Consider the following 115,343-nt stretch of genomic DNA (forward strand, 5'->3'; position numbering starts at 1 on the left):
GTAGTAGCTGCATCAAAACCGTCAATTAAAGTACCGTCAACGTTGATTGCTGATAATGTAGCAATGTCTGAAAGAACCGTAATGTTAACGGTGTAGATCATCTCAGTACCATCTTCAGCCGTAACGGTAATTATTGCGGTTGCACTTCCTGATGTTACATCAATAGTTCCACTGTTTGTAATGGCAACAGAAGCTTTAGCGTCGGTTGCTGTAGCAGTAATGCTTATACTTGTTGTGTTCGCTGCAGCAGTAACATTGTAAGTTGTTGTAGCCGCATCGAAACCGTCAATTAAAGTACCGTCAACGTTGATTGCTGATAATGTAGCAATGTCTGAAAGAACCGTAATGTTAACAGTGTAAATCATCTCTGTACCATCTTCAGCCGTAACGGTAATGGTTGCGGTTGCACTTCCAGATGTTACATTAATAGTTCCACCGTTTGTAATAGCAACAGAAGCTTTAATGTCGGTCGCAGTAGCAGTAATGCTTACACTTGATGTGTTTGCGGCAACAGTAACATAGTAAGTTGTTGTAGCCGCATCAAAACCGTCAATTAAAGTACCGTCAACGTTGATTGCTGATAATGTAGCAATGTCTGAAAGAACCGTAATGTTAACGGTGTAAATCATCTCTGTACCATCTTCAGCTGTAACGTTAATGGTTGCGGTTGCACTTCCAGCTGTTACATCAATAGTTCCACCGTTTGTAATGGCAACAGAAGCTTTAGCATCGCTTGCAGTAGCAGTAATGCTTACACTTGATGTGTTTGCGGCAACAGTAATATCGTAAGTTGTAGTCGTCGCATCAAAACCAGAAATTAAAGCACCATTAATATTGATAGCGGATAGTGTAGCATCATTCGAAAGAACTGTAATGTTAATAGTGTAAGTCATAGATGAACCATCCTGAGCTGTAACAGTAATTTCGACTGTTGCGCTTCCGGAACTTACATCAATAGTCCCATTATTAGTAATTGCCAAAGTTGCATCAACATCATTAGCAGAAGCACTTACTAATACACTTGTAGTACCTGCAGCTACACTTACGTTATAATTAATTGTAGCTGGATCAAAACCAGCAATCATATCTCCATCGATGTAAAGGGTTGATAGTGTCGCATTATCAGAAAGAACAATGATATTAACCGTATAGGTGAGTTCAGTAGCATCTTCGGCTGTAACTGTTATGCTTACTGATCCGCTACCTGATGTAAGATCAACCACTCCATTATTAGGAATAACTAATGAGGCATTAGAATCATTAGTTGAAGCAGTAATTGTTGCACTAGTTGTACCTGCTGCAACCGTAATATTATAGCTAGTTGTATTAGCAGAAAAGCCGGTAATTAAAGATCCGTCAACGTTGATGGCTGATAAGGTAGCATCATCAGAAAGAACTTCAACAGTGATATTAACAGTATAAGTCTTTGTAGTTGCATCTTCAGCAGTAACGGTAATTTCAACTGTTGCACTACCGGATGTTAAATCAATTGTTCCATTATCAGTGATTGCTAAACTGGACTTAGGATCATTAACAGAAGCTGAAACAGTAGTGCCACTTGTTCCTGCAGGAACAATAATATCGTAGCTTGTAGTTGCTGCATCAAAATCTGCAATCAAGACTCCATCAATATTAATGGCAGATAAAGTTGCGTCATTAGATAGAACTGTGATGTTAACAGTGTAAATCATCTCAGTTCCATCTTCGGCTGTGACAGTAATGGTTGCCGTTGCACTTCCGGAAGTTACATCAATAGTTCCACTGTTTGTAATGGCAACAGAAGCTTTGGTGTCGTTTGCAGTAGCTGCAATACTTACACTTGTTGTATTTGCAGCAACAGATACATTGTATGTTGTTGTAGCAGCATCAAAACCATCGACCAAACTATCGTCTATATTAATAGCCGATAGAGTTGCGTCATCAGAAAGAACTGAAATATTAACAGTGTACGTTACTTCGTCTCCGCTTTCAGCAGTTACTGTAATTGTAGCTGTACCACTTCCTGAGGTAAGGTCAATATTACCGTTGTTAGTAATGGCAATGGTTGAATTTGCATCGTTGGTAGAAGCTGTTATTACACTGCTTTCGGTGTTAGCAGGAACGTCAATGTTGTAATTTGTAGTTCCCGAAGCGAACTCATCTATAAGGCTGCCATCAATATTAATAGCCGATAAAGTGGCATCAGATGACACTTCGTACATTTCCCAGTTATCGATATAACCTACGTTTCCACCTATTCCGTAGTTATTAAAATACATTAAACCATTATCGCCATATGTATCAGCTGTGGTAAAAACAAAACTAATTTCTTCCCATTGGTTTGTTGTAGTGGTGCGTGTTTCTATAGGGCTGCTTGTTACATTATCAACACCAATCTGGAATTGACCTTCGTTCTCCACATAAATCATTGCTTTCACCATGTATGAGGTACTAGCTTTTAGTAATCCAGTTAAATCAACATTTAATGAACCACCATTTGAGCCCCATACATAACCGCTAACTGCACCGCAATAAACAAAATCTTGATTGTAATTTAAAGCTCGATTTCCCCAACCTGTATAATCATCTATAGTTGACATATATGGATCAGGAATAAGATTAGTGCGCCCATCATTAAATAATGGAACCAAACAGCTGTGATCATCAACTACAACGTTAATAATATAATCGTTTGTAAAATCAGTATCTTCTGCTGTTACAGTTATAGTTGTAGAAGCACTGCCTGATTGCAGATCAAGCGTTACTTCACCTGTTGATGTTGCAGCAGAACTGGTTGTTGTAGGTGTAATGGTTACACTTGTGGTTCCGTTTGGAGCAATAGCTTTGTATTCGTAGGTTTCAGAATCAAATACAGGTACAAGGTAAGTTGCATTGTCAAATGAAATTGCAGACAGACTGGCATCTTTCGAAACAGAAGAAATAGAGACCGTATATGTCATTTCTCTTCCACTTTCAGCAGTAACTGTTATGTTAGCAGTTGCCTCGCCATTAACCAATGTAATAGAGCCATCGCCAACAACGGAAGCACTGGCATCACTTAATACCGCACTTAAATTAACGCTGGCAGTTCCCTCCGGTACAATTAATTCGTATTCGGTGGTTTCGGTTGCAAAAGCAGGAGTAAGACTTCCTGTATTAACTGTTAAATCAGAAAGATTTGGATTGTTGTTTACCTCATACAATTCATAATTATCAATGAATGCATTGTAGCCTGTTGCTCCTTGGTCAAGGTTATTAATGGTTATAAATGAAGCTGCCGGTGATGCAAAAGTTGTGAAGAAAGTATCCACCTGAACCCATTCATTATTAGTGTCTATTAGTTCCATTCCAAATGGTGAAACACCGCTATTAGTTATAATACCCAAGCTACCGTCTGTAGTTTTGTATACAAAACGTACACGATAGGTTGTATTGCCTTTCCATGCTGGTGTGAAGTCTAATGCTGCACCATCAGGCCAGCTATGAGTAGTTGCTGTGAATTTACAACTAGATGATCCGCAATAAACTTCAGTAGGATCAGTTGTGACTGATTTGTGTCCCCAACCGCCATAATTTCCTATATCAAAGAATAAAGGGTCTGGTACTAGGTTTTCCCTGTCGGTAAAGAAAGGCTCATAACAGCTAGTGAAAATGATTGTGTATTCTTTGGTAGTAACTCCATTTTCGGCTGTAATAGTTATAGTCTCAGAAACTTCAGATGTAGATACATCAATAGCGCCACCTCCATTGGTAATTGTAGCATTAGATTCGTTTACTGTTGGAGTAACATTTATTGAAGTAACTCCATCAGGAATAGATACAATGTAGCTTGTTATTTCCGGATCAAAAGCAGGAGCCAGGGTACCGTAATCTAAAGCAATGGCTGATAGTGTGGCATCCGATGAAACAGGTTTAATGTCGTATGTCAGGTAAATGTTGGCATTGCCATCAGTAACAGTAACATTTTCAGTTGACGTTCCACCATAAGTGTAAGTTACCTCACCAACTGTAAAGTCTGCTTTGTCATCTGTTGTGGCAGTATAGGTTTGTCCGGTTATTAGACCATCTAGATGTACATTAGGTAATTTTAATTCATTGGCATCTCCGTCAATGTAATGGATTACTACAGCCTGAGCTTCGGATAAAGCATATTCACCATTTCCGTGATTAGAGGCTTTGTCACACCATAGCCTGTTTCCACTGGTATTGTTATCTGTAGCAATGTAAGCACTACTTAAAACTCTAATTCTACCAGCTGTAAAATAATCACCACTTAAACCCCAGGTTGTATTATTACCATCTAAGGCAGTGGTGTAAGATGTGGTCCAACCACTTCCGCGCAAATAATTACCATCTCCATCTAGTATGCTATAAGTTTCATTTGCGCCAATAGCATCAAAACGGAAGACCTGACTGGCATCAGCCTGATCAATGGTCATTACTGCAGGATTATCGCTTCCATTATTACCAACGTAAAGAGAGGATGCAATATGACCAATGTGATAGTAAACACCTTCTGCAATACCACTTTTACATGAGATTGTTTGGTCAGCATAATCAGGAGTTGATATTACGATGTCTCCATTTATGCCTGACTGAGTTGTTGCAGTTGCTGTAATGGTTACTGGGCCTGCATTGGCTTCAGCTGCTGTAATGCTTGTTTTGTCTAAGGATACACCAGTTGGTGGTGTTAGTGTAATATCGCTTATTAAATCAATACCATTGATGCTAAAAGTTTGGGTCAGATTTTGGTAAGAAAAAATAAATGATGAAACACTTTTTGTCAGCATAACATTATAATATGAGCCACCATTTATTGTTCCAGTATTAGCATTCGATGTTAAATCTGTAGCTCCACTACCACTCATGTCATCAAAGTTATAATAAGCAACTAGTCCTGTTTCATTACCATTTAGAACAAGGCTTTTGTTGTCTTCCAATTCTTGAGCTGTTCTTTCTGTATTCCAAATACGGACCTCGTCAATCAATCCTTTAAAGGCTCTGTTTTCAGCTCCGCTGTCCCAACCTAAATACATATTGCCTGTTGAGAAATCATATGTGCTATAACTCCCATCTTGTTTGTATTCTACTCCATCTAAATATATAGTTCTGGAGGTTGAGGTTAAGGTCACAGCAATATGGTGCCAAGTGTCGGTTGTTACATTGTCGGAAACAACTCCATAATCACCTCCAATATTTGTCATGAAGCGGAGTTTACCAGATCCCTGCCATGATGAACTGTACTGAATACCTGTATTGCCAGTTCCTCTATGGTAAATTATTCCGGTATTATCAATTTGAGTTCCATCAGGCTTAATCCACATTTCTATTGTGTAAGGTAAGGTTGTGATGTTTAATCCTGAGATATCTACATTACTTGTGCTTCCGTTTCCGCCAGGTAATTGTAATGCATATCCGCTTTGGGCGCAGATGAGATTTGGTACCATTAATGACAATGTCATTAAAATGGTTAAAAAAGAAAATAAACTTCTTTTCATAGATAATGATTTAGATTAAAAATTAATTAATAAAATGCCCCCAAGGAGGCCAGGTTAGAACTATAAAAACACCTTTAAAGGTTGTTAAACAAAGTTAATTGAGGATGGAGGACTTGTTAGAATGTATTAATATGATAAATGATATTTATTTGATAATTATAGAACGTAATCGACAAAAAATATCATGAAAACAACAATCGATATACTTACGTGCATTAAACGTTATTTGTAATGTTGAAAAGTTGTTAAATCCATCAATATTGACATTTGAATAAGATGTTGATGTACGAAATGACAGTATTCTGCATTTATCTACTATTAATATTTTTTAAAAGTGATTACCTTTGAAATTGTAAAAATGAAATTAAAACATAAATTAAAATGATAAGATCTATTGTAAGCTCCCTGTTTTTAGTACTGTGTTTGGGGGTAGGAGCACAAGAAATGAGTGATGAATTAAATGCCATTAAATCTACTTTTTTGGATGAAAAGTATGATGAGGTAATTGAAATGAGTTCTAAAGTATTAAGTGCTGAGGGAAAGGATAGTGTTGATATGGCAATGGCATATAGCTATGCCGGACTTTCGTACGAAAATTTGAATAAACCTGCAAAGGCAATTGAGAATTACAAGGGTGCTATTAGTTATAATGTGCCTCGATTGGATATTTACGATCAGTTAATAAATTTAACAAAAAGTGTAGATGATTCCGAAAATTATGAATGGGCTCTTCATGCAAAAATGAAAGCTTTTCCAGATTTTAAAACCGAAATATCGCAAAGTCTGGCTAGTCATTATTCTCGTACTAAGCAATACGAAGCATTGCTGAAAGAAGCCGCAGCTTTAAATGAGATTTACCCTGAGGATACAAAATATTTGTATTATCAAGGTATGGCTTATCAAAAATTGAAAGATGAAGATAAAGCTTATGAAGTTTTTTCTAAGATTTTAGAAATCGAGCCTGAGCATATTGGAGCCAACATGGGAGCCGGAATTTACTTGTATAAGAAAGGTTCGATCATGTTTAAAAAAGAGAAGGCAAAATATGAATCGAAAAAATCACCTAGTAGGGTAGACTATACTAACTACCTGAATTCGTTGGATAAAGCAAAGGGCGTATACAGTGAAGCCTTAAAATATTTGTTGGTAGCTTATAATGATGGTGGTAAAACTAGTTTAAAGCCAGCTATATCAAATATATATACGCGCCTAGGTGAGAAAGAGAAAGCCGAGCAGTTTAAATAAAAAAACGAATAATAAAGAAAAGCCGGCGGATTAAATCTATTATTTCGCCGGCTTTTTAATGCGTTAACTCTTATCGTTTAAAAGATTCTTGTAAATAATATCAAACAATACTTATTAACATTGTTTTGCTTGTATACAATTGAATGTGTTTGTGTAAAAGGCAGATGTTGAGGATTTAATGAGGTTTTGAAGTTTTGTTGTTGATATTAAAAAAGGAAAAATTTATACTATTTTTTTGATTTGTTAAAAGTTATTAAATGTGTGGAGTGTAATTTGCACCCATGATAATTTTAAAAGAGTAAGCATTTTTAATTGACTTAGTCTGTTAATTGTATATGTTATCTTTAAAGATAAGGTAGGGAAGATAAATTAGTAACTAAAAACAAGTAATAATTATGAAAAAACATTTACTGTCTGTTTTATTATCAACATGCATGTTGTTTGTTGGTAATAATATGGCAACCAGCCAGAATATAATATCCTCCTGGGATGGTGACGGAGTTATCGGAGCTAATTCCAAGCCAAATGATGTTAGTTGGGATAATACCGATGCAGATATTATACCTTGGGAAGTAGCCAATGGTAATGGAGGATGTCGTTTTCGCGATTATGATGTTACCGGTGGGCATACCGGCTATACCAATGAAGTTGATGGAAGCACATCAACTACGCGTCAACTAATGTTGCGATACGATCATGATACCTATATGAATTCGGTATATAGCTATCCGGTTACATTGGAGCCCTGTACTTTCTATACTTTCTCATTTGATTTTTTAATAGGAGGTAGTGGCACTGCACCACAAAACTTAAAAGCTGGTATCAGTACTACCAAGGATGAGACTGGACATATAGCCTCACAAACCTTTACAACAACCAATAATACAACGGTGTATCGAAGAGGTGAATTGTCTTTTACTACAGATCAAACCGGAGGGCTGTATTACATTACTTTCAGTGGAGCAAGAGTATGGTATGGTATAACTAATTTATCCATTGAAGCTAACACAGAAGAGTCACTATCTGTTTCAGTGGCTGAAATAGAATTTTCAGCTTCAACTAAGACAAGTTCTTTTGTTGTAACAGGAAATTCTCTTCAGAATAATATCTCATTAACAGCGCCGGATGGAGTAGTGCTGGATGTTACATCGATCAGTGCCGCTGATGCTCAGTGTGGAGTTACTGTTACTGCTACCTATGAAGGTTCCAGTGATGTAATTGATCAGGATATTGTAATAACTAGTGGTTCATTATCGAAATCAATTTTCGTAACATACGATTATCTTGCACCCAATGTTGAGACAGTAGTTCAGTTGGTTGATGAAGATAGGGTTTTGACAGATAATACGGAATTGCACATAACATCAGAAGATGCACCTTTTGTCAATAGTACTGTTTCGTTAGATCATGAGGATGCCTGGTTGTTTTTCGATAATATAAAACCGTCAGTTGTGGCCAATAATTATTTAGGTAGTGTATTGGTAAATGGTTCTCCTTTTGTGAACGGAACCAATGGAAGAATTGCCATTTATGCGCATGGAGCTGTTTTGATGCCGCATTCATCTGTTTTTAAGCCGTTAACAGTTTATACCGGTGAAGAATTTACCGGAGAGTCAAATCAATACAGTATACATACCTATCATAATATCTTAGGTGATTTTGATAATGCCATCAAATCTTTCAAGTTAAAAAGAGGGTATCAGGCTACTTTTGCAAATAACGCAGATGGTTCAGGGTATAGTAGAGTTTTTATTGCTCACGAACAAGATCTTGAAATTGATATGCCTCAGGAGTTATCTGGTTCTGTTTCTTTTATACGTGTTTTTAAACACCAATGGGTAACTAAAAAAGGTAAAGCAGGATGGAATCCTAATGAAATAAACGGTACAGCTTATTACGATTGGAATATTGGTGGTTCAAGTTCTTTAGATTATGAATATGCCGCTATTCGCCAGAATGGTGGATGGCCGGGATGGGATGCCATTAATAATAAGCAGGATATTACTCATTTATTAGGCTACAACGAGCCTGATCAAAGCGATCAGTCGAATATGACTTATACCGATATGATTAATATCTGGCCGGGTATGTATGGTTCAGGTTTACGAGTTGGATCACCGGCTTATGCTAATGCCTGGTCTGGTAATACTGGTAAAAACCTTTTTGATTTTGTTGCAGCTTGTGAAGATTTAAATTATCGTACTGATTTTATTGCGGTACATAGTTATTGGGAGAATTCAGCATCAAGTTGGTATAGCTCATTAAAAGATTATCATGAGAGATGTGGAGGTCGTCCGATTTGGATTACTGAAATGAATAATGGGGCTAACTGGACATCTGAATGGTGGCCTGATAACGATACTCGTTTGGCAACAACTAATAATGTAAACAGACAATTGAATAATATGAAGGAAATACTTCATATGCTGGATACAACTTCGTTTGTTGAGCGCTATTATTTATATGACTGGGTTCAGGACTGTCGTGCAATGGTTGTAACCATTAATGATACCTATTTAGGATGGGTAGAATCTGGAGATCAACGTGGAGATTGGATTGCTGATGCTCCGGTATTATATCAAAATGGAGATGGATATGATGTGGTTTTAACTCCGTTTGGAGAATACTATCGCGACCATAATGCTCCAATTGCTTATAATGGGAAGTATGAAATAGTTCCAGTCTGGAACTACGTTTCACCTTCGCTTGACTCAAGACATTTATCTCTTTCAAATTCAATGCGTTTAGATTGGGATGATCCAAATGGAGAATTGAGTAAGGCATATAAAGTAGAAAAGAAGGTAAATGATGGTGCTTATGAAGAAATATATTACAGCGAGGATGTTAGTGTTACCTATTTTATTGATCCTGTAAATCCGGATAATAGAGGTAAAGTGACCTATAAGGTAAGCTTGCTTAAAAGTGATGGGGCATTTTTGTCATCCAATGAAGTTGTATATTTCCAGTCCGGTGGAACGGAATCTCTTCAAATTGGTCAGATGAAATTAAACAATTCAGACTGGACAACTTGTTATTTTTCAGAGAGATTTTCAACAACACCGCATGTTATTATGGGAGCTACATCATACAATAATGTACTTCCTATGACACAAAGAGTAAATAGTGTGTCTACTAGCTCATTTAAATTTCACTTTGAACCGTGGTCGTATTTGACAACAGGCATCTCAAAAAGTGATGATGTAGCATTACTGGCAATAGAAGAAGGCACCTATGATTTTGGCGGTCTGAAAGGTGAAGTTGCACAGGTTACAGGTGTGCGTAGAGATTGGGTTTCGATTGAATTTACTCAAGCCTTTGATGTGGTACCTGTAGTTTTCTGCACACAGGTAAGCAATGGAACCATCTTTCCAACAACAGTAGGGATTCAAAATGTAACCACTACCGGATTTGAGGTCTGTTTATTGAGTGAAGAAAGCATAACTTCAACACCTTTTGGCGAAAAAATTGATTTCCTTGCCATTGAGCCTGGTGAAGGAGCTATTGGAGAAAAAAGAGTTACTGTTGGAGCTACTGCTGAAGGTTCAGGAATTGTTACTACACCAGTTTCGGTTGAATATGATGAAACATATGAGGAGCCTGTTGTATTTACAACATTATTATCTGTTAATAACTCTTTCGCATCAACAGTTAGATATACTGCGGATGATGTAGCGAATGAATTTAAATTATCAAGGGTTCGTGAAATGTCAGCAGGTTTATCATCAACTACTCAAGATCAATTGGGATGGATGATCATGGATCAGTCCGACAATCAACCAACCGGAATAAATACAGGTGCAATTAAGAATGTTAATATTTATCCTAATCCAATACAAGACATATTGTATTTCGACTTGGAAAAAGAGGAGCTTATTGAGGTAATGAATATTTCAGGTCAAACAATAATGCAAGTAAAAGCGATGCGTTCTGTTAATCTGTCTCATCTTGGTAGGGGTGTTTATTTAATAAAAATTGGAGATAGTACTCCGATCAAAATAGTGAAAGAATAAAAATAGATAACTTATAGATTTTGGATGTAAGTTGAAACTTTCTGAAATCTACACCTTATAAAAAGAAGAATTAGCTTAATGTTAATTCTTCTTTTTTTTATAGAATAAATATGACTGCTAGTGGCTTCAGTGTAGATAATCACTTTCAAAAAATGGTAATATGAAGAATTTGTCGGTGTTAATGACGAAAAAATGACAGTTGTTATTTGGCGAAACATCTAATATTGCTTTAACAAAAAATAACATTTTTAAACGCTGTATTGCATTGATTTAAAGGTTTTGAAGGAATTAATTAATAAAAATTAAATAAAAAATGGGTATGTGTATTAAATATTTTATTTTTGCATCCTACTCAATTCTATCATTCAGATTGTATGGATGATCCAAAAGTGAAGAAAATCAATTAAATACAGTTGCTCCTGTAGGGTTGTTGAAAACATTTGTTCATCGAATTTTCAAATTTAGATTAGTAAAAATCGAAAAAATGTAACAAATGTTAACAGTCTTCGGGTAGTTTTGTTTTTGTTAAAATTAACAAAGTAAGCTGTCGCTTAAAAAAGTAAGAAAATTAAATAATAGTCGTGTAATAACTGTCCGTAATTTTATGAAAGTGTATTATGAAAGTAATTCAAAGGATGAAAAATAGATTTAAAAAATGGCAGTTCAGCAAAGCAGTGTTTTCTGCAATAATGTTGCTGATAGCCGTTAATTTTATGTCCTGTAATGATGACGAGCTCTTTTATGATAAAAATGAGCCCGAGTGGTTAGGGGCGAGTATTTATCAGTATTTAGAAGACGCTGGTAACTATGAGACATTTGTAAAGTTGATTGATGATGTTGGATATGATGAGGTATTGTCAAAAACAGGTAGTAAAACACTATTTGTTGCAAACGATGAAGCCTTCAGTCGTTTCTTTCAAAACAATCCTTGGAATGTAACTTCTTATAATGATTTGTCATTAGCTGAAAAGAAGTTGATTCTAAATTTTGGTATGATTGATAATGCTTATTTAATAGAAACATTATCTAATTACAATGATGGTGGTACGCTTGTATATGGTACTGCTATGAGAAGACAAACAGCTAATACTGCCAGTGATAGTATTCTGTTTGATTCCTACCAGGATGTACCTAAATCTGGTCCTCTAGGGAATGTTTGGGAAAATAATTTTAGAAATGGGATGTATGTGGTAAAAGATAATTCCGCATCTCCAATTGTGTATTTCTTCCAAAAGATGCTAACTACTAATGGTATTTCAAATGCCGATTATAAGGTAATCAGTGGTAAGGATCGCAGTGGTGACGATGCTGATGTTTTTGATATCAGGGTGGTTGAAAGAGATATTGTTTGTAAAAACGGATATATTCATGTGTTGGAGGATGTAATGATTCCTCGTGATAACATGGCAGAACATATTCATAAAAATCCAGAAACAACTATTTTTTCCGATTTACTTGATCGTTATACGTGGTATCAGCCTGATTACGATCTTACAGAGGAATATAGTCTGGTTAATCCTGGTTTCTCCGATACCATTTATGTAAAGAGTTATCTGCAAAAGAATTTCTCTTACACGATGAATGGTCAACTGCTTGATTTAGATGATTATTTATTAAATTTTTCACCAGGAGCGAATGATTACTCACAATCAAGATTGCAAGCCGATATGGGAACCATGATGGTACCAACTGATGCTGCAATGGATGAGTACTTTAACGAAGGTGCCGGACGTATTCTTAAAGAGAGATATGGTTCATGGGAAAATATTCCGGATGATATTATCACTCTGTTTATGAACCGTCATTTAAGAAATTCTTTTATGGCTAGTGTTCCAAGTCAGTTTGATGACATGAAAGATACCGAGAACTCTGCAGTGCCTATTACAACAGGTGATATAGAGAGTAGCTATATTGCGGTAAACGGTTTGGTGTATCATACCAATAGAGTTTATCCTCCAGATGATTATGTATCAATTTATGGACCGGTTTTATTTGGTGAAAAAGCCAAAGTGTTTAACTGGGCTATTCGTCAAAATGACTTTAGACTATACCTTAACTCTTTAGAGAACTTATATTCATTCTTTGTTCCTTCAGATGATTTCTTCTCAAGGTATATCGATCCGTTTGCATTTGCTAAAGATGTAAAAGGGGCATTAAAGTATTGGTATAACAATGAAACAAACACTGTAAATGCAACTGTTTATGCTTACGATGCAGCAACTGGAGAATTTGGTGATTCAATTAATGTAATTACCAATGCCAACTTCTTATCTAATCGTCTGCTTGATATGTTAGATAACCATATTGTGGTAGATGATGTTGAAAACGGAAAGAACTTTTACTTCACTAAAGAAAACAATGTTCTTAAGATTTCGGGTTCCGGAACTAATCTTAAAGTTCAGGCAGGTAATGATTTGGTAAATAATACAGATATTAGTGTACTAAGTGTTTTTGAACAGGCTAATGGTAATACTTATCTAATTGATAAACCATTACAAACGCCACTTCGATCAGTTTACAAAGTTCTTAGTGAGACACCACAGTTTAGTAAATTTTATGAATTATTAAACGGATTTCCAAGTACATCTAACTCGGTTGTGTTTGTTAGAAGAACTAACTATTATGGTATTGATTATAATATCCGATTCTTTAATACCTTTAATTATACAGTTTATGTTCCAACAAATGAAGCTATTCAGGAGTTAATCGACTCTGGCGAATTGAAGACATGGGAAGAGATTAATGCTATTGAAGATGCAACAGAGAAGTTGGCTGAGATTGAAAAAATGGAACGTTTCTTAAGATATCACTTCCAGGATAATTCAATTTTTATTGGTGGTCCTACTGTTAACAACACTTATCAGTCATCAACCATTAACTTGGATAAACCAATTTATGATACCAGATATGGTACATACATTAATAAGTACTTCAAAATTGGGGTTGTACAAGATGGTAATGATTTGTTCTTAACAACTGAAAATCTTGATGATAATGAAAGTACAGCACAAGTTAAGAAAGATGAAGGATTATATAATATAATGGCTCGAGACTATGTTTTTAATGGTAATCCAAGTGCATATAGAGAAATAGACGGTTCAGGATCGGGTAGCAATAGCTTTACCTCTTCTGAAATTATTACCTCTTCTACTGCTGTTATTCACCAAATAGATAGAGTCTTGAAGTTTGAATAAATCCAAAATGAATATGAAAATAAACTATATAATTGTCATATTACTGGCAATCGTGATGTTTCCATTCAATTCCATGGCACAAGATATTGTGGTTAGTGGGAAAGTAGTTGATGCTGATGGGGAAGGCCTCGTTGGTGCCACGGTAGTTGAAACGGATAATCAACAAAGAATTATTGCTGCTACCATTACCGATTTTAATGGGCAGTATGTGCTACAAGTTAAGAATACCAATAATTCTCTTGTATTTTCCTTTATTGGTTTTAAGAGTGTTACACGTGCAATTGGTAATGAAACGGTAGTAAACGTAACCATGCAGGAAGACAAGCAGACCATAACTGAGGTGGCTATTGTTGCAGAAAAAAGGCATAGTGAAGGCTCTTTCTCTATTCCGCAAAGAGAGATCTCTGGTGCTGTACAGTCTGTTAGTATGGAGAAGTTGGAAGGTATGCCTACTACTTCTATTGATGATGCGCTACAGGGACGTATTGCTGGTTTGGATATTGTGGCCAATTCAGGTGACCCTGGTTCAGGTTCTTCTATGCGTATTCGTGGTACTACATCTATTAATGCCAACTCTGAGCCTTTAATTGTAGTTAACGATGTGCCTTTTGAAATGGATGTAGATCCAAACTTCGATTTTGCCAATGCTACAGAAGATGAATTTGCTACCTTATTGAGTATTAATCCAGATGATATCGAGGAAATTACAGTATTGAAGGATGCGGCATCAACTGCTGTTTGGGGTGTGAAAGGTGCCAACGGTGTTTTGGTTATCAAAACTAAAAAAGGGGTTAGAGGACCTACCCGTTTGCAATATTCATATCGCTTAACCGGTATTGTGCAGCCACAAGGATTAGATATGCTAAATGGGGATGACTATACCATGATGATGAAACAAGCTTTGTTTAATCCTTATCAAAGTGAGATAGCAGCTAATGTAAGAGAGTTGGCGTATGATCCTAATTTTTCAGAATATCAGAACTTTAATAATAATGTTAATTGGGTTGATGAAGTAACACAAATCGGATTTAAGCACGACCACTTTTTAAGTCTTAGTGGTGGTGGCGAAAGAGCTCGTTATCGTGTATCTGGTGGTTTCTTAACTCAAACAGGTACTGTTATTGGTCAGCAGTTAGATCGTGTTTCTTCCAGGGCATATTTCGAGTACAATGTGTCGAACCGTATTAAATTTAGCTCTGATATTGCTTTTACCTTTACCGATAACGATAGAAATTATAGATATCCTGAACGTGATAGTAGAACTTCAATATTAGGGTTTGCCTATCAAAAGATGCCTAATGTGAGTGTTTATGAGCAAGATATTTATGGTAATAACACTGGTAGTTATTATAATATTGACCCTAATTCTGAACTAAATTCACAGCAGAAGAGTTTACCCAACCCGGTAGCTTTGGCTCGATTAGGAAAGAATAACCAAAAGAATTATCGTATTATTCCTAACTTCAGATTGTTCTACGATATTTTAAATCCGGAAACACAATATTTGAGATATGATGTAATTATGTCTTTCGATATTAATAATACCAGAACTAATATGTTCCTCCCAGGTGAGGCTACTAACTCAGTGTGGTCGGATAACCAGGTGAACAGAAGTTTTAATGAAGATTCGGAAACCATTGGTGTGTATCTTGAAAACAACATAACCTGGCAGTCACGTTTTTCTAATCCTAATCATAATTTAATGATTCAGGGTAAAAATCGTATCAGAACAGGTAACGGATCCAGTCAGTCAATAGGTAAAACCAACTTACCAGGCGACTTTGTTAGTTCAACTATACCCGGATATTTTTTGCCAGGTGCTGACTATAATAGTTCTCGTTGGGCATACCGCAGTGTGTCTTTCTTAGGTAGGGCTCACTATACCTTTAAATCAAGGTATGTACTATCAGGAACGATTACCAGTGATGGTAGTACACAGTTTGGTAAAGATCGTAAATTCGGTACCTTCCCTGCTGTATCGGCTAAATGGATTATCTCCGATGAGCCTTTTATGCAAAGTACAAGCCGATGGCTAAGCTTCTTGGCATTTCGCCCAAGTTGGGGTATTGGAGGTAACACTCCGGGGCGTGAGTACTTGCACTATAGTATTTACCAAAATTATGGCAACTATATGGGAGAAACAGCCAGCCGCCCGGTTAATATGCGTTTAGATGATTTAAGATGGGAAAAAACAACCCAATACAACCTGGGTATGGATATAGGTTTATTGAATGATAAGCTTGTATTCGACTTAAACTTATATAAGCGTCATACCGAAGACTTGTTGTTTAAAGATTTGGCTGTGGCATCATCATCTGGTTACACAGGAGTAAGTTATCAAAACGTGGGTACAATGGATAACCAAGGGTATGAGATTAATATTCAAACCAATAATCTTATTAAAACACAAGATTTGCGAGTTGATTTTAACTTCAATATTGCCAATAACCGAAATGTAATTGTAGAGCTGCGTGACGACATCTTAAACAATACTAATGCAGACTTTAATTATGCTAACGGAACTTATTTGACTCGTATACAGGAAGGTCATGCTTTTGGATCTGTTTATGGATTTAAATATAAAGGGGTATACCAATACAACGATTACATCGAGGGTGTTCAGGAAAATGCTCCCGTAGCTCGTGATGGTAATGGAAATGTAATTACCGATTCTAGAGGTAATCCACTGCCAATGTATTATGCTTATGGCCAGGAAGGAATTCGCTACCAGTTCCGTGGAGGTGATGCTATTTACGAAGATGTAAACAACGATGGTACTATTGATGAATTGGATATTGTGTATTTAGGTAATACCAACCCTAAGTTAACCGGTGGTTTTGGTACAAATATCACATTTAAACAATTTGGTATGACGGCGTTCTTTAATTTCCGTTATGGTAATAAGGTAATTAATAAAAACCGTATGAATGCCGAAAATATGTATAGCTACAATAACCAAAGTACTTCGGTAAACTGGCGCTGGCGTAAAGACGGTGATGTTACCGACATGCCACGTGCATTGTATCAGCATGGTTACAATTGGTTAGGTAGTGATCGATATGTAGAAGATGGTTCTTTCCTTCGTTTTAAATATTTAAGCTTTAACTATTCGTTTAAAAAGCAAAAGCTTGAGAAGCTGAATATCGAAAACCTGAGACTGTTCTTAACATTTAATAACCTTTTTGTTTGGACCAAATACACAGGTGTTGATCCTGAAGTGGGTTATGGTGCTATGGATATTAGTGAAGATTATGGTCAGACACCAAGATCCAGAGATTGTATGATAGGATTATCTGTAACCTTTTAAACAATGACAGAATGAAAAGAAGTAATTGTAAAAAAAACAGGTTAATGAAGATGAAAGAACCACAATATAAAAGAACAATGAAAATACGAACAATCTATTCATTGTTATGGGGATTGATTTTATCAGTTAGTTTTACGTCATGTTCTAATTGGTTGGATTTAAAACCCGAAAGTGATCAGGTACTGGAAGATTTCTGGAAAACAGAATCTCAGGTAAACCAGGTGATGAATGCTTGTTATCGTTCAATGCTTGAATACGATTATCTTGACAGAGCCATGGTATGGGGTGAATTGAGAAGCGATAATGTAACTTTTGGATCGCAAATGGAAGTGAATATGTATTTGATGATTAATGTGGATATTACATCATCAAATGCATATGCAAGGTGGGCTCCTATGTATCGTACTATCAACTATTGTAATAACTGGTTGTATTTCGCGCCAGGCGTTATGGATTTAGATCCTAACTTTACAAGTGCTAAATATCAGTTTGCCAGAGCGGAAGTGTTAACCATTCGTGCTTTGTCTTATTTTTACCTTGTTCGAACTTTCGAAAATGTTCCTTGGGTAGATACACCTAGTATTGACGATACTCAGGATTATAATGTACCACAATCGACAGAGGACGAAGTACTGGATCATATAACAGCTGATTTGGTAGATGCATTAAGAACGGCTCGTGAGTCATTTGATATTAGTGCTCAAAACAAAGGACGAATCACAAAAAATGCCATCAGAACTTTGTTGGCGGATATAGCGCTTTGGAGAAACGATTATGAAAGCGTTGTGAATTACTGTGATGAAGTAATTAATACTGAGAGGTATGAATTGGTTGAGGCAGAAGATGTGTTACAAGATGTATTTTATATAGGTAATTCACAAGAAAGTATATTTGAACTTCAATTTCGATCATCCAACCTTGAAAATGGACCTGTAAGGACTAATATCGGATGGAGTGGTGCAGAACTTGGATCGTGGGCATTTCCTTTTAACTTAATGCAAGATGGTGGTCCGTTTACTTTTCAGGTTAGTGCCAATACAACCGAAGGAGAAAAAGATATACGAAAGTATGATTACATGATACAGAGATCAGCCGAAGCGTATTATCCATTTAAATATGCTGGATATAGAAGTACATTTGGAGATGACGAGGATGTTTCAGTCAATGATTATTACTATACACTAGACTGGTCGAATTGGATTGTTTACCGTTATTCTGATGTATTATTAATGAAGGCTGAAGCCTTGGTTGAAATTGGTGGACGTGAGCAAGAAGCTTTAGATTTAGTGAATGAAACATTTTTACGTTCTAATCCAGAAGATGATCCATTGACACTTGCCAATTATCAGGGAGGTTTACTAAGAAATCTCGTATTAAGAGAGCGTCAGCGTGAGTTTATGTGGGAAGGTAAACGTTGGTATGATCTTATGCGTTTGGCACGAAGAGCAGATTCAACAGACCCATTATTAGGGTATGTTATGAATAAATTCTCAGGAGATGGAAATTATGCTGCTAAAATGTCTGTGATGGATGCGTTGTATATGCCAGTGCATATTAGTGAAATCAATGCGAATCCTAATCTTGAGCAAAATCCATTTTATGAAATTAACTCTGGAAGTTCATCCGGTAATTAAATCAGTGAGTTATGAAGAGTGTAAGGAAAAACAAAATGAAATTATTAAAGAGTAGCAATACTATTTACTTAGGAATACTTTTCCTGTTTACAGTAATGTTATCCTCTTGTTACGATGATAATGTAGGTAATATATATACCAACGAAGGACTTACAATTGGTCAGTATATTACTCAAAACCCTGAGCAGTTTTCAGAATTCTCTAGACTGCTAGATACAACTAAGGTTAAAGGTTTGTTAAATGCTTATGGTGTTTATACATGCTTTTTACCCGATAATGAGGCAATGAAAGCGTATTATCAAATGAGAGGGCGTACATCATTAGATCAGTTCCCTTTAGATAGTTTGCAAAAAATTGCTTACGATCATATTATCCAAAACTACGATATTCAAACCAGTGAGTTTGGGGTTGGATTTTTGGCGAGGTTAACCATGAGTGGCCGTTATTTGAAAACAGATGTGGAAACTGGAGGTGGAAGTTTTGACTTCTATATTAATACCGACTCAAAAATTACTGAGAAAGATGTTGAAATGCATAACGGTATTATTCATGTACTCGACAAAGTATTAAACCCTACTGAAAATACTGTTGTAGAAGCTATCTCAGAAGATGAAAACTTTACTTTATTGAGCGAAGCTTTATTGCTTACCGGTGTAGCTGATCGATTAACTCCTATTAAAGATGAATCATATGTTCTGCCAAGTGATCTTGAAGAGCGTGAAGGTACAACTGGGGGTAATGGTTCTATTAACCGTGTACCATTTGAGAGAAGATATGGTTTTACCATTTTTGCTGAGAGCGATCAAACCTATCGCAATAATGGTATTAATAACATTGAAGATCTAAAGACTTTAGCAAGTACTATATATGATGCTACTTACCCTGAAGATGCCGGTATTACGGATGTTACAAATCCACGAAATAGTTTATATCGTTATGTAGCCTATCACTGTTTAAATAAAAAGGTACCACGTGCTTTCTTAATTGAAAGATATGATAATACAGGATCTACCTATGCAACAACCGGAGAAACACACTCGGTAAAAGCATACGATATGTTCGAATATCTCGAAACCTTGAATACAAATACTTTAATTGAGGTTAGAACTGACAGAACCCGAATTCAGGATCCTTATAATATTTTGAATCGTACCGCACCGGGTGTAGAAATTAATCTGACTGATAATTACGATAATGATGCAATTAACGGAGTTTATCACGAGATTGATAATATTCTAGTTTATAGTCAGGAAGTTCGTCGATTGCTTTCAACTAAGCGTTTACGTATGGATGCGGCCAGTTTCTTCCCTGAGTTAGCCAATAACTCAATGAGGGTAGGACATGCAAGGGATGATTATCCTTACGAAAGCTGGAGGTTTACTGATGATTATATCGACAGAGTGAAAGTAGCTCCGGGTACCAGCTTCGGATACTTATCATCTGACGATCGTTTCCTGGATTACCAGGGAGATGAAGTGTTTTTATCAGGATTATATGATTTTGAAATTACAACTCTACCGATTCCGGCCGGAACATATGAAGTTAGATTTGGATGGCAGCCAACCATATGGAGGGGAGCAGCTCAAATTTACTGGGATGGCAAACCTTGTGGTATTCCATTAGATTTGCGTTTAACTGCTGATGATCCTAAAATTGGTTGGGAGAAACCTGGAGATAACTATAGTGACCCATTAGGTTACGAGAACGATAAAATGATGCGTAACCGTGGTTATATGAAAGGTCCTGCTTCGTTCAAGGTTATTAAAGATAGTCAAAATGGTGGATGGTATAACGGACCAGAAGCACGTAATAGTCCTAACTTCTTACGTAAAATCTTAGGTATTTTTACTTTTGATAAGGATACAACCCATGTAATGGGGGTAAAAGCTGCCAGAGAAGGAGAGTTTATGTTTGATTTCTTAGAGTTTGTACCAATTGAAATTATAGAATCAGAAGGTATTGACTAACAGCTAAATTCAAATTGAAGAAAAAATGAAATATACAATTTATAAAAACGCTTTAATCCTGTTAATATCTGTCGGGTTTGTATTTACTGCCTGCAACGATGAATGGGATAGTCATTATCAAGAAGATATCTATGACGGAGCTGAAACTTCTATGATGGAATATCTGGAAGCTAACAGCGATTTAAGCACCTTCACATCTCTGGTTAAACAAACCGGTTATGATGATATTTTAAATACACCGCAAGTCTTTACTGTATGGGCCCCTAACAATGAGGCCCTTGCAGGAATAGATGTAAACGATGAATTGTTTGTTGAGAATCTGGTTAAAAACCATATCACTCGCGGTAGAATCGGAACATCTGGTATAAGCCTTGACGCTATTAAAATGCAAAGCGGTAAGAATATCGATTTTGAAACCAATGGCGGAGGTTATATGTTTGGAGATGCTAATCTTACACAGCAAAATGTACCTTTAAACAATGGTTTAGTGCATAAGTTGGATGGTTATGCTCCTTATTTGTATAATATTAAGGAATACATCGGAGAGACTGAAGGATTTGATTCTTTAAAAAATTACATTTTTGGTAAAGATAATTATGAATTTGATCCGATAAACAGTGCTGAAATTGATATTGATGAAAATGGACAAGTAGTTTATGACTCTGTTTTTATTTATACCAATGAAATTCTTAGTTGGATTGGAGAAATTTATAAAGAAGATAGTGTGTATACTGCTATTTTACCTACTAATACTGCTTGGCAGGAAGCTTATGATCGTATTAAACCGTATTTTAATCTCCCTATTGATTTAGGAAGTGAGAAGTATGCTGATGAATATACTAAGAACAGAATTGTTGAGAACATGACCTTTATGGGTAAGATTGATAATCCTGCCCAATACGATTCTATTCAATCCAGAGCCTGGTACTATACTCCTTACAGTGTACCCAATAGTTATGCTTCAACAACCATTAAGAAATTTTTTAATGTAGAGGATTTATTTGCCAATAAAGAGCAGGTAGAACTGAGTAATGGTTTGGTATATATTGCAGATCAAATGCCGTTTTTAGACTCTGTTTTTTATAAAAAAATACAGTTGGAGGCAGAATATTCTGATTCCAGAGAAAACTCAAATAGTGAAGTATACTATCGAAGTAGTTACGAATCTGATTTAGATATTTCTAACAATTACTATTTATACGTTGAGCCTATCAGTACAAGTGCCAAGCCTAGCGTAACCTTTATGCTGAATGATATTTTATCAGCATCTTACGATATATCTTGTGTATTTGTACCGGAATCAATTGCTGGTGATACTTTAGAGACCAAGGTCTCTTTTGTACTAACGTATATCAATTCAGAAACAGGGCGTGTACGTCGTCAAAGAGTAACTCCTGAAGATAATGTGGTAAAAGCGGATGGCCTGACAAAGATGCATGCTTTACGTTGGGACTTTGAATGGGCTAATGTTCGCAATACCTATGAAAATATGGAGTTGCCGGTTCAGTTAGAAGTTATTAATGAAGTATCTGATGCAGAAGCTTCGGATCCGGAATTAAAACTAACAAGAAGGATGCGAATTGACTGTATAATGTTAGAACCAGTTACAGAATAAGGTATGAACTGTAATATGAATAGAATGAAACAAATAATATCGTTAAAAACAGTACTATATAAAGCTCTTGCCGTGTCGGCAATGGCTGTAATATGTACCTTATTTGTAGGTAGCCCGGTATATGCTCAGGACGATCTGAGTGAAATGCTTGCAGAGATTGATGAGGTACGTTTTTTAACCGGTGTGGTTAGAGATGCTCAAACAAAAGAACCGATTGTGGCAGCTCAGTTATCAACACTAAACTATGAATCGGCAGCCACAACGGATGCTGAAGGTAAGTTCTCAATAGGTATTACCGAAGATACAGAAGTAATTTTGGTAAAAGCTTTTAATTATAATGCTCGCGAAGTTGCTGTTAGAGGTAATAACGATTTAGTTATCGAACTATACTCAGATAAATTTAACGAGCTATATTTCGAAAAGGAAAATCTGACTAAAAAAGAACGTACATCAAAGGTGACTAATTCTGTTAGTACAATGGATGTTTTTACACCTCCTTCATTTGCTTCTGTTGATGAATTACTTCAATCGAATTTAGGCGGTGAAATGCGTTCCATTGGTCGTTCGGGATTAACCGGTATTGGTAATGCTATGTTTATACGTGGTTTAAATTCAGTAAATGCCAATGCACAACCACTATTTATTGTTGATGGTGTAATCTGGAACAGTCAATATGATGTAGAGTCGCTACATGCCGGATATTTTGGAAACACATTGATGAATATTGATGTGAGTGATATCGAAAGTGTGAGTGTTGTCAAAGATGGTACTTCAATTTATGGAAGTAAGGGAAGCAACGGTGTGGTTATCATTAAAACCAAACGAGGAGAAAGTATGGCAACCAAAATTGAAGTTAATTCAATGTATGGTTACATCGATCGTCCCAATACCTTGCCGGTTATGAATGTAAATCAGTCGCGAAATTATGCTTCAGATTTGGTTTCTTCTATGACTGAAACCGAAATGCGAAGCCGATTTGGGTTAAAACCAACGGAAGGGGCTAATGATTTACCTTTCCTGGATATTAATCCTAATACATCTACTTACGCTGACTATAATAACAATACCAACTGGGAAGATCAGGTTTATCAGGAAGGTATGTACCATAGTAATAAAATTAGTGTAAACGGTGGTGATGATAAAGCATTATATAATTTCTCGGTAGGATATACCGGAAGTAATGGCGTGGTTAAAACTACCGATATGGATCGTTTGCATTCTCGTTTTAATGCTGATATCTCAATATTAAATGATGTTGATTTAGGTTTAAATGTAGGTTTTACCAATACCAATCGCACTTTATTAGACGATGGTGCTGTGTTTCATACTTCACCAACCTATGCATCTTTAATTAAATCGCCTTATCTGTCACCTTTTTTATATACTAATTCAGGAACGCTTACTACAGATCCTGCTGACAGTGATATTTTTGGGGTTACCAACCCAACTGCATTAATTGAAAATGCATTAAATACCAATAAGCAATATCGTTTTAACATGGCGATTAAGCCTACCTGGAGAATAAATGATAAATTAACTGCATCATCTATTTTTGATTACAGCTACGAAAAGGCCAGTGAAACTTTTTACCGTCCTATTAATGGTGTAGCTGATATTTATCTTGATAATGTAGGATGGTCGCAAAATATGTTCCAAGGCCAGCAACTGCGTAACATTTCTATGTATAGCGATACCCGTTTAGATCATCGTTATAAAAAAGGATTGCATCGTGTTAATTCTTTATTAGGTTTCAGATACCTTTCAACAGATTACGAATCTACGTTTGGTGAAGGTCACAATACAGGTACCGATCAAAGAAGGGATTTATTACCTGATATGATTGACAAAAATACCGTAGGTATTCATGATCAAATCAACTATCTGTCAACATATGCTAAGGTAGATTACAGTTTCGATAACCGTTATTTTGTAGGTGCATCAGTTGCTGTTGATGGATCAAGTGTATTTGGAGCTGAAACACAAGAAGGATTTCAATTAGGAGATCATAGTTTCGGAGTATTTCCATCAGCAGAAGCAGCCTGGTTAATTTCATCGGAAGAGTTTATGAGCAGTGCTTCTTTTGTAGATCAGTTAAAACTACGTGCCTCGTATGGTTTAACTGGTAATGATGATATTGACGCATATGCCGGGCGTACTTACTTTTCTTCAATACGTTATTACGAAAGAATGAATGGTTTGGTATTTGGTAATATTGGTAATAAAGAATTACAATGGGAGACAACGTCCAGAGTAAGTGCCGGGTTAGAAACTATTCTTTTTAACGATCGTTGGGCATTAAATGCTGACTTTTACAGAGGTTATACATCTAACCTGTTAATGTTAAAAGATTTACCTGAAGTGGCTGGTAATGGAATGTACTGGTCTAACGAAGGAGAGATGTCAAACATGGGAGTAGAAGTATCAACCAATATAAAAGTATTGAACTTAAGTAGTTTTAAATGGGAAGCTGGTGGTTCGATTGGTCATTACCAAAATAAAATTGAAGCCTTACCGGGTGGAGATATGATTACTTCTATCTATGGAGCTGATGTATTAACGTCAGTAGGTAGCGCAGCAGGTGTTTTCTATGGTTATAAAACCAATGGAGTTTTTGCCACAGAAGCAGATGCTACTGCAGCCAACCTTAAAATGGTTGATAAAAGTGGTACAGAGCATTATTTTGGTGCCGGTGACATGCATTTTGTTGATAATGGTGATGGTATTATCGATGAGAATGATAAGCAAATAATTGGAGATCCAAATCCTGATTTCTACGGATCTTTCTTTACCAATTTTACGGTTAAGAATTTTAGCATTAATGCATTGTTTACCTTCTCTTACGGAAATGATATTTATAACTATCAAAGAGCGATGTTAGAATCGGGTAGCGATTTTATTAATCAATCTACAGCCATGACTAACCGTTGGTTCTATGAGGGACAACAAACCGAAATGCCAAAGGCTACATACGGAGACCCTATGGGGAATGCCCGATTCTCTGACAGATGGATTGAAGATGGTTCTTACCTGCGCTTTAAAACCTTATCACTTAATTATAAGGTGCCTATTAAAAGTAGTGTTGTGTCTGGTTTAAATTTCTGGGTTTCGGCCAATAACCTTTTTACCTGGACCAATTATCTGGGAGCTGATCCTGAATTCTCTAGTTCTAATAGTGTATTATATCAGGGAATTGATACTGGGTTGCTGCCGTATTCAAGAAGTTATTATGTGGGTGTTAAGATAAATCTATAATGGAAAGAATATTAAACATGCTACATGTAAGTGAAAAGATGAAAAGTATGAAAAAATTATATAACATAGTGGTAGGTATCGTAATGATAGGTATTACGCTAACCAGTTGTTTAGATACAAAGTCAGATCAGATACTACTGCCATCCGATTTAGATTTAAATTCTCCGGATAAGAATTTTTATTCGATGAATGGAGTTCTTAACCAATTGGAAAAACTAACCTTGCGTTATGTTATTTTGGGAGAGTTAAGAGGCGACCTTATGGAAACCACTTCCTATTCTGATGAAGAACTAAATGAAGTATATAACTTTGAGGCAGGGCCTGATAACAAGTTTAATAATGTAGGTGATTATTATTCAGTAATCAATCTTTGTAATTATATGATTGCCAATATTGATACTGCTATAACAATGAAAAACGAGCAGGTTAATCTGAGAGATTATGCTGCTGCCAAAGGAATTAGAGCCTGGACCTATATGCAGTTAGCTTTAAACTATGGAGAAGCAAAATACTATACCAATGTAATTGAGGATGTATCTGATGCCAATAAAAATTATCCAAGTTATGGTATTGAAGAACTGGCTGGTGAGTTAATTGATGATTTAATTGCCTGGAGAGATATACAGGCTCCGGATAAATATGAATCAGCCAATATGTTTTTTTCAATTCGTATGTTGTTGGGAGATATGTATTTGTGGACCGGGCAATATGAAAGTGCGGCCAGAGAATATTATCATCTGATTAATAATAATCCTGCTACAACTCAAAATGCCTATTATATTGATGTAGATTATAATAATAGGGCATATTTAGACAATAATACCATTATAGGTTGGAGAGCTAGTTGGCATAATTTATTTAGAGGTTTGGAGCACAATACCATTACATTGGTAAATGGCTCTTCAGAGTATAATGCCGAGGGATCACCGTTAGATTCATTAAACCAGTATATGAATGAATTGGCCCCATCTGATATTGCTCTGAATAATTGGGATAGTCAGATATATTATGTGACTAGTACCATTACTGATGAAGGTGATTACAGAGGTGAAACAGGAACCGCAGGTTCATACTCGCTATTATCGTCCAACACAGAAAAAGGTCAAATAGTTAAGTTTCAAAACTTGTCAACAGAAACCCGAAGATCGGTGGTGCTTTATCGTGCAGCACACTTGTATTTACGCTATGCTGAGGCAGTAAACCGTTTGGGTAAGCCAAATTTGGCATTTGCAGTATTAAAGAATGGATTAGGGCCTTATACTTTAGCAAACGATAACTTGGTGCCTCGTCACGAAAAGTATAGTACCTATACTGATACTACCGGAACACTGATTGGTTATGTTGATTTTACCGCAAGCAATTATATTACTACCATAGTAGATGATGATGAAGTAGAACGCACCGTTCAGCGTAATATTGGTGTACATAAACGCGGTTGTGGTAATGTTGAACTAAGCGAAACTTTTATTATCCCAGAACAAGCTTCGTTAGAAGATTCAATTCAATATGTTGAAGATAAAATTATTGAAGAACTAGCTTTGGAAACAGCCTTTGAAGGTAATCGTTTTCATGACCTGATGAGAATTGCAAAACGCAGAGGTAGCAATGCCTATTTAGCCGATAAAGTGGCAGAAAAATATACTAATGCAGACGCGATTCGTGCAAAATTGATGGAAGAAGCTAATTGGTACTTACCAACTAAATAGTAGGTGCTATATAGTCTGTTTATAATAGTTGAATAATTTAAAGGGGCCGTTTGGGTCCCTTTTTTTGTTGTATTGGCAGTTAGCTATTGCATGTAAAATCGTTTTATAGCTCTTAAACCGGCTGTTTCAAAACATGGATAGCCTATTGATTGGAAGTTTAAAGTGTTGTATATGGTATTACAAGCCTTTTTTATTCGTGCATCCTATATTTCAAGGGTATCTTTATCTCATATGTATTGGATGAAAATAAGTTATTGTGGTTATGTCAATCGATTGGTTGCAATGCATTACTAGGCTTTACACGGTGCTTCGCAAATTGAAAGCACAATAAAATACCCGTATCAAACTGACACGGGTATTAAACAGTTTTGATTATTATCTGTCAACGCTAACTTTTAGGTTTAATAATGGCACTGGAAGCATCCGCTTTTGCCACTTTTTCAAGAAAATCTCTAAACTCATTGTATTTTTCCCGTGGATAGGTACCCTTATTTATTACAAGGTATCGATGGTAATAGATTGAATTTTCATCAATCTCAGTATGACTTTTATAAATGCCAAAATCGGAATTTATTTCTACTGGATCAGGGATAGCTTCAATTGCCATATCATCCTGAATTAAATATTGAATACTGTCTTTTTCACTATAATTACGTCCAATAAAAAGAGGTGTTTTTCTACCTCTTGAAAAAGGAGGGATATAAGTTTGTGTATTCAAAGTGTTAAGCTTAAACAGCATTCGTTCACCCATTTTGGTTACAAAGCTGAATAAATAAATATTTAAATCTTTCTGTAACTCAGGATTTCGGTCAAATTTGACTTTAATATCAAATGAATCTAATTCAAAATTAGGAGCATTAATAGATTGGGTAATCCTTTTTTTTCTGTCTTTCTCATCAAGCAGAGTTAGTGCAAACTGATCGGGGTACTGAGCTCCTTTATAGTTATAACTAATGTTGGCAATAGCATCTCCATGAGATCCAATCAGCACCTGGCCTTTTAAAATCTGTTGGTTATCATCAGATGAATACGACGGTGTTTTAACTATTTCAGATTGGTCTTCTTTTACAACTAAAACATACCTGTCATCAGTAAAGTCGCCTATAAATCCGCAAGGTGAATGAGAGTTGGTGCATTCTACCCATAAGGTATCCGACTCATTGGGAATAGACAAGAATACATGATTAAACCTATCCATCGGAAAATCAGGTTTTACGCTGGATGTATTGCCTGCCTGTACTAATGTGTAATTACAATTAATATCCAGCGCTTTCAATAGCGACATAGTATAGTTTGTTAAAGCTTTACAGTCGCCATACGACAAACGATCCACTGTTTCTGCATCAAAAGGCTTAATACCACCTATCCCGGCCTGAACGCTAATGTATCGGTTTTTATTCTGAGCGTATTTGTGAATGGTACTTACTTTTTCGTATATGCTCATTGAATCTGTTAGAAGCGATCTAACCTTGTTAACCGTTTCTTCAGGTATATTATTCTGACTTTCATTTAAGTGATAATAAAAGGATCCAAAAGATTCCCATGTACTTAAATCACCTTCATAATTATCGATTGAAAAGCGGGCAGGTGCAGTTAATACATGTGGAACCCATAAATCAGCAGGAGGAGACAATGGTTCATATTTAAACGCCTTAAAATTATCAACTTTCCATGTGTATATGTTTTGTCCTTCAGTATTTGAATGTTCAACTGATACGGGCATGTTGTTTTCACGATACCTTAGTTGGTAATCACTGGGGGTGATAACTATAAATTCTGAATGTTCAACTGATAAATTAAAAGCATCAATAACATACCAGTTGGGAAAATGGTATGTTGAATTACTCTTCCTTGTGTAAGAATATTCTACAGTAAAAGGATAAGTTGAATATTTAGGATCGGCTACCTTTAGACGACTGTCTTCGTATATCGAAAAACCCGATATGGCACTTCGGTCGTAAATATCTTCATTCGAAATTTTCTTTACTTTGTTACCCTCCTCATCATAAACCACCATTTCGATGTCAATAATCTTAGTAAAACTGTCGTAGTATTCGCTAAAAACCGACCTGTCAAGGGCACTTTCTTTAAGAATGGTAATAGCCATACTATATCTTTCTTCAGCTTTGTTTACAGCCTGATACTCGTATGTATATGACGCATTTCGAATAACAGCATCAGCATTGCCAATTAATTCCTTAGGTATTTCGGCAACAGGATATTTAGTTTTAGGTTTGGCGTAAATAATTATAACGCTAAAACATAAAAGAAATAGAAAGCTATAATGACGCTTCATTTTGTGCAGGTTTTAGAATAATAGGTTCAGCTTGTTTTTTAATAATCTCGCTATATAAAGCTTTAAGCAATGGGTATTCTTTCGCCATATATCTCGATTTGGCAAGATTAAGTTTGTAGGTAACATTTATGTTATTGCCAATTACACTATAGTTTATTAGAATGTTTGATTTTTTATCGGGTAGAAAAGCCTTAATAGGCTGAGGAGTTGATTCTATCTGGTACCCTTCGGGTATGGTTATTCTTGTAATAAGATACTTTGTTTTACAATAAGCAAAATCAACCGGATACTCTCGATTTTCAAGTTTGAAAGGATTCTCTTCTACCTGTTCAAATAAAAAAGGATTCACCAAAATCATATTGTTTATCTTCTCCACCTTATTGCTTATTTTTATATCATATTTTTCTTTGATGGGTTGATCCAGGTTAGAAAGGTTTTCAAGGTTATAGTCTTTGATTAATAAACCCGGGTTGCTCGCTTCAATAGCGGTTAAGAAATCATCTTCGCTGGCAAATTCTTTATAGTTCTTTCTAAAATCATATGCAGCATAAGAATATCTGGCAAAAGATACATTTCCTTCCAGGTTTAATTCTTCATCTAAGGTTAGATTGTACAATATGGTTTCCTGGTCTTTTTCTGAGGCTTCTAAATCTATCCATTTACCCGATTCGTTAGTAACCAACCGGCCTCTTTCATTCAGACATCTTTTAGGAAGCATACCTAAAGGCAACAATTCATCTGTAGCATCCAATAAGTATTGTTTACCATCTATTTCAGTCCAAACAATCACATAGTTTAGCTTTTCAAGACTTGGGTATACAATATGTAACATTCCATTATCCCGGGTGCTTAAAACAACAGGTAATGCAGGAAGATCTAGTTTTAGAAGGAGCTGCATCAGCATCAGGTTGATGTCGGCAGAATTTGCTTCTCCTTCTTTGTAAGCCGAGCTTAGAGCTTCAGTAGATGTATAAACCGATTTATATTCATTCCATCTAATTTTTTTGATGGCATCATAGGCTGCCTGAACTTTTTCTAATGGCGTTGTATAATCTGCTTCTATGTCTTTTTTGATGGATGATAAGTAACCAGAGCCACTAAAAATAGCATGTCCAAAAAAAGTATGTGAAGCCAGTCGATTGTTTACTGCTTCCCACGATGTGGTATAACTTCTGTAGTATCCCGGAACACTAATGTTTAAGATATCAAATTCAAACTTTGTTTTGTAATTTTCAGCTGAGTTGATAAATGGTTCTGGTTTGAAAGCTTCCATATTATCGCAATAATAGGTGTTCTTTCCATCGGATTGAATAGGCAGGAATCCCACTTTCCTTTTTCTGAATTCGATATAAGGCGATGTTTCAAGGTACAGTTCACTATGTAACACCGGTAAATCTTCCTGAAAGGCAAACTCTCCAGGTAAAAATTCATGGGTAACCTGAATGTCGTAAACAGTTCCTTCCTTAACATTAGGAAGTGCCACTCTTATTCGATAGTAGTCATCCGTAACACGTTCTTTAAAAATAGATTCTCTTTTTAGCTTGTCTTCAATAATTTCTCCATCAATAAGTTTGAAAACCTTGGCTTTAACCATTGTTCTGTTATCGCCGGAAAAGGTGAATTCAGAATATTCAGTACCTGCCTTTTTAAGAATCTTCACTCTGCGGGTTTCAGTAAAACTTAAGTCAGTACTGTTTAATTGACCATACTTACATAAAACAACCGCCACTGCAGAAGTGTCAAGGTCGTATTGTGTCATTTCCAGTTCTTCCTGAGTTACTTTTCCGAATTTAATTGGGGCTTTGGCATAGGTAATGGCAGTATTACAGGCAAGAATAGCCAGCAATAGAAATATAGATTTTTTCATAGAGGTAGGTTTAAATATTCACTTATAAATATATAAAAGAATAACTATGTGTTATGTATCTTTATAAAGATATTTATCTATAGGATCTTATTTAGATTGATTTTACTTATTGCTTTTTGATGGATTTATGTATTATCTACCTGGAAATGAATGCTAAAATAATTTGGCTTTAGTATGTTGGTGTTGATGCTAGAACGTTATGATAGATGTGAAAGTATAATTGTTACAGTATAAAAGGTAGTTCTTTGTGTATCTTTATTTCGTGGGGCGATACTGTAACCTGTAAGGGTATAACCTCTACACCGCTCTTATAGGCTTTTCGTAATGCACGTGCATATGTAGGATCAATATCTTCTGCCGGACCAAAAGTGTCAACGTCCATTCGTTGAATGATGTACACCATTACAGCTCTAATTCCTTCCTTTTTTAGTTGAATTAATTCGTCCAAATGTTTTTTGCCACGTGTTGTAACGGCATCCGGGAATAAAGCCATGTTCTGTTCTTTCATCGTTACATTCTTAACCTCAATAAAGCAAGTTTCGTTGTTGCTCTGCGCCATAATATCAATGCGACTATTACCAACTTTTACTTCTCTTTGAACATGTTCATATCCTTGTAACTGTGGTATCTCATTATTTTTAATTGCTTCGTAAGCAATACGGTTTGGATGCATGGTGTTAATGCCAACCCACCGGCCGTTTAATTTAATCATCTCCCAGGTGTAACGTGTTTTTCTTTTTGGATCTTTAGCGGGTGATAGGTAAACTTCGGCATTTTCTTCCAAACAGGTTTTCATCGAACCACTATTGGTGCAATGGGCAATAACTATTTCTCCGTTGTCAAGTTGTATGTCAGACAGGAATCGTTTATACCTTTTTACTAATCTACCATGAATAAGAGGTGTGTCAAATATCATTTTTCGTTAGTTATTTCTTAGTGTGTGTACATCACTAAATTAATCAAAGCCACATTCTATTTTAACAGATATTGTATGATATAAATGATTAAGTGTTTATGTTGGTTCAGATCAACACCTGTTTTTTAATAGTAAGAAATTCAGTATTTATATTTATTGATTAAATGTATCTGTTTGAGTAGTTATTCTCTATTTCAGTTTGATAGGTTGGTGGTTTTTTTAATTGCATTTGTTTAAAATAGTCTTTATTCGTCATTATGGACTAATCTTCGTCGAAATAATTACAAAAATTACACTGCACTTTTGTTTAGTTTGTATACAAGAATTAACATTTATCTGTTCATCGTGTTTAACTGGTAAATGAGTTTTATGATTTGCCTTGAAAAGTGTTGTTTTAGGTAATTTCATTTGGAAAGGGGATCAACACAAAGATTATTAACTTTATTTTAATTGTATATGAAAATATCTCGACTTTATTTGATTCTTATGGGGCTGTTTGCTTTTGTGGCAAATGGCTATTCTCAAGAACAAGGAGATAATGTAAGTTACGGCGGTGCAACTTATGTGCTGACCAGTGACAATTTAATTTCAAATCCTGGATTTGAAGAAGGTTATACAGGCTGGACTGATGCAACTTCGTCGGCTGCAGAATTATCATCTAGTTATTTTTCACTTATTCAATCAGGAGGAATTGATGATTCGCAATACCTGGTTGGAACTACAAACCAAGGTTCTTCATCAGCCGGCTCTATCGGCACAGGATGGAGTATTGAGGCAGGTAAGACATACTATTTGTCTTACCATGTGAAGTATCTGGATGCAGCAGCAACGGCTGGATCAGAAGATTATCTTCGAATAAGTCTTACCAACGATAAAACAAGTGCTGAAGAACCATTAATTCTGATTGGTTCAACTTCAGTTAACGGAGGTGGAGCATGGACACAGAATGCGGTTTGTTTCACAAATACATCTTATTCATATGTTGTTGCTCGTTTTAGGTGGTTAAGCAATCGGTTTGGATTTGATAATTTTGCATTGCATGAGGCAAGTGAAGTAGCCGATAATACAGCTTTACAAGCTCTAATAGAGGAAGCTCAGCAATTATATGACGAAACAGCAGAAGGCGCTACGGAACTTATGGCGGCAATTACCACTGCTCAGAATTTTCTGGATAGTTCATCAGCTGCTGAAATAAGGCAGGCAGAGGAAGATTTAAAAGGTGCAATCTATGATTACATGCTATTAAATGCTACTACTGATAATCCGTTAGATATGACCAGCAACATTACCAACCAAAGTTTTGAAGATAACTTTGAAGGGTGGAACAATAATGGTATGCAAACACAAACCAATTCTGTTTTTACCGGAAAAGAAGGTGGTATATACATTGAAAAATGGGTAAACAGAGGATCTAATGTTCCAAATGTAGATGTTAGCCAGCAATTAACAGGTCTGCCTAACGGAGCATATGTTTTAACAGTAGCTACGGGTAATATTCAGCAAGTAGCATCCGGAAGTACAGAAAATAACTCTTCTACACCTCAAACGGGTGTATACATATATGCTGGTGATAATCAAACAGCGGTTGATACCTTGAAAGATCGTTCAGTTAGTTTCGCTGTTTTTGACGGTGAAGTAGAAGTTGGATATAAAGCTGAAAATGCAACCGGTAACTGGGTAACTTGTGATAATTTCAGATTATTTTATCTAGGTTTTGATGTTGACGTAAGCAAGGAATATTTGGCTTCTAAAATTGATGTAGCAAAAACGCTTGCAGAGGGTAAGTTACAAGATGTTGTGAGAGCTGATCTTACAACTGCCATAAATGCTGCCGAACAAGAGTATGCTGATGAAGCAGCCACAGAAGAATCGTTGGCGGGTGTAATCACTCAAATAGAAAATGCAATTAAAGAAGCTGAAGTATCTCAAGCTGCATATACTGAACTTCAAAACGCAATTGATGAAGCAACAGAACTTCTGGGAGATGGTCTTGGTAACGATGCTGCATCGTTATCCGATGCTATTGATATTGCCAATGCTTCTGCAATAGATTATACTCTTACATTGGAAGAGATTAATAATGCAACTTTAGAATTAGAAAAGGCCATTTTTGTTTATCGTTTAGCAAATGCTTCAGGTACAGCCCCAACAGTAACAACCAATACTAATTATGCACGTGGATCAACCATGATTTTTGGAAGAAGTACAATTTCCGGTGTTATTATTGGATCGTTGCAAGAGCATGGATTTTGCTGGAGTACCAGTCCTGAGCCAACTATATTGGATAACCGTAGTACAAAATACTATTCTAATTCAGGATATGTATATGCAATAGAAAATTTACTGCCTTCAACAGAGTATTATATTCGCGCATATGCTTTAACTGCCGGTTATGATGTAGGATACGGTGATGTGATTAAGGTAATTACTTTACCTAAAGGAACAGTGAGTTATACTATACAGGATAATGTTACCGGTGATGATCGTGTACGAATTGGTGCAGCTATGGAATCAGCTGTTAACTATTTTAATAATCTTACAAGTATTAAAGGTCTATGGTTAAACGTTAATTTTGGTTCGGGAACGCCTACTGCAGAAGCTTCATATGGTGGTTACATGCGATTTGGTCCAAATGCGTCTTATCAGCAAACCGGAACAGCTCTTCACGAAATGGGACATACCATTGGTGTGGGTACCCATAGTATGTGGTATGGTCCTTCATCGCCACTAAGAGAAACCGGATCAAGAGGTCTATGGCTTGGTGATCGTACCAAGAAATTAATGGAATTTATTGATAATGATCCGAATGCTTATTTAACAGGCGATAATACACACATGTGGCCTTACGGTGTTAATGGTGCTAATGAGGATACTGGTAATGAATTTCTGTATATGGCAAATGCATTAATTCATCAGGCACTTGGTGAAGATGGATTACCACCAACAAGTGGATTTGCAACTCCAGCCTATAGTTTTGAAATAGCTGATGATACCAAATACTATATCAAAAGTGAAGAGGAACAAACAGGTTTATTAACATCATTTATTGTGCCTAGTGCTACAGGTGTTTTGATGAATAGAACTATGACTCCGGAAGAGGCATTGGCTAATGATAGTGCTGCGTGGCAGATAGATTTTAATCCTGCTAACTCTTATTATACCATTAAAAATGTGGGAACAGGAAGATACTTCACTTATGTGTCGACCGGACTCAATGGAATTAGAACTGTTTCAAGAGAAACACCAAGCAGTTCAGAGTACTTCCATGTGATGAAAGGGCGTGTTGATGTTGACCTTGAACCAATGACTAAAAGAGGTTATTGGATTATTCATCCTGAGTCTAAAAGTTCACCAACCTGTTTTTATGCAAGTTCTACAGCCACTACTTTAACAAGTAGTTTTAATATTGCAAACTCTTCAACACGACAAAGGTGGTTGCTTTTAACTGATAATGAAGTAGGGCAGATTGAATTGCCAACTTCAATTGATGCACCTGAGGATGTAAAAGATGCTTCAAGTATTAAAGTGTATAGTAATAACATGCAAGTAACTGTTGATAATATTACAGCAGTATCGGATATAACATTCTATAATTTATCAGGTATGGCGGTGGCCACAGTTAAAAATGTTGTTTCAACATACTCTCATACACTTCCTAAAGGAGTTTATCTGGTAAAGGTTAAGTCAGTATCGGAGCAGGTAGTTAAGAAAGTAATTGTACAATAAGGATTGATTCTGAATAAAAGTTAAGCCAGGTTATTTATTTAACCTGGCTTTTTTATTAATCAATGGTTCTGTTATTCTTTTACTGTTGAGTGAAGAAAATCGATTTTCCATTCTCCATCAACCTTCTTAAATGTTGCACTTTCAATCCAGTCATAATTATCCTCAATGGTATCATTTAGTATCATATCCATATGATTGATGTAATACAGATTACCAATTTTATCATCTATACTTATTTTTAGAGGTGACAACGAAAAAGTGGCTGAATAGGGAGGTAAAGAATTTAGGAAATTATAAAGACTGTCGTTATTCCAGATCTTGCCATCTTCGAATAGGACAAAATCTTCTGATGTTACAGCATTCATTTTATCCAAATCTTTGTTTTTAATCCCATCAAAATAGCTGATTAATACCTTTTCTAACACTTCAGGATTATCCAATTTTTTTTCACTTTGGCAGCTTAAAAGCATAGCAGTACCAATGACTAATAGAAGATTTCTTGCTTTCATGACGATTTACCTTTTTATGGTTAATTAATGAGAAATATCTATGGCTATTATTAGAATTTATCCAGTCAACAAGCATATGAATTAAGTGATTTGTTCATCTTGTTTAGTTAGGCAGTTTATCGATCATAAACAACATCAGATAGTATAGGCATCTAAAATCATATTTACTGCATATGATTTGAATGAGGATCTTTTTTGCTAATATTATCACTATTCAATTAATTAGTGACAGTATCACCAAGTTAGGGTAATAAAATAATACATTCAAGTACTATTCAACCCCAAAAGAAGTGCTATTTGTGTGCAAAATGCTCAATACTACCTTATAAGTAATATAATATCCATGGAGCAGATTTTGAGTTAGTCAATTATCACTTTCATTACATAAATGAGGATTGTTAATGAATAGGTAGAGCCTACATGATAAAAAAAAGGAGAGAAATATTCATTAGAAGAGCAGAAAGCATGTATTAATGTATTTATTTTGCAATGTGTTTAATCGTTTTTTGATTCAAATGGAGTGCAGAAATAATTGTGGGGCCTGTTGTATTGTGCCGAGTATATCATCACCTATTCCTGGTATGCCGGAGGGGAAACCAGCCGGGGTGCGTTGTGTAAATCTCCGCGAAGATTTCTCCTGTGCTGTTTTTGGACAACCGGAAAGACCTGCTGTATGTGGAGGTTTTGCGCCAGAGAAAGTCATTTGTGGCGATAAACAAGAAGATGCCTTTCAAACCCTTGCCGATCTGGAAGGTATTGAAGTAAATGTAAATGATTTTAGATAATGTTCACCTCAGGATCTTTTCGGTCTATTCTGTTGATGTATTTGTTTTTAGGATAGCCCATTAAGATAGCGCCATATATGGTGTGATCTTCAGGTATATTAATTATCTGCTTTAACTTTTTATTTCTTTTGGCTGCATTTATAATATATCCATTAGCACAGGTTGCTAAATCTAATGTTTGAGCGTATAACATTGCCATTCCAAGCCATATGTTAGCATCGCATTCAGGCATATTTGTTGGCGATTTTTTGGCATGTATCATTACAAGGGCAGGAGCATTATAGCAAATCATATTCTCATCCATGGCTGCTTTACGAAGAAACTTTGATTTGGAGGTTTTCATTTCTTTATAAGTTGATTTGCCTAAGAATGAATTAATAAGATGTTTGGTTAAGGGATTAATAATTTGAAAGGTTTTGGTTAAGGTTTGAATGGTAATGTCATTCACGGCTTTAAGAGCCTTTTTATCTTTAACAATAGTGAATGATAGTGGCTGTGTATTACTGGCCGTTGGACTGAAACGCATTCGGTGAATAAATTCCTCGAGAAGTTCGGTTTTAACATCTTCATCCTTAAATATCCTTACACTTCTTCTTTGTTGAAGTAAAAGCTCGAAATCGAATGGCTGAACTCCATTTTGAAAATAGGGTCCGATTATTTCCACATCCGTTTCTTCGTTTCTAACCTCGCAAACAGATAGGCATTGGTAGCACTTGATGCAATAATCTCCTTCTGTGTTATTATCAATATCAAGAGTTTGTGTAGGGCATACTTTTTCGCACTTTTTGCAGGAAGTACAATTTTCGGGAATGATGTTCATTGTGTTTTTATTAATTCATCACAAAAATAGTGGAGTTGATTAAAAAATACTAACTAACTTTTTAATAGAATGAAATTGTTGTGGCCAAATTTTTATTTTTGTTCATCGTTTTAAGTTAAATGTTGTTCCGATAATTTGAATCTTATCCTGTTAAACAAATGAAAAAAATTGGCTATTGGCTTTATCAACCTTATAAGTTTTTAGTTTTTATACCTTTATTTCTTGTTTTTAGTATTGTCTTTTCGTTGTTTGCAGCAGGATTCTCTATTATAGTAAATCCCAAAGTGGGGAGTTTTTGGGGGGCCACATGGGCTCGCTTTACTGGCTGTATTACCCCAATGTTCGTAAAAGTTAAAGGGCGGGAGAATATTAATAAGAAACAATCTTATGTGATTGTAGCCAATCATCAAAGCGGGTACGATATTTTTACTTTATATGGTTGGATAGGTATTGATTTCAGATGGATTATGAAGAAGGAGCTGAGGAAAGCACCTGCAATAGGATACGCAAGTTATAAAGTAGGACATATATTTCTTGACCGTTCATCACCCAGAGCAGCTATTGAGTCAATTAATGAAGCCAAGCAAAAGTTAATTAATGGTACTTCAGTAGTAATTTTTCCCGAAGGAACACGCAGTGGATCTAATACAATGGGAAGTTTTAAAAAGGGAGCTTTTAAAATAGCATTTGAGCTTGAGCTACCTATTTTACCTGTTACTCTCGTTAATACGCATAAAATCTACCGTAAAGGATTTCAACTTTTACCGGGTACTGTAGAAATGCATATACATCAGCCTATTAATACAGTTGAGTATATGAATAAGCAAGATGAACTTCGTGAAAAAACAAGAAATATTATAGCTTCATCGTTACCTCTGGAAGAAAACAGCTAACAGTTGTGTATTAGTGCTATGGTTTAAGAGTATAAGTTTATACAAGTGCTATTCTTTTATTAACTTTGATTAGATGTAACAGATTTTAAACTGCAGATTGTTGTAGTTACATTTTAAGTTTCGTTGAATGAAAAAGAGTATACTTTACCTGATACTGAGTTTTGTATTTATTTCCTTTACACAAGCTCAATCAGGTAAAAAAGGTAAGTGGAGTTCACATACAAAATCAAAAAAGGCAGTGACTTTATATACTTTGGCTGAGGATGTATATGCAAAAGATGATTTGGAAGCCGCTATTGGCTTTTTAGACAAAGCCATTGCAAAAGATGATAATTTTATAGAAGCCTATCTTTTAAAAGCAGATATCTATTTTCGAACCTCGCGTCATGAAAACGAAATTGAGTGCATTAAGAAAGCACTGGAGGTTGACAGTATGTATTTTGTTCCCTCATATTACAATATGGGCGTTGCACATTTTAATATTGGGGAGTACAACGCTGTTAAAGGATGGATGAACCGATATATTGAAAAAGTTAAAAGTGAAAAGTCGAAAGATAAGGCCCAGGTTTATATCAAAAAGGCAGAATTCGCAGCCAAGGCGGTGTCAGATCCGGTTGAGATAACTCCGGTTAGCATGGGTGAAAGGGTGAATAGTATATATGATGAGTATTGGCCCAGTATTAGTGCCGATGGTCAGAAGTTGGTATATACCGTTTTAGTGCCCAGAGATACCTTAGCCTTTAAGAATAGAGATTTGCAGAAGAATTCCCTGAACTTTAGAGAAGACTTCTATACTTCGGAATATGTTGATAGTGTATGGACTATTCGTGATGCTGTTTCATCGATCAATACCGATGGTAATGAAGGAGCTCAAACACTCAGTGCCGATGGGAATTGGATGTTCTTTGCCGCTTGTAGTCGTAAGGATAGTAAAGGAAGCTGTGACCTGTATTTTTCAAAAAGAACGAAGGATGGATGGTCTACTCCGGTTAATTTGGGTTCACCCGTGAATACACCTTATTGGGAGTCACAGCCAAGTTTTTCTGCCGATGGACAAACCTTGTATTTTGTAAGTAGTAAACCAGGTGGTATAGGTAAAAAAGATATCTGGAAAGCATCACTTATGGGATTTAAAAAGGATGGTACTCCCTATTTTGGAGATGTACAGAATTTGGGTGACAAGGTAAATACTACAGCCGACGAAAGTTCGCCTTTTATTCATCATGATAATAACACTTTGTATTTTTCATCAGAAGGATGGCCGGGCATGGGTAAGATGGATCTGTTCCTAACTCGTCAGGATGAAGATGGCGAATGGTCTGATCCGGTTAATTTAGGGTATCCTTTAAATACAGAAGGAGATGAGACTGGGTTAGTGATCAATGCCAAAGGTGATGTTGGATACTTTTCATCAGATGGTGTTATGGATGGATATCAAAGTAAAGATTTATATCAGTTTGTAATGCCAAAGCGTATACGTCCCATTCCTTCGGCATACGTAAAGGGAAGGGTGTTTGATAAGGAGTCGAAGGAACAATTAAAGGCATTGTTGAAAGTTACCGATTTATCGAAAGGGAAAGTAGCTGTTCTGTCAGAATCAACAGACTATTCCGGAGAATTTCTTTTTTGCCTGCCATTGGGCAAAGAATATGGATTAAATGTTGAGAAAGAAGGGTATTTGTTTTATTCGAGTTATTTTGATGTTAACAATATTAGTACAGTTGACAATCCTCAAAAACTTGATATTTATTTGAGTCGTATAAAATCTGGTGAAAAAATAGTTTTACGAAATGTCTTTTTCGAAACCGATTCTTATGTGTTAAAAGAAGAGTCACATACCGAATTGGATAATGTGGTTCGATTACTTAAACTGAATGACAACGTTAATGCAGAGATTGGTGGACATACCGATAATGTAGGAACATTGAGTTACAACAATGATTTAGCCCAAAAAAGAGCAAAGCAGGTGTACAATTATTTAATTAACAATGGAATTGATCCTGCTCGACTGAGCTATAAAGGTTATGGCTATTCTCAGCCTATTGATACTAATGATACAGAAGAGGGAAGGGCTAATAATCGTAGAACAGAGGTAAAGGTGTTATAATAAAAAAGCTGCCCTAAGGCAGCTTTTATTTATTTAAATATTTAGATAGCGTATCCATTAATATCTGGAGTCGAATGGGTTTGGCCAGGTAATCATCGCAGCCGGCTTCCAAACATTTTTCTCGCTCTCCTGACATAACATGTGCTGTTTGGGCAATTACCGGTATTTCAGAATTAATTAATTTAATCTCACGGGTAGCCGTATAGCCATCCATAATAGGTAATTGAAGATCCATTAATACTAAATCTATCTTATTCTCCTGAAATAGGGTAATGGCTTCTTTACCATCTTTGGCCCATAAAATTTTTGCATTGGTTTTACGAAGAGCAGCATCGAAAAAGATTTTGTTTGTATCAACATCTTCAACAACTAAAATAACTTTGTCTCCCCAGTCTTGAACCAACGAATTGTTTAATGCATCCGTACTCATAATGATTTCGGAATTTTTGAGTTTAGAATTCTAAATTATGGTTTGTTTGTTTATTTTCCAAACATGTTTCTTAAAAAGAATCAGGGAGTAAATCTAGTAATTAATTTTCAAATACGGGTTATTCAAAGCATAGTAAAAATATTTCTTGGTTTGCACCATGGCATAGTGTATGACAAAAAAAAGTATGATAAAATGTATAAATGGATTATGTTTTGGTTATAGCTATTTCATTTAATTCAAATAGTAGGTTTTATAAAATAAATTCTAACATAATTAAGAATAATCCATTGCCATTATTAATTGCATTTCTTAAATTACATAAGATTTAAATGAAAGCACTATGAAAAAAATTGTAATCTTAGCTTTGCTCGTATTTGGAGCAATTAGTATTTCTAATGCACAGGAAGTAGGTATACGTTTTGGTGATGTTACCGGGGGTAATGTTGCTATTGACGGAGTATTTTCGTTAGGTGAATTTACACGTGTTCATGCCGATGTTTCATTTGGTGATGGTTTAGGTATTGATGCCCTATGGGATTTCTTGTATCGACCTTTGGGCGGAGAAGCATTTAATTGGTATGTAGGTGCCGGACCTTACACGTTTATTGGAAGTGATTTTAAATTAGGTGCAGTTGGTGAAGTGGGACTAGAATATCACTTTAATGGTGCACCTCTGGCGATAGGAGCAGATTGGCGACCTTACCTGGAAATAATTGACAATACTAATTTTGGAGCCAATTCCTTTGGACTCAATGTCAGATTTTGCTTCTAATACACTATAAACGATATATTAAAAACGGGTAACTTTAGTTACCCGTTTTTAATATAAATCTTCGTGAAGAATTCCATTTTCTTGCATACGTACAATTTCTTGATTGGATGCCTGTTTAGAAATACCTTTCTGATTCATAATAATGTTCGATAGAGCATCGCGAACATCGTGTCCCATATGTGTATGTCCGCATAAATAAATATGAGCTCCATTCATTATCCATTCATAAATTTCAGCTTGTTTTTCCATTACTATATTCTGAACATACCTTTTTTCTTCTTGATCTCTGGAAAAACTAGTGTCAAGATGATATAGGTATCCATCATCTTTGAATTGTTTCAATTCTTCTTCATAAATAAAGTCTTCATTTTGTTTTTTGTCTCCCCAAATTAGCCAGGTTCGATCCTTAATGTTTTCAACCATTCTATCCTGAAGAAATCCTCTGTAAGGAGCAATTCCGGTTCCCACACCAATTAGGATAACAGGGGTATCTTTGTTTTCTGGTAAATGGAATGTGGGACTTGGGATAAAACGAAAATTAATATTGGTGCCTACTTTTAAATATTCGTTTAAGTATGTTGAAGCAGCTCCTTCGTACTGTCTTTCGCGGGCAGCAAATCGAATAGTTTTAATGGTTAAATGTATTTCATCAGGAAAAGCTTTATAGCCGGATGCAATGGAGTAATATCTTGAATTCAGTGGAGCAAGAGTCTTAACAAACGATTCTCCATCAATGCTGGATGGATAATCTGTAATTAAATCAAGTACATCCTTATCGGCAATGTATTTATTTAATTCATCCTGATTGTTAATTAGCTCTAATAGATTGGGCTGTGATGTGGTTGTTTGATAATTTCGAACAACTTTTCTTGTTAGTTTGGTAAGTTCGTAATGATATTTTAGCAGGTCGAAAAGTGCTTTGCCACCACCATTAATGGGTTGTAGTGCATCAGCTTTTAGTACATTCAAAACTTCTGTTACTAACTTATCTGGGTTTTCCGGGATAACCTCAATGCAATCACCACTTTCGTATTTAATATTACTATCCGAATTATCTAAAACAATATGATACGTTGCAGTTGAATTCTCACCCTTAGTAATAATCTCTCGTTTGGTGAGTGTTGCCTCATCCAAATCAGGTAACTCGAGCTTAATGGTGGGTGTTTGATTTTGCGATTTTTCTTTTGAACCTTCACTTAAAAATAAAAATACTTTTTCTATCCAGTTCAGTGCGTCATCCTTAAAATCCACATCACAATCAATGCGAGGAATGACAGATTGAGCTCCTAATGAATTTAACTTAGTTTCTATCAATTTACCGGCACCACAAAAATATTCATAGCTGGAATCACCCAAAGCTAAAATCGAATAGTTAAGGTGTGGTATCTGAGGAAAGTCCTTATGATTTAAATAGCCATAGAATTTGCGGCTATTGGGTGGTAATTCACCTTCTCCATCTGTACTCATTACAATCAACAATAAGTTCTCTGATAAAATACGATTGATATCGTATTTCGAGATGTTAAAACATTCAGAGTCTATGTTATAATCTTGAAGTGTTTTATGTAGTTGTTGTGCAACTATTTGAGCATTACCTGTTTTGGTTCCATATACAATGGTGGCCGATGGGCAATTATATTTCTTTTGAATATCGAGTTGTAATGGTTTGGGTTCTCTCTTAAATATTGATGTTAAAAATCCCATTTTGTAAGGCTTCTTGTGTGTGCTTGTTTATTAAATAACTGCTTTAAAACGCAGATGTTTAAATTTAGTTTAAAAATATGTTTTAAATGCCTGAATAGCCGATGTATAAAAATACTTTTCAGGAATAAATATTGGCACTAAAATCTGATTTCTGGCAATAACCTTCGTTTTTATTACATTTTGCTTTCATCATATTTTCTATTTTTGATTAAAAATTAGTTGACAGATGAGAAAATTTATAAGTTTCGCACTACTTGTTTTATGTATTAGTTCCTATTTATCAGCTCAGAATATGATCAATGTAGCTGATGCCTGGGCTAATAATTCAGTAAATGCAGTTGTGTTCAGGCAAAATTCATTGGTAACTATGGCTGACACCCAGTTTATAGCGTTTTATAATCCAGAAGGTAAACTTACATTGGGTAAACGTCACATTAAATCAAAACAGTTTGAAGTCCAGGTTACTCAATACACGGGCAATGTAAAAGATGCTCATAACTGTATAAGCATTATGGTTGATGGTGAAGGTTATTTACATGTTGCATGGGATCATCACGGTCATCCCTTAAGATATGCTAAGAGTACCCAACCTTATGGATTAGAGTTAGGGCCTAAAATATCAATGGCAGGTGTTAAGGAGGATAACGTAACCTATCCTCAATTCTTTAAAATGCCTGATGGAAACCTTGTGTTTATGTATCGCGATGGAATGTCGGGAAGAGGAAATCTGGTTCTTCAGAAATATGATATTCAAAGTAAAAGTTGGAGTGTATTGCACGATAACCTTATTGACGGGGAAGGACAAAGAAATGCTTATTGGCAAGCTTGCATCGACTCTAAAGGTACTATTCATGTATCGTGGGTTTGGCGCGAGACCTGGGATGTTTCATCGAACCATGATTTATGCTACGCTCGTTCCACAGATGGAGGAGAAACCTGGGAAAAGACCAGTGGAGAAAAATATAATTTACCAATTAATGCTTCAACAGCAGAGTATGCTTGCCGAATACCTCAAAAAAGCGAGTTGATCAATCAAACATCAATGGTGGCTGATGCTAAAGGACAGCCTTACATTGCTTCATACTGGAGAGAGCAGGGTTCAGATGTTCCGCAGTTTCATTTGGTAAGTTTTCAAAATGGTGAATGGATGCATAAAAACCTTGGATTTCGTTCGACACCATTCTCTTTAAGTGGAGGAGGAACCAAACGAATTCCTATTTCTCGTCCGCAGATAGTAGCAAAATCAAAAGGGAAGAAAACCAAAGCTTATGTAATTTTCAGAGATGAAGAGCGAGATTCTAAGGTTTCGATGGCGAAAGTAACCTTAGGCAAGAAATCAAAAGTGGAGGTTTCTGATATTACAGATTTTGGGGTTGGATTATGGGAGCCATCGTTCGATACTGAATTGTGGAAAGAAAAAGGAAAGCTACACTTATTTGTGCAAAAAGTAGATCAGGTAGATGGCGAAGGAGTAGCTAAAGCTAAGCCTACTATGGTTAAAGTATTAGAGGTGAAGGGGCTTTAGTTTATTGGATATGAGTTTTTAGCTTATAGTTTTAATTTCGATTTTTTATCAATATAAAAAAGGCTGAATCAACGTTCTGATTCAGCCTTTTAAGTAACTATCAAATTATTCAACCATCATTGCTTTTTTGTTGATAACTGCCAAAAGCGCAGGCCACTTCCTGTAAAAAATACAACAGTAAGCGCCCATAGAGCAGTTATGTGATTTTGGACTTCGGAGAGATTGGCTCCAAAAATCTGAATTTTCATAATTCCCTGAATTCCTTGTGTGCTTGGTAAAAGCTGCGAAAGCCACTTGAAGAAAGGAGGGAATGCTTCTACAGGCCAACTTATTCCGCTCAAAAACAAAAAGATGAAGGAACTAAACAGAAAAAGCATCATCGATTGCACTCTGAAGTAAAAATAGGTTGATAACCACATGGCCAGGAAAATGGATGCTAACACCATCGGTGTCATTAATATCAATACATCTGACGGATTACCGTGAATAGGAAATTCAAACCATTTAAATGTCAGAACAAACAGGTAGTAAGTTACCAACATGAAAATGATAAAATAGCTCAATGCTCGTCCCAGAAACCAATTGTCCCAACCACGTTCTTTTATTTCCTGCGAGATAATGTATTTACCGCCGTTGTTTTCGCGGTGTGTTCCACCAATCATTCCTATTCCAATCAAAAGTAACTGTTGTATAACCAATACCATAATGGGTGGCATCAGGTAAGTTCCGTATCCGCCAGTTGCATTAAACAAAGGTTTTGATACCAGGTTAACAGGACTGATTTGTGCCATCAACTGCGATTTGGGAGTTCCTTTCATTAGTAGTTTTTTGGCTTGTACGCCCGCCCCAAATGTCAGACCTGTTTTTGTTGCAGCTGTTAGCACTGTTTTATAGTGCATAATGTAACTGCCGTCGCAATATACACCCAAATGTGCCTGTTCTCCTTTTAAAACTTGTTTCTCAAAATCATTGTCAATGGTTATGATTCCGTAGATTTTCTTATTCAGAAAAAGCTGTTCAGCCTGCTGAAAGTCGTTAATTTTTTCAGTAACGGATATATCCGATGAAGCATCAAGCATAGTAACCAGTTTTCGGCTGGTTTGAGTATTATCATCATCAATAACAGCTACCGGTAGTGCGTCAATTGCCTCTTTCTGATACACAAAAGCATATAAGGCAGGATATAAAAGTGTTGCAACAAAAAAGATAAGTACAACACCCGAATCCTTCACAATATTGAGTAACTCTTGTGAGGCAAAGTATATGATCTGTTTTAATTTATCTAAAATTGAATTCATAGTACTGATCTTTATATCTACAAACGACCGTAGAATTTTGAATCACTCATTACTTCCTTCATTCTGCGTATGGAAACCAATGGCAGAATAATAAAGCCACACATAATCCCCAATCTTGCCAGACCGGATATGGCAGGTGCACCATAAAATGCCTGGTTTAGAAAAAGCTCCAGGTAATGGGTGAATGGAAACATGTGCGTTAGTGATTGAGCTATATCGGGCATTCCTGAAACAGGAAAAGTGAGACCTGAAAAACTAAAAGCCAAGGCACCAAATATGGCTGAAATACTAATAGAGAAACGCATATTTCTCGACCACGCAACCAGGGTGAAAGAGATACCAAAATAAGCTAATATCATAACTATCTGACCTGCTTCAACAATTAATCTGCTTCCGTTCATTGGTACATTCAGATAGTCGTATAGAACGCTATTGTAAGTAAATCCAACAATTGTGAAAATGGCTACGTAAGGAGTCATTTTACCGATAATTGCCTTTATAATGCTATTATCTGCATAAGTCAGCCATTCTTTACCTGTTCCGTTTCGTAGTTCTCTTCCGATTACAAAACCGCCAACCATCAAAACAAATATTTGAAGTAATGCCGGTAATATTCCCGAAACCAGAAAGTATAGGTAATTAACAGTTGAGTTAAACATTACCTGTGAATCGATAATTATAGGTTGGGCTTTTTTCAGTGCAGCATCGTAGCTATCACCCTTCATCATATTGCGTTTAATGTTGATACCTGCTCCCATAGTGGCCGTTACTTTATTAACCGCTTTGCTGACTGTTCCTGCAGGAATCAGCAACTCGTTATTATATAACATAACCACATCAGCCTGTTCGCTTTTCATAACCGATCGTTCAAAATCATCGGGGATAGCTACTACTCCATATACAATACCTTGCTTTAACGCAGATTCAGCCGACTTCAAATCTGTATATTTACGCACCAGTTTAAGTTCGGATGTTGCATCCAACATATTTACCAGTTTTGATGAGGTAGCGCTGTTATCTGTATCGATAATGGCAACAGGTAAATTCTCTGGTTGCTGAGCCTTAAAAAACCAGGTAAAGAAGATGAGTGCGAGAAGTGGGAAATAAACCAAACACATACGGAGAGTGCGGTTTTCTAGTATTTCGTGCCACTCGCGAAGTATCAGCCCTTTAATTCCTTGATATTGTTCTTTATTCAACAAGGTAAATTCTTTTATTGAAACAATTCTGAATTAACAATCACACTCATTCCCGGCAATAAACCGTCGATATTTTTAACCGGTTTCATGCGCACCTCAAAGGTTTTTAAATCGTAATCTCCTACTGATTTTGTTGCTGTATTGGTGGCAAAACTTCCCAATGAATTGATGAAAGTAACTTCAACCATCACATCATTCATACCTAAAGCTGGAATAGTAACCGGAAATTGTGATCCTTGCTTCACTTTGGGTAACCAGTCTTCGCGTATGTTAAAAGTCACCCATGCATCACTTAAATCGGTGATAGTAACCACTGGTAAGCCCGGTGTTACTAATTCACCTTCGTTAGGGATTACGGTTGAAATTTGTCCATTTATGCCTGCAATAACCTCGGTTTCTTTAATGTACGATTCTACTTCGGTAACAGCACCGTCGGCCTGATTTACTAATGCTGCAGCTGCAGATTTATCTTCGGTACGAGCTCCGTTTTTAGCCATCACATATTGCGATTCAGCTGCTTTGGCTGTGAGCTGAGCTGCTTTCATTTGTGTTTCCACTTCATCGCGTTTTTGAGCTGGTACTACACCTTCTTCGTATAAGGTTTGTATGCGCTCAAAGGTTTTCTCCATCAGGTCTGAAGCTGCTTTGGCTTTCTCCCAAACGCTTTTAGCAGCTTGGATTTGTTCGTCACGAGCTCCTTTTTGGGCTTTGTTACTTTGGGCTGTTGCAGCTGCTTTAGCTGCTTCGGCTTGCATCAATTTAGCATACACCTCAGGACTGTCAATAATCATCAGTGTATCACCTTTTTTTACTTGTTGACCTTCTTCCACATCAAGACGTGATACACGACCCACAATTTTGGTCGCTACACTTACTTGTTTGGCATCTACTTCGCCTCGAATTAAAACCGGATCGGGACTAACAAAAAACCATCCACAGATTGTTATTAAGAGTAGTGCAGCTAGTATGATTAGCAGGCTATAGGCTTTTTTATTCATGATACTTTAATCTTTTGGTGTCAATAAAAGAGAGGGACATGTACCATCTTTGATTGACGTTATGTATTTTACTTTTTATTTCAGTTATAAGTCGGTAGTCAGTAGTTTCTTCGACAAGCTCAGAATACCAATTTCAACGTTTTAATTTTGCCTTTTGACTTGTTATCGGTATTGTTCAAATGTGTTGCTGGCTCCGCAATATTGAAGCATTGATGCTAAAGCTACATCGTAAGCGTATGCGGCTTGCAGTTTTGCAATTCGTACTTTCTCCATATTTAGTTGAGCATCCACTACATCGGTTGAAGTTGCCAATCCGTTGCTAAATGCTTTCTGACGAGCATCAAGATATTCAGCAGCAAAAGCTTCGGTTGTTGTTAACGATTCATATTCATCGAATGCTTTCTCCATGGTTTGATACAACTTTTGAACCACCATTTTAATGTCGTCAGATGCTTTATCGTAATAATTATCAACCTGCAGAGCCTGACTCTTGGCGGCTTTTATTTTGTTACTTCGATCAAAACCATCGAATAGAGTGAATGAAACTCCAACTCCAACAAACCATTGAGGAGCCATTTCTGTAAGCTGGTAATCCAATAGGTTGGCACCTCCCATTAAAGCTACATCGGGTAGGTATTTCGATCGCTCTACTTTAAGTTTTTCATTTACCAGATTCTTTTTAGCATCAATCTGTCCTAATAAAGGACTGTTTTGTAAAGCCATTGATTGATAATGATCTAGAGGCTGTATGTTCTGCGGAATGAAAAGCTCATCCATCGGAACTATTACCTGATCAGTACCTAAAGTGTTTTGAAGTCCTTTTTGAGTCATTTCTAAATCTTTGGCCGAAGACCTGTATTCGCGCGATGCATTGGCATACGCCACTTCAGCATGAAGACGTTCAACATGGGCTATTTGACCTTGCTCTTCCATCTTTTTTGCATTGTTCAGGTGATTTTCAATGTTGTTTAAAGCTTCGCTTCGAATATCCATCACTTTGTTGGTTAATTGTAAACCAAAATATCGTGTCACCAATTCAGTAATCTGTTGGTTAGTCACTTCTCTCAGGTTCTCCGACGCTTCAAATACTTTAGCTTCTGCTGCTCGATGGGCTGCGTTAATTTTACCACCTGTGTAAATAGGCATCGAGAAGGTTCCCATTAATACGCCCAGTTGTTGCTCCTGTATGGTCAGTCCCATGCTGTTTGGCATACTAATAGAAGGAAGGGATCCTGGAGGTAGCATTCCTCCTAAACCTTGAAGTAACTCTCCCAATGGTTCGGTTATACCAGATAGATCGGCATGCATCTCTATGTCATCATCCATGATGGCATAAGTACCCGTAATACCAATGTGAGGCATACGATGCGAATTAGTAGCTTTTTTCTCGTGCTCGGTAGCTTCTTTCTGGTATGATGCAACTTGTATAGATTTACTGTTGCTGATTAAATATTGCAGTGATTCGTTAAAACCAAAATACAATGTATCAGCAGATGTTGCTTCCTGTTGCGCAAGTACATTTACTCCGAGCAATGGGAGTAGCATTAAGATAACGTATTTGTTCATATTATAATTCATGTATTTTCATTGTATTTTTTTATTCAAATTAAAGGGCGGTTTGGTTAATCGGGTTGGTTAGAATGATATGAGATTGAATATGGTTTTCTTTACCTTTTAGTAGTTCTATTTTTTCAGAAACAATGTAAGCCAGTTGATTGCTTCCGAAAAACTTATATTTGATTCGTTTGCGAAGACTACAATTTATTTCCAACTCAAGAATGCGTTGAATTGAATAAGCTGCATCTTCAGGAACCGATGAATTATATTTTATAAAATGAAGAATGAATTGTTGGTGAAACCGTTTTTGAAACGATTTCAATTCTTTTGAGAAGAGGATGTTATCAACTTTCTTATCATGTAAATAAATTACACTTACCATTGGAAGTTTTAATAGTAACTTCTTTTTTATTTCGTTGAAATGAATATGTAATCCGCTCTCATCAACAACGAAAATGTAATGCACACGGGGATGAAGGATCGTTTTAATTACCCTTTTAAATGTGGATTTAAGTGCATTTGTTGATGTTGATTTCATTGTATCCCGTTTGTTGGATACAAAGAACTTTAGAAAAAAAGGGATATTTTTTGACCTAAATCAAAAAGTGAGATTCACCTCTAAAATATGAACGGCGGAGTTGGATTTAATGAATAAGACTATTGTAAAGATTTATTTAGTGCGGATACGACTCAACGTTTCTTGCGTAATACCAAGATAAGAGGCAACATGACCCAGAGAAACATGGAGTAATATGTCAGGATATTTTTCCATCATTGAATTATACCTGTCCTGAGCCGACTGAAACTGGATAAGATAATACTTATCGCTAAGTTGCTTAATGAATTTGGCCATTTCTAATTCGTATAAATGTGCCATTCGTGGGATGCGTTCCAGCATTAGCAATAAATCGGAATATTTAAAAGAAGTAAGTTGAAGATCCTCTTCGGCTTGCAAGCCATATTTTGTTGGGGCGTTAAAATATACCGCATCAACAGGCAGTGTGAAAGAGTTATCTTTCAGAAAGAAATAGGTAATGTCTTTCCCGTTTTTTTCGTAAAAATTACGGGCGTAACCTTTGTGTATATAATGTATTTTTTGCGATTTGGTGTGAGGAGCTCTTATGATATCACCCTTGTGATAGAACTCCTTTTGTGTATGGGAATTAATAAAAAGCACATCTTCATCAGTTAAAGAAATATGTGACTTAATATAATTGACTAATTCCATTGTTGATAATAGATTAGGTTTTAATGAATCACTTATTTAATCGATTAATATAGGATGAATAATCTATGATGGCTGGTTTGTAATCTTTATGGAATAGTTCACTGGAGATAATAAAATCAGCGGTTGATCTGTTAGTTGCAGTAACCACATTGTAAAGAGCACAAATTCTTAACAGGGCTTTTACATCAACATCATGAGGCTGTGGTTGCATTGGATCCCATAGGAAAATAAAGATGTCTACTTTTCCTTCAGCTATTAACGCACCCAACTGTTGATCTCCACCTAATGGGCCTGATTTAAACCGTGTAATTGATGGAGGTATAAGGTTATTGTCTTCACACTTTTTATCCATCACTTCTTTAACCATAGAGCCAGTGGTTCCGGTACAAACCAAATTATGCTGAAATAATTCCTTCCAGTTGTATTCAACCCAGTCGATGAGGTCACTTTTTCTATTATCGTGAGCCACCAGGGCAATTGTTTTCTTTTTTCTCATTTAGTATTATTTAAAATTTTGATTTTAATGATTTCAAATGTAATAAAACACTTGAAGTATTCGCTGCCTGTTAGGAACTATTACAATCATTTTACATCATTTATAATAATTGCAAAGTTATAGTAGGGGGTAAAGTGATTAAATTATGACTTTGAGTGGATTTTAGTTGTTACTTTTGAATGATTTCATTCTAAAATAGTAAAAATGCCATTTCCAATATCTATACATTCTCATTTGTTGGGCGAAGTTATTGTTGATGAAAATCAATATATCGTTATACATACCAAAGATACGCAGTTGATTAGTGATTTTCTATTGTGGATTGAAGGAGCAAAAAGATTTGAAAATGATCAGGTGATTTATCAAGGGGAAGCAGGTAAAAGTTCAAGTCTGTATAAGTTGAAGAAACACCTTAAGGTACTTCGGTTTCAATTAAAAAGTAAGCTTGTGGGCGACTATTATCAGCAAAGGTACCACGCCACTGAAAATGATGATTTATTGTCGTTGGCTGAATTCTTAGGAGAAATTTCAGATGTATATCTGATATCGTTAATGCATAAGTTTGGCTTAGATAAACTGATGGATGAAAAGATAAATATGCTCTCGACGGGAGAGTTTAAAAAAGCACTGGCTATAAAGGCTGCTTGTGAGAATACTAAATTACTAATAGTTGAAGAACCAGGTATAGGTGTGGATTCAGGGAGTAGAGAGCATCTGCATGAATTATTCAGACATTTGGCTCAACATGGAAAATCAGTAATTGTTTGTACAAGTACATCTAAATGGTCATTTAAATCAGATCAATTGATCGAACGCAATAGTTTACCGGAAACACCAAATACAAATTCAATTAATCATATCCATATTCCAGAACCTTCAGCTATAGCGGATTATACTAATGTTTTTGAGTTAAAGGATATAGTAGTGACATATAATAATAGAAATGTACTTGATGAGGTAAATTGGGCGGTTAAGAAGAATGATAAATGGGCCTTGTCGGGTAAAAACGGAGCTGGAAAATCCACTTTGTTAAGTGTTATCTATGCCGATAATCCGCAATCGTATAGTAACGAAGTTTATTCTTTTGGCAACAGAAGAGGTGCCGGGCAAAGTATATGGGATGTAAAAGAGCGTATAGGATTTTATTCTTCTGAATTACATCGTTATACTAATAAAAGGCAAATGGTAGAAGATGTTATACGTTCATTGGCAATTCAAAATCCATATAAGAAAAGACCTTTAAGTGAAGAGGAATTAAAATTTAGAGATCAACTTCTAAGTTATTTTGGTATAGAAAAGTGTTTAAATGAGATGTTTTATGAGCTAAGTGTTGTGCGTCAGAAATTAGTTATATTATGTGGTGTGCTGGTGAAAAATGCTCCTCTTCTTATTTTGGATGAACCTTTTCAGGGATTTAGTGATGAACTGGTGTTAAAAGCACAATTATTAATAGAAAAATATACATCAAACCGTACTTTTATAATGGTTAGCCATGATAGGAGTTATCCTAAAAGTATTAACAGATGTTTTCATTTAGAGAATGGAGTAGGGAAAGAAATTTGCCTGCAAGAAAAATAATTGAATGATGATCATATCAGATAGAAAAATATTGATTTATAGCCTATTCGCATTGTTAGTCTTTGTTTCATCATGTAAAGAGGTGAAAGAAACTAAATTATTCTATACCAAAATGGTTGTTCCAACTGTAGATACCGAAAACTCACGATGGTTTTTCTTTACTTCTGCATCAAGGCCATTTGGAATGGTAAATTTAAGTCCTGATACCGAAACAAAAGGAGCCTGGGGAAGTGGTTATCGGTATCAGGTTGATACTATAAAAGGTTTTAGTCATATACATGCCTGGCAACTGGCAGGCCCAAGTGTTATGCCAGTAACAAGAGATGCTGATTGCAGTGATTATTACTCTCCTTTCAGTCACGATAAAGAAGAAATTACTCCGGGGTATCACAGGGTATACCTCGAGAGATTTGGCATTACTGCAGAACTAACATCTACCAAACGTGTTGGTTTTCATCGTTATCAATTTAAAGCAGACGAAAATCCGGTTGTGCTTTTTAATCTCAATGGAGAGTTAGGCCCAAGCTTAATGAAAAATGGCTCTGTTGTTCTAAAGGATGGAATGCATCGAATGATAGGTGAGGTTACCAATGAAGCTACATTTCGGCGTCCTAAGGATTGTAAAGTATTTTTTATTGTCGATTTTAGTGCTCCTGTTGATAATATTGAAAAAGATACAATTACAGGAAACTACCGTGTGTCGTTTCAAAGAATAAATGAACCACTTTTAATGAAGGTGGCTATTTCATATACTTCCAATGAAAATGCTGCTAAAAATATGGAAGAAGAGCTTCCCGGATGGGATTTTGATAAGGTAGTTAAGGATTCGCAAGAGGAATGGAATAATATGCTTTCCAGAATAAAAGTGGAAGGTGGAACAAGCGATCAACAAAAAAGATTTTATACCGATTTATGGCATGCATTGCAAGGCAGAAGAATCATCAGTGACGTAAATGGCGATTATCCCGATAATACAGGTGAACTATTCAGAATAGGTCACTTGCCTGTAGACGAGAATGGCAAGCCATTATTTAATCATTACAATTCCGATTCATTTTGGGGTGCTCAATGGACTATTAATACACTTTGGGGGTTGGTTTATCCCGAAATTGCTGATGAGTTTGTACAATCGTTAATGCAATATTACAAAGATGGAGGTTTGGTGCCTCGCGGTCCATCTGGTGGCAATTATACCTATGTAATGACAGGCGCATCATCCACTCCGTTTATTGTAAGTGCTATTCAAAAAGGTATTGTTAAGGATAATATCAAGCCAATATATGAGGCTCTGAAAAAGAATCATTTGCCTGGAGGAATTATGTCGAAGTCAGGTTATGAGCATAATACAAATATTGGAGGAGGATTAAATAACTATATAAAGGAGAACTATATACCTTATCCTCTTGCAGAGGTTGAATATGGTGCTCATCAGGATGGTGTGAGTCAAACATTAGAAAATGCATATCAGGATTGGACATTGGCTCAGTTAGCACATAAGCTACGATATGTCGACGATGAAAGGTATTTTACTCAAAGAAGCTTCAACTATCAGAATGTGTTTGATAGTATTAGTGGTTGGATGCGTCCCAGAAATAAATGTGGCCAATGGAAGGCAGATTTCGATCCTTATCAGATAGATAATGGATTTATTGAAGCCAATGGAGCTCAGGCAACCTGGTTTGTGCCTCACAATATTGAAGATTTAGCGACTTTGATGGGAGGAAAGAAAAAAGCAGCAGATAAACTACATCATTCTTTTATTGAGGCTGAACAATTAGGGTTTACTGCAGGAACTTCTCACGATAGAGAAACCCATCCCGAGTTCAGTCGCATTCCTATCAATTATGGAAATCAGCCTTCGATTCAAACAGCATTTATCTTTAATTATCTCGATAAGCCTTGGTTGACACAATATTGGTCGCGTAAAGTGGTTGAGACTGTTTATGAGGGAATTATTCCAGCCAGGGGCTACAATGGAGATGAGGATCAGGGACTGATGGGATCTTTAGCCGTTTTAATGAAGATGGGTTTGTTCTCAATGAAAGGAGGATGTTCTCTGGAACCACAATTAGAAATTGGTTCTCCAATATTTGATAAAATTACCATTGAGCTTAATTCCAAATATTATACAGGCAATAAATTAATTATCAAAACAGAAGATAATTCGGATCAAAACGTTTTTGTGCAATCTGCAGAATGGAATGGGAAAGAATTAAAGAATTGGTCATTACCGCAGAATGATTTGGTAAAAGGAGGTACTTTGATTTTAAATATGGGATCAGAACCCAATAAACAGTGGACTTCTGAATTAAAATAATGCAAGTATACAGTTTATGAACGGCAATCAGATTCTTATAGTTTGTTTAATGTTGATCATAGCTTGTACTTTTCAAAAGAAAGAAACTACATCTGATAAAAATGATATTGACAGCAATCCAATAACTAATGGTTTTTGTCAGTTCGTACATTATTTAAGAAGCAGAAACCTTTTATGTCTATTAAAATGGTTTGGATAAATGCCATCGGGTAAAACTAAAAAAAAAGGAGGTGTGAACCTCCTTAAATATATTCTAATTAATTGCTTCGTCCAGAGCCTTACCTGGTTTGAACTTTGCTACTTTCTTTGCTGCAATTTGGATTTCTTTTCCTGTTTGTGGATTTCTTCCGGTTCTGGCTGATCGTTCACTGATGGAAAATGTTCCAAAGCCTATTAATTGAATGCTTTCTCCTTTTGCTAAAGCACTTTTAATGGCTTCTGTTGTTGCATTAAGAGCTTTTTCTGAATCAACTTTTGATAATCCACTTTCCGATGCAATTGCACTTACAAATTCTGCTTTATTCATTCTTTTTAAATTTAGATTGAGTATTATTTATCAATGCAATTTAGTTAATTAATTTCTCATCTGTATTTTTCTAGGTATTAAAATATATTAAATTGGTTTTTAAATCTCAGGTTAGATTAGCTTACATATGTTATTAGTGGATAATATTGTATTATAAGTACTCTCCTTTCTAAGCAAGTTAGTTGATGATTAGTAATCTATGAAACTTGCTTTTATATGTTCTTTAATGATGATATTAGGTTGATTGGTGGTTTAGAATTGGTAAATGTATATTGACTAAGGTGTCAGTACAAGGCGACTGAGCCATGCTTTATTCCTATTATTACAGGTTGTGTTTTATTTTAAGTATACCCTACAGCTTTTTCTTGTTGTTCACTAAATTTTCATTACGGACTATTAACTTTTTATTCTGTACGAGTAATTTATTGTTTGTCACCAACAATTTTTAATAAATCACTGTTACTTAGTTAAAAGTTCATGGGGCGTAGTCATAATTTTATGGGGTAAAATAAAAAGTTGATGGTCCTGAAAAAAAATACAAGGTACTTAATGAAAAGAATTTGGTAACAATTAAAGGCAACAGTCCGGTTGTAATAAAATCATAACCATCTGGAGTAGCAAATGCATTGGGTTCAAGTTTAGGAATTAAATGAAATTGATATTCAAAAGAATTTATTGAAGTTAACTGAAAATAAAGAAAGCGCTTAAAACGAATGTTTTAAGCGCTTTTGGTTCTAGATGAATCCAGTTTGGTACCCGAGGCGGGACTTTATTGAAGTCCACAACGCTTATAATTTCAGTGAGTTGTATTATCTCGTAAAATGTGTTCATCACTTGTTCACTCTTGAACCAAATGACTACAATCAAAGTTAAAATGATTTTAATTAGAAAACAATAGAATCTTAAATTTATAAGGAGTTCTTCCTTGGAAAAACTAAGTAACAAGGAAGCCTAAGGTGTTGCATGTGTGTTTTATAAAGGGATTTGTGTTTTTGTGTTAGTAATTGCAAGTTGTAGAGAATAAAATAATAGAAATCAGTTTGACTTTACACATGATAAATCGACTAATAAAATTATATTAAGGCTGAATGTACTATTCTGCTTAAAAGATTTGATGAAGCTGCTATAGTATTACAATCGATATAACTATTCTTATTAATTAGAGCTATTTATTAATTTATAGAATGTAAATTAGAGAATCCATATTACTAGGTCTGCTTTAAATTATTAAGAAAGTTGTTATGAGATATGTTAACTTTAGATATTGTTTGATGGATAAATGTGCCATAATACCAATGTGTTAACTTTATTTTGAATGAGATATTGTATTTAGAAAATATCCCAATTTACAACTACAATATTCAAAATATTAACTCAAATTTGGCTTGAATTAGTTAATTGCAATTTTAACTAAGATTCATCATCTATGAAATTATTCTTTCTTGGTACATTTTATTTTATCGTCATCGGTTTGTATGCGCAAGTTGATTTTTATCCAGCACCACTTGACTTTGATACCTTCAATTCTAATATTAATCACGGTAAAATTGATACAATCACTTATCATTCTAAAACGGTAGGTTCGAATCGGAGGGCATTAATTTATACACCTCCTTATTATTCAAAGGATAAGAAGTACCCTGTGCTTTATCTATTACATGGTATTGGTGGAGACGAAAAAGAATGGTTTGCACATGGACAACCACACACTATACTTGATAATTTGTATGCTCAAAACAAAGTAGAACCGATGATAGTTGTTTTGCCCAATGGACGTGCAATGAGTGATGACAGGGCTATTGGTAATATTTTTGATAGTATCAAAGTGGCAGCTTTCTCTACCTTTGAGAAAGATCTGTTAAATGATCTTATTCCATATATTGAACACAACTATCCTGTTCTCACAGATCGTGAGCACAGGGCTATAGCAGGCCTTTCAATGGGTGGCGGACAGTCGCTAAACATTGGATTGGGTAACCTTGATCAGTTTGCCTGGGTTGGCGGTTTTTCATCAGCTCCTAATACCAAAGCACCTGAGATATTGGTACCCAATCCTGAAGAGACAAAAAAGCGACTGAAATTGTTATGGATCTCTTGTGGTGATAAAGACAATCTTATTGCTTTCAGTAAACGAACTCATGATTATCTTCAAAGCAGGCATGTTCCTCATGTTTATGAAGTTTTACCGGATGGTTATCATGATTTTAAAGTCTGGAAAGATAATTTTTATCATTTTTCGCAATTGTTGTTTAAGACTAATAGCCATTTAGTTAGTGAAGCCAGTTTAATAGAGGAGGTCAGAGCCGAAACAAATATTCGTTCATCTCAATATCCCAAAATACTGTCTAATAGTCGTGCCATTTTCAAATTAAAAGCTCCGAATGCAAAAAAAATACAACTTGATTTAGGCAAAAAGTATGATATGCTTAAAGATGAGAATGGTATTTGGAGTATTACTACTGATTCGTTGGGCGAAGGATTTCATTATTATTCACTTATTGTTGATGGTGTTGCAGTAGCAGATCCGGCTAGTGAAACTTTCTATGGAATGGGGCGCATGGCCAGCGGAATTGAAGTTCCGTTTAAGGGTGATGGTTATTACCAGGTAAAAGATGTTCTTCATGGTGAAATCAGAGTAAAAAGGTATTTCTCGCATATCACTAAATCATGGCGAAACTTTTATATGTATACTCCTCCCGGATATGACCAAAATGCTGGTAAGAAGTATCCTGTATTATACCTGCTTCATGGAGGTGGTGAGGACCAACGAGGATGGGCTATGCAGGGTAAAGTGGATCTGATATTGGATAATCTTATTGCCGAAGGTAAAGCAACACCAATGATGGTGGTAATGATTGATGGGAATATGCCCTTATCGGGGTTGGGAGAAGGTACTCTTCAATTATTTGAAGCTGAATTGAAAGAAGTAGTTATTCCTTTTGTTGAAAACACTTACAGGGTGCTTACCAGTCCTCAGTCACGTGCTTTGGCAGGATTATCGATGGGAGGTTTACAAACACTTTATGCCGGTCTGCATAATACAGATCTGTTCAACTATCTTGGTGTCTTCAGTTCAGGTTGGATTCATCCAATGCAAGATGATATAGCTGGAAAAGAATATGGTTTTATGAAACAAAACGCTGATTTGCTTAATAAGAATCTGAAAATGTTTTGGTTGTCGATGGGAGGGAAAGAAGATATTGCCTGGAAGAACTGCCAGCGAATGTTAGAAAAGTTTGATGAAATGAAAATTAAATATTCTTATGATGAATATCCGGGTGGCCATACATGGCCTGTATGGCGGAATAATTTGTACCATTTTTCACAATATCTATTTAAATAATGATTAAGATGAAAGTAAGAATCTGTTACCTGTTAGTAATATTTGGCCTACTAATATTTGAAAACAATATAGCTCAAAATCCAATCATTCACTCAGATGTGCCTGATATGTCTATGATCAGAAGAGGGGACACCTATTACATGAGCAGTACTACAATGCATATGAGTCCGGGAGTGCCCATTATGAAATCGAAAGATCTGGTTAATTGGGAAATCATCAATTATTGTTATGATGGACTGGATGATGTTGACGCGTTAAATTTAGCGAATGGAAAGAGTGCTTATGGAAAAGGATCATGGGCGAGTTGTATTCGGTTTTATAAAGGAAAATATTATGTGTCAACTTTTTCGGGCACAACAGGTAAAACATATATTTATTCAACAAAAGATATCGAAAAAGGCCCATGGAAAAAAAAGGCATTTCAACCAATGTTGCATGATCATTCCTTGTTTTTTGATGATGATGGAAAAGCATATATGATTTATGGAGGAGGTAAAATTAAACTAGTTGAGTTAACCAACGAACTTGATGGAATTAAACCGGAAACAGAACAGGTAATTATTGAAAATGCAGGTGCTCCCGCCGGAAAAGATTTGATGTTACCTGCTGAAGGTTCGCAACTATTTAAAATAAATGGAAAATATTACCTTTTTAATATAACCTGGCCGCGGCAAGGTATGCGCACAGTAATTATTCATAGGGCAGATAATATAACCGGTCCTTATGAAGGACGTGTTGCATTGCAGGATAAAGGAGTAGCTCAGGGAGGTTTGATTGATACAAAGGATGGAAAGTGGTTTTCATATTTGTTTCGCGATTATGGTTCGGTTGGTCGTATTCCATATATGGTGCCGGTTGAATGGAAAGATGGATGGCCGGTACTGGGAGTTGATGGCAAAGTACCCGATCAGCTTGATTTACCAATGGCTAAAGGTTTGATACCGGGAATAGTAAATTCTGATGATTTTGACAGAGAAAAGAAAGATCCTGATTTACCTTTGGTTTGGCAGTGGAATCATAACCCTGACAATTCATTATGGTCAGTCAGGGAGCGCAATGGTTATCTTCGTTTAAAAACCGGAATGGTGGTGAATGACTTTGAGTTGGCTAAAAATACCCTTACTCAACGTACAATTGGACCCATATGCTCCGGATCAACATTGATTGAAATCGCAAATATGAAAGAGGGTGATTTTGCCGGTTTAGCCTTATTACAGCAAAAATATGGTTTGGTGGGTGTGAAGTATGACAATGGAGAGAAAAGGATTGTGATGGTTAGTGCTCAGAATGATAAGCCCGTTGAGATGGAAAAGATTCCTTTGAATCAACAAAAGGTGTATTTAAAGGCAGAGTGTGATTTCAGGAATAGAAAAGATAGAGCGTATTTTTACTATAGCTTGGATGGTGAGAAATGGAACGCAATCGGATCAGAACTAAAAATGCAATATACCTTATCGCATTTTATGGGATACAGGTTTGGACTGTTTAACTATGCAAGTCAATCGTCTGGAGGTTTTGTTGATTTTGATTATTTTCATGTCTCAGACACCATCTCGGCGGCTAAGAAAATGTATGTTTTTCTTAGCTTTGGACAATCAAATATGGAAGGAAATGCACGTTTTGAGCCGCAGGATACGGTAGGTGTAGATGAGCGGTTTAAGGTGATGGCTGCTGTGGATTGTCCCGATTTGAACAGGGTGAAGGGCTTGTGGTACAAAGCCGTTCCTCCTTTATGTAGATGTTATACCGGGTTAACACCGGTTGATTATTTTGGAAGAAAAATGTTGGAATATGTGCCCGATAATGTTGAAATCGGTGTTGTCAATGTCTCCGTTGGAGGTTGTAAAATAGAATTGTTCGATAAGGACAATTATCAGTCCTACGTTGAATCATCTCCTGATTGGTTGAAAAATATGGTAAAGGAATACGATGGCAATCCATACAAACGGTTGGTTGAAATGGCCAAACTTGGAAAAAAGGATGGTGTTATCAAAGGAATTTTGCTGCATCAGGGCGAATCCAATACAGGTGATACTCTTTGGACAAAGAAGGTAAAGGTGGTTTATGATCAGCTGATGGCAGATTTAGATCTGAATCCTGCTGATGTGCCACTAATTGCCGGAGAAGTTGTATCAGCTGAAGAAGGAGGTAAATGTGCCAGTATGAACCCAATAATTGCAACGCTTCCTGAAGTGATTGCTAATGCTCATGTGGTATCGTCAGCAGGCTGTCCCGCAGTTGCTGATCAGCTGCATTTTTCTGCTGAGGGGTATAGAATTTTAGGTAAGCGTTATGCTGATGTTATGATTTCTCTTATGAAGAAATCTGAATAATATTAAAATTGAATGAATTTCTGTTTAGATAGTAAATACTAATAAATGATGAAGAATATTTTGGTACTATGTTGGGTGTTTTTTTCAATAGTAAACCTTTCTGCAAAAGAACAAATTGTTAAAGGACCTGATGGTAAACTGATTGTTTCCGTTGAAATGAAAGAAGGTCAGCCTTATTATAGTGTCAGCTATAATCACAACGTATATCTCAAAGCATCTCCACTCGGACTTAAAACCACCTGGGGAGATTACACAAGCGGATTAGTAATGATGGACGAAGTGATTACCAACGAGCTTAGTGAGAGTTATGAGCTGCCTAATATAAAATTCAGTAAAGTGGATTATAAAGCCAATGAGGCTGTTGTGTCTTTTACCCGTGATGGTAAGTTGGTGTATGATGTTATTTTTAGAGTGAGTAATAATGATGTTGCATTTAAATATAAACTGTATCCGTCAGGTGATCACTTAAGTTGCATTGTCGAGAATGAAGTTACTGGTTTTGTTTTACCGGAAGGAACCACTACCTTTTTATGTCCACAGAGTAAGGCAATGACTGGTTATGCCCGAACTGCACCCAGCTACGAAACATCTTATAATACAGATGAATCAATGGGGCAAAATGGCTTTGGAAACGGATACTCATTCCCATGCTTGTTTAAAGTGAATGATGGTTGGGTTTTAATATCCGAAACAGGTGTAGATAGCAGGTATTGTGCCAGTCGATTGATTGGACATAAAGAAGGGTTATACACGATAGGATTTCCGCAGCCTGAAGAGAACAATGGAAACGGTACCGCTTCTCCTGGAGTTTCTTTACCCGGAGAAACCCCGTGGCGAACGATTACCGTTGGTGGGTCATTGAAACCCATTGTTGAAACAACCGTGCCATTTGACGTTGTTAAACCCAAATATGAAGCATCTGGAAAATATAAATTTACCAAAGGATCGTGGAGTTGGATCATGAAGATGGATAGTCATACCACCTTTCAGGTTCAGAAAGAATACATTGATTTTAGTGCAGCAATGGGCTATGAAACTATTCTGGTTGACGCTTTGTGGGACACACAGATAGGGAAAGATAAAATAGCAGAACTGGCTGCCTATGGGAAATCAAAAAATGTGGGTTTGTATCTTTGGTACAATTCTAATGGATATTGGAATGATGCGCCTCAGGGACCACGAGGATATATGCACCTATCTTACTTCAGGCGTAAAGAAATGGAGTGGATGCAAGGTGTTGGTATAAAGGGAATAAAGGTTGATTTTTTTGGGGGAGATAAGCAGATAACAATGCAGTTGTATGAAGAAATTCTGGCTGATGCGAATGATTATGGTTTACAGGTTATTTTTCATGGATGCACCCTCCCAAGAGGATGGGAGAGAATGTATCCTAATTTTGCCTCCAGCGAAGCCGTTTTAGCTAGTGAGAATCTTCATTTTTCGCAAGGAAGTTGCGATGCCGAAGCGTTTAATGCCTGTTTACATCCTTTTATCCGAAATGCAGTTGGTAGCATGGATTTTGGCGGTAGTGCACTGAATCAGTTCTATAATGCGAATAATTCTCCAAACAAAGGTTCAAAGAGAATCACCTCAGACGTATTTGCATTGGCAACGGCTGTGTTGTTTCAAAGCGGAGTGCAGCATTTTGCTTTGGCACCTAATAATCTTCATGATGCACCCCAATGGGCTATTGATTTTATGAAAGAAGTGCCCTCAACATGGGATGAGATACGTTTTATTGATGGATACCCGGGTAAGTACGTTTTAATTGCACGTAGGAGTGGGTCAAAATGGTATATTGCTGGCGTTAATGCTCATTCTGAAACGATTAAAACAAAGTTAGACTTGTCGATGTTGCAAAAAAATGCAAAAGGCATCATGTATTTTGATGATCAGAACCTGAATGGAACCTTCACAGAATTTAAACTAAATAGTAAGAAACAAGTGAGTATTAGTATTCCTTGCAATGGAGGAATTTTAATAGTGAGCGAATAAAGCTGTGTCATTTAAAGGAAGAGCTGATTATTTTTGAATGGCTGAAAAGTTCATTGTTGAAGATGGTCTTATTAGCCACCTCGAAAATTCTGAATGTGAATTTTATTGGCCTCAATCAAATGCTAAAAACAAGCAAGCTATAGAATTTTGGCTTTTGATATTCATCACTACAGTTGAAAACTATATGCATTTTTTGCTTATAGTAGGTAGAATAGTTTGAACAAGATTAGCACGGTAGAGTGATTAGGATGATGAATCTTAAAAGTAATATTACTTTAGTTACAATTCATTTTCTATTTGTTACTTCTTTTGCTTTTAGTTAGTAAATATTTATTTTTTGAAGTCAAATATCTATTATTAAAAACTTGAATCAATATTTATAACTTATCTTGTCGCTTGCGTTTAATTGTCGATGTTATCGCTGGTTTTGATTAATGGCATAACCACATTTTTTATCATTTCAGGAACAAGTTTTCGATATCCTGATAAGCTTTAGAAATTCGATTGAAAACAATCTATAATATGAAAAAATCTACTTTTATACTTTTAGTATTCTTACAATTTTTTACAATTAATCAAAATATTCTTGCTTGGGATGGAATGCCAACGCCTCGTCTTCATGTTGAGGGGCGTTACCTCAAAGATCCTCATGGTAATATTGTTAATTTACATGGTTTTGCCCAAACTTATAGCCCATGGTTTAACGAACGAGGTAAATACTGGAACAACTACGATGTAGATGGGTGTCTTACATATAATAAACGAATTATTGACGGGGTTTTGGATGCTGGATGGAAAGTTAATTTCTTACGTTTGCATATGGATCCATATTGGAGTAATCAATCTGGTTGCACACCTGACGGGCATGAGCTTCCAAATTGTTTTGATGAAGCTCGTTTTAGAAAGTATCTCGACGAAGTTTTCATCCCTATGGCTGAATATGCCATTTCCAAAGGATTATATGTCATCATGCGACCTCCGGGTGTGTGTCCTGAAGTGATTGGTATTGAGGATGATTATAATTATGCAGAGTATTTAATGACGGTTTGGGATATTGTTTCGAGTCATCCTAAAATTAAAAAGCTTGATGAAATTATGTTTGAGCTGGCAAATGAACCCGTGAAAATAAAACTGGCGGACGGATCAATAGGCAATAACACACAGGCTCATTTCGATGTACTTAAAGAAATATTTCAGCCTATTGTGAATAAAATTCGAGAGAATGGATTTCACAATGTATTATGGATTCCCGGATCTGCATATCAGGCACAATATAAGGGTTATGCCATTAATCCTATTGAAGGCAAAAATATTGGTTATGCTGTGCATATTTATCCAGGATGGTTTGGTAGTGCCAACGGATACCAAGAGTTTCAAAGCGAATGGGATAAGAACGTTAAACCAGTAACCGATTTTGCACCAATTGTTATTACAGAAATGGATTGGGCAGATGAAAAGTATAATTCATCTTGGGGAAAAGGATATACGGGTACTGCTGGTGGTGATGGATTTGGAGCTAATTTTAAAAAGATTACCGATGAGTCTGGTAATGTTAGTTGGCTGTTGTTTACAGATGCCAATTTACTGGCTGATTTTGATGGAGTGCCTCCGGCAGAAGGCGAAGATTATACGTTTCTTAATGATCCGGAAGCTTGTCCATGGCCAGTTTATCATTGGTATCAGGATTATGCAGAAAAGGAATATCCAAGGCCAGATTTTGAATATAAATCATCTGCGGATAACGGTGATGGAACTTATACCAATCCATTGATTTTTGCTGACTTTCCCGATCCGGATGTAATTCGGGTGGATGATGTTTATTATATGGTATCTACAACCATGCATGTATTTCCTGGAGCTACCATATTAAAATCTTACGACCTTGTAAATTGGGAATATTGCAGTAATCCTTTGAATAAAATAGAATCTACTGATTGCTATAACCTTGATGGATGCGATAATTATGGTCATGGTCAGTGGGCATCAAGTCTAAAATATAATAATGGTCAGTTTTATTTACTATTTACAACATTGGATGAGGGTAGTTATCTGCTTACGGCTGAGTCTGCAGAAGGGCCTTGGACAAAGAGAAAGCTATCAGGATCTTATTATGATCCTGGACTATTTTTTGATGAAAATGGCAAAGTTTATGTGGTATATGGAATAAATACGCTGAATATAGCAGAGCTGGACGAAAATTTTGAGACCATTGCTGGGACTGCTAAAGAAGTATTCACTTATAAGATAAAAGAGGGGCTGGAGGGCAGCCATTTATACAAAATTAACGGCAAATACTATATTTATGCTACATATGGTGGATGGCCGGCTTATCAAGTAGCTTTGCGATCAGATGATATTTATGGACCGTACGAAGAGAAACTGCTTTTGGATGATAATAATATCCATCAAGGAGCTTTAATTGAAACACAAACGGGTGAGTGGTGGACAATCTTGTTTTATGACAGGGGTGCATTCGGAAGAATGCCTAACCTTCAACCTGTGACTTGGGTTGATGGTTGGCCTGAAATTGGTATAGAAGGAAAAGGCGTTACTACATATACGAAACCCAATGTGGGGAGTGAGTATCCTGAGACCATTTTACCTACCAATGATAATTTTAGAAATTATAAATTAGGAATGCAATGGGGATGGAATCATAACCCTGATGACTCAAAATGGTCTTTAACTGAAAATCCTGATTATTTACGATTGAAAACCGTTAGTGTGGTGGATGATTTGACTTCCGCCAAAAATTCTCTTACACAACGTATTTTTGGTTATCATCACGCTCCAATTCCATCGTATGGAACCATTAAAGTGAATATTGATAATATGCAGGAAGGTGATGTGGCCGGTTTAGCTATTTTTCAGGATCCATATGCTTATATCGGAGTCAAAGTTGACAACGGTCAAAAAGTATTGGTGCAATTTAATAATGGGACAGAAACCATCGGAGATGCCGTAAATGTAAGTGATATTTATTTAAGAGCAATTGCCAACTATTCAACAAGTAAAGCAAGTTTCTATTATAGCACTGATAACGAAACCTATACTCAGTTTGGTAGTGATTTGGATATGCAATACAATATGTCAATTTTCACAGGTAATAAATTTTGTTTGTTCAATTATGCAACAGAAGCTATCGGCGGATATGTGGATATTGATTGGTTTACAACCGAAGAATTGTTTACCGAAGATGCCTTTTTTGATGATTCTTTTGTAGGTTATTCAGAAGATGAGTTAACCCTGTCGGACCTACTCGTTGATAATGGCGATATTGATCTGCTAACCGGAGCTATTTCATCATTTTCGGTAACAGCCTTATATCAGAGTGGTCGAACAGAAGACGTTACATTGTCAGCTATTTATGAAAACTCCAATCCCAATGCTGTAGAAATTGTTAATGGAAAAATAATCGCTTATGCTAATGGAGAAGCGGTTATCACAGTAAGCTACGAAGGAGAATTGGGAGATAGATTGTCAACCCAGTTCACTGTTAGCTCAAGTACTTTTCCTTTAACGGATAGTTTATTTAATCCTTCGATATGGGAGACGGGTACTTTTAATGAAATAACACAAACGTTAATTACCGGTCAATATGGTTTTGGTGGTTGGGAATACAGTGCCGGTGTTGACCTTTCGGATTATAAATATCTGGTGGTTAAACTGGCGAGTTCCGGGGCTTGTGGTGCTTCTTTCCGATTGTTTGATACAAATAACTATTGGAGTTCCCCAGCTACTTACGAATTAGCAGGCAGTACAATGCAAGTTGTAGATCTTGCTAATATGAGTAATTCTGATGGCGTTAAGGTTGATCCTTCTCACCTTTATATTATTGGTTTTTGGTCGTATGGCAGTTGTTCCATCGAAATTGAAAAGGTATATGTAACCAATTCTGATGATTATGTAGAAACGGGGATTGAAGAAAATGTTTTGTTGCAATATGACGAGAATGAGATCGTAGATGTATACTCGATTACAGGAGTATTATTGCGTAAATCAATCCGTAGAAGAGATGCAATTATTGGTTTGCCTTTGGGGGTTTATATTGTTGGAGGTGAAAAGATTATGAAGTGTAGCTGTTATTAAAAGGATTGATAGAACTGTTAGTGGACATAACTAAACGTAACATTCTAAAATAAATAAATCAAGAAAATATTTAAATCTGTTTCAAGAATTGTTATTTGAGAATAAAACTAAATTCATATTGATAATAATAAATTATTGATATTGTTTTTGATCATTAGTAGTTAAAGGTATGAATTGCCTGTTGATGGCAGAAAGTTATTCTAAAGTGATACAAATTTTTATTTTCTTTTAATAAATTAAAGTTGATATTTATTACTTAATAAATGACAATTGAATTAATTCAAATTAAATGATACACCTGTCTATTATTGACGTAATTTTAAATAGGAAAGGACTTATTTCAATAGTTTTCCTTCTTTTGGGTTATGCTTCTTTTGCCAATATTTTATCAAATATTGAGTTTGTTAACTTAAATAAGGAGTATAATATTTCTATTAGGGAAACCTACCAGGTATGCTCTGATGACAATGGTTTTATTTGGATTTCTTCAAAAACGGGAATTTTAAGATATTCTCAAGATGATATTAGGATATATTCTCTACCCTATGAAACTGGCGATGTTATAACTGTATACTTAAGTTACAAAATGGGGCAGTTATATGCCTATAGTAACAATGGTCAAATTTTCAAGTACAATTCTATATTGGATAAATTTGAGGTAGTTGTTAATATCTCTCAAATGCTAAATAATCCATATCTTATTGTGTATAAGATGTTGATTGATCAAGAACAAACATTATGGGTGGCCAGTTCAAGTGGATTATTGTCTTATTCGAAAGCTGCCGGGTTAAAAAAAATAATTTCAGACACGACTATTGAATATATTGAATGGAAGGACGAAACAAATTTTTTTTATTGCCAAAAGGGTGTGGTATATACATTTAGTTTAGATAATAGAAGTCAAAAAGAATATTGTTATTTTCCAATTGAAATAAACCCTTTTGTATCATGTATTTATTATAACAAAGAATCATCTGATTTTTGGATCGGGACATTAGGTAATGGACTATTTCGTTTAAATAAGAAAGACTCTTTAAATGTTCTGAAAAGTATTTCTTCAATTCCAGATCAGCCAATCCTCGCAATTGAAATAATTTCTGACTCAATTGTGATGGTGGGTTTTGATGGAAAGGGGGTTTGGAGTTTGGATAAAAGTGATGAATCGGTTATCGAGATATTCAAAGAAGATTTGGATAATCCCAATTCATTAAAAGGCAATGGTGTTTATGACATTCAAGTAGCTCCAAATAATAATGTATGGGTTTGCACATATAGTGGAGGTGCATCATATTTTAGTATTGAAAAGCCAGATATAAATAAAATAGCACACATTATCAATGAAGAGAATTCATTAGTTAATAACGATGTCAATTCATTAATAGAAGATTCACGAGGAAACTTATGGTTTGCAACAAACAATGGCATAAGCAAGTATAGTCCGAAAAAAAATAAGTGGCAATCATTTTATCATGATAATGAGGAAGAAGGACAAGTGTTTTTGTCAATATGTGAAGATGATTATGGAAGAATCTGGGCAGGATCATATTCTTCAGGAGTATATGTGATTAAAGCCTCAACTGGTAAAGAGGAAAACCATTATTGTAGGCAGATAGATGGTGGTTCGTTTGCGTCCGATTTTGTTTTTGATATTATTAAAGATTTAAATGGTGACATTTGGATTGGAGGTGTACGAGGTGATTTAATTCGTTATGACCAGTCGGAAAATAAATTTAGTTCCTTTAAAGATGTTACTGTTAATGTTCTATATGAGTATTCTGAATCAAAGCTTTTAATAGGGACAACTTATGGGTTAATTATGTTTGACAAAATATCAGGAGAATCTGATGTTTTGGTTGATGGATATATTGTTTATGATATTAATGTAAACAATGATAATGTTTGGTTAGCTACCAGTGGTGATGGTATTGTTACTTATAATCTAAATACGAATGACACTAAACTTATTAATACAGAGAAAGGACTACCTTCAAATTTCGTTAATAGTATTTCGTATGTGAATGGATATTATTGGGCTGGCACAGAACAAGGACTATGCAGAATTAATGAAGAAGATATACAAGTACAAACATTCAACTCAAATTTAAATAATGTATCATTTAATAGAAATGCTAATTATCAAATGAAAAATGGCAATTTGATGTATGGTACCAATAAAGGCGTTATATTATTCAATCCGAAACAAATAGAACCTATAGATCAAAATGGGCGCTTATATATTCAGGAAATTGCTGTTTCTGGTAGATCAATCCGAGAAATTGAGAAATTAAGACCCAATATCCCTTTAGATAGTTTGGAATATCTTCGTTTACCATATGTTAATAACACTATTGGTATAGAACTTTTACCTGTGGGAGGATCATCATCTGGTGTAAAATATTCATGGATACTTGAAGGATTAGATAATGATTGGAGTAAGCCTGGCAATAATAATGTATTTTCATATTCAAATATTCCAAGCGGGTCTTATCGTTTGAAGATTAGAATGTATGATAGGTCTTTAACATATATTGTTAATGAGAGAGAATTGCTACTCAATATTACTCCACCTTATTGGGAAACTTGGTGGTTTAAGCTTTCTGTTATTTCTTTTGTAAGTCTTTTAATCACCATTTTTGTATTCTATTACATAAGTCGCCTACGCAAAAAACATTCAGAAGAAAAAATACGTTTTTTCACAAATACTGCACATGATATGCGTACATCTTTAACCCTCATTAGTGCGCCTATTGAAGAACTAAGAAACGATGAGTCGCTTAGTGCTAAAGGAAAGAACTATTTAAATATGGCGTCTGTACAAGCTAAGAGGTTGACCAATGTGGTTACACGATTAATGGATTTTCAAAAGGTGGATATAGGCAAAGAAAGTTTGAATTTATCCAATGTGGATATAGTGAAATTTGTGGAATCACGAATAATGATGTTTGCAGCATCGGCCAAGCGTAGAAATTTGGAAATTGTTTTTGAATCAGAATTAAAAGAGTTTGATACATTAATTGATGAAATTATTATTGAAAAAATTATTGATAATTTATTGTCAAATGCCATAAAATACTCATATGATGAAAATATAATAAAGGTGCGTTTGTTATTTGGCAATAGTAAATGGAAATTTGAGGTAACAGATAAAGGTATTGGTATAGAAAAGAAAGCTCAAAAGCAATTATTTAAAGAATATTACAGAGGCGATAATGCAATTAACTCAAAAATTGTTGGATCAGGAATTGGCTTGCTTTTAGTGAAGAATTACGTACTCTTACATGGCGGTAAAATTACTTGTGAGAGTTATCCAGAACAAGGTACAACCTTTTCGATAAATATTCCAATTCTAAAAGGGGCAGAAACACAAACTCAGAATTATATCTCTAGCTCTAATGATTCACAGTATAAAATAAATAGCGAAGATACCGACATTCATATAGAAAAGGTGTTGGATGTAAATAGTTCGGGTATGAAGGTAGTTGTTGTAGAGGATAATGATTATTTGAGAGAGTTTCTGGCTTCTGCATTAATGGATACATATCAGGTGTTTTTAGCTGAAGATGGCAATGAAGGGTGGAGTGTGATCAACAAACATTCTCCTGATATGGTGGTATCAGATATTATGATGCCAGGCATGGATGGCTATGATTTGTGTAAAAAAATAAAATCTACCTACGAAACATCGCACATACCGGTTATATTATTAACTGCTTTAGGAGGCAAAGAACAACAACTTCAAGGCTTGGGGTTAGGCGCTGATGATTATCTTATAAAACCTTTTGATGTTAATATATTAAGACAGAGGATAAATACTATTATTCAGAATCGTGAATTAATAAAAGATAGAGCCCTAAAAATAATTAAGCATTCAGATGTAGACGAAACTCTCTTGCGTAATGAGCTTAATGATAAGTTTTTAAAGAAAATGGTTAAAATAGCTCGCGATAATATTAGTAATTCCACATTTTCGAAGGATGATTTTGCCTCGGCAATGAATGTCAGTTCTTCTCTCTTATATAAGAAGGTGAAATCTCTTACCAATCAGTCACCTACGGATTTTATTAAGGTAATTCGGTTGGAGTATGCTCTCGAATTAATTCAATCAAGAAAATACACAATAACAGAAGTTAGTGAAATGTGCGGCTTTGCTAGTGTTGGTTATTTTAGTACGGTCTTCAGAAAACACTATGGAAAATCTCCAACACAGGTAAATTGAAATAGATAATAGAATAATATATTTAAAAGTCGATCAAAAGGTATTTGGGTCGACTTTTTTGTATGTTAAAAAATGTGTTCTATTGGTTACATGTGTTGTGAAAAATAAATAATATTCAACATTTATGTTATGAAAGTACTATGAATATTAAGTTGTGATAGGTGTTTAATTTAAAGATAATGAGTGTGATATGATCGTTGTCTATATTCGAAAATCAAATATCTAATATTAAAACAGCTCAGATAATGGATAGTCTATTTTTGATTTGTGGTTGTAGTCATTTTTAAATTCAATATTGGAAGTGGGTACAATTCAAAATCAAAAACTAACAAATCCATTTTAAGAGTGATGAAAAAAAATCTAAACATATATTTAGTAGCCTTTTTTATAGTTGCTATTATTTTGTCATTAACAAATACTTCATGTACACCACCTTTCAATTCACGAAGTGTTAATTTAGATTCAGATAGTTTAACAGCGCATTTCGATTACTTCAGGTATAAGGGTGATGATGATTTCTATAAAAACAATCTCTTACCAGGAGATAATTACTATTATAATCCTATTCTTCCAGGGTGGTATTCCGATCCAAGTATTTGTACTGATGGTGAGAATTATTTTATGGTAACTTCAACGTTCTCATTCTTTCCGGGAGTTCCCATTTTTCATAGTACTGACTTAATGAATTGGAAACAGATTGGGCATGTTCTTGATCGACCCGAGCAATTACCTTTAGAAGGTCAGCGTACCAGTAGGGGTATATTTGCTCCCGCAATTAGTTATAACCCGCATAATAAAACATGGTACATGATTACAACCAATATGCAGGGCGGTAACTTTTTTGTAAAAACACAAGATCCGTTTAGTTCATGGTCCGATCCTATTTGGTTACCCGATGTTCACGGTATCGATCCTTCTTTTTTGTTTGATGAAGATGGAAAAGCTTACATTGTTAACAACGATGAGCCTGATGGAGGATCTACTTATGAAGGACATAGAGCTATACGTATTGTCGAGTTTGATGTTGAAAAAGATAAGACTGTTGGTCCAAGTACAATGTTAGTGAATGGTGGCGTCAATTTAGATGAGAAACCAATTTGGATTGAAGGACCGCATCTATATAATATAAAAGGTGACTATTATCTGATGTGTGCCGAAGGAGGAACTTCGGTGGATCATCGAGAAGTTATTTTTAGAGGAAAGTCACCTATGGGCCCATTTATACCTGCTGATGTTAATCCTATTTTAACACAACGTCATTTACCACGCAACAGAGAGTTACCTGTTACTTGTGCCGGACATGCTGATTTAATTCAGGATAAAGATGGAAAATGGTGGTCGGTATTCTTGGCTTGTCGTCCTATTGAAAATAATTTTGAAAATCTTGGGCGCGAAACCTTTTTAATGCCTGTTGGCTGGAGCGATAGCGGTTTTCCATACATAACAAAAGGAGATGAGTTGATACCACGAATTGTACAAATGAAAGGTGTCAAACGTGATGAATCAGCTTTCCCATTCGGTAATTTTGAGAAAACGGACGAATTTGATTCACTTAAGCTGGGGATGGATTGGTTAACACTTCGTGGTGATGCCTCTGAATTATATTCACTGCAGACAAATCCTGGTTATTTATCATTAAAAAGCGCTGATGTAGCTTCAAACGAGGTAAAAGAGCTAGCCTATGTTTGTCGTCGACTACAACATCATAAATTCGAGTGTGAAACACGTTTGTATTTCGAGCCAAAATCGGAAGATGAGATGGCAGGTTTGCTTCTTTATAAAGATGAAACACATCAATATTTAATGGGGATTAAACATTTGGCAACTGATTCTATTGAAATTAATTTAATAAAAGTAAAAGAAGAAGGAGCTGAAGTACTTGCTTCACAAACGTTAGCAAAAACCAATGGACCTATTGATTTAAAAATTAACTCTACCGGTAAAGAACTAAGCTTCTATTATGCAACAGATAATAGCTGGTCGACTTTAGCAACTAATATTAATGCCTACTATTTATCTACCGCTCAATCATATGGTTTTACAGGTACTGAAGTAGGCTTATATGCATCACAAAAAGAATATTAGAACTTAAATAAAAGATTCATCCTTTAAACTGGCTGAAGCTTTGTGAAATCTAAAATGTTAAATATTAACTAAAAATGTAAATCTATGATTAAAAGATCTTTGAATGAGAGCCTGCAAAGTAGCGAGCTTCTCTTTCACATTCTCAAAAGAGTTTATGATAATCGGTTCTGTATTTCGAATGGGTACAGTGAATTACATTTCTAATCGAGTAGAATACTCACATGCTATTTAAATTTTGAGAATAAAATGAGAAATCCAAATTATTTATTAAGCAAAAAACTATCCCTATTTAGTTTTGATAGGATAAGCGTAGCAAGATGCTTAGTGTTTTTGATGTTTGTCATGTTTACAGCTTCTGTCTTTGCCCAGAATACAAGGCAAATTAGTGGAACAGTTTTAGACAGTGATGGACTGCCTGTTATTGGTGCAACAGTTATTGTAGATGGTTCTAGTGGCATTGGAAATATTACCAATGTTGATGGAGTGTTTTTCTTAGATATACCAACTGGAGAGCAAACATTGGTTATTTCTTTTATTGGAATGGAAACTCAAAAAGTTACAGTTACTAATGAAAGTCAAATTAGTGTTACCTTAGAAAATTCTACAACTACACTAGGTGAAACGATTGTTGTTGGTTATGGTCAACAAAAGAAAGAAAGTGTTGTTGGTGCAATAACACAAACCTCAGGAGCTGTTTTAGAACGTGCAGCCGGTATTACAAATGTTGGAGCAGCTTTAACCGGAAATTTACCTGGTGTTACAACAATGGCTAGTTCTGGTATGCCAGGCGAGGAAAATCCACAAATTATTATTCGATCAGCCAGCTCATGGAATAATAGTGAGCCACTAGTTTTGGTAGACGGAATACAGCGTCCTTTAAATACAGTTGATGTTGCATCGGTTGAATCAATTTCTGTATTAAAAGATGCATCGGCAACAGCCGTATACGGTGTGCAGGGTGCAAATGGTGTTATTTTAATTACCACAAAAAGAGGTAAAGAAGGAAGTGCTAAGATTGATGTATCAGTTAATTCAACGCTTAAGAGGCCGTCGAAATTACCAAATAAAATGGATTCGTATGATGCCTTAAGGGCAAGAAATGAGGCTGTTGAATATGAGCTGGGAATCAGTCCTGATTCTTGGAAATATATTAGACCTCAGTCTTTTATTGATATGTATCGTAATCAGACAACACAAGCGCAAAAGGAAAGATATCCTAATGTAGATTGGCAGGATGCTATTTTTAAGGATTATGCTATGGCATATAATGCTAATTTAAATGTATCAGGAGGTACCAAGTTTGTGAAGTATTTTGCATCTGCTGATTTTACCCATGAAGGCGATTTATTTAAGATATATGATAACGGGCGCGGATATGAAGGAGGATATGGATTTAATAGATTGAATGTTAGGAGTAATCTAGATTTTCAATTGACTAAATCGACTGTCTTTAAAATGAATTTAGCTGGTTCTACAGGATACAAGAAGACACCTTGGGATCAAACGGCTTCTAATGACTGGGCAGTGCAACAACAATGGGCAGGTGTATATAATATAGCACCTGATGTGTTCTTACCTCAGTATGAAGATGGTTCATGGGGTATGTATCCTGATATATCGAATGTTAGTAACTCAGCGATGATAATAGGGATATCCGGAGCAATGTTAACAACTACCACCAGAATTAATACTGATTTTGTACTTGAACAAAAATTGGACTTTATCACTAAAGGACTTGGATTCAGAGGAACTGTTTCATGGGATAACAACTTCGTTGAATATAGACGAGGGATTGAAGATTTATATAATTCACCACAGCAGAAATACATTAATCCGGTAACTGGTGCCGTGACTTACGAAGAGGCTTTCAATGCTAATAATGGATTTGATTTTGCTCAATCTGTGATGTGGAAGACAGAAGGCGGAGAGGTGCGTAACGATCAAACATTAAGAAACCTTGATTATCAATTACAAATAGACTGGAATAGAACCTTTGGGAAGCATAATATTACTGCAATGGGACTATTTAGCCGTAAAGAGCGAGCTATTGGAAGTGTGATCCCAATTTATCGTGAAGATTGGGCTTTTAGATCAACATATAATTTGGCTTCAAAATATTTTCTCGAATACAATGGAGCTTATAATGGTTCTGAAAAGTTTAGCAAAGAATATCGATTTGGTTTCTTTAATTCAGGTGCAGCAGGTTGGATGATTTCAGAAGAATCATTTATGAAAGGATTATCCTTTTTGGATATGCTTAAATTAAGAGTATCCTACGGTGAGATTGGTGATGATTATGGTGATCGTTTCTTGTTTATGACCCAATGGGCTTATGGGGGGAGCACTCCAATTGGTTTAGATCGAAGCGATAGTCCTTATACATGGTATCGTGAGGCTACCATAGGAAACCCAGATGTAAGGTGGGAAACCGTTAAGAAATTAAATGCCGGTGTTGATTTCGCATTTTTTGAAGGGCTGGTTGCTGGTAATTTTGAATATTTCCAGGATAAAAGGGTAGATATCCTTATTAAAGGTTCGGATAGAGCTATGCCTCAGTATTTTGGGGGTAAGGCTCCAACAGCAAACTTGGGAGAAGTTCATACCAAAGGTTATGAACTTGAATTAAGATTAAATAAGGTCTTAAGTAATGGATTGCGTTTATGGGCTGATTTAAATATGACTCATGCTGAGAACGAAGTTATTAAAAGAGATGATCCAGCAATGTTTGAAGATTATCGCAAACAACAAGGTTATAGTATTGGTCAGTCTAGGACGTATGTAGATGCAGGTTTCCTTAATAGCTACGATCAACTATACGGTAGTCCGAATTATGATGCTACCAATAGTGAAAGGCTTCCTGGTGATTATTACATCTTGGATTTTAATGGAGATGGTATAATAGATGCTAAGGATCAAATACCTTATGGTTATTCAAATGTGCCACAGAATACGTATAACGCTACATTTGGTTTTGAATGGAAAGGATTTAGTGCTTTTGCACAATTGTATGGAGTAAATAATGTATCACGTTCAGTCCCACTGAATAGCTTTCCTTCAACCTTAAATACTGTATATGAATCTGGAACATGGTGGTCAAAAGAGAATCAAAATGCAGATATTAGTGTACCCCGTTACTTATCTACTCCAAACTCAGCGTATAATCAAGGGACTCAGTTTTTATATGATGGTTCATACATACGACTTAAAAATGTTGAGTTGGCTTATACGTTAAGAGCTATGAGCTTAGACCGTATAGGTCTGTCTAGTATGAAAATTTATATTAACGGTAATAACCTTTGGGTAAAATCCAAAATGCCTGACGATAGGGAATCTAATTTTGCAGGTTCTGGAGGATCAGGTGCATACCCAACAATGAAGCGTTATGTTTTAGGCGTTAGATTTACACTTTAACATTTTGAACTATGAAAAATATATATAAAATACTTCTATACAGCCTGGTTATTTTTTCGATCGGATTAGGGAGCTGTGAAGATTATTTAGATAGGGATCCCGAATCAATAGTTTCAGAAGAAATAGCCTTTAAGAATTACATTAATTTTCAAGGTTTTATTGATGAGATTTATAATTGTATACCTGATAAACAAAAGTACTATTGGGTAACATCTTATAATTGGGGTGATGACGAAATATTCAACGTTCCAGCTAACTTTGTGATGGGACATCAAATGGACATTGGTAATTTCTGGGCATGGCAAAATAACGATCAAAGCTGGTTAGATGCTGGAAGAGCTGATCCGACCTCGGGAGATAAGTTTAATCATAGATTATGGTCTCATGCCTGGTATTGTATTCGCAAGGCCAATATGGGGTTGGAAAACCTGGATAGAATGGTGTCGGCAACAGCTGAAGAAAAAAGACTTATAGAAGGGCAATTGTATTTCTTCCGTGGATGGTGGCACTTTGAGTTGATGCAATGGTTCGGTGGATTGCAATACATTGATAGAGTGTTATCCCCAACAGAAGCATTTGATTTACCTCGTTTAAGTTATCAGGAATGTGCTGATAAGGCAGGAGCCGATTTTAGGAAAGCGGCAGATTTGTTACCAATTAACTGGGATAATACATCAACAGGCAATAATACCAGTGGAAAGAACCAATTGCGGATTAATAAAATAGCGGCTTTAGGATATCTCGGTAAAAATTATTTATGGGCAGGTAGCCCTTTAATGAAAAATGGAGCTCAAGTTGGTGGATCTAAAACTTATGATTATGATCAAGCCTACTGTCAACAAGCAGCAGACGCATTTGGTGAATTATTAAAATTGATAGAAGGTGGTGAAACTCAGTTTAAACTAGCAAGTTTCGAATATGACGATATATACAATCACGTTAAATCGGGTACCGAGAAATCATATACTGAAATATTTTATACCAGAGGCCAAAGCTTCTTACAACCTGGGGCCGATGAAGTAATCTTTAGGGGCAGAACATATGACTCAAATGGTTCGGCATGGAACTTTCTGAAAACGTGGGGGCCAAAAGTTAATGGGTTGGTGGATCATGATAATGTTATACATCATCCAACGGCTAACTATGTTAGGTATTATGGAATGGCGAATGGTTTACCGTTAGATGATCCTAATTCTGGATTTGATCCAGAGTATCCATTTAAGGATAGAGATCCACGTTTCTATCATGACATTATAGTTGATGGATTTAAATATGTAAACTCAGCGATGCTTGAGGAGGATGAACATTTAAGGTATACTGGTTTACATACAGGTGGAACGATGAGAGATCCTCAGAATGGAAGCCGTACGGGTTATTTTACGCAAAAATTTGCTCCTCATGAATGTAATAAGTATGATAAGGCCTATGATTGGGGGGATGGAATTCAGACATACCAGCCTTATATGAGGCTAAGTGATGTTTACTTAATGTATGCCGAAGCTTGCGCAGCGATTGGAGGGGCTCAAACTACATCAGCTACCTATCCAAAAACAGCAGAGGAAGCCATTAATACAATCCGAGAAAGAGTAGGAGCTGGTTTTGTAGATGCAAGTTACGTTGCAGATAATAATAAGTTCATTGACGAAATTAGAAGAGAAAGAGCCGTAGAATTGGCTTTCGAAGGATTTAGGTTTAATGATTTACAAAGATGGTTATTGTTAACAGAGTATCCATATAATGTAAAAACTTCTAATGAATTTGATCGGATTGAATCTTTGGATTGGTTTAAAGAAAATGATTGTAAGGATGCCAGAGTTGCTAATTTTAGAGAGGAAGTTATTTTAACACGCAATTTTAGTAAGAAGCATTATTGGCTACCTCTAAAAGTTTCTGATGTCTCACTTTATCCTGAATTTAATCAGAATCCTGGTTGGTAGTACAATCTAACTAAATTATACTGTAACAATAAATGAATAAGCAATGAAATATATACAATTAAGATTCATTTGCCTGGCATTATTTATCATGGTTCCGTTATTTCTTATTGAGTCCCAGAATAGTGAAGGAAATGAAGCTGATACGTTAAAATTAACAGAGGACCCACTGGTGCAGGTTGCTTATAAAAAGGTCGCGAAAGGTGAGCTTTTAGGTGGAGTTTCTGTGGTTGATTTAGCCGAATTAACAAAAATGAATTATACGACATATAGCCTTGATAATATGCAAGGTTATATAGGTGGATATACAGGTAATTCACTTTGGGGGATGGGTGATTATTTGGTTTTAGTAGATGGTATTCCCAGAGATGCTAATAATGTTTTACCTACTGAAATAGACCAAATTACCTTTTTAAAAGGGGCCTCGGCAATTGCCATTTATGGTAGTAGGGCTGCAAAAGGCGTCATCTATATTTCAACTAAAAGAGGTACTGATAGTGATCTGAAAGTTAATGTTAGGGCTAATACCGGGTGGCATGTTGCTAAAAGTTATCCAAAATATTTAGGTTCTGCCGAATATATGACACTCTTTAACGAGGCTTCGTTAAATGATGGGAAAGATGTTGTTTACAGTGATGAAGACATCTATAATTATGGTTCAGCTAACAATCCTTATCGTTATCCTAATGTTGATTTTTATTCATCTGATTATATTAAAAAATCATATAATCGGACAGATGTAATTACAGAAATTACGGGTGGTAATAAAAGGGCGAAGTTCTACTCTAATATAGGATATTATACTGAAGGTGATATGATTAACTTTGGTGAAGCTAAAGATAATAACACTAATAGATTAAATATACGAGGTAATGTAGACGTTAATATCAATAGTAATGTTAGTGCTTATATTAATGCAAATGCCACGTTCTATAATGCAAGAACTGCAAATTCAAGTGGAGATAATAACTATTGGCAAAATGCGGCTAGTATGAGACCCAATCGTATTTCACCTCTGATTCCAATTAGCTTTTTAGATCCGAATGACCAGCAATCGTGGAATTATATTAACAGCAGTAGTAATATAATTGATGATAAATATTTTTTAGCCGGAACGCAGAGTGAACCAACCAATATTTTTGCCGACTATTATGCAGCAGGATATAATAAATGGACAAGCCGACAATTTCAGTTTGATACAGGCATAGATTTTGACTTGCAGAAAGTATTAAAGGGTTTATCATTTCATACACAGTTTGCTGTTGATTACTCTACAACATATAGTACATCATTTAACAATTCATACGCTGTTTTTAATCCGGTTTGGAGAGATTACAATGGAGTTGAGTATGTTCAGATACCATCAAGAATTGGGAACGATGAGAAATCGGGTAACCAAAACATATCTAATAGTAGCAGTAGGCAAACCACTTTGTTTTCTGGAAGATTAGTATATGAAAATACTGTAAATGATGCTCATAATTTTAATACTATGCTTATAGCATCTGGATGGCAGCAAAAAGTATCAGCTGAATATCACGCAATAAGTAATGCAAATTTAGCTTGGCAACTAGATTATAATTTTAAACATAAGTATTATGCAAGTTTAAGTGCAACTGCAACTCATTCTGCAAGGTTAGCAGAAGGTAACCGAACGGCTATTTCTCCTTCTGTCACTCTGGCATGGAGAATTAGTAATGAGGATTTCTTATCAGGTTCAAATGTTATTGATGATCTTTTGTTAAGTGCATCGGCCAGTACTTTGAATACAGATATTGATATTGAAAATTACTATATGTACAGTGGTAGCTACGATAATGCTGATGGAGCGTATTGGGGATGGTCAGATGGAAGGCCTGAAAGATCTACTAATGCTAAAAGAGGAGCCAATGAAGATTTGGATTTTATCAAACGCCAAGAATTATCGGCCTCAATTTATGCTTCTTTGTGGAATAGAAAAGTTGAAATAAATACGTCTGTATTTACCAATAAAATGGATGGAGGGGTCATTATTCCATCAACTATTTACCCAAGTTACTTCTCAACTTACTATCCTGAATCAACTTTCCGTCCTTATCAAAACTTTAATGTGGATGAAAGAAATGGATTTGATTTTAGTGTTAATTTTAATAAGCATGTTGGTGAGGTTGATTTAACACTAGGATTGAATGGTGTTTATTATATAACTAATGCAGCTAAACGTGATGAAGCTAATGAATGGGGATATCAAAACCGTCAAGGACAGCCTTTAGATGGCATTTGGGGATTGGAAAACGATGGATTCTTTAATAGTCAGGAAGAAATTGATAACTCTCCGGAACAACGATTCTCCGGAACAGTGAAGCCTGGTGATATCAAGTATATCGATCAAAATGGTGATGGTATTATCGATGAGCAAGATAATGTTTATCTGGGTAGAGGAGGATGGTCCGGTGCTCCTTTTACTGCTGGTGTAAATTTAGTTGCAAAATGGAAGAATCTGACCTTTTTTGCTTTGGGAACAGGTAGTTTTGGAGCTTATGCTATGAAAAATAGTTCTTATTTTTGGGTGTCAGGTAATGGTAAATACTCAGAGGCAGTGCGTGACAGATGGACAGAAGCCACCAAAGAAACAGCCACTTATCCGAGATTAACTACCGAATCAGGTGATAATAATTTCAGAAATTCAGACTTCTGGTTGTATAAAACGGACCGTTTTAATTTGGCTAAAGTTCAGATTACCTATGATATCCCTAAAAATGTCTTGCAGAATTTTGTTTTCCAGGATATATCAATGTATATGAGCGGGTCGAATCTATTAACCATATCAAAAGAACGTGAAATTCTGGAGATGAGTGTGGGAAGTGCTCCCCAAACGCGTTTTTATAACTTTGGTATAAAAGCCGTTTTTTAAGGTCAGTAAATCAAAAAGAAAAGCTATGAAAAATATATTTAGATTTTTGGTTCTTCTACTTGTAATTACCTCGTGTGATGATGTGTTTGAGCCCGCATTGGAAAACATACGTGATTTGGATGTTATGTACAAAGAACCAGTATATGCACAAGGCTTGCTTGCTAATGCTTATATACTACTTCCATATTCATCCAATCCAACCAGTGAAGTTGCTACAGATAATGCAGTAACTAATGATATCTCCAATGATTATCTGTCGATGGCAACCGGATCGTGGAGTTCTGATAATAATCCAACTTCCCAATGGGATACTAGGCAAAATGCAATTCAATACATTAATTTGTTTTTAGCTAATACTGATGAGGTATTATATAGTAAGAATGAAGCTATCAATACAATGTTTAATGATAGACTCAAAGGTGAAAGCTATGCATTGAGAGCATTACATACATATTATCTTTTAATGGCTCATGGAGGTTGGTCGGAAGATGGACGATTATTGGGAGTAACTATTCGTACTGAACCAGAAACTGTAGAGTCAGATTTTAATATGCCCCGTAATACATTTCAGGAATGTCTTGATCAGGTTTTTGATGATATTGATCAAGCATTAGAATTATTACCGTTAGATTATGGAGATATTAGTGATGCGGAAATTCCTGAAAAATATAAGGCTTTGGGTGTTACCAATGCAGGAGATTATAACAGAGCTAATGGAGATCATATTAAAGGTCGTATTAGTGGACGCATTGTTGAAGCAGTCAGAGCTCAAGTTGCACTATTGGCTGCCAGCCCTGCTTATTCTGCTGGTAATGATGTGAATTACGAAGAAGCTGCACAATTTGCAGCCCAGGTATTAGATCGAATTAATGGAATAGCCGGAATTGATATGAATGGTGGAACTTGGTATGCAAATGCTTCCGAGATTGATAACCTGGGAGCTGGAGTTGTACCTGCAGAAATTATTTGGCGAAGCCCAATAGAAACAAACAATAATCTTGAGACAGATAATTTTCCACCTTCAATTTATGGGAATGGAAGGATCAATCCAACACAAAATTTAGTTGATGCCTTCCCAATGAGTAATGGATATCCCATTTCTCACAATAGCTATGATCCTGAGTTTCCTTATCAAAACCGAGATCCCCGATTGGAGAAGTATGTTGTGATTAATGAGAGTGTACAAGGACCTAATGATTCGCAAATTATTACAGGTACATATGGTGATAATAACGATGGTATTAATAAAGATAACGGATGGTCAACAAGGACTGGATATTACCTGAGAAAGTTGTTAAGAAAGGATTGTAATCCGGATCCAACTTATAATACCGAACAAAAACACTATACGGCCCGCATTAGGTATACCGAATTATTTCTTATTTATGCAGAGGCGGCTAATGAAGCATGGGGACCAACCGGAACAGGTGGAAATGCTTATTCAGCATATGATGTAATTAAAGCTATCCGACAAAGAGCAGGTATAGATGAGGAAGATCTTTACCTTGAATCAATAAAAGGTGATAAAGACCAAATGAGGGAGCTTATTAGAAACGAGAGGCGCTTAGAATTATGTTTCGAAAACCATCGTTTTTGGGATTTAAGAAGATGGAAGGTCTCTGATTTAAATGAAACTGCACTCGGAATGCAAATAGGAGACGTTGATGGAACCAAGGTTTATACTCCTGTTGAAGTAGAAATAAGAAACTATAAACCACACATGTATTATGGACCTATTCCATACAGAGAATTACAAAAGTGGAGTGCATTAGTTCAAAATGCGGGTTGGTAATTTAATTGAAAAAGTGAAAGCTATGAATAAGATGAAACAATATAAAGGAATTTGGGGACTGAGTATTTTATTATTTGGCTTCTTGATTACATCTTGTGAGAATAAAGAAGTCATTTTTCCAGACTTTGAGTATACGACGGTGTATTTTGCTAATCAATATCCTGTGAGGACTATTGTTTTGGGCGATGACATCTTTGATAATACATTGGATAATGAGCATAAATGCAAGATTTATGCAACCATGGGAGGTGTTTATAAAAATGATAAAGACATAGAAATTGATGTAAAAGTAAGCAATGAACTATGTGATAATTTATACTATTCCAATGGTGATGAAGTGTTACCAATGCCATCAGAATATTATTCATTGGCTTCTGATAAGATTTTATTAAAGAAGCAAATGCAAGGTGGTGTAGAGGTGCAATTGACGGATGCTTTTTTTGCAGATGAAAATGCCCTCAAAAACACTTATGTAATACCTTTGGTAATGACGAATGTAGTAAATGCTGATTCAATTCTTTCAGGTGTAGCTTTGGGTGACTCGCCAATTAGGCCTAATGGAGCAGATTGGGATATCGTGCCAAAAGATTATGTAATATATTGTGTCAAGTATATTAATGAGTGGGATGCAATTTACTTAAGAAGAGGAACAGACGAAATTGAGACTGGAAATGAGGTTGAGACAGTAATTCGTAGAGAAGAGAATGTTGAAAATGATGAGTTGGCTACTTGCTCAACTGTTTCTTTAAATTCTATTGAAATGCCAATCACTATTCAGAATTCGATTAGTGAAAATGTTACATGTACTCTACTTTTAACTTTTAATCAGGATAATAATTGCACAATTTCATCAGCTGATAGTGATTTTACGGTTGCTGGTTCAGGTAAATTTGTCATTAATGGAGAGAAGAATAGTTGGGGTGACAAAGATCGCAATGCCTTGTATCTTGATTATACAATCAACATGGAAGGTAAAAAATACTCAACCAAAGATACCCTTGTTGTTAGAGACAGGGGTGTTAAACCTGAATATTTTACTCCTGAATATATAGTATTGTAGTATTTAAATCCATAAAATAATGAAGTATTTAAATAGAATAGGATTAGGAGTCATTGCCGTTTTATCAATGGTTTCTTGTGCCGATGATAGTTTACTTGACTTTGAAGTCAAGAAACCGGAGAGTATTCAAATGTATGAATACCTGAAAGACTATGATTTATTAAAGACGTATGTAGATCGCACTGAGAATCCTGATTTCATTTTAGGAGCAGGTGTCTCGCTTAATGATTATATTCAAAAAGATTACAGAAATAGTTTTATTTCTTCCAATTTTGATGAAATGACTGCTGGTTATGCAATGAAGCACGGAGCCATAGTAAAAGATAATGGTAGTATGTCTTTCGTAGGAGTCCAAAATTTTGTTCAAACTGCACAGGAAGATGGTATAACCATTTATGGACATACTTTATGTTGGCATGCTAACCAAAATTCAACTTATCTGAATAGCATAATTGCTGATCGTGAAATTGAAGTTGATCCTGAGGATGCCAACAATGCATTAAAAATTACAACTCCAGAGGCAAACGCCAATATCTGGGATTGGCAGCTAGAATACACAATGCCTACTCCATTAACTGAGGGAGTGGAATATACATTAACAATGCGTGCAAAAGCTTCAAGTGCATATACTGTTGGATTTTGGCGAACAGATGGAGCAACAACCGATTATGGTCCGGACATTGCCTTGGGTGAAACTTGGGGCGATGTTATCGTAACATTTACACCAAGTATGAATGCTACCAGATTACAATTTTGTTTCGGAACATTTGGAGGTGATTTATTCTTTGATGATATGGTTCTTACCGCAAGTGGTTCTGAAGATAATTTAATTGAAAATGGAAACTTCGATGCAGATGATCTAAGTCAGTGGGGAAAACCGAGTTGGCATGCTTACACTTATTTGATTGAAGCTATTGCAGCAGGGCCAACTACCTATTGGACAAACTTGGTAAACAACAGTGATATCGAAAATGATGATGTTTCCAGTTTCTTTGCCACAGAGGCAAATGATGGTCCAAATCCCGCCACAATTGGTGATGCAGGAACAGGAGCAGATGGTGTGGGGAGAGCAATTGTTGTTAAATCGGGAGATGCGCCTAGCAATCCATGGGATACTCAGTTCTTTATCAAAGGACCCCAGCAATTGGAAGAAGGTCAAGCCTATCGTTTTAGCATGAAGGTTAAAGCGGATAAAGCTGCAAGCACCGAATCTCAAGCGCATAATGAACCGGGAGGCTATTTACATTGGTCAATGGTTGGTAGTCCAAACGTTACTACCGAATGGCAGGAATATTCTAATTCTGGAGTAATTTCAGAAGCTCAGGCAGGTATGAACACCATTGCTTTTAATCTTTCAGTTTTTGCGGAAGCCAATACGTATTATTTTGATGATATTGTATGGGAAATTGAGGAATCGGGAAATTCAATACCTCTGACACCTGAAGAAAAAAGAGATACTATTTCATATGCTTTAGAAACATGGATGTCTGGTATGTTAGAAGCTTCAAAAGATTATGTAAAAGCATGGGATGTGGTAAACGAGCCAATGGATGATGGCAATCCTTATGAACTAAAATCAGGCTTAAATAAAGCTCCTGAAGATTTTGCAAGTGATGAATTTTACTGGCAGGATTACCTGGGTAAAGATTACGCAGTAATGGCTTTTAACTTGGCTCGTCAATATGGTAATGAAAATGATATTCATTTTATTAATGATTATAATTTAGAGTATAATTTAGATAAATGTAAAGGTTTGATTACCTATGTTGAGTACATTGAGGCTCAAGGTGCCAGAGTTGATGGAATCGGAACGCAAATGCATATTAATGTTGATTCCGATAAAGATAAGATTGCTCAAATGTTTGAACTTTTAGCAGCAACTGGTAAGCTAATTAAAGTTTCGGAGTTGGATATTGGCATTAATAAAAAAACATCAGAAGCAACAGAAGAAGATTATCAAGCTCAAGCTGAAATGTATGCCTATGTAGTGAACAAGTACAAGGAATTGATTCCTGTATCACAACAATATGGGATAACCGTTTGGAGTCCTACGGACAGCCCGGCCGAATCTTCATGGAGAGGTGGAGAACCTATTGGGTTATGGACATTAAATTATTCACGCAAACACTCTTATGCAGGCTTTGCAGATGCGCTGTCAGGCAAATAATTAGTTGTTGAATTATATTAAAATAAAGGAGGTTTTTATCGAGTAAAACCTCCTTTATTGTTCATTGTTAAAGCGTACCCTAAAGGTGGATACGAAGCCTGTGATGTGCGCGAATATCTTATGTTTGAAGCAATATACTCAAAATTAAAAGACCTTTTATTCAAGTCAATTTATATTTGATTTGAGATGAAAAAAACAAAGCTGTTTCATTGAAAGGCAATCACATTGATTCGAAATTATAATTCAAAATTAGCCAAAAAGAGATTTATAGAACCAAACCCTTAATCAAAATTAATAGAATACTAAGAACTATGATTTTGCATAAAATAATTTTAAAGTTGGTTTTTACAGTTACGTTGTTAAGCGTTTCGTGGCAATGTAATCTAAGTTTGGCACAAAAAATTGATACTCATGTGTCATTTAAACAGGTTGATGAAAGTTTTGCTCTGGTATCAGAGACTAATCAAGTGGCATCCCTAGTTGTATGTGATTTAGATTATCAAGGTGTTAATGTTGTTGCTAATTGGTTTGTTAATGATCTGAAAATGGTATCAGGCCAGGAGGCAAAGATTTATCAATCTGAATTACCAAAGTCTAAACACGTAATTTTAGTTGGAACTATCGGTAAAAATCGGTGGATTGATCAATTAGTAAAAGAAGGGAAAATTGATGTTTCGGATTTAAAAGGTCAGTGGGAGAGAAGTCTTAGCCAGGTTGTTGATAATCCGTTTCCGGGCATCGAGAAGGCATTAGTACTTACTGGAAGCGATAAACGAGGTACTATTTACGCAATGCTTAACTTATCAAGGGCTATGGGTGTATCGCCATGGTACTGGTGGGCAGACGTACCTGTTGATAAACACGAAGCGGTTTATGTGAAGGCAGGGCGTTATGTTACCGAAAGCCCTAAAGTTAAATACCGTGGAATTTTTCTGAATGATGAAGAACCGGCCTTAGGAGGTTGGGTTCGTGCAACCTTTGGCGGATTTAATTCTCAATTCTACAGTCATATTTTTGAGTTAACCTTGCGTTTGCGAGGTAACTTCTTATGGCCTGCTATGTGGGGTAAAGCGTTTTTTGATGATGATCCTGAAAATGGTGTTTTAGCCGATAAGCTTGGAATTGTAATGAGCACCTCGCATCACGAACCCATGGGGCGTGCCCAGCAGGAATGGCACAGGTATGGTTCCGGCCCCTGGAATTACAACGAAAACAAAGACGTTCTTTCTGAATTTTGGAGAAAAGGAATGGAGCGGAATAAGGACTGGGAAACAATTGTAACAGTTGGAATGCGTGGCGATGGGGATGAAGCCATGGAGGAAGGTACAAACATTTCTCTGTTGGAAAAGATTGTGAAAGATCAGCGCATAGCTATCCGTAAAGTGACAGGTAAAAAAGCGGAAGAAACACCGCAGGTATGGGCTTTGTATAAGGAGGTGCAGGATTACTACGATAAAGGTATGCGTGTTCCTGATGATATTACTCTGCTACTTTGCGACGATAATTGGGGAAATGTTAGAAAATTACCCGATGTGAATGCTCCGGTTCGTAAAGGCGGCTATGGAATGTACTATCATGTGGATTATGTTGGAGGGCCGAGAAGTTACAGATGGATTAATGTGAGCCAGATTCAGCGGATTTGGGAGCAAATGAGTCTGACCTATAGTCATGGCGTGGATCGTATTTGGGTGTTAAATGTTGGCGATTTAAAACCAATGGAGTTTCCGATAAGTTTTTTCCTTGATATGGCATGGGATCCAACTGTCTTTAATGCTGATAACCTATACCGTTATACTGTTAATTGGTGTGCGGAGCAGTTCGGTGATAAATATGCTGAAGACGCAGCACGCATTCTTAATTTGTATACCAAATATAACCATCGGGTTACGCCCGAATTGCTCGATCATAAAACATACAGTCTCAATAACTACGATGAGTTTGAACGGGTACGTAATGATTATCGTGATTTAACACTGGATGCATTGCGCATTTATAATTTTTTACCTAACGAGTACAAGGATGCTTTTGATCAGTTGGTTCTTTTTCCAACCAATGCCAGTTGCAACCTTTACGAAATGTACTTTGCTGTGGCAAAGAACCATAATCTGGCGGCCGAAAATGATCCGTCTGCCAATGATTGGGCCGATGTGGTAGAAGAGTGTTTTGAGCGCGATTCGCTGTTTACTGTACATTACAACAAGCAAATAGCCAATGGCAAATGGATTCATCAAATGGATCAGATACGTATTGGTTATAAATCATGGGCAGAGCCCCGCCAAAGTACAATGCCGGAAGTTGTTCGGATTGAAGTGCCTATGAAATCTAACTCAGAACTCGTTTTTGTTGAAGCTGATGGATATGTTTCAATTGAAGCAGCTAATTATCAACATGCAAATGGAACCAATAAAATACGATGGAAGGTTATTCCCGACTTGGGCAAAACTGATTCAGGCATTACAACGTTCCCGCAGAATCTTTATCCATCTAAAGGAGATTCCGTTTACCTGGAATATGCCATTGATTTTAAATCGACCGGAACATTTGATATACATATTTGGGTTTCACCAACATTGAATTTCAATGCAAATAAAGGATTGCGATATGCAGTTTCGGTTGACGGCGGTAAAGAGCAGGTGGTCAATTTTAATGGTGCATATCGGGGTGAACTTGGAAAATGGCAGGCAGAGAGGATGATTAAATCGACTATTCAACAGTCAATAAGCGATGCCGGTGTACATCTGCTTCGCATCCGGGTTCTGGAACCAGGTATTGTATTACAGAAAATAATGATTGATACCGGAGGTTTAAAGCCTGCTTATTTGGGTGCACCTCAGAGCAAACAAAAAAAAAATAAAAAATGAATCGATATAAAATGGGGTTACGATTAGTATATATGCTATTGCTTGCGGTAGTTTCACTTCCTTCGCTGGCAGCAGTAAAATTACCGCGCCTCGTGAGTAATGGCATGATTCTCCAGCGGGATGAACCTTTAAAAATATGGGGATGGGCCGATCCCTCAGAGAAAGTCACTGTTAAGTTTTTGGATAAAACCTATAAAACTAAAGCTGATAAAGCCGGCAATTGGCAATTGGAATTGGCTCCAGCTTTAGCAGGTGGACCGTATACAATGAAAATAAACGAAATCGAATTAAGCGATATTTTGGTTGGTGATGTGTGGTTATCATCAGGACAATCAAATATGGAATTGCCTGTTCGAAGGGTAATGGATTTGTATGCCGAAGAAATCAATAAGGTAAATAATACTAATATCCGATTGTATCGGTCTTCAACCCGAAAAGATGAAATAATGGCACAACCCGACTATCCAGATGGATCATGGTTGTCTGCAACACCAAAAAATATTGGTAACTTCTCCGCTGTTTCTTGGTTTTATGCCAATAACCTGTATCAAAAATACCAGGTTCCAATCGGTATTATTAGTACCGCAATAGGTGGTTCACCAGCCGAATCGTGGTTAAGTAAAAATAAAGTTGAGAAGTACCTTGCTGACTGGACTGTAAAGAAAGCGCACAGCGATTCAGTTCGGGCAAAGATGAAGGAAGAAGAGCCTGAAAAACTGGCTTATAACTGGAGTGTCGAAGTAAATAAAAATGATCCCGGTATCGGTAGATGGTCAAAGGATGATGTTGATGTTACGGATTGGAACCAAATTTCCTTACCCGGATACTGGACTGACAAAGGAGTTGAATTGAGAAATGGATCTATTTGGTTCTGCAAAGAATTCAATGTAGCAGATTCCGTGGCTGTAAAAGAAGCTATTTTGCGTTTGGGATGCATTATCGACAGCGACTCTACATTTGTAAACGGCATTTTTGTTGGAAACATAACATACCGTTATCCACCGCGTATTTACAACTTGCCCAAAGGTGTGCTTAAAGCCGGAAGAAACAAGTTGATGGTTCGCGTATTTTGTCAAGGCGGACGTGGCGGTTTTGTAGAAGAGAAACCTTATGAAGTTCGAGTTGGATCGCAGGTTATTGACCTTACAGGTGACTGGAAATATCATATTGGTGCAAAATTAAATCCTCCGTTTGGTCCTTCGGGACTATCCTTCATGCCTGGTGGTTTATTCAATAGTTTAATCAGTCCTGCACTTAATTACAAAATCAAAGGAGTGATATGGTTTCAGGGAGAATCGAACACCGGACGTGGAAAAGAATACGAAGAATTGTTTAAAAGTATGATTCAGGATTGGCGGTCACAATTCGATCATCCCGAACTACCATTCTTGTATGCTCAGTTGGCCAATCTGGGTGTTCCACAAAAACAAACAGTTAATAGTGGTTGGGCTGAAGTTCGTGATGCACAGCGTCGCACATTAGAACTGTCAAATACTGGTATGGCTGTTACCTTCGATATTGGAGAGTGGAACGACATTCATCCATTAAACAAAAAAGAAGTAGCACGACGTTTGTTTCTCGAGGCTCAGCGTGTTGCCTATAACAATAGTACAATTGTTAGTTCAGGGCCTTTGTATGAATCAATGAAAACCGAAGACGGAAGCATCATTCTTACATTCAAATCAGTCGGGCAGGGCCTATATGCCAATAGCCTCTTAGAAGGATTTCAGATTGCCGGAGAGGATGGTGGCTTCGTATGGGCTAATGCAGTGGTGATGAGCCGAAATACAGTAAAGGTATGGAGTCCAAAAATTTCTGATCCAAAAATAGTACGATATGCCTGGGAGGATAATCCTGAAGGTGCAAACCTTAAAAATAAGGAAGAGCTCCCGGCTTCACCTTTTTCAACTGAAATTAAAAACAATTAATCAATTAAATGATGAATACAAGTTCTCATAAGCTCTCTGTTGTCGAAAAAATCGGGTATAGTCTCGGTGATCTGGCAGCCAATCTGGTTTTTCAAACCTTGATTACCTATTTAGCTTATTTCTATACCGATATTTACGGTCTTGAAAACAACGATGCCTCAGTAATAATGCTTGTTGTTGGTTTGGTTGCAGCCTTTATGTTTAACCCGATCATTGGTGCATTAGCTGACCGAACAAATTCTAGATGGGGAAAGTTTCGACCATGGATTTTATATACATCGGTTCCAATGGGAGTAGTGGCATTATTAGCCTTTACAACGCCCGACTTCTCATACCAGGGTAAACTGATTTATGCTGCAGCAACCTATACTTTATTATTGTTGTTGTATGCGGGGAGCAATTTACCCTATTCAGCTTTGAGTGGTGTAATTACAGGTGATATGGGTGAGCGTAACAGTATCTCTTCTTATCGTTTTGTGGCGGTGATGTTTGCTCAGTTTTTCGTGCAGGTTTTTATGTTGCCAATTATCGAATATGCAGGTGGTGGCGATAAAGCAGCAGGAATGGAGGTAGTAATGACCTGGTTGGCTATTACTGGAACTATTATGTTGATTATTACCTTTTTTACAACCAAAGAACGAATTGTTCCCAAACCCGAACAAAATTCAACTCTAAAAGAAGATATCTCGGATCTTGTAAAAAATAGACCTTGGATCATTATGCTCACGGTGACCATTCTTATTTTTATCACCCTGGCAATGAAGGGAGGAGCGTATGTTTATTATTTTAACAACTACGTTGATGCAATTGCGTTAGAAAAATTCATTCAACCCATTCTGAAGGTTTTATCTGCTATCGGACTCAACTTCTTTGGCTCTGATCCAACTTCTGCAGGTTTCGGACTATTTAATGCTGGTGGTATCATCTTTATGATTGTGGGTATTTCTTTTTCTAAAAAACTGGCCGACAAATATGGTAAACGGGATGTGTATATAAGTGGATTGTTTGTTTCAACCTTGTTCATTCTTGCTTTTTATGTTTTTCCCGCACAAAGTGTGGTACTAATGTTTACATCTCAGATTTTTCACGGTTTCTTTTACGGTATTACCATTCCAATTCTTTGGGCAATGATTGCCGATGTTGCAGATTATTCCGAATGGAGAAATAACCGCCGAGCTACAGCTATTATATTTTCTGCCATGATGGTTGGTTTAAAAGCCGGATTGGCAATTGGTGGAGCATTGGTTGCCTGGATTCTTGGTTTGTATGGATATGTGCATAAAGAATTGTTGGATGCTGGTAGGGAAATTATTCAGCCCGAATCGGTTAGTGTTGGAGCAAAGATGCTGGTTAGTGTTTTCCCATCAATTCCTTTCTTAGTGGCTACCGGATTGCTTTTCTTTTATGTAATTAATAAAAAAATGGAAGTGCAGCTCGAAAAAGATTTGATGGCAAGGCGAAATGAAGAATAAAAACAATAAAATAACAGTAATTCAATAAAACACAGACAAAATGAAAAAAGTGAAATATAAACCCTTATTACTTGTTCTTGCAGCGTTGCAATTGATTGCATGTAACGGACCACAGCAAGTAAATAAGGAAACGCTGAAAGATGCTTTTGCTGGTAAATTCTATATTGGTACAGCTCTTAATGAATGGCAAATTACGGGTCGGGATACTGCTTCCATAGATGTGGTGAAAGAACATTTTAATGCCATTGTTGCCGAGAATTGTATGAAAAGTGCTGAAATACAGCCGGAAGAAGGGGTTTTTGATTTTTCACTGGCCGATAAATTTGTTGATTTTGGTGAGCAACACAACATGTTCATCACCGGTCATTGCTTGATATGGCATTCGCAGGCTCCTAGATGGTTTTTTACCGATAGCTTGGGAAACGATGTTACACGTGAGGTTTTAATTGGCCGTATGAAAACGCATATTGAAACAGTAGTGGGGCGTTATAAAGGTAGAATTAAAGGTTGGGATGTAGTTAATGAGGCGATTGTTGAAGATGGCTCATTTCGTGAAAGCAAATTTTATCAGATTGTTGGAGAGGATTTCATTAAGCTGGCCTTTCAGTTTGCCCACGAAGCCGACCCTGATGCAGAGTTGTATTACAACGATTACAACGAATGGTACCCGGGAAGGCGCGATGCAATAGTGGCAATGATTAAAAAGTTTAAGGCTGATGGAATACGTATTGACGGAATAGGCATGCAGGGACACATTGGAATGAGTGGTCCATCTATCGAGGAATATGAAGAAGCCATAATGGCCTATGCCAATGAGGGCATGAAAGTAATGGTGACAGAATTGGATATGTCTATTCTACCCAATCCGAGTTTTGGCGATTTAGGTGCTGATATATCCACAAATTTCGAATATCGCAAAGAAATAAATCCATATGAAGATGGAATAGTTCCACTGGAAAAGCAAAATGAGTGGGATTCGCGCATGGTTGAATTTTTTAATCTGTTTTTAAAACATTCTGATGATATAACAAGGGTAACGCTTTGGGGTGTCAATGACAGAACATCGTGGAAAAACAATTTTCCAGTTAGAGGACGTACAGATTATCCTTTGTTATTTGACCGGGAAAATCAACCAAAATCCATAGTAGGAAAACTGATTGATTTGGCTAAGCAGACGAAGTAAGTATAAGAAAAACTTTAAAATTATACAGAATGAAAGAACCAAGATACCTTGTACCTCATTTATACACTGCCGATCCGGCTGTACATGTGTTTAATGGCAAGTTATATATTTATCCTTCACACGACGTTGAGTCGGGCATACCCGAAAACGATAATGGTGATCACTTTGATATGCGCGATTATCATATCTTTTCGATGGATGATATTGAAGGAGTAGTGACTGATCATGGGGTTGGTCTGGATGTAAAAGACATTCCATGGGCAGGCCGCCAGTTGTGGGATTGTGATGCAGCCTATAAAAACGGAAGATATTATCTATATTTTCCGTTAAAGGATAAAACCGACATTTTCCGCATTGGAGTGGCAGTTAGTGATAAACCTGAAGGTCCTTTTATTCCCCAGGAAGCACCAATGAAAGGAAGTTATTCAATTGATCCTTGTGTATTTGAAGATGAAGATGGTGTGCATTACATGTATTTTGGTGGTTTGTGGGGCGGACAATTGCAGCGATACAGAAACAACAAAGCCATTGAATGCGGACATGAGCCAATTGATGATGAACCGGCATTGCCATCGAGGGTTGTGAAGTTGAATGATGATATGCTCGAGTTTGGCGAAGAACCCAAAGAAGTGATTATTCTGGATGAAAAAGGTGATGTAATTTCTGCAGGTGACCACGATCGCCGTTTTTTTGAGGCATCGTGGATGCACAAGTACCAGGGTAAGTACTATTTCTCCTACTCAACCGGAGATACTCACAAACTGTGCTATGCCATCGGTGATAATCCGTATGGGCCATTTACCTATCAAGGGGTTATTTTAACACCGGTAGTTGGTTGGACCACACATCATTGTGTTGTTGAGTTTAAAGATAAATGGTACTTGTTTTATCACGATTGTGTTCCATCTGGTGGCAAAACCTGGTTACGAAGCTTAAAAGTCATTGAACTGCAGTACGACAAAGATGGTCAGATTGAAACTATCAATGGAATGATCTAGTTTTATCTATGCAATGAAATTAATAAAGGAGTAAAACAGAAACCTTCTAATCTAAGCGACTTTTATTGGTCGTGGATTGGAAGGTTTTCTTATATCATAAGGTTTAATTGGCATCGTAGCTTTATTATACTCTTTCTGATATGTGTGCTTCTTAATGATTCTTTAGCAATAACTGTACGCGGTCATTGTTTTAAAGCGAACTTCAAACGAAATATCCGAAATTATAGATGGAATATCTAAGATTTAAATAGTAACCTTTTTCTATCAATTAGTTTTACTCCAAATGAGGTTTGTGTATTTGGTAAGATAGATATTCAATACTTCAATTAATAGCATCGGCCAATGTGGCTTTATGAATAATAAATTGTATATTAAAAATATTGTAGACAATGAAGAATACCCGGCAGACAATATGGACACTAATTGCATTACTAATAACTTTGAATGTATATGCGAAACAACCGATAAAGAAAGATAAAGTGACGAATGCGCCAGTCTTTTCAGCCTTTATTTATGAGGGTACAGACGAGGTGTATAGTAACAACCCCTTAAAAGAGAATGAGTTTTATAATCCAATCCTGCAAGGTTGTTACCCCGACCCGGCCATAGCTAAAAAAGGTGACGATTATTTTATGGTTTGTTCATCATTTGCCATGTTTCCGGGGGTTCCGATTTTTCATTCTAAAGATATGGTCAACTGGACAGACCTTGGTGGAGTGTTAAACCGTGAATCACAACTTGATGTATCCGACTGTGGTATTAGTGCCGGAATATATGCCCCTGGTATTACCTATAACAGCTATAATGATACTTTTTACATGATAACAACCGGATTTACCGGTGGATTGGGTAACTTTATTGTAAAAACCAAGGATCCTTTGAAAAAGAATTGGAGTGATCCTATCAAATTAAAGTTTGACGGTATTGACCCATCGATCTTCTTTGATGATGACGGTAAAGCCTATGTTGTGCACAATGATGCTCCTGACCAGGGTAAAGAATTATATGTTGGTCATCGTGTCATCAAAATTTGGGAGTACGATATTGAAAATGATCAAATAATTGAAGGAACTGATAAGATTATTGTAGATGGAGGTGTTGATTTGGCTAAAAAACCAATTTGGATTGAAGCACCGCATATTTATAAAAAAGATGGCAAATATTATTTGATGTGTGCCGAAGGTGGAACCGGAGGTTGGCATAGCGAAGTTATATTCAAAGCAGATAATCCCAAAGGTCCCTACATCCCGGCTCCTAATAATCCAATTCTTACACAAAGGTATTTTAATAGAGTTCGTGCAAATAAAGTGGATTGGGCTGGTCATGCCGATATTATTGAAGGTCCGGATGGAAAGCACTATGGGGTGTTTTTAGCAATCCGCCCTAATGAAAAGCAGCGTGTAAATACTGGTCGTGAAACCTTTATCTTACCCGTTGACTGGTCGGGTGAATGGCCTGTTTTTGAAAACGGATTGATTCCAATGGAGCCTAAATTACAACTACCAGAGGGAGTTGAGAATAAAACCGGACAAAGTGAATTCTTTCCAAATGGTAACTTTACTTATAAAGAGGATTTCTCAGGCGAACAATTAGATTACAGGTGGATTGGATTAAGAGGACCTCGCGAGAATTTCTTAGAAAAGGCAGCTAGTGGAATTCGAATTAAACCATTTGAAAACAACATTAAAGAAGTGAAACCTACTTCCACATTGTTCTATCGTCAAATGCATAAGAATTTTTCATATAGTGTTACCATGAGTTATAAGCCTAATAATGAAAAGGATTTGGCTGGTATTGTTTGTTTGCAAAACGAACATTCCAATTATGTTTTTGGTGTCACAAAGAAAGGCAATGATTACTATCTGCTTTTGCAAAGAAATAGTAAACAACGTTTTGCAAAAGAAGTAAATTCTGAAGTGCTTGCTTCAACAAAAATTGACATATCAAAACCGATCGGTTTACAAGTTTCGGCAAAGGGTGATAATTATGATTTTTCGTATTCAACCAACGATAGTGATTTTACAAACTTAGGTGGAGTTGTATCGGGAGATATTCTATCAACAGATGTAGCCGGTGGGTTTACCGGTTGTTTGTTAGGCTTGTATGCAACATCGGCTAATGATGCCATTGTTGATTAATGTTTGTTTGAGAAAGAAAGGTGTACTTAAATAATTATCAATGAATAACATTAGGCGAATTTTAGTGGCGGCTATGGTTTTCTCTGCTTTGTCAGTGAAAGCCCAGTTTCCATATCAAAATCCCAACCTGAGTTCTGAAGAACGGGCAAAAGATTTGATTTCCAGACTAACACTTGAAGAAAAGGCATCCCTGATGTGCGACCAATCAGATCCGATTCCTGAATTAGGAGTAAAACGGTTCAACTGGTGGAGCGAAGCTCTGCATGGGTATGCGAATAATGATAGTGTTACGGTTTTTCCTGAGCCTATCGGCATGGCAGCCTCTTTCAATGATAAATTATTGTACCATATATATGATGCAGTTTCGGATGAAGCGAGGGCAAAGTATCATCAATGGATACGAGCCGGTAATGAAAATAAACGTTTCTTAAGTCTCTCGGTTTGGACGCCTAATGTTAATATTTTTCGCGACCCTCGCTGGGGGCGTGGACAAGAAACTTATGGGGAAGACCCATACCTTACTTCACGCATGGGGGTTGCAGTGGTAAAAGGATTACAGGGACCTGAAGATGCAAAATATAGAAAATTGCTGGCTTGTGCAAAGCATTATGCGGTGCATTCAGGTCCCGAATGGAGTCGTCATGAGTTGAATTTGAATAATGTTAATCCGCGCGAGTTGTATGAAACATATATGCCCGCTTTTAAAGCTTTGGTTCAGGAGGCTGATGTCAGACAGGTGATGTGTGCCTATCAGCGATTAGATGATGAACCTTGCTGTGGAAATACGCGTTTGTTGCAAAGAATACTGCGTGATGAATGGGGATTCAAATATTTAGTTGTATCAGATTGTGGTGCAATAACCGACTTCTTTACAACTCATAATGTATCTTCCGATGCTGTTCATGCTGCTTCTAAAGCAGTTCTCTCGGGTACCGATGTTGAATGCGTATGGGAGAATTACCCATTTAAGAACCTTCCCGAAGCTGTTGAGCGTGATTTGATAAAAGAGGAAGATATTGACAAAAGTCTGATGCGTGTTTTGGTTGGCCGTTTTGATCTTGGTGATTTCGATAATGATTCGATTGTACCGTGGGCGCAAATTCCTGCATCAGTTCTTAACAATGAGAAACATCGTCAGCTAGCCCTTGACATTGCAAGGCAAAGTATGACTCTTCTGCAGAATAGGAACAATGCGTTACCTCTGTCAAAGAAACATAAAAAGATAGCTGTTATTGGTCCTAATGCGAATGACAAACCTATGTTATGGGGAAATTATAATGGTACCCCTGTGCGTACCATTTCTATTCTCGATGGAATACAAACAAAAATTGCAGCAGACAAAATATTATATGATAAAGCTTGTGACCTGGTTGAAGATAAGGTAACCGTTAGTTACTTTGGTCAGTGTTCGGTTGATGGTAAACCCGGATTTAAAGCAACTTATTGGAATAATCCAACCCGGGAAGGTGATATTGTAACAACTCAGCAAATTGTAAATCCGATTAAAATGACCACTGCTGGTCAGCACGAATTTGCATCCGGTGTGAAGTTGGAGGGCTTTTCGGCCATTTACGAAACTGATTTCGTTCCAAAGGTCAGTGAAGAAATTGTTTTTAAGGGTGGCGCAACAGGTTATTTTGAATTATTGGTTAATGGAGAAACAATCAAAAAGTATAACAACTGGAGAACGTTGTCATCACGAATACCTTTTAAGGTTGAGGCCGGACAGAAATATAAAATTCAAATTCTCTATAATCAGTCAAATAACTGGCAGGCTAATGTTGAATTTGACTTTGGTAAAGAAATAGATGTTGATTATACAAACCTGATCAATAAGTTAAAAGGAGTTGATGATGTAATTTTTGTTGGAGGATTATCCGGTAACCTTGAAGGAGAAGAAATGCCGGTTAATTATCCGGGTTTTAAAGGTGGAGACCGAACAAATATCGAACTACCATCGGTACAGCGTAATTGCTTGAAGGCTTTGAAAGAAGCAGGCAAAAAAGTGATTTTCGTGAATTGCTCAGGATCGGCTATTGCATTGGCTCCTGAAACAGAGAGTTGCGATGCCATTTTACAGGCCTGGTATCCGGGCGAATCGGGTGGTCTAGCGGTTGCTGACGTGTTGTTTGGCGATTATAACCCTTCAGGAAAGTTACCTGTAACTTTCTATGAAAACTCTGAAAAGCTGGGTGATTTCGAGGATTATTCAATGAAAGGAAAAACCTATCGTTATACAACTGAAGCTCTGTTTCCGTTTGGGTTTGGTTTAAGTTATACTCAATTCAATATTGGAGAGGCTAAAGCCGACAAAAACAGTATTCAGCCCAATGAATCGGTTGAACTGTCAATTCCTGTATCCAATGTGGGGCAACACAGCGGAACTGAGATTTTGCAGGTTTATATACGCAAAGTTAACGATATGGATGGACCCCTTAAAAGCCTGAGAGCTTATGAACGGGTTGAACTGGCAAAAGGTCAAACAGTCAATGCTAAAATAGTATTACCTCCATCATCATTCGAGTTCTACGATTGGTCACAGAGAAAAATGACAGTTACCAAAGGTGAGTACGAAGTTTATTATGGAAACAGTTCAAAGGAGGCAGATCTAAAGAAAATTAGAATTACCATTTTATAAGTAATCATATTAACTTAACTGTTTTAAGTACCGCGATGAGACCTTTAAATGCCTTGATTATTTTTTTACTTCTGGGTGTTGTTAATACTTCTGCCAGTGCATTTGTTATTAATTCTCCTGACAAGAAACTTCAAGTTCAATTAATAAATGACCAGAAAAGTGACTGTTGTAAATGGTATTTAAAGGTCGAATATCTTGTTGGAGAGTATTATAGCGAAATAATTCCCCGCATTGATTTGGGTTTGGTGCGAAATGATCAGGTATTCTCAAAAGAATTAAAACTGGTTAAAACGAGTAAGATACATAGCTTGTATGAAGACTATCATTCGATGCACGGAAAGCGTTCTAATAGAACAAATGAAGGTAATGAGGTACTTGTGACTTTTGTGACTCCACAGAAATCGAAAATGAATCTGTTTTTAAGAGTTTATAATGATGGGGTTGCTTTTCGGTATGAATTTCCTGATAAAGAAGGAAGCTATATTATAAATGATGAATTAACAGCTTATTCTGTTTCAGATAGTACCAAAAGGTGGTTAGAGAAATTTAATCCGGCAAACGAAGGGCTTTATTCCTGCCAGATGGATGGCAGTATACAACAGGATTGGTGCTATCCGGCACTTTTTCAGTGTCAGGACAGCGATTGTTGGTTTCTGATTCATGAAGCAGATCTTGATCGAAACTACTGCGGAACCAAATTAACAAATTTTGGAGATGGAAATGTTTATAAACTCACTTTTCCTGATGATTGGAATGGCAGAGGTACAGGCCACATACATCCGTCAATAACGTTACCCTGGAAATCCCCCTGGAGAAGTATTATTGTTGGTAGTTTGGCCGATATTGTTGAATCAACCCTGATTGATGACATATCATCTCCTTCAGTCATAAAGGATACAAGCTGGATTAAACCGGGTTTGTCTTCCTGGAATTATTGGTCGGATAATCATGGCACCAAAGACTATCAGGTTATATGTAAATTTGCTGATTTGGCTGCTGATATGGGATGGCCTTATACATTACTCGATTGGGAATGGGATGCAATGAGTAATGGAGGTGATCTGAATGATGCATTGACTTATATTCACTCTCTTGGTTTGAAACCTCTGATTTGGTATAATTCTGGTGGCGATCATACATGGGTTGGTGCAACTCCTAAGGATAGGATGCTTACTCACGAGAACCGAATGGCTGAGTTTAGGAAACTGAAAGAAATGGGAATTGCAGGTGTAAAAGTTGATTTTTTTGAATGTGAAAAGCAAAATATGATTAACTATTACCTGGATATACTCGAAGATGCAGCCCGTTTTGAAATAATGGTGTATTTTCATGGATGTCTTGTGCCACGTGGATGGCAGCGAACTTATCCACACCTGATGACCTATGAGGGAGTTCGCGGTGCCGAATGGTATAATAATGGTCCGGAGTTTACTACAACAGCACCTGAACACAATACTACTTTGCCATTTACGCGAAATGTTGTCGGTTCAATGGATTATACTCCGGTAACTTTCACCAATTCACAATATCCTCATATCACTTCTTATGGACATGAATTAGCTTTAAGTGTGATATTTGAATCCGGTATTCAGCACATGGCTGATCGTCCTGAAGGGTATTACCGATTACCCTATGCTGTTAAAAATTTTCTGAGAACTGTACCTTGTAGTTGGGACGATACTAAATTGCTGGATGGCTATCCGGGACAATTTTCCGTTTTAGCACGCCGCAAAGGTAATGATTGGTATGTGGGGAGTATTAATTCTGATTCGAAGGAAAAAAATCAAACTGTTCAATTTGATTTCCTAACAATTGGTAAAACATACAAACTAACACTAATCTCAGATGGAGAGCACGATCAAGCTTTTTCTATAAAGCATCTGGTAATTGACAGTAATTCGGTTCTTAATGTAAATATGCTTCGAAGGGGTGGTTTTGCTGCCAGGATTATCCCCTTAAATTAATAAATAAAGCTATGAAGTACCTCAAGTCATATTTTTAATTGTAGTTTTTATCAAGTAACGATTGATTGAACGTGTAATTCAGAGCGACAGTTTTAACTAGGTGCTCTGAATTATTTGATTGGAATTCAATGGCTTCAAAAAATATAATGTATGAAAAGGATCTTACTCAATATCTTAGTCACTATACTATTGATTGGTTGCAATAGTTCATATTCTGATGACGACTTAAAACTATGGTACGATAAGCCCGCTGTTCACTTCGAAGAGGCTTTAGTTATCGGTAATGGCAAAACAGGAGCAACAGTATTTGGTGGGGTTCATACTGATAAGATTCATCTTAACGATGCTACTTTGTGGAGTGGGGAACCAGTGGATAGATATATGAACCCTGAAGCTTATAAAAACATTCCTGCTATCAGAGAAGCCTTGGAAAAGGAAGATTATAAATTGGCAGAGCAACTAAATAAAAAAATACAGGGTAGATTCTCCCAATCATATGCTCCTCTTGGCACAATGTATCTTGAATTTAATAACCAAAAAGAATTTGAAGACTATTATAGGGAGCTTGACATTAGTAATGCTATTGCTAAAGTAAATTATAAGTGCGACGGGGTGACTTATTATCGCGAATATCTGGTATCTAATCCCGATAAGGTGATGGTGATCAAACTATCAGCTGATAAGAAAAACGCACTAAATTTCAATCTGAAATTTGATAGTCAGTTAAAATATAAGAGTGTCGCCAACCCAAACAGATTAGAAATATCAGGATATGCTCCGTATCATACTGTACCAAGTTATTGGGGAAGCGATAATCCGGTTCGTTTTGACGAAAAACGTGGTACAAGATTTTCTGCTCATTTCAACGTTTTGAATGAAGGTGGTGAGGTTATTGTAAGTGATAGTGGTATTCAGGTTAATGAGGCCAATGAGGTTATCTTGCACATTTGTACTGCTACAAGCTTTAATGGTTTTGATAAGAATCCAGCTAGTCATGGATTAGATAACCAGTCTATTGCCAGTCAATTGCTCAGGCAGTCTACAATAAGAAAGTATGAAACCATAAAAACAGATCATATAAAGGATTATCAGTCGTTTTTTAACAGAGTTAAACTTCAACTTGGCGATTATAATAGACCTGATTTGCCCACAGATCAGCGCTTAATCAAGTATACTGAGGGAGCTGAGGATAAAGGATTGGAAATATTGTATTTTCAGTATGGGCGGTACTTGCTTATTTCCAGCTCTCGTACTGATCAGGTTCCGGCTAACCTGCAAGGTATCTGGAATCCGTATATTCGTCCGCCCTGGAGTAGTAACTATACGATGAATATTAATGTAGAAGAAAACTATTGGTTAGCGGAAGCTGCCAATCTTTCTGAAATGCATCAGCCATTTTTACAATTTATTGGAAATCTGGCCGAAACAGGTGAAGTTACGGCTAAAACATTTTACGGGGTTGATAAGGGCTGGGCTGCATGTCATAATTCTGATATATGGGCAATGAGTAATCCGGTTGGAGACTTTGGTTACGGAGATCCCATGTGGGCTTGCTGGAATATGAGTGGAACTTGGGTAGTTACACACCTTTGGGATCATTATTTATATACGGGTGAGAAAACATTTCTTAGTAATTATGCCTATCCGCTAATGAAGGGAGCAGCTGAATTCTGTCTTGATTGGTTGGTTGAAGATAAAAATGGATGGCTTATTACTTCACCATCCACATCACCTGAGAATACTTATATTACCCCTGATGGTTTCAGAGGTGCAACACTTTATGGGGCTACTTGTGATTTGGCTATGATTCGTGAGTGCTTGAAACAGACAATCCGAGCTTCTGAAGTTCTTAAACAGGATGCTTCCCTGAGGGATAGTATGAATAATGTCCTGACCAAATTATACCCTTATCAGATTGGAAAAAAAGGCAATCTTCAGGAGTGGTATCACGATTGGGAAGATGCTGAACCTCAACATCGTCACCAGACACACTTGTTTGGATTGTATCCGGGTAATCATATAACTCCTCTAATTGAACCTGAATTAGCAAAAGCTTGTCGAAAATCACTCGAAATTAAGGGAGATGAGACTACCGGATGGTCAAAAGGCTGGCGAATTAACCTTTGGGCCAGACTTTGGGATGGTAATAGAGCCTATAAGCTTTACCGTGAATTGCTGACCTATGTGCCTCCCCATGGAGCCGAAAACGTGAACTATGGTGGTGGCGGTGGCACTTATCCCAATTTATTGGATGCTCATCCACCTTTTCAAATAGATGGTAATTTTGGTGGTGCTGCTGGTGTGATAGAAATGTTATTACAATCAAATGAAGAACAGATACTTTTATTACCAGCTTTACCCGATGTATGGTCTGACGGTCAGGTGTGCGGACTTTGTGCCAGAGGTGGTTTTGAAATTTCAATGAAGTGGAAGAATGGTAAGCTGACAGAAGTGGAAGTTTTTTCTAAAATTGGTAATAGATGCTCTTTAAGGTACAATGAAAAAACGATTGGATTTGATACCAAAGTGGGTGGTAAGTATTGTTTTGTATACAATAGAGGAGAACTAAAAAATAGAATTTAACTTTACAATCAAAATTCTAATTCATAAAATATGAAAGTAATTAACTCCATGCTGATTCTGGTTCTTCTCATTGGTATAGGTTGTACTCCACAATCGTATGTCAAGACAGAAACTGGTATAAAGACAACTATTGATTCGATGGTAGTTGAACTAAACTTTTATACGGCTGACATAGTTCGGGTCACCAAATCTCTGTCAGGGGAATCTTTTGAAAAGAAAAGTCTTTCTGTAGTTAAAGAACCAGAAAATGTGCCTTTTAAAGTAAAAGAATCAGGTATCCATATTTTGTTGGAAAGCGAACTATTAATGGTACAGATCGATACCCAAACAGGGGGCATATCCTATCTGGGATCAAATGGTGATACTCTTCTTCTGGAAAAAGCTGCAAGTGCAACTTTCACGCCATTTAACGATGCTGGTAATGAAACATATTCTGTTAAGCAATCGTTTATCCTCGCCCCAGACGAAGCTATCTACGGGCTTGGAATCCTTCAAAATGGGATGATGTCTCAACGCAACCAACAAGTACACATGGTTCAGAATAACACCTGGGATTTTTCTACATTTTTTCAATCGGTAAAAGGGTACGGTCTATTTTGGGATAACTATTCACCAACTGATTTTACGGACGATGAATCGGGTACCGAATTCGCTTCAGAAGTTGGCGATTGTATCGATTATTATTTTATGTATGGCGGAAATGCTGATGGAGTGGTTGCTGAAATGCGCAACCTGACCGGAAAAGTACCTATGTTTCCTCTTTGGACCTATGGTTTTTGGCAAAGTCGCGAGCGTTACAAAACTCAGGAAGAAACTGTTGGAGTAGTTAAAAAATACCGTGAATTAGGTGTTCCGTTAGACGGTATTATTCAGGACTGGCAGTATTGGGGTGATAATTACCACTGGAATGGCATGTCTTTTAAAAATCCGGGGTTTCCAGATCCTCAAAAATTTGTCGATGATGTTCATAATTTGAATGCACACATGATTATTTCAATCTGGTCATCTTTTGGTCCCAAAACTCCACAATATAAAATTTTGAAGGATAAGGACATGTTAATGGATTTTCAAACATGGCCACAATCAGGGAAAGAAGGTTGGCCTCCGGATATGAATTATCCATCAGGAGTGCAGGTCTACGATCCTTATAATCCCGAGGCTCGAGATATTTATTGGAAATATTTGAGTGAAGGGCTTTTCTCGTTGGGAATTGATGGTTGGTGGATGGATTCGACTGAACCAGACCACATGGATATTAAACCAGAAGATTTTGATAATAAAACCTATCTGGGCTCTTTCCGCAAAGTGCGCAATGCATTCCCACTTGCAACTGTTGGAGGTGTTTACGATCATCAGCGCAAAGCCTCTTCTGATAAAAGGGTATTTATTTTAACACGTTCTGGTTTTGCAGGTCAACAACGCTATGGTTGTAATGTTTGGTCTGGAGACCTTGGCTCCTCATGGGATGCCTTGCGGAATCAAGTTCCGGCCGGACTGAATTTTACCCTGACCGGAAATCCGAATTTCAATACCGATATCGGTGGTTTTTTTGCAGGTGCTTACAATAAATCGTGGAATGACGGAACAGCTTCGAAAAATCCACTATTCCAGGAGTTGTATGTACGCTGGATGCAATATGGGGTATTTACCCCAATGATGCGTTCGCACGGAACCGAAATGAAACGGGAGATCTACTATTTTGGTAAACAAGGCGAGCCAATATACGATGCCATTGCAAGTGCCATCAACCTGCGTTATTTATTGTTGCCATATATTTATACTACTTCGTGGAATGTTACCAATGCCAATAACAGTTTTATGCGTGCTTTAGTAATGGATTTTCCGTCAGATAAGAAAGTATGGGACATGAACAACGAGTATATGTTTGGCCAGTCGCTTCTTGTAGCACCGGTACTGTCAGCCCATTATACTCCTGAGAAAATGGTGAAGGTTGATGAAGCAACAGGTTGGAACAAAGGAGGTGCAAGAACTAAAGAGGGTTATCCGGTAGTTGATTTTACAAAAACGAAATCCTCCACTGTTTATCTACCGAAAGGAACAACCTGGTATGATTTCTGGACAAATGAAAAGTTTGATGGAGGTCAGGAAATTTCAAAAGAAACCACCATAAATACAATACCGTTGTATGTAAAAGCTGGAAGTATTCTCCCTATTGGTCCAAAAGTTCAATACGCAACCGAGACGAATTGGGATAATTTAGAAATCCGCATTTACACAGATGCCGATGGTGAATTTACTTTTTATGAAGACGAAAACGATAATTATAACTACGAAAAAGGTGTATATTCAACTATTCCTTTTGAGTGGAATGATGCCGAGAAAACACTAACCATTGGTGAACGTAAGGGTGATTTCCCAGGCATGCTCACTGAAAGAACATTCAACATTGTACTTGCATCTAAAGACAAAAATGTTGGCACATTGAATAAAGTAGTTCATTATTCAGGTGAAGAAGTTGTCGTCAAATTGTAATAAGATAAAACTAAAAAATAATAACTTTCTTCTGTATTTTAATCAACCTGAACATGTTTCAGGTTGTTTGAAATTACAATGTTTTAGGTATTTGCGAAGGCTAATGTCTTTCATTTTAATACATTCAGATTAATAATATGAACTCGACCTCTAAACTAAACAGTATAGTAGTAGCTGTAATTCTGCTATTCTTATTTATTTCCAGGAATACTTTTGCCCAAAGTCCTGAAACGGAAAAAGGAGATAGCATTTATCTCGATTTTAAAATGGAACTGATGTGGAAGGCTAAGGTCAAGATCGGAAAAACGATTAATGTTGGAGAGAGTAAACGAGGTTCAAGGCATATGATTCCCATTATCGGTGGTACATTTAGAGGGCCAAATATTAACGGCGAAGTTTTACCATATGGTGAAGACTGGCAGCTAGTACGTCCTGATGGTGATACAGAACTTAATGCGCGATATTTGCTTCAAACTGAAGATGGTATAATTATTCGCATTGCAAACAAAGCCTTAATGCATAAGCCAGCCAAAGATGATGAAGGTGGTTTTTATGTGAAATCTGTGGTTGACATTGAAGCTCCTTCTGAAAGTATTTACGACAATTTAAACCATGCTGTCTTTATAGGAACGCTCGAAATCCCGCAAATAGAGCCAAACGAAGAGCCATATGTTGTAATTGGCGTTTATAAAGTACTATAGTTTAAGGTCAAATTTGATATTAATTATCATTGTTAGTTTAATATTAAACTTTTAATTTCTTCTTTTTATTGAAGAGCTTTAGATTATAATATGTCTTTTGGGGGATTGTTGAAATTTTTTACAAAATTTATCAACTAAATAGTAAATATCAATAATTTTGCCTTTCATTAGAACTGAGTGTATGTATTTAAATATCAAATGTATAATTCAGTAAAATACTCATTTCTTTTTTGTTAGTTATCAGGTTCTTTTATTGAACTAAAGTTAAAGTCATAAATATGAAAAATATAGGGTTAATAATTATAGCTGTTCTACTTAATTTGAATCTAATGGCGCAGTCGGATAATCAAGTGCTTGTAAATACAGATAATGAGCCAATTAAGACTGGTAAATTTGAGCCAACTTGGGAATCGTTACAGCAATACAAGGTGCCTGAATGGTTTCGAAATGCAAAATTTGGTATATGGGCACATTGGGGACCACAATGTCAACCGGAGCAAGGCGACTGGTATGCCCGATTTATGTATGATGAAGGTAGTAGACAGTATAATTGGCATTTAGAGAACTATGGGCATCCCTCAAAAGTCGGATTTAAAGAGGTTATTCATGACTGGAAAGCCGAAAATTGGAACCCAGAAAAATTAGTAGCTCTATACAAACGTGCAGGTGCTCAATATTTCTTTGCAATGGCTAATCACCACGACAACCTTGATTTGTGGGACAGTAAATATCAAGAATGGAATACGACACGTGTTGGCCCCAAACAGGATATTATCGGTGAATGGGCCAAAGCAGCTAAAAAATATGATCTTCCTTTGGGATTAAGTGTTCATGCTGCACATGCTTGGACGTGGATGGAAACATCTCAGCGTTCGGATAAAAAAGGAAAATTGGCAGGCATATCTTTTGATGGTAAGCTAACAAAAGAAGATGGGAAGGGAACCTGGTGGGAAGGATTGGATCCTCAAGAATTGTATTCTCAAAATCATCATTTAAGTAAAGGCAGTGAAAGCGTAGGTCGTATTCATAGTCAATGGGCATGGGGAAATGGGGCTTCTATTCCTTCTCAGGATTACTGTGATAAATTCTACAACCGTACTATGGACCTGATTAATCAGTATAACCCTGATTTGTTATACTTCGATGATACAGCACTTCCTCTTTACCCGATCAGTGATGCAGGACTTCAAATTGCGGCCCACTATTACAATAACAATATGGCTACTCACGAAGGGAATCTTGAAGCTGCTTTGTTTGGAAAAGTACTGACCGATGACCAGAAAAAATGCATGATATGGGATGTGGAAAGGGGCGCACCCGATAAAATTCAGGCTGATGTCTGGCAAACATGTACCTGTATTGGTGATTGGCATTATAACAGGTCAACATACGATCATAACTGGTACAAATCAGCAAAAACAGTTATTCACATGTTAGTTGATATTGTCAGTAAAAACGGAAATTTGCTTTTAAATATTCCTGTTCGTGGCGATGGTACCATTGATGAAAAAGAAATTGAAATACTTGAAGGTATTGCTGACTGGATGGATATCAACAAAGAAAGCATTTACGATACCCGTCCATGGAAAAAATTTGGAGAAGGACCAGTAGCTGATCAGGATAATCCAATTAATGCCCAGGGATTTAATGAAGGAAAAATTAAATTTTCTGAAAAAGATATAAGGTTTAATCAGAAAGGAAAAATTCTGTATGCAACAATTCTTGGAATCCCAACAGAAGATATAGTCATTACTTCATTAGCCAAGGAAAATGTAAAACAGAAAATAAAAAAGATTGAGATGTTGGGCATCGATGAAAAACTCACATGGAGTCAAACGAATGATTCTCTCGTTATTCGTAAACCAGAGAATTGTCCCAATGATATTGCTGTTGTTTTTAAGATGTTTTTCAAATAGTTTGATTATCAATTTTTGTGTATGAATGTCATTGTTTAAACAATATTTTTATGCATAACCATATTTTTTTTTGAGATTGCTTATTGAATTTCAATACCAGATTTCAGCCTTGGAATTCAATCATCCCGGTATTTCATAGAAAAAAAGGATTTTGAACTAAGTCAGATTTAATTATAGAAGTTTTAGAAACCTAACCTTAATTTTTATTTTCATTTAATAATAAGGCTGTCCATTTTCTTAAAGACAGCCTTATTCATTTGGGGGAGAAGGGAAACTTAAAAGTTTATAAATATTTTACAGATTCAGTATATTGACCACGTCAAGTGTACAATAAGTGAAAAAAGTCTGAATGATACATGTTTTAATGAAATTATAAATAGCTAATAACTTTGTAATTAATTAAAATGGCTCACCATTGAATATGGTGTTAAATGTTGAAAATTTGATGTCTTAATTATTAAGACTTATAATTTCGTAAATTTCGTCTATCTTATTTTTACTGTTTCCCTTATTCTTATCTCAGCTCTCATTTTATAAAACACAGTCATTCCTCGATATATATTTAATTCAAATAACACTTCGTTACATATGTAGGCTTTCAGTTTCCTATTTTTAAGATATTATTCCTAGAATCTATCTAATAATGTTAGAGCTCAAATATCTAAAATCTTAATAATTATATCGAATATTAAAACTAAACAACAGGGGAATAGTATACTTTGCGATTTTAATTAACATTTGTTAATAATAATTGACAAATCATTACTTGATAATTAAAGCCAAAATTCTATGAAAAAAAGAAATCTCATTTTGCTTCTTTTTTTGTTTGTAGGCTTTGCTGCATTTGCCCAAAAAAAGGTGAGCGGTACTGTTTACGACAATGAGAACATGCCCATTCCCGGGGTAACAGTTCTTGAAAAAGGAACCTCCAACGGAATTATTACCGATATGGATGGAAATTATTTAATAACAATTCCAGGAGACGATGCCATATTAGTATTCTCTTTTATTGGAATGAAAACTCAAGAAATCACAGTTGGCACTCAAACTACCGTTAACGTTAACATGATACCTGACATGGCCGACCTGGACGAAGTGGTGGTTGTTGGATATGGTGTACAAAAGAAGAAACTGGTTACAGGAGCCAACCTTTCCCTTGGATCGGATGATTTACAACGTCAGAATTCGACACAGGCATTAGATGCTATTCAAACGATGTCTCCAGGGGTGAACATTACTCAAGGATCGGGTATGCCAGGGGAAGGTTTTAAAGTGAATATTCGCGGTTTGGGTACTATTGGTGATTCAAATCCGCTTTATGTGATTGACGGTGTTGCTGGTGGTGATATCAATACCCTTAACCCTTCGGATATCGAATCGATCGACGTATTAAAGGATGCGGCTTCAGCTGCCATCTACGGTTCCAGGGCTGCCAACGGTGTTATTTTGGTAACCACCAAGAGTGGTAAAAAAGGACGTACTTTGGTGACATATGATGGATTTTATGGTGTGCAGAATGTTTATAAAATGCCTGATTTATTGAATGCTCAGCAGTTTATGGATATTTACAACGAGGAACGTGTGGTTTCAGGAAAAGATCCCCTTGATTTCGCTTCAATCATTCCTGGCATATACCAGGATATTCAAAATGGATGGAAAGGAACTGACTGGATGAAAGAAACCGAAAACAAGAATGCTCCCATCCAAAACCATTCTATAAACATTACCGGAGGATCTGAAAGCTCAGTGTTCGCAATTGGATTTTCTTATTCGTCAGAAGAAGGTACTTTGGGAAAACCTGTTCAACCAAAAAGCGATAGGTATACCTTACGTTTGAACAGCGACCATATTTTATATGAGAAGGACGGATTGGACATCATTAAAATGGGTCAAACTTTAAATTACAGTTATCGTGAAAGAAGTGGTATTGCCATTGGCGGTATGTATTCTAACGACATCCGTAATATGATGACAGGAAGTCCCTTGCTACCAGTATACAATGATGAAGGTGAGTATTATGCCAGAACAGATGCTCAGGCCTCAGGTCTTGAGGCATTATCATCACGCATATACAATCCATTGGCTTTGATGGATTTAAATCGTGGTCAAAACGAGACCATAAATTACAACCTCAATAGTAATGCCTATCTTCAAATTCAACCAATAAAAGGGTTGATTTGGAAAACTAACTTTGGGTACAGAATGCATTCTGATTCATACCGAAGCTACCAACCTGAGTATTTTTTAGCTGGGGATGCATTTATGACCCCCGGTCGGATTACCCAAAATGCAGGCAGTGGATATCGTTGGACTCTTGAAAATACATTGAATTATAATTTTAAAATGAATATACATTCATTTGATGTGTTGGTGGGACAATCTGCGGAAAAATGGGGCTATGGGACCAATATGAGTGCTACCAATGCCAATCCTACTTTTATTGGTTATGATTACGCATATCTTGACAATACCGATGGGTTAACATCAGGTATAACAAGTATTGGAGGTGCACCCAATGAAAGGGGGGCTCTTGCTTCATACTTTGGAAGGGTCAATTACGACTTCAACGAGAAGTATCTACTTACCCTGGTGATGCGTGCTGACGGATCTCATAATTTTGCTCAAGGCAATCGTTGGGGATATTTCCCATCAGTTTCGGGCGGTTGGGTAATGACCGAAGAACGCTTTATGGCCGACAATGGCGTTGTTGATTTCCTAAAATTACGAGCTAGTTGGGGACAAAATGGTAATCAAAATGTTGATTCTTACCAGTATTTGAGCCTTATTGGCTTTGACGCTGAAAACAATTATAGATTCGGGAACGATCGCTCTAAAATGCAACTGGGTGGTTATCCTTCTGTACTCCCAAATACTGCTATTACTTGGGAAACTTCTGAACAATTAGATATCGGTATAGATGTCCATTTCTTAGACTCAAGACTACAGGGGGCATTCGATTATTATGTCAAAACCACCAAGGATTGGTTGGTTCGTCCTAATATTTCTGATGTTATGGGTCCTGATGCTGCTTTTGCTAATGCTGGTGATATCGAGAATAAAGGATTTGAACTAGGGTTACGTTGGAATGACAATGTGGGTGAATTTACTTATGGTGCTCAATTTAACATTTCTAAAAACAAAAATACAGTTACCAAATTTGGCGATAACACTGGTGCTTTCGAAAGTGATCCAAGTGTTATTTCACAAGGTACCGACCCGGTTTGGCGAGTTGAAAATGGAATGCCTGCGGGCTATTTCTACGGATACAAAACTGAAGGTGTTTTCCAGAATGAACAACAAATTGCGGAATGGACTCATGGCTTCCTTCAAGCTGATCCACAGCCAGGAGATGTTATTTTCTCTGACGTCAATGGTGACGGTGAAGTGACCACAGAAGATAAAACCATGATTGGTAATCCTCATCCCGATATTAGAATTGGTTTTGGCCTTAACTTCGCTTACAAAGGATTCGATTTCTCATTGAGTGGTAATGGAGCATTTGGCCATCAAATACTGAAGTCTTATCGTTCATTTGGTGACAACGAATTTCATAATTATACTACTGACATTTTGGGGCGTTGGCATGGTGAAGGAACTTCAAATAAAATTCCTCGCATGACTCCAGGCAATGGAACTAACCGGTTAAATATATCAGAGTTATACATTGAAGATGGTGACTATGTTAAAATTCAGAATATAACCCTTGGTTATGACTTTAAAAAACTGTTACCTAAATTACCATTGTCGCAAGCTCGCATGTTCGTGGCAGGACGTAACCTATTTACTTTTACCGATTATTCTGGCTTAGATCCTGAAATAGGTTATGGTGATGGACAAGGTTTTGTACAAGGTATTGATCTCGGTTTTTATCCTGCTCCCAAAACTTATATGGTAGGATTTAATTTGAAATTCTAATAAACTTAATTTTAGATGATTATGAAAAAAATAGTATATTTAATCATTGTTGCTGCGATGTTGGGTAGCTGCTCAGAGAATTTTCTGAATGTGGAGCCACTCACTCAAAAAACTTCGGATAACTTTCCTCAGACAGCAGATGATGCAAAGCAAATGATGGCAGGTATTTATACAACCATGAATAACGAACAGCGTAACGTAGACCAAAGTTATTTGTTTGTATGTGAAGTGGCCAGTGACGAAAAATTGGGCGGCGGCGGCGTTAATGATATTAAAGCTCA

The 115,343-nt window shown here is 36.4% G+C and carries 59 protein-coding genes (1 of these 59 running past the window's edge); 43 read left to right on the plus strand and 16 right to left on the minus strand.

Going from position 1 to position 115,343, the window contains the following annotated elements; genetic code table 11:
* Positions 1-5,477: cadherin-like beta sandwich domain-containing protein (locus KEM10_RS15085; protein ID WP_212216863.1), on the minus strand; the 5,477-nt coding region annotated here is incomplete at its 3' end.
* Between the two features lie 381 nt (positions 5,478-5,858).
* Between KEM10_RS15085 and KEM10_RS15090 the strand changes: the two genes are divergently transcribed.
* The 9 genes from KEM10_RS15090 (at position 5,859) to KEM10_RS15130 (ending at position 27,407) form a co-directional block, all read left to right on the plus strand.
* Positions 5,859-6,722 (plus strand): tetratricopeptide repeat protein, encoded by an 864-nt coding sequence (locus KEM10_RS15090; protein ID WP_212216864.1) that lies wholly within the window; start codon positions 5,859-5,861, stop codon positions 6,720-6,722.
* Positions 6,723-7,117: 395 nt separating this feature from the next.
* Complete coding sequence (locus KEM10_RS15095; protein WP_212216865.1) at positions 7,118-10,732, plus strand: glycosyl hydrolase; 3,615 nt, start codon at positions 7,118-7,120, stop codon at positions 10,730-10,732.
* A gap of 635 nt (positions 10,733-11,367) precedes the next feature.
* Positions 11,368-13,926, plus strand: coding sequence for a fasciclin domain-containing protein (locus KEM10_RS15100; protein ID WP_212216866.1), 2,559 nt, complete (start codon positions 11,368-11,370; stop codon positions 13,924-13,926).
* Positions 13,927-13,939: 13 nt separating this feature from the next.
* A complete protein-coding gene (locus KEM10_RS15105) occupies positions 13,940-17,233 on the plus strand; it encodes a SusC/RagA family TonB-linked outer membrane protein (protein WP_212216867.1) in 3,294 nt (1,097 codons plus the stop codon).
* Between the two features lie 11 nt (positions 17,234-17,244).
* Positions 17,245-18,867, plus strand: coding sequence for a RagB/SusD family nutrient uptake outer membrane protein (locus KEM10_RS15110; protein ID WP_212216868.1), 1,623 nt, complete (start codon positions 17,245-17,247; stop codon positions 18,865-18,867).
* An 11-nt stretch (positions 18,868-18,878) separates the two neighbouring features.
* Positions 18,879-20,834, plus strand: a complete 1,956-nt coding sequence (locus tag KEM10_RS15115; RefSeq protein WP_212216869.1) for a fasciclin domain-containing protein — start codon at positions 18,879-18,881, stop codon at positions 20,832-20,834.
* A gap of 25 nt (positions 20,835-20,859) precedes the next feature.
* A complete protein-coding gene (locus tag KEM10_RS15120; RefSeq protein ID WP_212216870.1) occupies positions 20,860-22,449 on the plus strand; it encodes a fasciclin domain-containing protein in 1,590 nt (529 codons plus the stop codon).
* Between the two features lie 24 nt (positions 22,450-22,473).
* The gene (locus KEM10_RS15125) at positions 22,474-25,701 is read left to right on the plus strand and encodes a SusC/RagA family TonB-linked outer membrane protein (protein ID WP_212216871.1); all 3,228 of its coding nucleotides are present in this window, start codon (positions 22,474-22,476) and stop codon (positions 25,699-25,701) included.
* A 47-nt stretch (positions 25,702-25,748) separates the two neighbouring features.
* Positions 25,749-27,407 (plus strand): RagB/SusD family nutrient uptake outer membrane protein, encoded by a 1,659-nt coding sequence (locus KEM10_RS15130; RefSeq protein WP_212216872.1) that lies wholly within the window; start codon positions 25,749-25,751, stop codon positions 27,405-27,407.
* Positions 27,408-27,795: 388 nt separating this feature from the next.
* Here KEM10_RS15130 and KEM10_RS15135 read toward each other — a convergent pair whose 3' ends face one another.
* From KEM10_RS15135 to sfsA, 3 genes are all read right to left on the minus strand, one after another.
* Complete coding sequence (locus KEM10_RS15135) at positions 27,796-29,703, minus strand: DUF3857 domain-containing protein (RefSeq protein WP_212216873.1); 1,908 nt, start codon at positions 29,701-29,703, stop codon at positions 27,796-27,798.
* Complete coding sequence (locus KEM10_RS15140; RefSeq protein WP_212216874.1) at positions 29,687-31,570, minus strand: hypothetical protein; 1,884 nt, start codon at positions 31,568-31,570, stop codon at positions 29,687-29,689. The genes KEM10_RS15135 and KEM10_RS15140 overlap by 17 nt, the downstream gene beginning before the upstream one ends.
* Positions 31,571-31,793: 223 nt before the next feature.
* Entirely contained in the window at positions 31,794-32,486 is a 693-nt protein-coding gene (gene sfsA, locus KEM10_RS15145; protein ID WP_212216875.1) for a DNA/RNA nuclease SfsA, read from the minus strand.
* Positions 32,487-32,942: 456 nt separating this feature from the next.
* Between sfsA and KEM10_RS15150 the strand changes: the two genes are divergently transcribed.
* On the plus strand, positions 32,943-36,212 hold the full coding sequence (locus tag KEM10_RS15150) for a T9SS type A sorting domain-containing protein (protein WP_212216876.1): 3,270 nt from the start codon (positions 32,943-32,945) through the stop codon (positions 36,210-36,212).
* A gap of 71 nt (positions 36,213-36,283) precedes the next feature.
* Here KEM10_RS15150 and KEM10_RS15155 read toward each other — a convergent pair whose 3' ends face one another.
* Positions 36,284-36,721 (minus strand): nuclear transport factor 2 family protein, encoded by a 438-nt coding sequence (locus tag KEM10_RS15155; RefSeq protein WP_212216877.1) that lies wholly within the window; start codon positions 36,719-36,721, stop codon positions 36,284-36,286.
* Positions 36,722-37,194: 473 nt separating this feature from the next.
* Here KEM10_RS15155 and KEM10_RS15160 point away from each other — a divergent pair, with 473 nt between their 5' ends.
* Positions 37,195-37,506, plus strand: a complete 312-nt coding sequence (locus KEM10_RS15160) for a YkgJ family cysteine cluster protein (protein ID WP_244825902.1) — start codon at positions 37,195-37,197, stop codon at positions 37,504-37,506.
* On the opposite strand, the gene KEM10_RS15165 is transcribed toward KEM10_RS15160, so the two are convergent.
* On the minus strand, positions 37,499-38,326 hold the full coding sequence (locus tag KEM10_RS15165) for a nitroreductase family protein (protein WP_212216930.1): 828 nt from the start codon (positions 38,324-38,326) through the stop codon (positions 37,499-37,501). The genes KEM10_RS15160 and KEM10_RS15165 overlap by 8 nt on opposite strands.
* A gap of 158 nt (positions 38,327-38,484) precedes the next feature.
* On the opposite strand from KEM10_RS15165, the gene KEM10_RS15170 reads away from it, so the two are divergent.
* Together KEM10_RS15170 and KEM10_RS15175 are read left to right on the plus strand one after the other, a co-directional pair.
* On the plus strand, positions 38,485-39,219 hold the full coding sequence (locus KEM10_RS15170) for a lysophospholipid acyltransferase family protein (RefSeq protein ID WP_212216878.1): 735 nt from the start codon (positions 38,485-38,487) through the stop codon (positions 39,217-39,219).
* Positions 39,220-39,346: 127 nt separating this feature from the next.
* Entirely contained in the window at positions 39,347-41,326 is a 1,980-nt protein-coding gene (locus KEM10_RS15175; RefSeq protein ID WP_212216879.1) for an OmpA family protein, read from the plus strand.
* Between the two features lie 25 nt (positions 41,327-41,351).
* Here KEM10_RS15175 and KEM10_RS15180 read toward each other — a convergent pair whose 3' ends face one another.
* Entirely contained in the window at positions 41,352-41,756 is a 405-nt protein-coding gene (locus KEM10_RS15180; protein ID WP_212216880.1) for a response regulator, read from the minus strand.
* Positions 41,757-42,096: 340 nt separating this feature from the next.
* On the opposite strand from KEM10_RS15180, the gene KEM10_RS15185 reads away from it, so the two are divergent.
* Positions 42,097-42,528, plus strand: coding sequence for a hypothetical protein (locus KEM10_RS15185; protein ID WP_212216881.1), 432 nt, complete (start codon positions 42,097-42,099; stop codon positions 42,526-42,528).
* Positions 42,529-42,576: 48 nt separating this feature from the next.
* Here KEM10_RS15185 and KEM10_RS15190 read toward each other — a convergent pair whose 3' ends face one another.
* Positions 42,577-44,232, minus strand: a complete 1,656-nt coding sequence (locus tag KEM10_RS15190) for a diflavin oxidoreductase (RefSeq protein WP_212216882.1) — start codon at positions 44,230-44,232, stop codon at positions 42,577-42,579.
* Between the two features lie 226 nt (positions 44,233-44,458).
* Between KEM10_RS15190 and KEM10_RS15195 the strand changes: the two genes are divergently transcribed.
* Entirely contained in the window at positions 44,459-45,757 is a 1,299-nt protein-coding gene (locus tag KEM10_RS15195; protein ID WP_212216883.1) for a BNR repeat-containing protein, read from the plus strand.
* A gap of 116 nt (positions 45,758-45,873) precedes the next feature.
* Here the strand turns inward: KEM10_RS15195 and KEM10_RS15200 are convergent, their stop codons facing one another.
* The 7 genes from KEM10_RS15200 to KEM10_RS15230 form a co-directional block, all read right to left on the minus strand.
* Positions 45,874-47,055, minus strand: coding sequence for an ABC transporter permease (locus KEM10_RS15200; protein ID WP_212216884.1), 1,182 nt, complete (start codon positions 47,053-47,055; stop codon positions 45,874-45,876).
* Positions 47,056-47,072: 17 nt separating this feature from the next.
* Positions 47,073-48,257, minus strand: coding sequence for an ABC transporter permease (locus KEM10_RS15205; RefSeq protein ID WP_212216885.1), 1,185 nt, complete (start codon positions 48,255-48,257; stop codon positions 47,073-47,075).
* Between the two features lie 11 nt (positions 48,258-48,268).
* On the minus strand, positions 48,269-49,252 hold the full coding sequence (locus tag KEM10_RS15210; protein ID WP_212216886.1) for an HlyD family secretion protein: 984 nt from the start codon (positions 49,250-49,252) through the stop codon (positions 48,269-48,271).
* A 162-nt stretch (positions 49,253-49,414) separates the two neighbouring features.
* Positions 49,415-50,797 (minus strand): TolC family protein, encoded by a 1,383-nt coding sequence (locus tag KEM10_RS15215; RefSeq protein WP_212216887.1) that lies wholly within the window; start codon positions 50,795-50,797, stop codon positions 49,415-49,417.
* A gap of 61 nt (positions 50,798-50,858) precedes the next feature.
* Positions 50,859-51,347, minus strand: a complete 489-nt coding sequence (locus KEM10_RS15220; RefSeq protein WP_212216888.1) for a hypothetical protein — start codon at positions 51,345-51,347, stop codon at positions 50,859-50,861.
* A 132-nt stretch (positions 51,348-51,479) separates the two neighbouring features.
* Positions 51,480-52,037, minus strand: coding sequence for a Crp/Fnr family transcriptional regulator (locus KEM10_RS15225; RefSeq protein ID WP_212216889.1), 558 nt, complete (start codon positions 52,035-52,037; stop codon positions 51,480-51,482).
* Positions 52,038-52,065: 28 nt separating this feature from the next.
* Positions 52,066-52,533, minus strand: coding sequence for a methylglyoxal synthase (locus KEM10_RS15230; protein WP_212216890.1), 468 nt, complete (start codon positions 52,531-52,533; stop codon positions 52,066-52,068).
* A 204-nt stretch (positions 52,534-52,737) separates the two neighbouring features.
* Here KEM10_RS15230 and KEM10_RS15235 point away from each other — a divergent pair, with 204 nt between their 5' ends.
* A complete protein-coding gene (locus KEM10_RS15235) occupies positions 52,738-54,111 on the plus strand; it encodes an ATP-binding cassette domain-containing protein (protein WP_212216891.1) in 1,374 nt (457 codons plus the stop codon).
* Between the two features lie 4 nt (positions 54,112-54,115).
* Positions 54,116-56,428 (plus strand): GH92 family glycosyl hydrolase, encoded by a 2,313-nt coding sequence (locus KEM10_RS15240; protein WP_244825911.1) that lies wholly within the window; start codon positions 54,116-54,118, stop codon positions 56,426-56,428.
* Positions 56,429-56,681: 253 nt separating this feature from the next.
* On the opposite strand, the gene KEM10_RS15245 is transcribed toward KEM10_RS15240, so the two are convergent.
* A complete protein-coding gene (locus tag KEM10_RS15245) occupies positions 56,682-56,954 on the minus strand; it encodes an HU family DNA-binding protein (protein WP_212216892.1) in 273 nt (90 codons plus the stop codon).
* Between the two features lie 1,426 nt (positions 56,955-58,380).
* Between KEM10_RS15245 and KEM10_RS15250 the strand changes: the two genes are divergently transcribed.
* From KEM10_RS15250 to KEM10_RS15375, 26 genes are all read left to right on the plus strand, one after another.
* Entirely contained in the window at positions 58,381-60,297 is a 1,917-nt protein-coding gene (locus tag KEM10_RS15250) for an alpha/beta hydrolase-fold protein (protein WP_212216893.1), read from the plus strand.
* A gap of 8 nt (positions 60,298-60,305) precedes the next feature.
* Positions 60,306-62,630 carry a beta-xylosidase family glycoside hydrolase gene (locus KEM10_RS15255; RefSeq protein ID WP_212216894.1) on the plus strand — a complete coding sequence of 775 codons (2,325 nt, stop codon included), beginning with the start codon at positions 60,306-60,308 and terminating at the stop codon, positions 62,628-62,630.
* A 45-nt stretch (positions 62,631-62,675) separates the two neighbouring features.
* The gene (locus tag KEM10_RS15260; protein WP_212216895.1) at positions 62,676-64,625 is read left to right on the plus strand and encodes a glycoside hydrolase family 97 protein; all 1,950 of its coding nucleotides are present in this window, start codon (positions 62,676-62,678) and stop codon (positions 64,623-64,625) included.
* A 522-nt stretch (positions 64,626-65,147) separates the two neighbouring features.
* Entirely contained in the window at positions 65,148-68,714 is a 3,567-nt protein-coding gene (locus KEM10_RS15265) for a family 43 glycosylhydrolase (RefSeq protein ID WP_212216896.1), read from the plus strand.
* Positions 68,715-69,003: 289 nt separating this feature from the next.
* Positions 69,004-72,930, plus strand: a complete 3,927-nt coding sequence (locus tag KEM10_RS15270) for a hybrid sensor histidine kinase/response regulator transcription factor (RefSeq protein ID WP_212216897.1) — start codon at positions 69,004-69,006, stop codon at positions 72,928-72,930.
* A 348-nt stretch (positions 72,931-73,278) separates the two neighbouring features.
* Positions 73,279-75,015, plus strand: a complete 1,737-nt coding sequence (locus KEM10_RS15275; protein WP_212216898.1) for a glycoside hydrolase family 43 protein — start codon at positions 73,279-73,281, stop codon at positions 75,013-75,015.
* A gap of 342 nt (positions 75,016-75,357) precedes the next feature.
* Positions 75,358-78,426, plus strand: a complete 3,069-nt coding sequence (locus KEM10_RS15280) for a SusC/RagA family TonB-linked outer membrane protein (protein WP_244825913.1) — start codon at positions 75,358-75,360, stop codon at positions 78,424-78,426.
* 11 nt (positions 78,427-78,437) lie between these two features.
* A complete protein-coding gene (locus tag KEM10_RS15285) occupies positions 78,438-80,363 on the plus strand; it encodes a RagB/SusD family nutrient uptake outer membrane protein (RefSeq protein WP_212216900.1) in 1,926 nt (641 codons plus the stop codon).
* Between the two features lie 43 nt (positions 80,364-80,406).
* Positions 80,407-83,253 (plus strand): SusC/RagA family TonB-linked outer membrane protein, encoded by a 2,847-nt coding sequence (locus KEM10_RS15290; protein WP_212216901.1) that lies wholly within the window; start codon positions 80,407-80,409, stop codon positions 83,251-83,253.
* Between the two features lie 25 nt (positions 83,254-83,278).
* Positions 83,279-85,045: a RagB/SusD family nutrient uptake outer membrane protein gene (locus KEM10_RS15295; protein WP_212216902.1), complete on the plus strand. Its 1,767-nt coding sequence runs from the start codon at positions 83,279-83,281 to the stop codon at positions 85,043-85,045.
* A gap of 22 nt (positions 85,046-85,067) precedes the next feature.
* Positions 85,068-86,105: a DUF5627 domain-containing protein gene (locus tag KEM10_RS15300; protein WP_244825915.1), complete on the plus strand. Its 1,038-nt coding sequence runs from the start codon at positions 85,068-85,070 to the stop codon at positions 86,103-86,105.
* 19 nt (positions 86,106-86,124) lie between these two features.
* Positions 86,125-88,272: an endo-1,4-beta-xylanase gene (locus tag KEM10_RS15305; RefSeq protein ID WP_212216903.1), complete on the plus strand. Its 2,148-nt coding sequence runs from the start codon at positions 86,125-86,127 to the stop codon at positions 88,270-88,272.
* A gap of 389 nt (positions 88,273-88,661) precedes the next feature.
* Positions 88,662-91,133 (plus strand): glycosyl hydrolase 115 family protein, encoded by a 2,472-nt coding sequence (locus KEM10_RS15310; RefSeq protein ID WP_212216904.1) that lies wholly within the window; start codon positions 88,662-88,664, stop codon positions 91,131-91,133.
* Positions 91,130-93,061, plus strand: coding sequence for a sialate O-acetylesterase (locus tag KEM10_RS15315; protein ID WP_212216905.1), 1,932 nt, complete (start codon positions 91,130-91,132; stop codon positions 93,059-93,061). The genes KEM10_RS15310 and KEM10_RS15315 overlap by 4 nt, the downstream gene beginning before the upstream one ends.
* Positions 93,062-93,069: 8 nt before the next feature.
* Positions 93,070-94,533, plus strand: coding sequence for an MFS transporter (locus KEM10_RS15320; protein WP_212216906.1), 1,464 nt, complete (start codon positions 93,070-93,072; stop codon positions 94,531-94,533).
* 40 nt (positions 94,534-94,573) lie between these two features.
* Positions 94,574-95,716, plus strand: a complete 1,143-nt coding sequence (locus tag KEM10_RS15325; protein WP_212216907.1) for an endo-1,4-beta-xylanase — start codon at positions 94,574-94,576, stop codon at positions 95,714-95,716.
* Positions 95,717-95,745: 29 nt separating this feature from the next.
* Complete coding sequence (locus tag KEM10_RS15330; RefSeq protein ID WP_212216908.1) at positions 95,746-96,714, plus strand: glycoside hydrolase family 43 protein; 969 nt, start codon at positions 95,746-95,748, stop codon at positions 96,712-96,714.
* Positions 96,715-97,103: 389 nt separating this feature from the next.
* On the plus strand, positions 97,104-98,852 hold the full coding sequence (locus KEM10_RS15335; protein ID WP_212216909.1) for a glycoside hydrolase family 43 protein: 1,749 nt from the start codon (positions 97,104-97,106) through the stop codon (positions 98,850-98,852).
* Positions 98,853-98,892: 40 nt separating this feature from the next.
* Positions 98,893-101,490 (plus strand): xylan 1,4-beta-xylosidase, encoded by a 2,598-nt coding sequence (gene xyl3A, locus KEM10_RS15340; RefSeq protein ID WP_212216910.1) that lies wholly within the window; start codon positions 98,893-98,895, stop codon positions 101,488-101,490.
* Between the two features lie 35 nt (positions 101,491-101,525).
* Positions 101,526-103,454, plus strand: coding sequence for a glycoside hydrolase family 97 protein (locus KEM10_RS15345; protein ID WP_212216911.1), 1,929 nt, complete (start codon positions 101,526-101,528; stop codon positions 103,452-103,454).
* 150 nt (positions 103,455-103,604) lie between these two features.
* Positions 103,605-106,037, plus strand: coding sequence for a glycoside hydrolase family 95 protein (locus KEM10_RS15350; protein ID WP_212216912.1), 2,433 nt, complete (start codon positions 103,605-103,607; stop codon positions 106,035-106,037).
* Positions 106,038-106,067: 30 nt separating this feature from the next.
* Complete coding sequence (locus tag KEM10_RS15355) at positions 106,068-108,530, plus strand: TIM-barrel domain-containing protein (RefSeq protein WP_212216913.1); 2,463 nt, start codon at positions 106,068-106,070, stop codon at positions 108,528-108,530.
* Positions 108,531-108,667: 137 nt separating this feature from the next.
* Positions 108,668-109,231: a DUF3237 domain-containing protein gene (locus KEM10_RS15360; RefSeq protein ID WP_212216914.1), complete on the plus strand. Its 564-nt coding sequence runs from the start codon at positions 108,668-108,670 to the stop codon at positions 109,229-109,231.
* A 278-nt stretch (positions 109,232-109,509) separates the two neighbouring features.
* Entirely contained in the window at positions 109,510-111,147 is a 1,638-nt protein-coding gene (locus KEM10_RS15365; RefSeq protein ID WP_212216915.1) for an alpha-L-fucosidase, read from the plus strand.
* A gap of 789 nt (positions 111,148-111,936) precedes the next feature.
* Positions 111,937-115,062 carry a SusC/RagA family TonB-linked outer membrane protein gene (locus KEM10_RS15370; protein WP_212216916.1) on the plus strand — a complete coding sequence of 1,042 codons (3,126 nt, stop codon included), beginning with the start codon at positions 111,937-111,939 and terminating at the stop codon, positions 115,060-115,062.
* Positions 115,063-115,083: 21 nt separating this feature from the next.
* A protein-coding gene (locus KEM10_RS15375; RefSeq protein ID WP_212216917.1) for a RagB/SusD family nutrient uptake outer membrane protein crosses the window boundary here: on the plus strand, positions 115,084-115,343 show its 5' portion. It continues 1,462 nt past the right edge of the window; 260 of the gene's 1,722 nt are visible here — the first part of the coding sequence; the start codon lies at positions 115,084-115,086; its stop codon lies beyond the right edge, outside the window.

Source organism: Carboxylicivirga linearis (genome assembly GCF_018271995.1).
GTDB classification, from domain to species: Bacteria; Bacteroidota; Bacteroidia; order Bacteroidales; family Marinilabiliaceae; genus Carboxylicivirga; species Carboxylicivirga linearis.

Excerpts from the sequence above, each read along its gene's own strand:
- KEM10_RS15090 (WP_212216864.1), top strand. The coding sequence starts at position 5,859 with ATGATAAGATCTATTGTAAGCTCCCTGTTTTTAGTACTGTGTTTGGGG.
- KEM10_RS15095 (WP_212216865.1), top strand. The coding sequence starts at position 7,118 with ATGAAAAAACATTTACTGTCTGTTTTATTATCAACATGCATGTTGTTT.
- KEM10_RS15100 (WP_212216866.1), top strand. The coding sequence starts at position 11,368 with ATGAAAAATAGATTTAAAAAATGGCAGTTCAGCAAAGCAGTGTTTTCT.
- KEM10_RS15105 (WP_212216867.1), top strand. The coding sequence starts at position 13,940 with ATGAAAATAAACTATATAATTGTCATATTACTGGCAATCGTGATGTTT.
- KEM10_RS15110 (WP_212216868.1), top strand. The coding sequence starts at position 17,245 with ATGAAAAGAAGTAATTGTAAAAAAAACAGGTTAATGAAGATGAAAGAA.
- KEM10_RS15115 (WP_212216869.1), top strand. The coding sequence starts at position 18,879 with ATGAAGAGTGTAAGGAAAAACAAAATGAAATTATTAAAGAGTAGCAAT.
- KEM10_RS15120 (WP_212216870.1), top strand. The coding sequence starts at position 20,860 with ATGAAATATACAATTTATAAAAACGCTTTAATCCTGTTAATATCTGTC.
- KEM10_RS15125 (WP_212216871.1), top strand. The coding sequence starts at position 22,474 with ATGAAACAAATAATATCGTTAAAAACAGTACTATATAAAGCTCTTGCC.
- KEM10_RS15130 (WP_212216872.1), top strand. The coding sequence starts at position 25,749 with ATGAAAAAATTATATAACATAGTGGTAGGTATCGTAATGATAGGTATT.
- KEM10_RS15135 (WP_212216873.1), bottom strand. The coding sequence starts at position 29,703 with ATGAAGCGTCATTATAGCTTTCTATTTCTTTTATGTTTTAGCGTTATA.
- KEM10_RS15140 (WP_212216874.1), bottom strand. The coding sequence starts at position 31,570 with ATGAAAAAATCTATATTTCTATTGCTGGCTATTCTTGCCTGTAATACT.
- sfsA (WP_212216875.1), bottom strand. The coding sequence starts at position 32,486 with ATGATATTTGACACACCTCTTATTCATGGTAGATTAGTAAAAAGGTAT.
- KEM10_RS15150 (WP_212216876.1), top strand. The coding sequence starts at position 32,943 with ATGAAAATATCTCGACTTTATTTGATTCTTATGGGGCTGTTTGCTTTT.
- KEM10_RS15155 (WP_212216877.1), bottom strand. The coding sequence starts at position 36,721 with ATGAAAGCAAGAAATCTTCTATTAGTCATTGGTACTGCTATGCTTTTA.
- KEM10_RS15160 (WP_244825902.1), top strand. The coding sequence starts at position 37,195 with ATGTATTTATTTTGCAATGTGTTTAATCGTTTTTTGATTCAAATGGAG.
- KEM10_RS15165 (WP_212216930.1), bottom strand. The coding sequence starts at position 38,326 with ATGAACATCATTCCCGAAAATTGTACTTCCTGCAAAAAGTGCGAAAAA.
- KEM10_RS15170 (WP_212216878.1), top strand. The coding sequence starts at position 38,485 with ATGAAAAAAATTGGCTATTGGCTTTATCAACCTTATAAGTTTTTAGTT.
- KEM10_RS15175 (WP_212216879.1), top strand. The coding sequence starts at position 39,347 with ATGAAAAAGAGTATACTTTACCTGATACTGAGTTTTGTATTTATTTCC.
- KEM10_RS15180 (WP_212216880.1), bottom strand. The coding sequence starts at position 41,756 with ATGAGTACGGATGCATTAAACAATTCGTTGGTTCAAGACTGGGGAGAC.
- KEM10_RS15185 (WP_212216881.1), top strand. The coding sequence starts at position 42,097 with ATGAAAAAAATTGTAATCTTAGCTTTGCTCGTATTTGGAGCAATTAGT.
- KEM10_RS15190 (WP_212216882.1), bottom strand. The coding sequence starts at position 44,232 with ATGGGATTTTTAACATCAATATTTAAGAGAGAACCCAAACCATTACAA.
- KEM10_RS15195 (WP_212216883.1), top strand. The coding sequence starts at position 44,459 with ATGAGAAAATTTATAAGTTTCGCACTACTTGTTTTATGTATTAGTTCC.
- KEM10_RS15200 (WP_212216884.1), bottom strand. The coding sequence starts at position 47,055 with ATGAATTCAATTTTAGATAAATTAAAACAGATCATATACTTTGCCTCA.
- KEM10_RS15210 (WP_212216886.1), bottom strand. The coding sequence starts at position 49,252 with ATGAATAAAAAAGCCTATAGCCTGCTAATCATACTAGCTGCACTACTC.
- KEM10_RS15215 (WP_212216887.1), bottom strand. The coding sequence starts at position 50,797 with ATGCTACTCCCATTGCTCGGAGTAAATGTACTTGCGCAACAGGAAGCA.
- KEM10_RS15220 (WP_212216888.1), bottom strand. The coding sequence starts at position 51,347 with ATGAAATCAACATCAACAAATGCACTTAAATCCACATTTAAAAGGGTA.
- KEM10_RS15225 (WP_212216889.1), bottom strand. The coding sequence starts at position 52,037 with ATGGAATTAGTCAATTATATTAAGTCACATATTTCTTTAACTGATGAA.
- KEM10_RS15230 (WP_212216890.1), bottom strand. The coding sequence starts at position 52,533 with ATGAGAAAAAAGAAAACAATTGCCCTGGTGGCTCACGATAATAGAAAA.
- KEM10_RS15235 (WP_212216891.1), top strand. The coding sequence starts at position 52,738 with ATGCCATTTCCAATATCTATACATTCTCATTTGTTGGGCGAAGTTATT.
- KEM10_RS15240 (WP_244825911.1), top strand. The coding sequence starts at position 54,116 with ATGATGATCATATCAGATAGAAAAATATTGATTTATAGCCTATTCGCA.
- KEM10_RS15245 (WP_212216892.1), bottom strand. The coding sequence starts at position 56,954 with ATGAATAAAGCAGAATTTGTAAGTGCAATTGCATCGGAAAGTGGATTA.
- KEM10_RS15250 (WP_212216893.1), top strand. The coding sequence starts at position 58,381 with ATGAAATTATTCTTTCTTGGTACATTTTATTTTATCGTCATCGGTTTG.
- KEM10_RS15255 (WP_212216894.1), top strand. The coding sequence starts at position 60,306 with ATGAAAGTAAGAATCTGTTACCTGTTAGTAATATTTGGCCTACTAATA.
- KEM10_RS15260 (WP_212216895.1), top strand. The coding sequence starts at position 62,676 with ATGATGAAGAATATTTTGGTACTATGTTGGGTGTTTTTTTCAATAGTA.
- KEM10_RS15265 (WP_212216896.1), top strand. The coding sequence starts at position 65,148 with ATGAAAAAATCTACTTTTATACTTTTAGTATTCTTACAATTTTTTACA.
- KEM10_RS15270 (WP_212216897.1), top strand. The coding sequence starts at position 69,004 with ATGATACACCTGTCTATTATTGACGTAATTTTAAATAGGAAAGGACTT.
- KEM10_RS15275 (WP_212216898.1), top strand. The coding sequence starts at position 73,279 with ATGAAAAAAAATCTAAACATATATTTAGTAGCCTTTTTTATAGTTGCT.
- KEM10_RS15280 (WP_244825913.1), top strand. The coding sequence starts at position 75,358 with ATGTTTACAGCTTCTGTCTTTGCCCAGAATACAAGGCAAATTAGTGGA.
- KEM10_RS15285 (WP_212216900.1), top strand. The coding sequence starts at position 78,438 with ATGAAAAATATATATAAAATACTTCTATACAGCCTGGTTATTTTTTCG.
- KEM10_RS15290 (WP_212216901.1), top strand. The coding sequence starts at position 80,407 with ATGAAATATATACAATTAAGATTCATTTGCCTGGCATTATTTATCATG.
- KEM10_RS15295 (WP_212216902.1), top strand. The coding sequence starts at position 83,279 with ATGAAAAATATATTTAGATTTTTGGTTCTTCTACTTGTAATTACCTCG.
- KEM10_RS15300 (WP_244825915.1), top strand. The coding sequence starts at position 85,068 with ATGAATAAGATGAAACAATATAAAGGAATTTGGGGACTGAGTATTTTA.
- KEM10_RS15305 (WP_212216903.1), top strand. The coding sequence starts at position 86,125 with ATGAAGTATTTAAATAGAATAGGATTAGGAGTCATTGCCGTTTTATCA.
- KEM10_RS15315 (WP_212216905.1), top strand. The coding sequence starts at position 91,130 with ATGAATCGATATAAAATGGGGTTACGATTAGTATATATGCTATTGCTT.
- KEM10_RS15320 (WP_212216906.1), top strand. The coding sequence starts at position 93,070 with ATGATGAATACAAGTTCTCATAAGCTCTCTGTTGTCGAAAAAATCGGG.
- KEM10_RS15325 (WP_212216907.1), top strand. The coding sequence starts at position 94,574 with ATGAAAAAAGTGAAATATAAACCCTTATTACTTGTTCTTGCAGCGTTG.
- KEM10_RS15330 (WP_212216908.1), top strand. The coding sequence starts at position 95,746 with ATGAAAGAACCAAGATACCTTGTACCTCATTTATACACTGCCGATCCG.
- KEM10_RS15335 (WP_212216909.1), top strand. The coding sequence starts at position 97,104 with ATGAAGAATACCCGGCAGACAATATGGACACTAATTGCATTACTAATA.
- xyl3A (WP_212216910.1), top strand. The coding sequence starts at position 98,893 with ATGAATAACATTAGGCGAATTTTAGTGGCGGCTATGGTTTTCTCTGCT.
- KEM10_RS15345 (WP_212216911.1), top strand. The coding sequence starts at position 101,526 with ATGAGACCTTTAAATGCCTTGATTATTTTTTTACTTCTGGGTGTTGTT.
- KEM10_RS15350 (WP_212216912.1), top strand. The coding sequence starts at position 103,605 with ATGAAAAGGATCTTACTCAATATCTTAGTCACTATACTATTGATTGGT.
- KEM10_RS15355 (WP_212216913.1), top strand. The coding sequence starts at position 106,068 with ATGAAAGTAATTAACTCCATGCTGATTCTGGTTCTTCTCATTGGTATA.
- KEM10_RS15360 (WP_212216914.1), top strand. The coding sequence starts at position 108,668 with ATGAACTCGACCTCTAAACTAAACAGTATAGTAGTAGCTGTAATTCTG.
- KEM10_RS15365 (WP_212216915.1), top strand. The coding sequence starts at position 109,510 with ATGAAAAATATAGGGTTAATAATTATAGCTGTTCTACTTAATTTGAAT.
- KEM10_RS15370 (WP_212216916.1), top strand. The coding sequence starts at position 111,937 with ATGAAAAAAAGAAATCTCATTTTGCTTCTTTTTTTGTTTGTAGGCTTT.